This is a genomic window from Variovorax sp. MHTC-1, assembly GCF_003984645.1.
Classification (GTDB): Bacteria; Pseudomonadota; Gammaproteobacteria; order Burkholderiales; family Burkholderiaceae_C; genus Variovorax.
This window is the reverse complement of the sequence record NZ_RWKI01000017.1, coordinates 1-97,176: the sequence shown is the minus strand read 5'-3', so window position 1 is coordinate 97,176 and position 97,176 is coordinate 1. Positions and strand designations below refer to the sequence as shown.

Sequence of the window (97,176 nt, the reverse complement as noted above, 5' to 3'; positions counted from 1 at the left end):
CGGCGTGAGGCCGAGGTGGGCGCACACTGGGATGCCGCGTTCGACCAGGAAGCGCACGGTCTCGGTGGTCCAGCCGCCGCCTTCGAGCTTGACCATGTGGGCGCCGGCCTGCATCAGCACCGCGGCGCTGCGCAAGGCCTGCTCGCACGATTCCTGGTAGCTGCCGAAGGGCAGGTCGGCGATCAGCCAGCCCGTGCCCTGCACGCGGCGCAGCCCCCGAAAGACGCTCTCGGTGTGGTAGCGCATCGTGTCCAGCGTCACGCCCACGGTGCTGCGCAGGCCCTGGCAGACCATGCCCACGGAGTCGCCGACCAGGAGGCATTCGACGCCGGCCGCGTCGGCCATGGCGGCGAAGGTGGCGTCGTAGGCGGTCAGCATGGTGATCTTCTCGCCGCGCGCACGCAGCTCCGCCAGGCGCGGCAGGCTCAGCGGTTTGCGCAGCGAGGGCGGGGAGGCGGGCAGCAGGTTGCCGTAGGGCGTATCCGTGCTGGGGGCAGGGGCGGGATGCATGGTCGGTCTTTCACCAGGGAGAGGCCGCGCCCCGCGAGGGCCGGCCAGCGGCAGGGCGCCGGGCCCTGTGCTCAGGCAGTGACGGCTGTGTCGGAGGCTGCCTGCACCGGGATGTGGGCGCGCTCTTCCTTGATGCGGTTGGCGTCGTCCACGAACACCAGCTTGGGCTTGTGGCCGGCCACCTGATCCTCGGGCACGAGGCCGAAGGCGGCGATGATGACCAGGTCGCCCACCGAAGCCCGGCGCGCAGCGGAGCCATTGAGCGAGATGATTCCGCTGCCGCGCTGGCCGCGGATCGCGTAGGTCACGAAGCGTTCGCCATTGTTGATGTTCCAGACGTGGATCTGCTCGTTCTCCGCGAGATTGGCGGCATCGAGCAGGTCTTCGTCGATGGCGCAGGAGCCTTCGTAGTGCAGTTCGCAATCAGTGACTGTCGCGCGGTGGATCTTGGACTTGAGCAGAGAACGAAACATCGGATGAGACCAGACAGGTGGGAAGGGCAGTGGCCTCGCTGCAGCTTTCGCTGCGGACCCATGCGCGAAGGCGCGAATGCTAGCGAAGAACCGGCCAAAGAAAAATTCCGGAACAGGCACTTTGATCCAGCCCTTCAGGCATCGACATCCGCAATGCATCTTGTCGCAATGATGCCGCTGGCACTCAGCGCATCGATGGCATTCGCGCATGCGGGCACCCTGCATGCTCGCCTCGGCGCTCATCAACCAACTCAAGCGGGTCCATCTGGCGCGCGAGCGCAGGGCATCGCGGCGCAGGATGGCACGCGCCGGGTTGAGCGATCACGGTGTTCCTCTGGTGCTTATGCTTTGTTGCGTTGTTGGCTTGAACGAGGAGCACGGCACGTTGTCACTATCGATCACCGAAACGCGCGCGGCGTTCTCGCCGCAATTGCCCTGTTCGAAGAGGGTCGAAGAACTCTTCGCGGCCCGCCGACCACAGCGCGCGACGCAGCTCGCGGCCATCGCTATGACGCCCCGCATGACAACACGCCGCGCCAGAACGACTGCAGCACCGGTACCAGGCCAGGAGCCTCGACACGGACGCGCTACTTCTCGACGAAGGCGCGTTCGATCACGTAGTCGCCCAGCTCGCCCTGGCGCGGACTGATGCGTAAGCCGCGCGCATCGAGCAGCTTGCAGCTGTCGGCCAGCATCGCGGCGCTGCCACAGATCATCGCGCGGTCGACCGCGGGGTCGAGCGGCGGCAGCCCGATATCGCTGAACAGCCGCCCAGTTTCGATGATCTCGGTGAGCCGGCCCTGATTGCGAAACGGCTCCCGCGTGACGGTCGGGTAGTAGACCAGCTTGCCACGCACCATCTCGCCCATGTACTCATTGTTCGGCAGCTCCTGTTCGATGAAGCTGGCGTAGGCCAGCTCGCTGACCTGCCGCACGCCGTGGATCAGAATCACCTTCTCGAATCGCTCGTAGGTTTCGGGATCCTGGATGATGCTGATGAACGGCGCCAGGCCGGTTCCGGTGGACAGCAGGTACAGGTGGCGGCCGGGCCGCAGGTCGTCCAGTACCAGGCTGCCGACCGGCTTGCGCCCGACGATCACTTCGTCACCGGGTTTCAGGTGCTGCAGGCGCGAGGTCAACGGACCGTTGGACACCTTGATGCTGAAGAACTCGAGATGTTCGTCGTGGTTCGCGCTCGCCACGCTGTAGGCGCGCATCAGCGGCTTGCCTTCGACCGGCAATCCGAGCATCACGAAGTGTCCATTGCGAAAGCGCAGCCCGGGATCGCGCGTGGTGCGAAACGAAAAGAGCGTGTCATTCCAGTGGTGGACGTGCAGCACGCGTTCGGTGGCGAGTTGTGACATGGACTGGCGAAGGTGATCAGGAAGTAACGGGAAGGCCCAGCTCGTGCAGGTAGGCCCAGGGGAAGATGCCGCGCCCGTGTCCGTCGGAGAACACCAGGTTCAAGCCCTTGTCCGACACGGGGTGGATGGCCACAAGCCGGATTGAGGAGGCAGGCTCGGGATGACTGCCGAGATCGCGGTACGCCTGCTCGCACGCGGCGCAGCGGCAGCGCGCACGCAGCAGCCCGTGCGCCAGATGGCTTGCGCTTCCGTCCTGCCAGCGAAGCTCGAGCACGCCGCTGGCCTGGTGATCGACGATGTCGAGCGGAATCCGGGGTCCGTCCGAAGACTGCGGCACTTCGCTCATGTCAGCGCCTTCATGCCGTCGCGCCCGAAGTGGTGGTCCATGCCCTGCAGCCCGGCGCCGCCCAGCTCGCCGCCCATGGCAGCCAGGCTCTCTTCGCGGATCAGCGCCTTGAGCTGCCGCACCAGTGCCTGGAAGGTGGGCGAAGCCGTCATCTCGGACGTGCGCGGTCGCGGCAGCGGAATCGGGATCTCGGCCTTGATGCGCCCCGGGCGCGCCGTCATCACGTAGACCTTCTCGGAAAGAAAGATCGCCTCCTCGATGTCGTGCGTGATGAACAGCACCGACAGCTGCAGCTGCTGCCACATGTTGGTGAGGATCTCCTGCATCACCGCGCGGGTCTGCGAATCGAGCGCGCCGAAGGGCTCGTCCATCAACATGACCTGCGGGCTGGTCGCCAGCGCGCGCACGATGCCCACGCGCTGCTTCATGCCGCCGGACAGCTGCTCGGGGTAGTGGTTCTCGAACGCGAGCAGGCCGGTCATGCCGAGCAGAGAGCGTGCGGCCGCCTCGCGCTGGTTTTGTCCGAGGCCCTGCATCTTCAGTCCGAACTCGACGTTCTTGCGTACCGTCATCCACGGGAACAGGGAGTACTGCTGGAACACCACGCCGCGGTCGGCACCGGGTCCGCCGATCGGCTTGCCGTCGAGCAGGGCCTCGCCTTCGCTGGGCCGGAGGAAGCCGGCGACGATGTTCAGCAGCGTGGATTTGCCGCAGCCCGAGGGGCCGATGATGCTGACGAACTCGCCGGGCTCGACCTCCAGCGACACGCGGCTCGCGGCTTCGGTCATCTGGCCCTTGGTTCCGAAGCGCACCGACACGTCGCGGATCTGCACGTGCCCTTTGCGGGCGGTGTTGTCGGCGCTCATCGAACGCTCCCTGCGCGCGCGCCGTAGCTCAGCCAGGGCATCATCGACTTGCCGACGAAGCGGATGAGGCCGCTGCACAGCAGGCCCAGCACGCCGATGGTGATCATGCCCAACACGATCTCGGGATACGAGATCAGCGAATAGGCTTCCCAGGTGAAGTAGCCGATGCCGAACTGGCCGGAGATCATCTCGGCGGCGATCAGCGAAACCCAGGCCACGCCCATGCCCACGGCCAGGCCGGTGAAGATCTGCGGCGCCGCACCGGGAAGCACCACGTACCACATGATCTGGCGCTCACGCGCGCCCAGGCACTGGCTCGCGCGCAGCAGCACGCCATCCACCGCCTGCACGCCGCTGATGGTGTTCAGCAGGATCGGGAAGAACGCGCCGATGAAGGTGATGAAGACGATGCTCACCTCGTTGTCGGGCCACAGCATGATGGAGATCGGCACCCAGGCGATCGCCGGAATGGGGCGAAAGACTTCCATCGCCGGGAACATGAAGCTGCGCGTCAGGCGGTAGCGCCCGATGAGCATGCCCAGCGCGACGCCGAGCACCGTGGCAATCGCGAAGCCGATGAAGATGCGTTGCAGGCTCATGCCCACGTTCTTGATGAACTTCGGCGACGAGTTGACTTCGGCCACCTTGGAAAGCACCTCCATCGGCGTCGGGATGTTGGAGAAGCGGATGTAGAAGTCCAGCCGGTAGGTCGTGGCGAGATGCCAGAAGAGCACGATGCCCATGAGCGCGCAGGCGCCCATCAGGTAGGCGGGCGCATGCTGGCGCAGCACCTGCCAGCCGCGCTCGGCCGGACTCAGTGCCACCGTGGTCGACGGCGGGACGGGCAGCGGCGCGCGCAGGATCTCTTCCGGGCGGGCCAGCCCGCGCGCCGGCGCAGCCTCCGAGAGCGCGCTGGGCGCCGGTACTTCGTGGAACAGGCGTTGCGTGGAGGTGGGCATCGTGGGGTCCTCGGTGTCAGAGGCCGGCTGCGGCGAGCGCTTCGGTGTAGGTAGCCAGCTTGCCGCCGATCGCGGCGGCCTCGGCCTGCGCATCCTTCCGCAGCAGGAAGGGCACGATCTGCGGCTTGCGCGGATCGCTGGTGCTCACCGCATAGAAGGCCTTGTCGGCGAACAGCTTGATGCCCAGCGTCTTGTCGTTGAGGTAGGCGACCTTGACTTTCCTGTTCTCGCTCTGAGCCTTGTTGATCGCGGCCAGGGTGCACGCGGGAGAAGAGTAGGCGGTGATGGCCGCGCCCTCGATCCACACTTCGCCGGCTTCCTTGGGACGCGTGATGGGCGTCTTGCACAGGGGATCGGTTCCGCTGATGTCGTAGTTGGCGAGCGTCTGCTGCTGCGCGTCGTAGTCGAGCTTCAGTTCCTTGTAGGCCTGCCGCACATAGGTCTCGTCGACCCAGGCGTTGATGTCCAGCGGCTTGACGCGGTTCAGGCGGGTGAGCACCTCGTGGCCGGTCTTGATGGTGTCCAGCCATCGTGGCTTGATCGTGGGGTCGAGCGTGTGGATGCCGCCGGGGCCAAGGTAGAGGTAGGCCACTTCCTTCTCGATCTTGGTCCACTCCTCGACCTTAGCGGCGGCGGCAGTCGGATTGCCGCGCACCCAGGTGTTGGCCTCCATCAGGGCCTTGATGTAGGCGACCACCACCTCGGGGTACTCCGTCGCGAAGTCCTTGCGCACGACCACGCCGTGGAAGGTCGGTACCTTGGTCTCGGCACCATCGAAGATCTTGCGGGCGAAGCCGCGGTAGGGAAGCAGGTCCGCAAAGGGAACGAAGTCGGCGTGCGCATCGATCTTCCTTTCCTGCAGGTTGGTCGTGCCGACCTCCGGGCTCTGGCTCACGAGGTTCCAGTAGTCGTCCTTCCAGCCGCGGGTCTGCATGGCCTGCAGCACCATGCCGTGCGCCGCCGATCCGAAAGGCACCGAGATCAGCTTGCCCTTGAGCTCGGCCAGGTCGTAGTAGGGCGAATCCTTGTGCACCACCACGCCGTTGCCGGAGCCGAAGGCGTTGTACGCGATGACGGCCACGAGCTGCGTTTCGTTGCCGGCCTGCGACTGGCCCGTGGCGCCGTTCACCAGCAGCGGGTAGTCGCCCATCATCCCGATCTGCAGCTTCTTGGCCATCATGCCGTTGGTGATCGGCGGGCCGGACGTGAAGTTCTGCCAGTCGAGCTTGAAGTCGATGTCCTTGTACTTGCCGGTCTTCGGCAGGTGCTTCTCGATGAGCTTCAGCTCCTTGAGCACGACGCCGCCGGTGACGGTGTTCGTCGTCGTGTTCTGCGTGCCGATGCCGATGACGACTTCCTGCCGCGCCAGGGCAGGCAGGGCAAAAGCCAGGGCAAGCGCCAGGACCGCGCCGATTCGCAAGATGATGTGCTTCATGGACTGGTTCTCCGTGGGGATTGGGAAGGTGCTGTCGATTCGAAAGGCCTACGCGGGCTCTGAAAGATGGTCCAGCTTGCCGCTCACCGTGGCCCACTGCTCGGCGTCCGGCAAGGGCTCGCGCGCCTGGCTGATGACGGGCCACTGCGCGGCATAGCGGGCGTTCATCTCGACGAAGCGCTCCTGCCCTGTCGGCACATCGGTGTCCGCGACGATCGCGCCGACCGGGCATTCGGGCACGCAGACGGCGCAGTCGATGCACACGTCAGGGTCGATGACGAGGAAGTTCGGCCCCTCGTGAAAGCAGTCCACCGGACAGACGCTCACGCAGTCGGTGTACTTGCAGCGGATGCAGGCTTCGGTGACGACGAAGGTCATGACGACGCTCCGTCGCGCCTGGCCTTCTGCGCCAGGCCGATGGCCGTCAGCGCCAGGCGGGCCAGCTTGCGCACGTCGGGATCGGGATCGGCGAGTGCCGCCTCCAGCGGGGCGATGGCGCGCGTGTCGCCGATCTCTCCCAAAGCGATGACCGCTTCCTTGCGCAGGTTGCTGATGGTGTGCGTGAGCGAAGCCACCAGCGAAGGCAGGCCCGCCTCGGCCTTGAGCAGGCCCAGGCTGCGTGCCGCCTTGACGCGCACCTGCCAGTAGTCGTCCTGCATCGCGTGCACGAGGTCGGGGATGGCCAGCGACAGTCTCAGCTTGCCGATGGTCTGCGCCGCTTCCTCGCGCACCAACCACCCGTTGTCGGCCAGGGCGCGCGTCAGGGCGGGTAGCACGCTGACGGTGGTGGCATAGCCGAGCGCACCCACGGCAATGCGGCGTACCTCGATGTCGGGGTCGTTGGCTGCCACTTCGGCCAGGTCGCCGATGGCCGCCGGGTCCTTCAGGTAGCCGAGCACGCCCACCGCCTCGCGGCGCACGGCCGCGTCGGCGTCGCGCAGCGAATGCATGGCGGGCTCGAAGGCCTGCGGCGAGCGCAGTGCCCGAATGGCGTGGAACGCGAGTGCCCGTACTTCTGCGGCGCCTTCGACAAGCAGCGGCAGCAAGGGCGCGGCCGACGCCGTCTCCTTCAGTTCGGCCAGCACCTCGCCGGCCGCCTTGCGCACTTCAGCATCGGCGTCGAGCAGCATCGGCGCCAAAGCCTGAACCACATCGGGCTGTTCGAAGCCTTCGAGTGCGCGCACGGCTTCCGTTCGCACCAGCGCGTCGCTGTCGGCAAGGCGCGGCAGCAGCAGCGGCACGATGTCGTCCTCGTCGCTGTAGGGCAGGTCGATCACGGCCAGGCGCCGCACGGCGGCGTCGGCATCGGCCAGCCGCTCGGCGAAGGTGTTGAGTCCGGTTTCCATGACGGGCCCCTCAGCGCAGCAGGTACGGGATGTCGACGCTGACAGCGCCTGTCGGGCAGTCCTGCTCGCAGGGCAGGCAGTACCAGCACTCGTCGAATTTCATGTAGGCCTTCTTCGTCAGCATGTCGATGGCCAGCACGTCGAGGGGGCAAACGTCGACGCAGACGGTGCAGCCCTTCTCGGCGATGCATTTGGATTCGTCCACGCGCACGGGGACTTGGGCGAGGGTTGCGGCGATGGTCATTCGGGGCTCCTGGTTCAAGCTGCCTCGGCGCTGCTCGCGACGCGCAGGCGTTGGTAAGCGGTTCGTTCTTCGTCGTCGACCGGCACGATGTAGGGCTCGATCGCCTTCTTGCGCAGCGCCATCCGGCCGTGCGGATCGCGGCTCAGAAGCGAGTGGCAGAACCAGCTCTCGTCGTCGCGCGCGGGGTGGTCGACATAGTTGTGGTAGAGGCCCCAGCGGCTCTCCGTGCGGAACATCGATGCGTGGGCGGCCATCTCCGCGCAGTCGAGAATCGAGTGCGCTTCCATCGCCCGCATCAGCTCGTGCGCATCGCCGGCCGACATCGAATCCATGTCCTCGCGAATCTCCGCAAAGCGGCGCAGGCCGATCTCGTATTTGCTCGTGATCTTCGGCGGCTGCAGGTAGTCGTTGACCAGGCGGCGCGTCTTGTATTCGATCTGATGCGGGGTGAGCCCGCCGCTGCGCTGCAGCGGGGCCAGGATGCGCGCGCTCTCGGCCGCCTGTGCGTCGGCGTCCGGCATTGCCTGGCCGACCTCGGCGCAATAGGCCGCGGCGTTCTCGCCGCACAGCTTGCCGTACACGAAGGCGCCGAGCATGTAGTTGTGCGGGACGCTGGCGCAGTCGCCTGCGGCGTACAGGCCCTTCACCGATGTCTCGCCGCGGGCGTTGATGTGAATGCCCGAGGCGCTGTGCCCGCTGCAGAAGCCGATCTCCGAGATGTGCATCTCGACCATCTGCTTGCGGTAGTCGTTGCCGCGCTTCTCGTGGAAGCGTCCGCGGCTCGGCCGCTCGTTGCTGTGCAGGATGGTCTCGATCTCCTGGATCGTCTCCTCGGCCAGGTGGTCGAGCTTGAGGAACACCGGCCCGTTGCCGCTCAGCAGTTCGTTGTAGAACTCCTGCATCATCGCGCCGCTCCAGTAGTCGCACTCGATGAAGCGCTCGCCTTTGGAGTTGGCCGTGTAGCCGCCCAGCGGGCCGGTGACGTAGGCGCAGGCAGGGCCGTTGTAATCCTTGATCAGCGGGTTGATCTGGAAGCACTCCAGATTGGCCAGATCGGCGCCGGCGTGATAGGCCATCGCATGGCCGTCACCGCAGTTGGTGGGGTTCTCGTAGGTGCCCATCAGGTAGCCGGAGGCGGGCAGGCCGAGCCTGCCGGCGGCGCCGGTGCAGATCACCGCGGCCTTGGTGCGGATCACGTAGAGCTCGGCGGTGCGGCAGTCGAATCCCATCACCGCAGCGACCTCGCCGTCGGGCCCGGTCAGCACCCGGGTCACGACGACGCGGTTGGTGATCTCCACCCGCGCGCGCTTGAGCTGCCGGTAGAGGATGCGCTTCATGTGGTGGCCCTCGGGCATCGGCAACACGTAGGCGCCCAGGTGGTGGACCTTGCGCACCGAGTAGTCGCCAGTCTCGTCCTTCTCGAACTTGACGCCCCAGCGGTCAAGCTCCTGGATCATGTCGAAGCTGCCCGACGCATAGGCCATCACGGCCTCCTGGTCGACGATGCCGTCGTTGGCGACGGTGATCTCCTTGACGTACTGCTCAGGCGTCGCGTGGCCCGGGATGACGGCGTTGTTGAGACCGTCCATGCCCATCGATATCGCGCCGCTGCGTTTCACGTTGGCCTTGTCGATCAGCAGCACGCGCAGCTTCGGGTTGCGCTCCTTGGCCTTCACCGCGGCCATCGGCCCGCCGGTGCCGCCGCCGATGACGACGAGGTCGAATTCCATGTCGATAGTTTTCATGCTTCAGCTCCTAGGTTCGATCGATGCGCAGGCGGTACTGGAACGCGTCCCCGCGGTAGTAGAGAAACTCAAAGTCGATGGGTCGCTCGTCGGCATAGGTCAGCCGCTCGATGCGCAGCAGCGGCGACGCTTCCTCGATGCGCAACTGGCGTGCCAGGAATGCGTCGGCCGAGATCGCCTCGATCTGCACGTCGGCATGCGTGAGGTGCTGGCCGAAATCGTTCTCGAGAATCACGAAGATGTCGCGCGTCGCCAGGTCTTCCTGCACGAGGCGCTCGCCGAGCGGCAGCGGGAAGTAGCTCTGATCGACCGAGATCGGTTCACGATTCAAATAGCGCAGCCGCTGGATCTCGAAGACGGCTTCGCCGACTGCGACCTGAAGACGCCGAGCCACGATCTCGCTGGCGGCCACCTGCCGCGTGCTGAGCACCTGCGAAAAGGTTTCGTAGCCCGAAGGCCCCATGGCCTCGCCGAAGCCCTGCAGGCGCGACAGGTTCTGGAACGCCTTCGGCTTGGCGACGAAACTGCCCTTGCCGGCCACCTTGAAGATCAGGCCTTCTTTTTGCAAGTCGCCCATCGCTTGGCGGATCGTGATGCGGCTGACCGAGAAGGCCGCCATCATCTGGCTCTCGGACGGCATCTGCGAGTGCGGCGGGTAGGTGCCGTCAAGCACCCGCCGGCGGATGATTTCGCGGATCTGCGTGTGCATCGGCACGGACGACATCGGCACCACCCGGGCGTCGGCGCTCGCTGACTGTTGTGACTTGCGAACTGCGTTCATGGGGCGGGATCCACCTGTTATGACGGGTCATGCCTAGCAGATGGCGTGCCAGCAAATCCAAGGCGTTCGATGCGCGGGCGTTTTCAGAGGAAAGCCCTTCTTCCGGCCCTGAAAATCGCAAGGCCGAGAGAAGTGTGAGAACGCACCGCGGCGAGGCCCACGCACCGGCCTCGCGCTAGTTGTCACTGCTGCGGTGCACGCCCATCTGCCGGACTTGGCCAACCTGCGCGTCGAACCGTTCGACGCTGCGCGAGCGCCAACCTCGGCGGTCTTGCCGCGTAGCCCGGCGAAGTTTTTGGTCCCAGTGATGAAGGGTGCAAGGGCGGTCCGGCTCGGCTCAAGGCTGCCAACGAAGCCAACTCCATGGCACCAAAGGCTGCATCAAGGTCACCGCCGACGCGGTCCCTTGCGCGCGGACTTCCGCCGCTTGAGTCTCTACCCACCGCAAGTCGCGCCGCTGCGCCGGCGCATCCGGCGGCGTGCTACAGGTCGACGGATTTTTGCCTGGAGGGAAACCCGTCCCCGGCTGCGCCGCGGAGGCCTGCGGCTGGATGCCAGCGCAGGGGGCGCTACTTGCGCGTGCGACTGGGCGGCCAACGCGCTCGAACTGGAGCATCTGCTCGGGCTCAGCGTGTTGAAGGCGCCCGGCCGCCAGGCGCCGCGTGCGCGCATCCTCACCCTGGTGGCGGTCGGCACAGCAATAGGCAGGAGCCCCTTCAGGACGCGTCGGTAATGCCTCATAGAAGTCAACAGCCGGCGCGCCAGTGCGCACGGGATGCATGCACCATGCCCACGCGACGCACGCCTTGGCGCGTGGGGGCTCGAACTGACCATCGTGCGCGACAATCTGCGCCGCGACTCGCTGGCAACTTTGACCCATGGACCTCACGCTACAGTTCGTATCTCTGGACGGCTTCACCCGGGCTGATTGCCCAACCGAGGATGACGCGTCGCTTGTGTTTCCCCACGTGGCGATCACTGAGCGAAAGATCGCCGGCGTTCACACCGCGATGCTGCAGGCCTCCGATCACCAGAGGTGGGGAGGGCAGTTTGTCCGGTACATCCGCACTGTCTACCAAGCGCACGGGAGATCGCCTGCCGAAACCGGGCGCTGCACCGTGTACGGATTTCCTACCGAAGGCGATCGCGACGCATTCTGCGATCTGACCAGAGCAACCCCTGGCAACTTCATGCGAGCCATTGCTCAGAGGCGTCCGGCCTGAACACTTCTGCTCCAGTCGGATCACAGGTGCGTGAATTCATTGCATTTCGAATGACTGGTTCAAAGTGAGGCGAAGGCCGAAGCGGCGCGTCGAATAGACGAACCACAGAGAAAGCAGGAAGGAGAAAACGCGCTCGATGCCGTGCGCCGATCGACAGGCTGAGTTCCGGCCCGCCGACTGCAGCCGGGACTCCAGGAGAAGGGCATGGACTTAGTCGTAGGTGTGCCGAACGCCTTCAACGGCGTCGATTTGCTGCTCTTGCTCATTGTGCTGCTCGGGGTCTGGCAAGGCTGGCGCAGAGGGTTCTCGCGCTGCGCGGCCGAGCTTGCCGCCTCATGTCGGCTGTTCTCATCGCTCTGTGGTGCGGCCTGCCGGCAGCGAGCTACCTTGATCGCTGGGGCCTCGTCGAAGACCCGTGGGCCGCTCCGGCGGCATTCTTGATCTTGCTGGTACTGGGCCGCGTCCTATTGGATGCCGTCGTTCGGCGCTGGGTGGCGTTCTCCCCGCGGGTTGCCGGTTCGAACGTGCTCGACCGGAGCATGGGCGCGCTGCCCGGAGCGGTGACAGGCCTCGTCAACGCCGCCGTCGTGGCGATGGTCCTGCTTGCCGCGCCAGTTGGGAACGGTATGAAAAAAAGCGCGCAGTCAAGCACCCTGGCAGTCAGGCTGGCTGCGCCCGCCGACTGGATCGAAGCGAAGCTCGCTCCGATCTTCGAGCCCGCCATCAGCCGGGCCATCAGCAAATTCACGGTTCAGCCGCAGGAAGATGTAGCCATCGAGCTGCCGTTCGTGGTGACGGATCCAACGCCTCGGCCCGACCTCGAGGCAGCGATGCTGGTGCTGCTCAACGCAGAACGGCGCAAGCACGGGTGCAATGCATTCGTCATGGGCATCGGTCATGGGCATCGGTCAACTGCAGCATGTGGAACCGGCTTCCCTGTGCCACGAATAAAACGCTGGGCTGCGTGTCGCAGCCGAGAACGAGTGTGCAAGTGGCGACACACGCCACGACTGAAGATGCTTTCATACCTGGCCCCAGTCAATGTCGGGGAAAGATCGATTGAGCGCTTTGGCCTTTGGGTAGTCAACCCTCCAAACGCTCCCGCATTCACGCTATGGCAGAGGGGCGGATTCCGCATCGCGCAACGTGAACACGCGCCACTCGTCGCTGATGCCCTTCAGCTCATGCCATTGCCCGCCTGAGAACTTCAGGCCCGATCCGGCGACAAGTTCCTTGACGGTTCCCGACACCCGGATCTCCCCCGGGGCGGCGGTTCCTAACACGCGTCCCGCCACATGAACGGCGAGCCCGACAACCTTGTTGCCGACTAGTTCGCATTCGCCGGCGTGCAGTCCCGCGCGGATCTCCACACCGATCGCTTTCAACGCGGCGCGGATGGCCTGCGCGCAGCGAACGGCGCGCGCAGGTGCATCGAAAGTGGTGAAGAAGCCGTCGCCGGCGGTGTCGATCTCGCGGCCGCGAAAAAGCGCAAGGTGCATTCGAACGATGGCGTGGTGGCGCATCAGGAGCCTGCGCCAGCCGTCGTCACCCAGACGTTCGGCGAGTTGGGTCGAATCGACAATATCGGTAAACAGCATCGTCAACAGCACACGGTCGTGACTGGGCGCGTCCAGCGCTGCGGGCTCGCTCGCAAGGCCGAGCGCCATTGCGAACTCGTCGAGAAGCCGGGCCAGTTGAGGCGCCAGCGCGCGCGCGTCGCATGCTGCGGCGTAGCCGCCCATGTTCCATGCCGGCGGGGCCGGCGCGGGTTCGACCACGACCGGGGTGCGCTGAGATGCGACGACTGATGCCTTGTTCATCTTCGGCCCCTGTTGCTGCGTGTGCGCACCAGTGTTCCGCAGCGGCGCCCCTCTCGCCATTGCACGCTGCTGCTAAACCCATCCCGTGTTATGGGGAGGAGCGGCGACTAGGCCATTGGTTTAGGAGCGCTCGCGCCGACTTTGAGCTAATCTTTCGCCACCTCAACCCGGTCGCACACGCGCCGTCCCGGAGGGCCTATGCGGGTTCTGCTGGTCGATGATCACGAGATCGTGTGGAACGGCACACGCCGCCTGATGGAGCGCGTGGCCCGTGAGATCGATCCGCAGCAGCCGTTCGAGTTCGATGCTGCATGCGATGTCGAGTCGGCTTGCCGGCTACCCCGCTGCGGCTTCGACCTGGTGCTGCTCGACTACCATCTCCCCAAGCTCATGGGCGTTGCCGCGCTCCACGCGGTGAAGTCGCATTTCGAGGCCACACCGGTGTGCATCCAATCCGCTGAAAGCTCGCCGCAGCGCGTGCGCGAGGTGATCGAGGCCGGCGCCGCGGGCTTCATTCCCAAGTCGTACCGGCTCGACGACATGGAGGCCGCGCTGCGCGTCGTGCTGCGTCACCGCATCTACCTGCCGGCCGAATTCGTGCTGGCCGACGATGTGACCCGGTCGCGCGAGCCCGATGAGCTCCCGCGCGAGGACCTCGCGCGCTTCCTGCGCGCCGAGTTGTCGCCGCGCCAGCGCCAGGTGCTGGCACTCGCGATCCGCGGCACGCCGGTCAAGCTGATCGCGCGCGAGCTGTCGATCGCCGAAGGCACAGTGAAGGTGCACCTGTCCATGGTCTACCGTGCGCTCGGTGCGCGCAACCGCACCGACGCGCTGTGCCGCGTCTTCGATGCGCATGCCGCATCGGCGCTCGAGGCCGCATGAATGCGACGCACGCACCGCCTGTTTCAGCGTCCGCCGAACTGGACGAGCGCCGCCTGCAGGTGGTGGCCGAGCAGGCGATGGGCCTGCGCTGGCAGATCCTGCTGACTGCAACGATCGTGGCCGCGATCGTCTGGCACGCGGTGCCGACGGCGGCCGTGCTCGCGTGGTTCGCCGCCGTCATCGCCAGTCGCGAGTGGCGCGCGGCGGCGCTCGCTCGCATGGCGGGCGACCGCACGCGCCGCATCGATGAACGGCTGCGTGCCACGGTGCATTGGAACCTGCTGATCGGCGCATGCAACGGATCGGCCGCGCTGTTCATGGCCTGGCTGGACCCCGCGCTCGACGCGGTGCTGACGATGATCCTGGTCTCCTGGGGCGCGGGCGCCGTGTCCACCAGCGCCACCGTGATGCGGGCCTTTCTCGCCTATGCGAGCCTGCTCTTCATTCCGACGGCACTGATGTGGGCGCTGGCCGGCTCATGGCTGGGCTGGGGCGTCGCGGCGCTGGTGCTGATGTTCTTCGGCGTGCAGATCCGCTTCGCCAAGCGCAATCTGCAGACCTTCGAGGAATCCTTCCGCATCCGCCTCGAGAATCAGGCGCTGGCGACGAGCCTGGAGTTCGAGCGCGCGCAGCTGGCAATCGCTCGCGATGCCGCGGTCAAGGCCAACCAGGAGAAGAGCCGCTTCCTCGCCGGCGCCAGTCACGATCTTCGCCAACCGCTGCAGGCCATGGCGCTCAATATCGGTGCGCTGCGCCACCTGCCGATGGATGCGGACGCGTTGGCGATCGCCAAGGTCGTCGACAGCAGCCTCGAGCAGCTGCGCTCGATGCTCGATGCCCTGCTCGACGTGTCCAAGCTCGATTCCGGCGTGGTGGTGGCGCAGCCGAAGCGCGTGCAGCTCGATCGCCTGATCGCGGCGGTGGCCGCCGGCTTCGGCGCGGCGGCGGCGCAGCGCAAGGTGGAGCTGCGCTGCGAATGCCCGCCCGAGATCGCGGTGCAGACCGACCCGGACCTGTTGCGCCGCATGCTCGCGAACCTGATCGACAACGCAATCAAGTTCAGTCCCGCGCACGGCGGCCACGTCGACGTCGTGGTGAAGGCGGCAGCGACCCAGGTCGAGGTCACGGTGCGCGACAACGGTCCGGGCATCGCCCCCGAGCACCATCGTCTGGTCTTCGAGGACCTGGTGCAGCTGCACCACGACGCCCCCGGCCGCCCCCCGGGCCATGGGCTGGGACTGGGCATCGTGCGCCGACTCGCCGACCTGCTGATGGTGCCGATCACGCTCGAATCTGACAGTGGCGCCGGCGCCACCTTCCGCCTGAGCGTCCCGCGCGCGCCCCCGACGGCGGCCGCGGCTGAACAAGCCGGCCCTGCATGGAGCCTCGCCGGACGTTGCGTGCTGGTGCTGGACGACGATTCGATGGTGCGCGGCGCCTACCTCAACGCGCTGGACGCGATGGGCTGCCGCGCGCTCGCCGCCGCCAACCTCGAGGAGGCGCTGAACCAGCTCGGCCTCGCGGCCCCCGATGCTGCAGTGGTCGACTTCCGCCTCGGCGGCGGGATGGAAGGCTTCACGGCCATCGACCGCCTGCGCGCGCTGCGCCCGGCGCTGCCGGTGGTGATGGTCACTGCCGACACGGATGCGGCGTTGGTCGAGGCCGCGCGACACCAAGCAGTGCCGCTGCTGCGCAAGCCCGTCGACGCCCGCACGCTCGGGCAGACACTCAGCGCGGCGATCGCATCCCCCTGAGCGCCCGCCCGCCGCACACCAGGAGCAGACGATGAACAAGGACAACAAGGATCGCTGGCTCTCCGAGGGCGCCGAAGCGCTGGTGCAGGAGATCGAGGACGCGCCCGCCGACGCGCTGCACTGTGAGGTGCTCGTCGTGGGCAGTGGCTATGGCGGCGCGGTGACCGCGGCGCGCCTCGCAGGTGCGCGGCCCGAGGCCGGCGGCGACGCCGTGCGCGTCTACGTGCTGGAGCGAGGCAACGAATACCTGCCCGGCGAGTTCCCGGCGACCTTCGCAGAGCTGCCGGGCCACGTGCGATTCAGCCGGCAGGACGGCACGCCGCCGCGCGGCCGCGCCTGGGGCCTGTTCGACCTGCGCCTGGGTGGTGATGTGAATGCGCTGGTGGGCAACGGGCTCGGCGGCGGATCACTGATCAATGCGGCGGTGATGGAGCGGCCGACCGCGGATGCCTTCGATCGGTCGCGCTGGCCCGCTGGCATCGATCGCGAATCGCTGGACTGCCACTACGCCAAGGCCGAGGCAATGCTGGGCATCGCGCAGATTCCCAACGACGTGCCCAAGCTGGTGTCGCTGTTCGCGGCCGGCCGGCGCATCGGCGCCGAGGACTCGCGCAAGGCCTGGGCCGCAGTGGCATTCGAGGACGACGTCCGCAGCGCCGCCGGCGTTACGATGCGCGCCTGCCTGCAGTGCGGTGACTGCGTCAGCGGCTGCAACCACCGCGCCAAGCAGTCGCTCGACGTCAACTACCTGGCGCTCGCGCGAGCCAACCGCGCGCGCCTCTTCTGCGGCGCCACGGTGCACATCATTCGCATGCGCAGCGGCGGCGGCTACGCGGTGGAGTTCTTCTTCACGGATCCGGCCAAGGCACGCAGCGACCGTGCTCGGCCCTACGTGGTGCACGCGCGCAACGTCGTCCTTGCGGCCGGCACGCTCGGGTCGACCGAGATCCTGCTGCGTTCACGCGATGAGGGCCTGCCGCTGGCCGATGCTGCGCTGGGCGAGGGCTTCTCAGGCAACGGTGACCTGATCGCCGTGGCCTGCGGGCAAAAGCAGAAGGCTTGCTCGAGCGCGATGGAAGGCCAGCCGCCCAGGGAACGCAAGATCGGGCCGACCATCACGGGCCTGGTGCGCACGAAGCCGGAGGAGCTCGCGCGCCCTGTCGTGATCGAGGAGTTCGCGATCCCCGGGGCGCTGCGCCGCCTGTTGGCCGAGGTGGTGACGACCACCGATGCCCTCTACGGCCTGGTCGAAGAAGACACGAGCCGGCATCGGCCGGGCGAACGCTTCGACGATCCGCTTGCGGTGAGCGACGAGGTGCTGGAACGCACCCCGGTCTACGGGATGATGGGCGACGACGGTGCCGACGGCACGATCGCGCTGTGTCCCGGCGCGACGAAGTCCGATGCGCAGGTGCGCATCCGATGGGATGGTGTCTCTAAGCTGCCGGTGTTCGAGGCCCAGATGCGTGCGCTGCATGCGGCGCACGACGGCAAGGGCGGCCTGGGCGGCCGCGTCCTGCCGAACCCGATGTGGAAGCCCCTGCCGCCTTTCAAGGTGTTCGACGGCCTGCCGGTGCGGGGGCCGGTCACGACCGTGCATCCACTGGGCGGCTGCCGCATGGCGGACGACAAAGTCCGCGGGGTGGTCGATCCATGGGGCTGCGTCTACAGCGCTTCGGGCGACACCCGGACCCTCCTGCCCGGGCTTGCGGTGCTCGACGGCTCGATCGTGCCTGTGGCCCTGGGCATCAATCCCGCGCTCACCATCACGGCCCTCGCGGAGCGCGCCGTGCCGGTGCTGGCGCAGCGCTGGAAATTGCGGCTGCGCACCAGCGACGCGCAGCAGACCGAGCCACGACCGATGCGGCGCGACCTCACGCAGCCTCGCGCGCCGCGGCCGACGACGATCGCACTGCAGGAGCGCATGACGGGTCGCATCCATGTGGAGGGCGTGGCCTACGAGATGGGGGTGGTCGTCGAGTTCGCGGCGATCGATGCCCACGCGCTGCGTTGCCTGCCGCGCGCGATCGCGCAGCCCAAGGTAGTGCTGACTTTCCGCAGGACCGGCGAGTCCGAGACGCGTGCCACCTGCAGCGGCGAAGCCCAGGTGCTGGTGCGCGAGCAATCCACCTTCGCATCGCGCGTGCGGCGCAGCCTTGACCTCGCACAGCGCAGGCTGCAGCGCTTCTCGGCACCGGAGCCCGGCTACCTTCCCTGGCGCCAACTGGTGGCCCTGTGCTCGCACCTTGGCCAGGTGCGGCTCATCCGCTACGCATGGACGGTCGAGCAGGCCGACGAGAACGCGCCCGTGCAGGTTGGCGAGCATCTACAGCTGACCAAGCGCCTCGAATTCACCGAGTCCGGCAACCCCTGGCGACAGCTCAGCGAGGGCCGGCTCGACCGCATCGACGAATGCACGCGCGAGCTGGGCTGCCTGACGCTGGACCCGTCCTACTTCGTCGAGAAGCTGGTGCCGCTGCTGCAGGTCGAGCGCCAGCAGGACCAGCCCAACCAGCTCGGCGACCTGGCCGAGCTGGCGCTGTGGGTGCTGCGCGTGGTGCTGCGTATCCACCTGCTCAACTTCCTGCCGCCGGCCGACGACTTCAACAAGTCGCAGCAGCGCTTGCCGGGGACCGTCGCCTGCGTCGATCCGCAAGTCATCGACGTGCAGCCCGCCCTGCCCCGGCATCCTGGCCTTAAGAATGTGCCGCGCCGGCTGCTGTCGCGCTATCGGCGAGGCGATGCCAAAGCGCTCGCCCGGCCTGTGCTGCTCATCCACGGCTTTGGCGCCAGCGGCTCCACCTTCGCCCATCCGAGCATCTATCCGAACCTCGTAGGCACCCTGCTTGCAGCCGGGCGGGAGGTGTGGGTCCTGGACCTTCGAACCAGCATCGGCCTCGACCAGCGCGTCTACTGGTCCTTCGACGAGGTCGCGATGGGCGACATCCCGCAAGCGGTGGAGCAGCTGCTTGCGCTCAGTCAGCCGCCCGACGGAAAGCTCGATGTCGTCGCGCATTGCATCGGCGCCGCGATGTTCAGCGTGGCAGTGCTGCGCTCGCCCGAATTGCACCAGAAGATTGGCGCCCTGGTCCTGTCGCAGGTCGGGCCGCTGCTGCGCGCGAGCGCATTCAATCGCTTCCGCGCCTTCATCGCCAGCTATGTGCAGCAGTTCGTCGGCGCCTTGCAGTTCGACACCCGGCCGGCGGATTCGAGCACGCCAGCCTGGCTGCTGATCGATGCGGTGCTCGCCACCTTCCCCTACCCGGACGACGATGGCGAGGCGCAGCGGCTGAAGGCGCTGCCGGGATTCGCCGCCGTGCGCCACCGCGCCGACGCGATCTTCGGGCAGACGATGCGGCTGAAGAATATTGGCGACAACACGCTGCGCGCGCTTGACGCGATCTATGGCTGGGTGATGGTGCGCGGGCTGGCCCAGGTCGGACACTACGCACGCGTGCAGGTGCTCACGGATGCGGCCGGCGCGAACCAGGCGGTGGCCTTCGATGCGCTGGGCGAGCGGTTCGCGTTCCCGGTGCTATTACTGCACGGGCGACAGAACGCGGTCTTCGACTGGCGCGGCGCCTATGACACCTTCTGGCTGCTCAAGCAGGTGTTTCCGGACCAGAGCGGCGGCTTTCCCAAGGAGCCGCCACAGGAGCAGACCGGCGACATCGTGCTCGGGCAGGGCACGCCGCGGCAGCTCCACGTGCTCGCCGAGTACGGACACCAGGACATGCTGATCGGTCAGCACGCGCACCGCGATGTGTTCGCGCGCATCAATGCCTTCCTCGATGAGTTCGCCGAGCCCCCGCCGCCCGGCCTTCCGAAGGCGCCGACGCTGACCGCGCGGCTGCCCTGGATGGGGCCCTGGCTCGGTCGTGTCGACCGCGTCGGCACCGACACGCCCGCACGGCTTCGCTGCAGACTGGCCTTGCAGCCGCCGCCCGCGCACGTCTCGGCCTACGCGGTCGTCCATGTGCCAGCCAAGCGCCAGGACGACATGTGGCACTTCGACTTCCAGGGCATGGTAGTGCAATCGACCACGCGCGAAGCGCTGCTGGACGAAGCCCTGGTGGTGGAGCTGCGCGAAGACTGGCTGGCCACGTACCAAGGCTTCGCCATCCTGACGGTGCACGACGACCTGCCGGTTGTGCGCGAGGCACCGCCCCGGATCTTCGACACCAAGACGGTCGAGGGCCTGTTCGCGCTACCAGACCGCACCCCGCACGTGGATGTCCGCAAGGCCGTCGAGCAGTCGCTGGGCGGCGCCGACGCCGAGGCGCTCGACCTCACGGTGGTGCGCCTGGATCCAGCGTGGATCGATGCCGCCCTGGCACCGGCCGCGGCACCGCAGGCCTCATTGTGCTTTGCCATGGCCAGCTGCCAGTACCCGACGGGCCTGGTCGATCGCCTGCCAGCGCAGCGGACGTACCGGCGCCTGACCGAGCGCCTGAAGACGTCGCCCACAGCGCAGCGGCCGCAACTGCTGCTCCTGAGCGGCGACCAGGTGTACGTCGATCAGGTTGCGGGCCTGTTCGACCCTTCCGGCGCCGACGAGATAGGCCAGGCCTACAAGCTCAACTTCAGGCTCGACGCGCTGCGCCGGATCACGGCATCGCTGCCCACCTACCCCCTGCTCGACGACCATGAGGTGCAAGACAACTGGGAGCCCAGTGCCTTGTCTTCCGACATGGAAAGGAATGGCCTTCGCGCCTACGTCTCGAACCAGCACAAACTGGTCTGCGACAGGCCCCGGCCGCCGTTCGACTACACGATCGCCGCCGCGGGGTTTCCCTTCTACATGCTGGACACACGCAGCACTCGCCAGCGGCGCGCGTTGCGCGCCGCCCCCCATGCCACGCACCTGTCGGAGGCCTCCATCCATGCGACGCCCGACCTCTCGGACCTGCGCATGTGGCTGGAGCGCGCGCCGGCCGACGCGCCCAAGTTCATCGTCTCCCCGGTGGCGCTCTTTCCGTTTCCGCGTGCGGCGGTCTTCGGCCACGACGCCTTGCGTCTGGGGCTAGACGACTGGAGCGGCTACCCCCGATCGCAGTTCGAGCTGCTGGACTTGCTGCGCAACGGGCCGGCACGGCAGGTGGTCGTTCTGTCGGGCGACCGTCATATGTCGAGCGTCTCCAGTCTCTGGATCGAAGGGGACCAAGGGTGGGTCGAAGTGATCTCGATCGTATCGTCGGCACTGTACGCGCCCTGGCCCTTTGCCAATTCGCGCGCTGACGAATACTGGCTCAAAGGTCCGCTCGCATTGAAGCAGCGAGGGTGTGACATCCGTGCCGCGATGGTCACCGCCGCCCTCGGCACAAGCGACGGCTATGCCGTGGTGCGAGTGGCGCGCATCGACGACGGCGCCTGGACCCTCGACGTAACACTTGATCTCGAAGAGGGCGCATGGGAGTGCCGGCGCAGCATTGGCGTACCTGACAACACACACTGGGTGATCGAGGGGCCGCAGGGGCGGCGAATTCGTCAACCCGACGCTGCATCCATGACGCCCGTGTCGCTTGCCGCTCCCGCCGCGAAGTAGACCCCTGCCTGGCGAAGGCCACGGTGCTGGAAGATTGGTGCTGAGGGCTGCGTGAGCTCAATGATGGGGACGCTGCCCAAGCGGAGGCCGAACAGGTAGCAAGGCGCGTTCCGACTGCGCCGCCGAGTGCAAGCTGCGCCATGTGCGCCGCGTCCGCGCTCGCTCCTGGCGGGCGAAAACCTAGGGCGGTTGGGTTGCTGCGCCTCCAACGTTGCGCCGGCGCGTCCTGGCCGATCCGGATCGGCCGTGCGAGAGGAACGAGATCCTGCCTATTTTCGCTGACCGCCGCGACGGCTACCGTCAGGCCGCAAAGCGGTGAGGGCGCCATCACGCCTGACAACGGTGAAGCACGCTTCTCCCTCGGCCCCGGGCCGAACGCGGCGATGATGACCAGGTCGCCCAGCGAGGCCCGTCGCGCGGCGAACCGTTGCGCGAAATGATGCCGCTGCCGCGCTCGCCGCGTATCGCACCCTCGCCATCTGAGGTCAGGTGGTGTGACAAGAGGGGGCGAGCTCACTCGTAGGAGGGGGCGAGCTCACTCGTTCACCCGGCGTTCGAGCTTCTCAATGTTTGCAAGCACCGCATCGAGTGGCGGCACGTCGCCGAAGATCATTTCCCGCCATGGCCACATAGTCGGCGCTCAGCGCGTCGCGCATGGCGGGCGTGGTGTCAGCGTGAATTGGCCATGCGCAGCCGTCGTCAGGCCGAGGTCGGTACTGCCGAAAAAGAGTCGCGCATGTGTCGCGCAGTTCGCGGCGAGATCAAAATTGCCAAGCCACTGCGTTGCCCGTTCATTGCGCATGAGCTGGTGTGCGTCGTAGTAGTGGCGCGAAACCCCTTGACCGCCATGGCGCAGGACACCGCGCCGATCATGCCACTGTCGCAGACCGTGGAGGATGATGATCTAGTCCCAGAACGTGCGCTCAGCCTCGACGGTGATGACGTTTCCAACGCGAAGATCAAGATCAGGAAGATCAGCCGCGACATACGGCGTGACCGCAGCGGACGGATGCGGATCGAGGGCCGACTTCGCGCCCGCTTCGATCTTGACGGCGGACCGGATGTAGTCCTCAGTGCGTACCGTCGCCGCTGGGTACCAGAGCAGCAAGGTCTGTTCATCGGCATCGTCAGGTCGCGCTCCAGTTTCATGCGGCCTTTGCCAAGCGGGGGATGAGGTCGAAGGCCTTCGAGAGCGATGTCCCGCCCTTGAAGAGCAGGCGGGGACTTCCGGCCCCAAGACCGTTGAACAACGCGTCGAGCGTCCAGCACACCCAAAAGTCCTTCTCGACGTTCTGCACGGCGGTGCCGAGGCGCGCGGCGGTTTCTACGAAGAGCGCACCTCTGTCAGCATCGCTCGTGCAATCACTTCTTCATAGGCTGTGTTCATCGCGGCTCCGCCGGGGTGCGGGCGGGCGAGGGCTTGCGCCGTGAGGCGGCCCTTGCCGGATCAGGTGGATCAGTGTCTGGCATCGGGTCGAAGCCCGGGATAGTCCTCAGGAAGCTTTGCATCCACGCGGGCAAAACGCTGAAGCCTTGGGTCAAATCACTCCGGATGCTGTCGCCGTGTTTCGGATCGCTGAGAAGGCGCGCAAGCGTCTTTCTGATGCGGTCGCCGTCTCCGGGGAGCGTGTCCCTGAGCCAGTGCAACGCCTGGACGACCCGCATGGCCGGTCTGCCCGCCCAATAGAGGCGGCTCGGCGCAGTCGGCTTGAACTCGATGGTGAGTTGGTCGAGGTGGATGGAGCGGGGCTGCGTATCTGTGTCGATCGTGACGCGCGCCGGAACGGCATCGGTCAGCCCGAGGTCGTTGGCTGCTGTCATTCCATCGACGAGAATGCGGGCTTGGTCGCGCCGCGCGAGCGCATCGACCACTGCACGGTAGTCAGGTGAAGCGGGACGCTTGGTGAGACTGTTGAGGGCGGGGCGGTCATACAAGCCGCGGTCGAACCGGCGCAACGCGCCACGCGCGACCATGCGTTGCAGCGTCTTGTCGATGGCGGCGCGCGCTCCCAATGCGGCGAAGTCAGCGGGGACCCAGACATAGCCAGGCGCGGCGGCGTCGATCATGGCTGTGATGCGATCTACGGCGTCGGACATTTGAACCCTTTGTCCGAAACTTATGTACAAATTTCGGACAACTAGACCTATTGTCCTGGGACACCCACTACAGCTAGCGTCTTCGCTTCGTTCCGCCACTTATCTAGCGTCAACCTGGACGATCGGGGCGAACCACCTTGAATTGCAGACAGTTGGGTAGTCGGTAAGGTGCGGGGGTCTAGACGAAACTCGACGGGCTCGAGTGCGTTCTGCACTGTCCTCTGTGAGACCGGTTGTCAAACGTTCAAAAGACGGTGCGCAGCGCATCTGACGCTCCTTGAAAGGCGCGGCTGCGCGGCCCCGCTACGACACCGACTGCGGGATCGTGAACACCATGTTTGCCGCGCCGCGGAATTCGCCCTTCGTCACAAGGAACCACAGCGTCGCGTGGTCGCCGAACAGCTCGCCAACGTTGCCGCTCGCGGCGGCGCGGCGCGCGACCATCATGCCGTAGGTGCTGGCGCGCGTTTCGGCGGCGGTGAAGTGGTTGCCGGTGACGCTCATGAAGTTGCCGGCGCAAACCACCGTGTCGGCCGTGAAGGTGTTGCCCGTCAGCACCACGGTCTGGAACAGGCCCCGTGCCTGTCTGACGGTCAGCAGCTTGATGGTTTCCGCGCCTAGCGCCAGCCGCGTCACCAGGTTGTGCGCGAAGACCAGTTGGCCGGTGCCGGGTTGGACCTCAAAATCCCCGGGCTGCAGTGCGCGCAGCAGCGCTTCGCGCGGTACCTCGGGGTCGGGGATGCCGTAGAACGCCACGTCGCCCGCGAACTGGCATTGCGTGATTTCGCAGACGCTGGTGATCTCCTGGAACACGGCCGCGGCCCGTATCGCCGCCGGCAGCGTGCAGCCGCGCATGCGCAGCACGCGCGCGTTGCCCACGGCCAGCCAGGGCAGCTGGCTGTCGTTCCTGCCGGCCACGTGCACGCCATCGAGTTCGACCTGGGCGTTGTTGTTCAGCGCGACCAGCGCGCGGCCGCTCAGCGTCAGCTGCAGGTCGCGCAGTTCCAGCGCGGCCAAGCCGGCCAAGGCGATCGGGCCGGCAGCCGCGATCACCGCCGTAGGCCCGCAGCCGTGCAGCGATAGACGCCGCGCGGGTCGCGTGTTCGCCGCGTCCAGCTGCAGGCCGGCCTCCAGGCGGTGCTGGCCTGGCAGGAAGCAGATGCACAGCGAGGGGCGCGCAGCCAGAAGCTTCTCCAGCAGTTCGCTACTCAGTTCAGGGAAGTTGCCTCCCTCGCCGATAGTGATCTCGCAGCCGCCACCCCCATCGCTGGTGGTCGGTGTCGTGGCCGTGGCCGCGAACACCAGCACCTGCTCGGACACGGGGCTGCCGCCGCTGGTCAGCAGATGCGCGCGCACGCGCTGGTGTTGCGGCGTGCCCAACTGCCATGGGCATTCGGCCAGCCCCTGGGCGTCGCAGCTAGCGTCGAAGTCGTCGGCCGGCGGACTGCCCACGCTACCGGCGCCGACCTCCACGGTGAAGCGCACGCGCGCGCCGGGCACCGGCAGTGCGCCGCGCATCACGCGCACGCGCAGCGGCTCGGGCAACGCGCCGCCGGGGGTGGTGTCCTGGCCGTCGCCACCCACATAGAGGAGTTGCGTCATCCTGGTGAGCGCCGGGAACACGTCGCGGCAGTCGGTGATGGCCGTGATCAAGCCGTTGGCATCCACCGTCACCAGGCCCAGGCGGGCCCAGCCGTCGCGCACGCCGGCCGGCGGCTCGGCGACGGGTTCGCCGTCGCCGTCGCGCGGCCATTCCACGTCGGCCGTGACAGTGCGCGCCGGAATCTGCCAGTAGTCGCCCGGCCGGTAGCTGCCGCCGGGCGCAAAGCGGATCTGCACCCCGTCCTCCAGCGTGATCCAGTCGCCTTCCTCCACCGCCAGCGCGTTCTCGCCGACCGTGGCCGACGTGTGGTCCCAGCGCCGCAGTACCGGATGGCGCGCCGGATCCTGGCCCAGCGTGCCGGCGGGCACGCCGGCGAGCACCAGTTCCAGCGCATCGTTGCCATCGTGCAGGTACTCGAAGAGCTGGCCAGCGCGGCCCTGCAACTCGGCCTCGTCATCAACCAGTTCCACGCGGTCGTGCAGGGCCAGGTCCAGGTTGGCGTCGCGCCCGCGTGCGGCCAGACGCACCGTGGTGCGGTTGGCGGCGGTGTCGATGCTGACTTCCTGCACCGCGTAGGCGACCGAACCGTTCTCGCGCGACCACTTGAACCTGGCTGCGCCGGTCGTGTCCACGGCGTGGATTTCCACGCGGTAGAGCTGGTTCTCTAGCCGGCGGTAACCGGCGCTGGCGACGATCTCGCAGACGCCGGTCGCGGCCAGCTCGGGCTCGGCGCGCGCGGCCATGCGCGCGGCCGGCGGCGCGGTCAGAGCGCTCCAGGCGGCCACGTCGGCGCCGCAGTGCCAGGCGGCGTCGCTGGGCGCGGCCGGCAGGGCGAGCGCGCGCACCTGTACCACCTGCTGCGCGCGCGTGGCCGTGTCGGGCCCGCCCAGCGCCACCTCGCGGATGCCAGGGGCCTCCAGTGCGCTCACATGGCGTTGCCAGGCGCGCAGGTAGACGAGGTGCGTGCCAGCCACGAGCCGAAACGGCACGCCGCCATCGGGCTGGTTGGCCAGCGAGGCGGCCTGCTCCCATTCGCACAGCTGGCCCTGCGCGTAGTAGCGGCCCGCGCCGATGCGCAGGCTGGCCGCCGGTAGTGCCGCGGGCGCGCCGGCGCCGGTGGCGGCCACGCGCCAGGCCTGCCCGCCGCCGACCAGCCAGGGCGCCTCGGTGCCGGCCACTGCAAGCCCGGCCAGCGCCGGGCTTCCGGCCACAGGCTGCACGCTCCAGGTGTTGCCGCCGTTGGTCGTGGCCAGCAGCGTGCCGTCGTCACCTGCGATCCAGCCGTTGTTGGCGTCGCGAAAACGCACGGCGCGCAGCCTGGCGGTGCTGCCGCTGGTGGTGGCCGTCCAGGTGGCGCCGCCATCGTTGCTGCGCAGCACGGTGCCGCCATCGCCTACCGCCCAGGCCTGGCCGCCGGTCAGCGACACCGCGCGCAGCGTGGCGGTGCTGCCGCCATCCACGCGGCTCCAGGCCGCGCCGCCGTCGGTCGTACGCACGATGGCGCCGCCCGGCCCCACGGCCAGGCCGTCCTGCGCGCTGGCGAAGGCCACGGCGTACAGCCGGTCCACGCCGCCGGCGTGACGCGTCCAGTTGGCGCCGCCGTCCACGGTGCGCAGCACCAGGCCGCCATCGCCCACGGCCCAGGCGTGCTGGGCATCGAACACCGCCGCGCCGCGCAGCGTCTGCAGGCTGCCGGCGTTCTGCACGGTCCAACTGCTGCCCGCGTTGTTGGTGCGCAGCACGGTGCCGCCGTCGCCCACGGCCCAGCCGGTGTTGGCGGCGCGTGCGATGGCGCGCAGGTGCCGCGTGCTGCCGGTGCTGGCGAGGGTCCAGGCCGCACCACCGTTGGTGCTGACCAGCAGCGCGCCATCCTCGCCGGCGATCCAGACGCTGTCTGCGTCGGCCGCGTGCACCGCCAGCGCACCCATGCCGGCCGACAGCGCGAAGCCGGCGTTCTCGGCCGGCGCGCCGCTGACACCGATCACATCCTCGGCCAGCCGCTCGGCGCGGTGGCGCGTGATGTCGCCCTGCTCGTTGAAATCCGCATCGGTGATCACGCGGCCTTGCTGTATGCGCACGGCGGTGTAGTGCGCGCCGGGCTCGAAGGTCTCGCGCGAGAGATCGGCTTTCATGGTGTCCTCCTCAGTTGGCGTAGTGCACGCTGGCGGCCAGGCCCAGGCGCAGGTATTCGGCGAGCGCGTCGCGCAGATTGGCCTCGCGCTGCGGTTGCTGCAGGTGTTCGTAGGCGCCCATCTCGGCGCCGCTGGCCGCACCGGCGCGGATCTGCCCGGCGCAGCGCAGCTCCAGCTGGCCCAGTGCCGGGTCGCCATAGCGGCGCGAGACAAACAGCGGCCGCACCGTGGCCTCAACCTCGGCGCGCACGGCGTCCTTGTCGGCCGCCGTGGCGGTGGCGGGCAGGGCGGCAAGGCGGACTTCGGTCTCGAGTTGCGGCTGGCAGCGGTAGCGCCGCGGCACCTGCGAGGCCGGCGGCACGTAGCAAAAGCGCACGCAGCCGATCTGGCGCCGCTCGGCCAGCACCGGCGCGTCGAAGATGCAGTCGCTGGCATTGAGCGACAGCGCGTTGACGGCGCCGAAGAAGCTGGCGCGTTGCAGGTCCAGCGCGGCCTCGGGCGCGTCCAGCGCGGCCGTTGCCGCGCCGTCGGCGAGGCCGAGGCCGACGATGCTGTCGGCCACCTCAACGCCGCGCACCGGGCCGGCCAAGGCGACCGGCGCGCAAAGGCTTTGGAGCAGCCGCAATTGCAGGCGCGGGCTGTCGGCGCCGACCATCAGGTGCTGTGCGCCCAGCACCGTGTCGGGCAGCAACGTGCAATGCGCCAATTCCAGTTGCCCCAGGTGGCCGGAAGCCTGCAGCGGCCCCTGCAGCAGCAGGCCATGCAGGAACAGCGCGCCGGGGTTCGCGGCATCGGTATCGGCCGTGCCGCGCACCTGCAGCCGGCCTTCCCAATGCGCGCGCACCTGCCGGGCCTCGAAGCGGCCGGGCACGCGCTCCACGCTGCCGGGCGGTGCGCCGGGGATGGGCTGCAGCGGCCATTGGCCGGCCACCACCAGCAGTTGCGAGGCTTCTGGGATCTCGATCTCCAGCGCGACCGCGGTGTCGATCTCCGACAGGCTGTCCATCACCACGATGACGCCGGTGCGCCCGGCCGGCTGCGCGTTCCAGGCGTCGACGGCCTCGCGCAGCGTGGGGAACAAGATGCCGCTTCCGTCGTCGGGCAGCAGGTGCGACACGCCCACCTGCCAAACCTCGGGGTCGAAGAAGCCGCCAACGTCCTCGTCGGCCGTGCTGCCTTCGGCCGCGCGGTTCGCCGCGCGAAGGGCCGCGCTGCGCTCGTAGGGGCCACCGCCGATGTCGGCGACGCCGCCGTGGGCCGCATGCAGCCAGACGCGCTCCACCTCGAGCGCGGCGGGAAAGCCGATGCGGCCGCGCTGCAGGTCCAGTGCCAGCGCGCGTGGCGTGGGAATCGCCAGTTCCACGGTGTCGGGGATCTCGCAGATGCAGATGTCCTCGCGCGGCACCTCCACCGGCAAGGTCTCGCCGGCCAGTTGCACGAAGCAGCGCAGCACCGGATCGCGCTCGGTCATGAAGCGCGCCGCCGGTTCGGCCTGTCCTGCCCGCAACCGTTCCAGTTCGGCATGCAGTGCCAGTTCGCGCAGAGGCGCGCTGGCGTGTTCCTCGCGCGCGGCCTGCGTGATGGCACTGCCGCTGGTCTCGGTGCGCGGGCGGTTGAAGAGCGGCGCGTCCACGCCGGCCGGATGCATGTGCCAAAAGCCCTCGGCGTGGCGGCGCGCGCTGATGAAGTCGGCGCTCGTCATCTCCGCAGCGGCGCCAGGCGCGCCGAGGCCCAGGTGCTGCGAGCGCAGGCGCCACAGGTACAAGCCGACGTTCGGGATGTTGAAGCGCCCGCCGCGCGTGTCTGCGTTGCGCACCTCCAGCGTGTGGGCGAAGGGATCGAAGGCGCCGACCGAGGTTTGGGCCAACTCGGCCGCCGCGGCGTCGCGCACGCAGGCCGTGGCGGTGGGCCGCATGCGCACATGGTTCATGTGCTGGGTGGTGCCCAGGCGCTGGAAGAATTCCACGGCCGCAGCGGGCCAGCCGGTGACGTCGCGCGCCAGTTGCTCCAGCACCAGCGTCGTGCCCTTGCGCCGGCGGTAGGCGATGGTATTGGCGACCCAGGCGCGGGTGCTGACGCCCGCCGAGGGCACCGGCCGGATCGGCCGCGCGCCCAGCAGGTCGCCGATGTAGGGCACGGTCCATTCGTCGCAGGTCTCGATGAACCAGTTGTCATACAGCCGCGCGGTGTCGGCCTCCACCGCCTCGAGTTCGCTTTCGATCACGGCCAGCAGCGCGCGCAGCGGCGCGCCCTGCTCGCCATCGCGCAGGCGGTGGATGACCGGCAGCAGCTGGTAGAGCCGTTCGGGGGTGAGCAGACTCATAGCGTGGCCTCCACCAGTTCGAGTGCCGCGGGGTTCAGCAGCATCAGCTCGGCTGGCTTCATCGCCTTGGCCGTGCGGTCCCAGCGCCCGCCAAACGCCGGCACGACCTGCATGTCGGTGGCGCCCGCCGTGGCTTCGCCATACGGTTGCAGCACGTCAAGATCCACCGCCACCACGCCCGGCACTTGGTGCAGCAGTGCAAGCAGTTCGGCCGCCGTGACCGACTGCGCCAGGTCGCGCGCATCGAAGCCGAAGGCCCATTGCAGCTTCGTCCTGCAAGCCGCGTGCACGGTGTCGGCTTCGTAGCGCGAATCGATCGCGACACGCGCCGTGCAGCGGAAGTAACGCAGCACCGAGGCGCCCAGCACGAAGGGCTGCGACGGATCGGACAGGTCGGCGATGGCCTGGCGCAGGTTGTCCATGACCTCGGCGCCCGGTGCGCCGCCGGTGGCGCCAGCCACCGACAGCAGCACGCGCGAGCTGCCGTCGACCCAGGCCAGGTCGGCGCGCGCCTTGCCGATGCCGGGAAAGGCGCGCGCGAAGTCCTGGTAGTCCGACAGTGAGACCACGCGCTCGAAGGCCAGCAAGGTCAGCGGCGCGTTGCGGCGCGCATCGTGAAGTTGCTCGGGCCCCTGGGCGCCGCTGGCTGGCAGCGGGTTGCTCACGCCGCGCAGGCCCAGCGCCATGGCGCGCAGCATGGTCAGCGTACGCGCCGCGACTTCGCCGTCCGGACCGATGCCGCTGCGGTAGCGCGCCTGCACGTTCATCTGGCCGCTGGGCAGGCGCGCGCCGCTGCGGCCGTCGCCGAACAGGATCTCCATGCGCGCCTCGTTGTCGATGCGCGTGGCGTAGACATGCTCGTCACGTGCAGCGCTGTAGAGCGAAGGCTGCTCGGTCCACAGCAGGCCGTTGACGCGCAGTTCCAGCGTGCTCTTTACGCCGGTAGCCGAGGCCGCCGTCAGGTGCGTGGTCGGCGGTCTGCGAAGCGTGAAGCGCTGCAACGGTTCCTTCGCGTCGCCGTTGCCCAGCACCTCCTGCACGCTCTCGCCATGCGTGGCGCGAACCACGTTGGCGTGGATCTGGAGGTCCTCGCGCCGGTAGCTGTACGTCAGCGCCCGCTGCAGCACCAGCATGCTGCGGCCACCGCCATGCACCACCTCGTCGAGCAACGCGATTTCGGCCGCATCCACGCCGGGCAGGTCGTGCCGCGCGCCGACGAAGGCGAGCGGCTGGCCGTGCGCCAGGCCCAGCACCATAGTCGACAGCTCGATGCGCTTGCTGCCTGCTTCCACCGGCGACTCGATCGGCAGCTCGGCCATCGGCTGGCGCCGGCTGGCGACATGGGCCGTGGTGTCGCGAAACAGGAAGGCTTCAGAAGGCGCAGTGCTTCGGGGCTGGCCGCTGCCATCGGCCAAGCGAAGCGCCGTCGCGCGCGCCGACAGGCCATAGTCGGCGCGCGAGACTTCGCGGGCGTCGAACAGGGCATAGGCAGTGGCCTTCTCGCTGGGCGCGTCGAAGACCATCCAGCTGCCGGGCGCGAGCTTGGGTACCGGGCGCTCCAGCAGCGCATGGCAGGGCGGCAGCACCGTGCTGGCCAGGTTGCTGTTGCCCTGCGAGTCGGTCCAGATGTTGCGGCTTGCGCCCAGCGCGCCGCCGCCGGAGAGCGGGTCGCCGTCGTCCCAGCCGCTCGTGTAGACCGGCTCCTTGGTGTTGGCGGCGGGCAGCGAGCCCCACTTGGGCGCGTTGTGGCCGAAAAAGCCCAGCCGCTGCGAGAAGCTGAAGGTGCCGGCCTCCGGCGCCACCGGCTTGGACGGGGGCTTGACGCTGGCCGTGATCGCCTGCACCAACTGCAGGCTGCTCCAGCCCTGCATCGCGATCATGGCCTGCAGCTCGTTCTCCTTCCAGCTCTGGCTGGCAATGGTGCTGCCGAGCGCGCTGCTGGTGAAAGGCACGCTCTCGATCTGCGCCTGCGCGTAGCCGCCGAAGGAGAAGGACAGGATCGGCACCGCCCAGTGCAGCAGCGGCGGCGCTGCCGGCGTCACCGGGTCGGGCAGCGGCTCCAGTTCGATGCGCACGCGGCGCAGCGCGGGCTCGTCCTGCACCTCCAGCGCGCGCAGCACCAGGTGGCGCAACTGGCTGCCGTTCTTGCCGACGAAGAGCAGCAGCTCGCCGGCCTGGATGCCGCTGGCCTGGTCGGAGAGATAGACGCGCGCGACGTCGAGTGCATCGACCGTGGGCTCCACGGCCAGGCCGGGGTCCAGCCGGTACAGGCTGCCGCTGCTCAGGGCCGGGTGCAGGCCGGCGGTCTCGCTGGCCAGGCTGCCTTCGGGATAGAGCATGACCAGTCGCCGCGTGCCGGCCACGTCGAGCAAGGCCAGGTCCGCCGGGCGGCTCTGGCGCGGGCGCAGCGCATTCCATTCGGCGCGCGCGACGATCGTTTCGCTGGTCTCGAAGACCTGCGGCAGCTTGCCCTGCGGCGGCACGCTTTGCACCGGCGCGCCGGCCGCGATCGTGCAGACGCCCGGGGCCCCCGGTGCGTCTTCCACGGTGAAGACCAGGTGCACGCTGGCGGCCACGCCGGGCCGCAGTTCGTAGCCGACGGCGCGCGCCAGTTCGAGCACCGAGCGGCGTTCGGTGGCTGTGCGCAGGAAGCCCTCGTTGGCGATGCGCTCCTGGTAGAAGGTCAGCACATCGGCCACGCAGGCGGACGCGTCCACCAGCGCGATGGCCGCGTCGTCGGGCTCGCGGGTGCGCAGCGCGGCCAGCGGCCGCGGCGCACTTGCAGGCACGCCGGGCACATGCCACAGCGGCAGCCGAGCCAGCATGCGCTGATAGAAGCCGGGCTGGGTGTCGATGCGCCAAGACAGCGCGGACAGGCCGGGCGCGTTGTAGATCACGCCGGGCTCGGCCTGGCCCTCGCAGCAGTGGCAGCCGTCCAGCGGGGTGTCGTCGCTGCTCATTTCATTTCCTCCGCGGCATGCACCTCGAACCTGATGCGGCCGTGCTCGGGCGCGTTCGGGTCGTTGTCCAGCCGCGCGATCTCCAGCCGCGCCATCGCAATGCGGCCGGCGTCGATCTCGCCATGAGGTTGCCGGCCCAGGCGCTGGAAGCGCAGCGGCTCCACATGCGAGACCCCTTGCACCGCCATTGCCGCGGCGACCACGGCGCTCAGGTAGACCGGCTCACCGAAGCTGAAGCGGTCCGGGTGGAAGAAGCCGCCCGGGGTGGCGGCGAACACGCGCAGCAGCCGGCGCTGCACGTCGGCCGCGAAATAGCCCGGCCGGGTGCAGACGTGCAGCGCGATGTCCAGCGCTACGTAGGCCGGCGCGTCGATCTCGACGTCGTGCCCGGCAAGACGATAGCGGTCGATGAAGGCCGTGAGGCTGTCCTCGAAGGCCGGGTCCATGCCCTCGGCGCCGCGCCGGTCCACCGTGATGAACATGGTGTGCCAGCTTCCGGTCCAGCGCCGCGTGGCCACGGCGCGCTGCACGCGGGCGTCGCGCATCGCGACCTCGGCATAGTCCGGCGCCGTCACCGCGCGCTCCTGGCGCCGGAAGGCCTGCGGCGCGTCCATGCGCGCGCGCGCCAGCGTGACCGGGTCCACGCCGCCGGCGGCCGGCAGCGGATTGCGCACCCGCGTGATGCCATCGAAGTTGCACAGCACATGGGCGATCGCGTCGGCACCCACGTTGCCCGCGCTGCCGTTGCCCACGCGCACGCGCGCCGACAAGGCCTCGGCCGCGCCGGGGCGCAGGCCGTTCACGCCATCACCGAAGCGCAGCAGCACCTGGCCGTCAGCCTCGGCCTCGGCCACGAACTCGGCGGCAGCGGCGCCACTTTGCAGCAGGTCGCGCCGGGCACTCCAGCGGCGGCGGTCGCCGTCGCTCGTCACGAGCACCGCTTCGCGCGTGTCGGCCAGGTCGCGCCGCAGCGCAGCTGTGGCGCTCGCAGCCGGATCCACCAGCAGCGGCTGGCCGGACGCATCGCGCACCAGGGCTTGCCGCGTCCACGGCAGCAGCGTGGGCTGGGCCAGGCGAAAGCGCGGCACGCGGCCGCCGGGCACCGGCACCAGGGACTCGAAGCGCGGCGCGCTGAAGCCGTGGTCGGCCAACACGATGTTGGCGCAGGCGCCGGCCATGTCCTGCACCAGCACGCCGGCGATGACCTTGGACAGGCACAGGTCGAAGGGCAGCGCGTCCTCGGCCTGCCATTGCACTTCGACCAGCGACTGCTCGGTGACCCGGTCGCGCCGCGGCACGGGCGAAGGCGCGCGTCCGGGGCTGGCCTCGGGGTCCACGTGCGTGAGGCGGACCACGTGGCGCTGCTGGGCGTCGGCGTCCTGCGCGAGGCCGTTGGTGGTGCCGGCGCGCGCCTCCAGCAGCAGCAGGTCGCCCACGCGCAGACGCAGGCGGTTCGCCTCGTCGTCGCGCAAGAAGGCGTGCGTGGCGCCGCGTGGCAGGCAGCAGGCCTCATCGCTCCAGGTGTAGAAGCGCAAGTCGTTGTGCGCGCTGTAGAGCTGCAGGGGCGTCAGCAGTTCGAAGGGCTGCGCGCCGGCCGCGACCAGCGCCTGCGCGCTGTCGGGCGAGCCGAGCCGCGTGGGCGAACCGTGCGCGCGCGTCAGCAGCAGCGTGCCGTCCAGGCCGGTCGCGCCGTCGCAGGCGGTGAGCATTTGGCCGTCGGACGCGGCATCGATCTCGAAGGCCACCCAGGTGCGCGCGTTGCAGCCCTCGTGCACTGCGTAGTCTAAAAGCCGGGCATGCCGGCGCACCGACACGCGCTGGCGCGCCGTGCCCAGGTAGGCCTCGGTCGCGACTGCGTCCTGGAAGTAGGCGATCTCGTCGGCGCGGAAGGCCAGCGCCTCGGACAGCGTGACCATCAGATCGGCCGGGCTGCGTTCCTTCCAGTTCGGCATCAACACCGACAGCCGGTCCAGTACCAGCCGGCGGAAGCTCTGGTAGTCGCGCGCCAGATAGTCGATGTCGGGCGCGCGTTGCAGCAGCGGCGCACAGTCGTCCTCCACGCGGCAGTCGAAGTCGCTGGGGCAGTCGACCTTGAAGCCGAAGGCGATCTGCGCCAGGGCCGGGTCGATGCCTTCGGGCGGCGCCTCGGAGCCGGCCGAGGCCACCAGCCGCAGCTGGTAGCGCGAGAAGTCGCCGATGCTGTCCAGCTCCACGGTCAGCACGTCGCCACTGGCCGCCACGCCGATGGCGTGCGGGTCGCGCACGCGCACGCCGCCGCGGATCTCGACGTTGGCCGCGGTCAGCGGCGCGGCCGGCGCGAAGGCCAGGTCGTGCACGAAATGCAGCAGCAGCCGCGGCTGGCCGTGCACCACCTCCAGGTACTCGATGCCGTTGAAGGCCCGAGGTGGATCGGCCTGCGCGGCCTGGCGCACGGCGGCGATGCGGCCCGGGTTGCTGCAGAGGTATTGGCTCTTCATGTGATCTCCCGCCGGAACTGCGCCTGGCCGCTCTGCTGCGTTTCCAGCACCGTGTAGCGCACCGTCACCGAGAGGGTCGCGTCCTCGCTCTCGGCGCTGACCTCGTCGATGCGCATCAGGTGGCCCAGCCACTGCTGCAGCGAGCCGTGCACCAGCGCCTGCACCGTGGCCGCCAGCTCGGGGCTGTTGGGCGCGAACACCAGCTGCATCAGGCCGCAGCCGAAGTCGGGCCGGTTCACGCGTTCACCCGGCACGGTGAACAGCAGCTGCTCGATCAGGTCGCGCAGGTGTGCCTCGCGCGACACCGTCGCGCTGCGGCCGCGGCCGTCGATGCGGAAGGGGAATCCGATGTCGGTGTCCATGGTGTTCACATCCCTATGACGCGGGTCTGCGCGGCCACCGCCACCAGCGGCGTGCCGGTGGGTGCGCAGATGGCCTGGCTGCTCATCAGCAGCACCGGCTGGCCGGCGGCGAACACGCGCGTGGCCGCCACGATCCATTGCGCTGTCACGCAGGGCCCGTTGCCTTGCGGCGGCGAGAAGGCGCAACCGGCCACCAGGTAGGGCGCCGCCTGCGTCGCCACCGGCTGTCCCGAGACCAGCACGCGCGGCACGGGGGCGCTAGGCGTGGCCTGGCCGCCGTGCGCGCACAAGACCGTGGCGCCGAGGTGGAGGAGGGGCCCGGACATGCTGCTGCGCCTAGACGATGGTGAGGGCGCCGGCGTTGATGGTGACCGTGGGACCGGTCATCACGATGGACGCGCCCTTGCCGTTCTGGATGTAGATGCCGGTGTCGTTGACGATCAAGGTGGCACCGGTCGCGCTCTTGAGCATGATCCCGCCGCTGGGCCCGGGCAGGTCGCTGATGGTCAGGCCGTTCTGCAGCGGTGTCTGCAGGGTGATGGCTTGCACCGCCGGGGGCGTGAGCCGCGCCAGCGCCGGCACCTCGGCCGCGCTGCCCCAGAAGCAGCCGACCCAGATCGGGTGGTCGATGTCGCCCTGCTCGTACTCGATCCAGACGCCCGAGCCGATCACAGGCAGCGCGAACATGCCGTTCTGGATCCCTGCCACCGGCACGCAGGGCAGCGCCCAGGTCGAGGGCATCAGCCCGCCCACGTCGGGCACCTGCACCATCAGCCGGCCCATCTGCATCGGGTCGATGTTGTTGAGCACCATGCCGCGGTACTTGCCGTAGAACTTCTCGGGCACTGGATGGGCTCCTTCAGACGGGGACCTTGGGCGTGATCGACACCAGCCCGTTGCGCGTGAGTTCGAAGCTCTGCTTGAACTCGCCGCGCCTGAGGTTGCTGGTCACGCTGCTGACGTAGTACAGCCCGTCGTAGGCAATGCCCACGCCGCGCACGCCGACCAACGCGCGCGCCTTCAGCGGCCGGCCGTAGCGCAGCACGTCCAGCGTGCCGCTGCCGCTCACCGCGTCCTGCGACTTGGCCGCTTCCGCGAGGCCGGCCGAGATCGCCCGCATCGGGCTCATCTTGGCGGTGTCCTTCATGAACTTGATGTTGGCGAGCGGCGTGGGCAGCGCGCCCAGCGGCGGCTGCAGCGGGTTCAGGTTGGGGATCGGAATCGGGACCGGGACGCGCGTGAGCTGGTTCTGGATGAACACGACGGGCAGCACGCCTTTGTCGGGATCGAAGGTGAAGCTGAGCGACTCCACGTTGGTCAGCGCGTCCATGTCCACGTTCAGCGCCGGCTGCGGCACGCCGATCTTGAGTTCGGGGCCGAAGTAGGCGATGTTGGTGCCCGGCGTCGGCCCCGGCTCGACGTAGAACACATAACCCACCTGGCGCGCCAGCTCCTGGATGTAGGCCAGGTCGGTGCCCTGCTGCGCCGGGATCTTGTCGATCGGGATCTGCACATCGGGGAAGAGCACCGGGATGATCATGGGGATGAGGCCGAAGGGCGCGTACTTGGCGCACAGCAGCGCCACGCGCCCCTCCACCGGCACGGCCGGGAAGGGCAGGCCGCTCCAGTCCTGCTTGTCCATGGCCTTGGTCACGTCCTCGCCGGTCACGACCAGGCTGCCGGGTTGACCCTGGCTGCCGGGCTGAACCTGCACGTTGGTCATCACGCCGTCGAAGAGGGGCTGCGGCTGGCCGTTGAGCGTCACCACCAGCAGCACGCGCAGCGCCGGCGTGAAGGGCGTCGAGTTGACGCCGGCCAAAAGGAAGATGGTGTTGAGTTCCGAGCGCGCAGTGATCGAGAACTTGAGCTGGAAGCCGCTCGCGCTGCCGGTGGCGGTGCGCACCTCGACGCTCTCGAGTGCGTCCGTCACCACCCGCGGCACCGGGATCGGCACGATGGGGCCGATCAACAGGCTGAGCTGGATGCCCTTAGCGAACATCTCCGGCTCCAGGGGCGGGCACGCCCTCGGGCAGCGTGATGGCCAGTTGGCGGCCGACATCGGCCACCAGCGCCTCGGGCAGCAGCGCGCCGTTGGCGTCGGCCAGGCGCCAGTTCTGCTCGGCCGCGCCCAGGTGCTGCGCGGCCAGGTTGTCGAGCCGGTCGCCGGCCACGACAGTGGCGGTGGCCATCCGCGCGAAGTTCTCCGGCGGCGGCAGGAAGCGCCGCGTGACGAACACCACCCGTCGGCCGTCCGGCAAGGTGGCCTGCGCGGTCGGCAAGCCGTGGTAGCGGCTGTCCGGCGCGAAGGTCGGCTGCGCCAGGCCGTTGGCCTGCATGAAGGCCTGGATCGGATCGACCATCACGAAATCCCCCCGATGCCGAGCGTGGAGAAGCTCACGGGCTGCACCTTGGCGGCCAGCCTCTCCTTGCCCTGCAGATAGGTCATGAACAAGGCTCCGCCCTTGGACGAGAAGCCCAGGTCGTCCACCGACAGCACGCGCAGGCTGAACGAGACCTTGGCGCGGATCGGGTTGAGGGCCGGGTCGAATGCCTCCTCGGTGATCGAGAAGTCGGCCAGCTTCACCGGCACGATGCGGCTCTTGCCCCAGACGAAAAGAAGCAGCGGCGCCAGCATGGGCGCGATCTCCAAGGTGCCGGAGCTGGCCTGGCTGTCCACCCGCTGCAGCTGCGCCGCACTCGGATGCGACAGCGACTCCAGCACCGCCAGCTGTGGCGCGATGCCGTGGGCGATGACGCTGGCGTTCTGGTCCGGGAACTCGAGCTGGTCGGTGGCGTCGATGTCGGCCTCGAAGCTGATGGTCTCCACCGCCGGGCCCTTGAAGCGCGTGGGCTCGGTGCGGTCGGTGCCTTCGCCGCCCACCGACTGGGCCTGGAGCTTGCGCGTCAGCGAGTCGGCGTTGTATTGCAGCGAGATCACGCGCTGCACCTGCGCCGATTCCGGGTCGACCAGCACCAGGCCGCCCTTGATCAGCTTGGGGGAGTTGGGGGAGGTGGTCATGGTTCAGGGCGTTGGCTGGGGCTTGGCCGGCGGCGGCGCGAAGGTCGACTTCGCGTAGAAGTCGGCATCCGGCTCGGGGCGGTTGAAGTGCTGGTGCGCGGACACATCCAGCTCGCCGTGGTGCAGGTAGGCCAGCACGCGCGTGGCCGTGGCCTTCAGCGTGGTCTTGCCGGTCTTGGGGTTGTGGGTGCGCGCCACGACCCAGCGGTAGCGGTCGGGGTTGTTCAGCGTGGCGCGCGCGGTGGCCAGGTAGGTGGCGTCGTCGGGCACGACGTCGGCACTGAGTTCGTGGACTTCGCTGCCGCCGTCGGGCAGGCTGCCCGTCAGCCGGTAGGTCAGCTGCGGCTGCCCTTCCTTGCCGACCGAGGGGCGGGAACTCAGGGCGCCGGGCTGGAAACCCTTCCCGGTCTTCCCCTGGACGCTGCGGTACAGCGCCAGGAAGCCCGGCGCGCCCTGCGGGTCCCAGTGCGTCTGCGCGATCACGCGGCGGTACAAGCGCTGGCCCTTCTGCTGGTAGGTGCCGTTCTTGAGCGCCACGCTCTCGGGGCGCGTGTCCTTGGCCACCAGCTTGGCCGCCAGCGCCTTGCGCTGCTTCTCGGACAGGTGGCCGTACAGGCGCTCGAGCTCGGGCAGCAGTTCCTTCGTCGTGAACAGGTCCTCGCCCGGGCGCTGGAACATCGGGCCCGAGAAGGCTTCGTACTGCTGGGCTTGCGCAACACGCGTCCTGCGCTCGGCGTCGCGTTCCTTCAGCTCGGCCGCGATCGCCACCTTGCGCTCGGCCATGGCCTTGGCCCGCGCCGCCTTGGCGGCCCTGAGTTCCGCCCCCTTGAGCTTCTTGTCGACGGCGGGCGGCTCAGGATGTGCGGCCGCCACCTCGGCGCGGAAGGCCGCGTCCGCGCGCTTGCCGAGCAGGGGGTCGGTGCCGTACTCCTGCTCGTGCGTGGGCGCAGTCACGCTGCCGGCGCCAGCGAAGGCTTCGTCGAGCAGGTCCAGCATCTCCTTGGTGCGGCCGATGTCGCAGCCCTTGATGCGGATCACGGTGCGCGCGTCAATCTGCTTGCCGACCTTGGCCAGCGGGGACGCGCCGCTGGCCGGGCGCAAGGCCTTGCGCAGTTCGGTCACGTTGAGCTTCTTGTCCTTGTCGTCGCCATCGAGCGCGAAGCTCAAGGTGCCGTCCTCGTTGGCATGCGAGACCAGGTACAGGTTGCCGATCGGCTCCGAGATCTGGCTGGCCACATGGCTCAGCACCGCGGCCAGGCTGCGCTTGTCGGTGACGAAGGTGGCCGTCGGCCGGTGCGCGGAGAAGTAGCGCAAGGCCTCGCGGTAGAAGTCGTCCTTCTTCACGTCGCCCATGATGAAGACGTAGTCCTTGCGCGGCGGGCCCTGCACTGGATTTTCGGCAGCGATATCGGTGGCCGCCGGCGCGGTGACCGCGGGCTCGTCGGCGCGTGCGGTGCGCATGCTGCGCGAACCGCCCAGCGCGGACTTGCGCCCGCCGATGAAGTTCTCGTCGTAGAAAGCGCGCAGCGCGTCCTCCTCGGCGCCGTGGAAGTCGCTGTCCAGGTTCTTCGGGTCCAGCCCGCCCTTGGCGGCGAAGATCAGCGGCAGCTCGGCCGGCGGCGTGTTCAGCAGCAGCGTGAGGATGGCGCGTTCGTCGTCGTTGCCGGTAAAGCCGGACTGCATCTCCTGAATCAGCGCGATCTTCTGGCCGGCGTCCAACTGCATCACGCCCTTGCGCCACTGCGCGACGATGGCACGCGCCTTGTCATCGCTGTCGCCCTGGTCCTCGATGCGGCCAGGGCCGACCTTGGCCAGGTAGGCCTTGAGCGTGGGCAGGTTGAAGCTGCCGGCGTCGAAGTCCTCCACGTCGAGCTTGCGCTGCATCACGTGGGCGCCATCGGCCTGCTGCACCACGTGGGCCAGCTCGTGCGCCAGCAGGTGGCGGCCGGCCGGCGTGGCCGGTGCGTACTGGCCGCGATTGAACACCAGGTCGGTGCCCACGGTGTAGGCGCGCGCGCCTACGGATTGCGCCGAGGCGGCGGCCTGCGCATCGGCATGGATGCGCACGCGGCCGAAGTCGTGGCCGAAGCGCGACTCCATGAACTGCCGCGTCGCGGGCGCCAGCGGCGCGCCGCCCTCGGCCAGCGTGGACTGCACCGCAGCGGTCGCGGCCGGACTGCTCTCGCGCGCGCCGGGCGCCTGCGCGGGCTGCTGCGCTTCGCGCGCGACGTCGATCTGCGGGCCCAGCGGGTTGGGCTTGCCTGGGTTGAAGTGCTGGTAGAGCCGCACCAGGTCCAGGTTCAGCGTGAAGCGCACGTCCTGCCGGCCGGCCTGCAGGTCGGGAAGGGCCGGGGTCTGCGCCATCACGCTGCCCCCGGGCTCGATCAGCGGGTAGGGCGAGATGCCGCTGCGAAAGCCGCCGGTGAGGTTGACGCCGTCGCTGAACAGCCCCAGCTTGACCTGCAGGGCCGACAGCGAAAGCGGCGTCGCGCCGGCGGTGTCGAGCCGGCCGCTGCTGTCCAGCTTCAGGCTGGACAGGCGGGTATTCAGCACGCCGTCGTTGAAGGCCTTCAGCAGCGAGGTGGCGTCCAGGCCGAAGTCGAATTCGAAGCGCGTCTGCGCGCTGTCGAGGATGCGGTAGGTGAAGGTCTTGACCGGGAACTGCGGCACGATGCCGGGCAGCATCGCCAGGTTGAAGTCGTCGAAGTCGCGGCGCATGGCCGGGTTCACCATCGCCATGCTCCAGAGGAAGGCGTAGTTGGCGCCCAGGAACACCGGCACGCCCACGCTCAGCGCCGGCGGCTGGCGCATGAAGTCCGCCGCCAGCTTCTCGGTGAAGACGCCGAAGGCCGGGTTGTTCTCGCCCAGGTTCGCGGCGACCACGCCCAGCCCTTCGCCGAGCGGGTCCGGCTCTTCCTTCTTGCGCTCATCGTCCTGGCGCTGCACCGTGGGTGCGCGCAGTGGCGTCAGCGCGGGCCGGCCGCCGCCTTGCAGCACGCGGTCGGCGGCCTGGTCGGCTTCCTGTTCGTAGCGGTCGCCCGCTGCGCCGATGGCCAGCTTGGGCTGCAGCCAAGATGAGCCCGGCGCAGTCGTGGACGCTGCGGTCGCCGGCACGCGGGGGCTGCGCGTGCGAGTCATGGGCAGGCCCTGTTCAGCACGTCCATCATCCTGCGTTGCGTGCCGCTGCCTTGCGTGCGTTCGGCGCCGGGGGCGCATGCGGCACATGCGGCTACGGCAGCGGTCATGGCGCACCTGCCTCGTTGCCGGCCGGGGCCGGGGGGTCGCCCGCGATCCGCACGGCCACGGCGCGGCCAAGGGCCGCAGCGTCCGCGCCGTGAGGCAGCCGGACCTGTCCGGCCTGCAGCGCGTGCGCACTGCCTTGCGTGGCCAGCGTGCTGCTGCCGCTGGCGAGCAGCGCGTGCAGCTCGGACTGCAGCGCGGCCGCGACGGCGGCGGCATCGACGCGCTCCACCCCGCGCAGCACCAACCGGTCGATGGAGAGGACGATGCGTGGCATGGCGTGCTCGCTGTTCGTCACTCGGCGTGGCGCCGGCATGGGATGCGCGCCGTCATGCCCACCCCCGCGTTTCCGCATCCGAATACGGCTTCTCGCGCTTGGCGGCGTCCAGCTGCGCGGCCTGCAGCAGCATGGCCATGCCAATGGGCGTGCCCGCCTCGGCGGCCAGAAAGGCGGCCGCCAGCGCGATGTTGCGGATGGTGCCGCCGGCCACATTGAGCCGCGCCAGCTTGGCGTAGTCGATGTCTGCATGGAGCGGCGCGCCGGCCGGGAACACCGCGCGCCAGATGCCTTCGCGCTGCGCCTGGTCCGGGAAGGGGAAGTGCACGACGAGGCGCAGGCGGCGCTGGAACGCGGCGTCCAGCGCCGCCTTGTGGTTGGTCGTCAGGATCGCCAGGCCGCCGTAAGCCTCCATGCGCTGCAGCAGGTAGCTGACTTCGATGTTGGCGTAACGGTCGTGGCTGTCCTTGACCTCGCTGCGCTTGCCGAACAGCGCGTCGGCCTCGTCGAACAGCAGGATGGCGCCGGCTTCCTCGGCCGCGTCGAAGACCTTGCGCAGGTTCTTCTCGGTCTCGCCGATGTACTTGCTGACCACGGCCGACAGGTCGACGCGGTAGAGCGCCAGGCCGAGTTCCGAGGCGAGGACTTCGGCGGCCAGGGTCTTGCCGGTGCCGCTGTCACCCCAGAACAGCGTCGCGATGCCCAGCCCGCGCGCGCTCAGCGCGGCGAAGCCCCATTGGTGGTGCACCGTGAGCCGGTGGCGCGCATGGGCCGCGATCTGGCGCAGCACGGCCAGCTGGGCCTCGGGCAGCACCAGGTCGGACCAGCGCGCGCGCGCGTCGATGCGCTGGGCCAGGCCGGGCATGCCATGGGCCGGACCGCGGCTGGCCGCGTGCAGCGCAGCGGCGTTGGCGGCTGCGTCGTCGCCGCATGCCCCGGCGGCGATCTGCGCGATGCGGCGCGCGCCCAGGCGGTACTGCGTGGCCAGCGTGCCGACCACCGGCCCCAGTGCCGCGGCCTTGTCGGCCAGGGCGGCCTGCCAGAGCTGCAGCCGTTCCGGCGCCTCGGGTCGCGCGATGTTCTGGTGCAGCTGCGGCGTGTCGCCCAGCGCCAATTCGTGGCCGCTGACGAAGACGAGGCCGCTCAGGCGTTCCAGCAGGCGTGCTACGGTTGCTTGCGCCTCGCGCTCCTCGCAGTGGATCAACAGCCCGCAGCCCAGCAGCGCAGCCTCGCGCAACCACAGCGCTGCAAAAGCGGCCTGCTCGGCGGCGGCCGTCGGTACGTCGGTCGCACGCAATCGATACAGGCCGGCACCCAGTCCGGCCGCGACGGCCGCGGCCACGTCGTGCTGGCCGGGGGCATCGTCACCGTCGAGCACGATGGCGGGCAGGCGGCTGGCGGCGCCGCGCAGCCGGGCCAGCAATTGCGCGACCGCGGCCTGCTGGTCCCGGCCCATGGCGCCGGCCGGCTGCTGCAGCTGCAGCAGCGGCCGCAGGCGGTGGTCCAGCGCGTTCAGCCCGGCGATGAAGTGCAGCACGCGCTCATCCAGCCGGAGCCTGGCGCCGGCGATGCCGGTGCTCTCGTCGACCTCCAGCAGGCGCCAGCGGCGCAGCGGCTCGTTCGGCGCGATGGCGCTCCAGTGTGGCTGCGGCAGTACCGCCAGCGCGAGGCCGAAGCTGGCCCACGGCCGATGCGGCTGGCTGCCGCCCTGGGCGCACAGAGCGGCGATGCGCGCGTCCATCTCGACGCCGGCCACCAAAAGCAGGAGGTCGCGCTCGAAGGCGCTGAGCGTGAACAGCGCCGCCAGCGTGTCGATCGCGGCCGGTGCTGGCATGGCGGCGCGCAGCGCCGCGGCCTCGGCTTCCGCCGCGGCCGCGTCGCGCGCACCATCGCCCGCACCGTCACCCAAAAGGGCCGCCAGCCGCGCGAACTCCGCCACCAGCAGACGCTGGTTGGCGTCGCTCCATGCGAGCAGGCGGTCGGGCGCGTTCACGTGATCTCCACCGTCCGGTCCAGGAAGCGCGGCAGTTCCGGCGGCTCGAAGTCCATGTCGATGATCGGGCTGTCGATGTCATCGATGCGCAGGCGCGCCAGATGCACGCCGACCGGCGCGTCGGGGATCACGAAGACCAGTGAATTCGGCGTGGCGCCTGCCGTCTGCGGCAGCACCTCCGCCGCGCCCAGCACCAGCACGGCGCGCTGGCCTTCGCGCAGGTCGGGCGTGAACTGGATCGTGACGCTGGCCGAGCCGTTGCCCGCGCGCGCCACGGTCTGCGGCAGGTTGGTGATGCGCGGCGCCAGCGTCAGCAGCAGCGCGTTGGTCTCGTGCCGCCGGTCCTCGCCCTGCGCATCGGGCCGCGTCAAGCGCACGCTCACGCGGTACACGCCGGCCGGCAGCGCGGCCTGCTGGCCGGCCAGCGAGAAGGCGGCCACGGTGGCGGCGGGGCGGTCCGGCGCGGGGGCGAGCACCGGCAGCATCTGCGCGATGTCGAAGCGGTCGTTCCGCAGCCAGGCTTCGCGGTCGTCGCCGTCGAGCAGGCTGCCCTGCAGGGCCACGATGTCGCCGATGGCTGCCACCGGCTGGCGCAGCGGCGGCACGGCGCGCACCAGCACCGGCACGCTGGGCAGCAGGCTGGGCTGCACGGCGATGCCGGTCTCGCGGCCCGTGACTTCATCGACGCGGCCGCGCGTGAGCACCGGCAGCGGCGTGCGGGCCGGGCGTTGGGCCTCGATCAGCACCACCGACGCGCTGTAGGCCATGCTGAGTCGCAAGTGGCTTTGCGTGGCGGTCCAGAGCTTGGACATCTCCTCGTTGTTCAGGTGCTGTGGCGTGATCTTGATCAGCTCTACCTGCTCGGCCAGGCCCGATTCGGACAGCGCGCGCAATGCCGGCGGCAAGGTGGCGCCGGTGCCGGGCGAGGGGTTGAGCGCCGTGCGGATGGCCTCGCGCGTGAGCACCGGCATCTCGTGCAGCAACTGCATGGCGTAGCCCAGCAGGATTTCGGCATGCAGGTCCCCGGCGCTGTAGGCCGACAGCAAGTAGTGCAGGTCGAGCGCCAGCGGCGGGTTCGTGAGCCGCGCACGGCCGGCGCCGTCGCGCGAGGGCAGGGCCTCGTTGCGCCAGCCGGCGTTGGGCGTCACACCGTACAGGAACAGGTTGAGCTGCGAGGCCTCGGTGCCGCCGGTGGGCACCACGCGGTCGGGCGCCAGCAGGCTGACCGTCACGCTGGAGCCCAGCACGCCGCTGACGTTGCCGTTGACCAGCCCGTCGTTGAGCAGGTCGCGCAGCACGGCGCTGACGCCGGCGATCGCGAGGGCCGTGCTCATGTCTTGCTCCTCGCGGCCAGGTAGGCGTCCAGCGACACGGGTTGCGTGCGCTCGCGCGGGCGGGCCTTGGGGCGGGGCGCTTCGTGCAAGGCCGTCACGTCGATGCGGCCGATGTGGATGTGGACCTCGGTCTCTTGGCTGGCGGCGGCCTGCGGCGCCGGCCGGAGGGCGAACGCTGCCGGGCCCCGCCCCGTCTGGGCCAAGGCCGCGGCGTGGCCTGCGGTGCTGGGCTGCGACGGCAGCAGCGGCGCGAGTTCCTCGCGGCGCGGCGGGGGTGGTGACTGCGGCCGGGCGGGTGTGTGCAGGGACGCCATGGCGGGCATGGCAGCGGCCGGAACAGCGGCCGTGCCGGGTGCGCCATGTGGCTGGGCGGGCGTCGTCGTGGCCACCGGCGTGCGCGTCGCCACTGACTGGCGGGCTATGGGCTGCGCGCGGCCGGGCTGAGCGGCCGCGGCGGGCGATGGCACAAGTGATGGAACGGCTTGCTCCGGCGCGGCCGTGACGAGCGAGGCTGGCTCGGACGGCCCGGGTCGCCCGGGCGCGTGGGTCTTGGGCACAGCCGCTTCCATCCGCGACCGCGCCGTGTCGTCCTGCGGCCGATCGAAGCCATCTGCGCCGAACGGCAAGCGCACATCCGAGCGCACTGTCCAAGCGTTGCCGGCGGCGCGCTGGGCCAAGCGGTGCAGCAGGCCCGTCATGCCGCCCCCACCATGGCCAGATAGCTGGCCCGCCGCGCTGGCGTCAGCGCCAGGATCTGCGCCTCGCTCCAGCCGTAGGCGCTGGCCAGATGGTGCACCTCGCGCAGCAGCACCAGCGCGCGTGCCTCGATCTCTTCCCACAGCAGCTGGCCGGCGTCCAGCTGCACCAGGTCCGCATGGCCGCAGGCCACGCACTGCAGGGCCAGCGCCAGGTCGGCCTGCGGGTCCAGCGCGTCCAGCCCTTCTTCGACGGCCCGCAGCGCCGCCTCATCCAAGCGCGCGGCATCGCCGGCCAGGGTACAGCGCGCGAGCAGCTCGCGCGCGGCGCGTTCGGCATCCGCGTCGGCCGCCACGGCCGCCAAGTCGCGCAGGCTGGGCGCACGCACGCGCAGGCCGGCGACCTCGGCCTCACGCGGGGTCAGGTCGTCGTCATGGGCAGGGGCGAGCAACTCCCGCGCGTCCAGCGCGAAGGCCAGGCGCTGGCCGCATCGCGGGCAGTCGGCATGGCCGTCGATGCGCGCGCCGAAGCAGGCCGCGCGCAGTTGCAGCAGGCTGGCGTTGACCGCACCCAGCGGCAGGTCGGCGATGGCCTCGGCCGGCCAGTCGGGGCGCGCCGCGGCGGCCAGCAGCGCGCTGCGGTCGAGCGCGTGGCGGCTGGCGCCATGCTCCCACAGCGACAGCAGTTCAGAGCCGGTCAGCGCGCGCATCGCCACCTTCCGCACGGGGTCGTCGTTCAGGCAGGTTCGTTGAAGGTGGGCTCGGCCGGTTCGACCACGTCGTAGTCGCGCTCCCAGCCCTCGTTCTCGAGCTTCAGGGTCTGGATCGCAACGGCGTTGGCATTGGCGTCCAGGTCCGGCAGCGCCTGGTACTCCGACACCCAGCAGCGGAAGACCTTGTAGGCGATGGCAAGCTGGCCGGCCTCGTTGTAGACCTCGATGATCAGGTCTTTGCGAAAGCTCGCCAGCGACACCTCGGCGCCCAGCCCGGAGCCGAAGTTCCAGACCTTGTTGGCCCAGCGCTCGAACTCGGCGTCGTGCGTGACACCGCGCTCCAGCGTGATGGCCTCGAACTTGGTGCGGCCAGGGGACTTGCGCGTGGAAGACGGATCGCCCCCCTCGCGGTGCTCCACCGGCTCGGTGCTGCGCTTGAGCGCGCCGACCTTGGAGATGCCGGCCACGTAGCGGCCGTCCCACTTGACGCGGAATTTGAAGTTCTTGTAGGGATCGAAGCGGGTGGCGTTGACGCTGAACTGTGCCATGTCGTTCTTCCTCGGTCAGGTGGGGATCTGGCCGGCCATCTGCTGGATCTTGATGACCACGAACTCGGCCGGCTTCAGCGGCGCAAAGCCGACGACCACGTTCAGCACCCCCAGGTTGATGTCGGCCTGCGTGGTGGTCTGGCTGTCGCACTTGACGAAGTAGGCGTCGCGCGCCGAGGCGCCCTGGAACGCACCCTGACGGAACAGCCCCTGCATGAAGGCGCCGAGGTTCAGGCGCACCTGCGCCCACAGCGGCTCGTCGTTGGGCTCGAACACCACCCATTGCGTGCCGCGGTACAGGCTTTCTTCCAGGAACAGCGCAAGTCGGCGCACCGGCACGTATTTGTATTCGTCGGCGCTGACGTCGGCGCCGCGCAGGGTGCGCGCGCCCCAGACCACGCGGCCGTTCACACCCATCGAGCGCAGGCAGTTGATGCCCAGCGGGTTGAGTTGGCCGTTCTGCAGGTCGTTCAGATTGATCTGCAGGTCCTGCACGCCGTTGAGCGCCGCGTCGAGCCCGGCCGGCGCCTTCCAGACGCCGCGTGCCACGTCGGTGCGCGCCATGATGCCGGCCACCGCGCCGCCGGGCATGAAGGTGTCGACACGGCTGTCGCGCAGCGGGTCGACCATGCGCAGGCACGGGAAGTACAGCGCGGCGTTGCGCGCACCGGGGCCGCTGAGGTTGAGCCCGGTGCGGCCGGTCTGCGCATTGGCGACGGCGCTGGCCGCCGGCACGGCCCAGCCGGGATCGGGGTCGACGACCAGCATGGCGCGGCGCTCCACGCACAGCGCCAGCGCGGCCTGCCAGACGTTGGCCGGCACCGGGGTATAGGTGGACGGCAGGGTGGTGGTGTTGCGCGCCAGCGGCGGGATCACGAGCAGGTTGAACAGGTCGGCATGGGCCAGCGCATGGATGCCGGTGCGGCCGGCGGCGTTGCCCAGCAGGTCCTCGGCGCGCAGCGGGGGGCCGTCGTCGCCCCCGGCGGCGTCGATCCATGTGATGGTGGTGGGCGTGACGGTGGAGGCGGGCCGCGCCGCCGGCACCGCGCCCAGCGCGCGCACCAACGTGGATTCACGCTCGAGCACTAGCGGCAGGTAGCGCGGGTCGCCGGCGGTGGTGGACACCGCCCCGATGGTCTCGAACACGAAGTCGTCGCGGCCCGGCCGCACGCGGTAGCGCAGGCGCAGGTTGAAGCGCGTGGTGTCGGCCGCCGGCAGGCCGCTGTCGGTGCCATGGTCCACTGCGGCCGACAGCCGTCCGCCCCAGGCGCCCAGGCTGGCCGCCGTCAGCACGAGATTGTCGCCGCCAGCCGGCAGCGGGAGGGTGGCGGCGGAGGCCGCGGCCGGCGCATCGGCCGCATCCGGATCGGCCGCCGTGCCGACCAGCCGCACCACCAGCGCCAGCGCGCCGCCGTTCAGGTAGAAGTCGCGCACCGCGTAGGACATGGGACAGTCCACGGCCAAGCCACCGAACCGGCGCTCGAAGTCTGCAAAGCTGGTCAGCATCAACGGGTCGTTGATCGCGCCGGAGGCGGCCCGGCCGACGAACGCCGTGATCGAGGTGGCCACACCGGTCAGGGTGCGCACGCCACTGGGCACCTCTTCCACGTAGACGCCTGGGTAACTCAGGGCACTGGGCATACATTCCCCTCCATCGATTGATGATCAAGAGCCCGATGGCTCCGCCTGCGATCCCTCATGGCCCGCGGGCCGGGCGGCGCGGTACACCGTCTGGCCGTCCGGACCGAATGCGCACTCCATCTCGCCGCTGGCCACCAGCGCGGCCAGCGCCGCACCGACAACGTCTGGCGAACTCCCCTCCATGCGCGGCTGCAGCCACCAGGCGGCGATGCCCGCGAGGGTGTCGCAGGCCTGCGGATTCGCACGCACGTAGCGGCCCAGGGCCGCTACCACTTCCGTCACCGCAATCAGGTCGTTGCGCTGGGCATTCAAGTCCACCCCACGAAGTCACGAGCGCATCAGCTCGCAGCAAGCGTGCCATCCGTTTCTCAATTGCAAGTGCTTGATTCGATTGGAGTTTTGACAGATCTCTTTGGGCTTGCTGTGCGGTCAGATGCACAGCCCCTTCATTGCCATCCGCGGCCGCTGCGTTGGCGGTATCCGAAGAGCCACTGGTGCACATGGGGTACGTGTCGTGGCGCACACGGGTGTGCTTGCGTCGACATGGGGCCGCGCGAGCGGCGCAAGAATCCGATCCACCAAAGAGCGGAGAGGTGCGGGCGGCGGAAGAAGGGAGGCGGCGCTAAACGCTGCCGAGCGCGCGTGCCTTGACGCCGTATTTCTTGACGAGTCGGCTCAGCGAGGCTCGTTCGATGCCGGTCAACCGTGCGGCCTCGCTGATGTTGCCGGCCGTGCGCGACAGCCAGTCCTCGATAAAGCGGCGCTCGGCCTGGTCGGCGGCTGCGCGCTTGGCGGCGCGCAGTGAATCGGCAGGCGCGGCGGTGGCTGGCATCGCGGCGACGCCGATCCGGGCCAGCTCGGGCGCGCATCGGCGCAGATCCTCCACGCCGACCTCGGATCCCTGGCAGACCACGTGGGCCTTGAGCAGCACGTGCTCCAGCTGGCGCACGTTGCCGGGCCAGTCGTAGGCATGAAGCAGCGCCAGGGCGGGCCCGCCGATGCGGCGCGCCAAGCCGTCGGTCTGTCGCGCCGCCTTGGCCAGCAGGTGCGGCACGAGCAGGGTCAGGTCGTCAAGACGCTCGCGAAGCGGCGGCAGGCTGACGCGAAAGGCGTCCAGCCGGTACAGCAGGTCGTCACGGAACATGCGCGCCGCCGCCTTCTCGTGCAGGTCAACGTTGGAGGCCGCGACGATGCGCACGTCCGCGTGGTGCAACTGGTTGCCCCCCAGCGCCCGGTAGCTGGAGTCCTGCAGAAAGCGCAGCAGCACGCCCTGGCCACGCGGCGACAGCGCTTCCACCTCATCCAGGAACAAAGTCCCGCCCTCGGCCAGGCGCACCAAGCCCTGGCGCGCCTGGCTGGCGTCGGTGAAGGCGCCTCGGGTGTGGCCGAACAATTCGCTCTCGACCAGCGTATCGGGCAGCGTCGCACAGTTGACCGGGATGAACGGGCAATGCCGGCGCTGGCTCTGGTAGTGCACCGCGCGCGCGACCAACTCCTTGCCGGTGCCGGTCTCACCAGCGATCAGCAGCGGCGCGGACCACGCGGCGTAGAGCTTCACCAACTCCATGGCTTCGCAAAAGGGCGCGCTGTGGCCGACAAGATTCTGCGCCAGCGCCGTACAGGCTTGGCCGTAGCCATCGTCTTCGGGACAGACCGCGGTCTGCGTGCATGAAGAGCCGTTCGTGCGCATTCTTTGTCCGTCCTCAACCCGCCGGTGTGGGCCATCCCCGGATTCGCTCACTCTTGCTGCCTGGCGAAAAGCTTCGCGGACCACGTCGCGCCTGCGTTACGTTCGCGTCGTCACAGAAGAGAGCGGTCGACTTCCATCGCATGACTTTGGAGAACTCACGCCCTTGTTCTTTTGCAATGGCATTGCCCACGTCGCGCGAGATCCAACTCTCGCGCGACGACCCGCCTCCCCAAGCTTTTTGTCCAGCCGAGCCACAGTGAACACGCCTACAGCCCGGTGACCGAATACCGCGGCGTGGATCACCGCTGGCTGGCAACGCGCAGCAACGTGCTCGCTCCGATCGAAATGCAGCGCTGCTTCGGTGGACCGGAAAGCGTGCCGCATTGCAACTCGAGAACTACCGACACGACGCGCCGCGAAACCAACGAAACGCGCACATCATCCGTCCACAGGGCAGAATGCGCATCTGCCAAACGAACTAGTCACGTGAGTCTCAGACGTTTGACGTCTCCCGCAGAACCCAGGGCCTTATCAAAACCAGCGGTGGAACGAGCCACCGCATTGCGCCCGCTGTGCGGAGCGCGGCCTTGGTCTGCGCCGGCGCCGGCGCCGGCGCCTGCGCCTGCGCCTGCGCGCGCGAATCTCGCGCGCCAGCGTTTGGTTCCGGCCAGGGCATCTTGGCGTACGGTGACCAGCCAAGGTTCGTGCGATGTGCCATGTTTGACGCCTGAAGATCATCACGCTGAACCTGCATCACCCGCGCGGTCTGCAGCACATGGCTCAGGCGCTTGTTCTCCACGATCGGGCCCATGTCGACTTGCGGCTGCTGCCTGTCGCGCTTGTACGCCAGGGGTCCGCGGATGACCCCCATGGCATTCACAAGCTTTTCCGCCGCAGCGTCGGGCCGCAGTCTGCGTAGCGTTCGCAGATCATCCGAGATCGCACGCTCGGCAGTGCCTGGCGCCAGCTGATGGTTGCTGGCACGCCCGCGCTTGCGTGAGATCCGCTTACCCCGGCTTCGGTGGCGGCGGATGGGTGTACGCGTAGTTGGGCATCACCCGCTGGCGCAGGAATGTCGACACTTCCGCGTTGAGTTTGCGTTCGCTGTCCAGGTCATTCGGCAGCGCCAAGTGAAGCGCCGGGTACAGGCTGAAACGATACAGGTCGAACGCCACCTCCACCACGTTCCCGTACGCGATCGCGGCCTGCACACCGGCACGGTACGACAGCCGCGCCAGCATGAGCGAGATCAAAGCCAGCCCCAGCCATGGCGGGTGGCGCCACAACAGCGCGCCGCACACCAGCGCGGCCAGAAAGAACACTGCGGCGAAGCGCAGCGTCACGTCCATCTGGTTGCGCGCATCGCTCAAAAGGCTGCGCATTGACTCGGGCAACAGCGGGAACAGCCGCGGCCAGATCACCACGCCGTCCAGTCCGTAGGCACGCTGCGGTCGGTCCTCGGCGGCGCGCAGCACATTTCCGAGCGCGGTGGGCATCAACCGGTCCGCCGAGGGATAGCGCTGGATCAGCGCCGCTGCGCTTGCCTGCATGCGCTGGCGGGTCGGTGCGTCGGGCTGGCCGCCACCTTCGTAGCCCAGCGCCTTCACCAATGCATCGCGTCGGCGCGCTTGGCGCGCGGTGGCGAGGCGCGCCAGATCGCGTGCACCCGGTGCGTTGCCCCAGTAACCCTCCAGCAGGCGCACCAGCGAAAGCTGCAGGGGGTGCAGCACGAGCGCCAGTGCGAGCAGCGCGGCCACCATAAGCAGTGCCTCGCCGCCGCCCGGGTCCTTGGCAGCAGCCCACAGTTTGGCCAAGTCAGGTGCGGCCTGCGGCGCGCCGCTTGCGAGCAGCGAGGCGATCAGTCCGAACAGCGCCAGGTTCGGCAGCAGGCCGACCAGCGACAAGCGTGGGCCGACCTCCTTCAAGCCGCTGTCGATCAGGCCGTCGAGTTTCATCGGTGCAACCTTCAGCCTTGCAGGACAAGCGTTTGGTCGGGGTGGCGCGCGCAGTTCGGCGCATCGTCCAACACGATGGTCACGAGCGAGTAGCCGCAGCCGTGCCGCGGGCACACCCAGTTCGTGGTGCTGTAGTTCCCCACGCCCGGCAGCACCATGGCGTCGGATGCGCCGACACCCTTCAGGCCGTCGCCGACGAACGCGATCGTCGCTTCGCGGTTCACGGTGCCGAGCAGCGCCCCTCCGCGCCGCACCTGAATCTCGGTACACGAATCGTCGGCGCCGAAGGTACTGACCAGTGTCCCGAGCACCTGCGCATCGCTGGCGCCGCTCACGTCCACGGCCACGGCCACGCCGGCGTCGTGCGCCGCCGCAGTCCCCACGATGAGCTCATCGAGTAGTCCCATGGTGTCTTCCTTTCGCGAAACGGATTTGCGGCTTGCCGACCGCGAAAAAGGCGGCCCAGTGCACCGGGTGAGCGTAAGGGCGCTCGGGCCCGCCTTGCAAGCGGGTCGCAGCCGCCTCGAGCATGAAGCGCGCTGCCGGCTGCAGGCGCTGTTCGCGCATTTCCAAGAACCGCGCGCGTGCCTCGTCGCGCGGCATCTCGCGCAAAGCGCCGGCGCTCTCGCGCAATGCGGTCACGACGTCGAACGCGTCGCCCGACGCCGCGAGCCGGCGGTAGAACAGGTCGGCGGCGAGCAGCGTGAGCGACTCAGGCACCGGCCACAAACTGCACACCACCGCGCCCACGCCGGCCAGCAAAAGAGCCGCGGGCAAGCCACCGTATTCGTCGATCACCGGCTCAAAGCCGCCGGAGCCGGTTTCACAAGCCGAGAGAAAGGCCACGCCGAGACGGTTCAAGCGCGCGCCGACGCCGATGTCGCCCGCCGACCAGAGCTCGGCACTGCGCAGCGGCGCGCCGTCTCGGTACAACGTCCACAACGTGCCGGTGACGCTGAATTCGAGCCTGCGCTCGAGCGGCGTGCCATCTTCGCGCCGTATCTCATGCAGACGACCGCGCCCGTCGATGTCGGTATGACGCCGGCCGCCCCCTTGCTCCGCCCATGCCCCGGCGGCCGCGGCCGCGGCCAGCACGCCGAGCGGGTCGGCGCCCGGCAGGCCCAGCGCGCCGGCGCCCGCGTGCATCAGCAAAGCCGATGCACGGTCGCGGTCGGGTTCCGATCGCCCGTGACCACAGAAGTGCAACACGCCCGCATGGCGCAGCGGGGGTGCCACGAGCGCTTCGGTGGCGCGCTCGTGCGCGAAGCGTTCGACGGCGAAGCCGGCGCCGCACAAGGCGCTCTGCACCGCTGCGCATTCGGCGGCGGCGAGCGGCAGATCGCCGGTCGGGTTCTCGACGATCACCGCGCGGCGTGAGCTCGGCAGACGCGGCGCACGTGAGGCCAGCAGGTGCGCGAGGCTGGGCGCGCTCGCGATCTCGATCTCGGCCAGCGAAGGGAGCGCCCAGAACGGCAGCAGGTGCAGATAGCGGTGCGCGACGATCGTGAGCCGGCGCACACCGAACTCGTGCGCTGCCTTCGCGATCCAGCGTCCGAGGTCGGCGTCGACCGCGGCGAGCAGACCATCAAGCACCGCGGCGTGTTCGAGGCCGAGCTCGGGCGCGCCCATCGCGAAGAGCCAACCCGGGCGCGCCTCGTCGCCTGCCATCACACGCATCCAATAGCGGTGGGTCCACTCGCTGATCCATTGCGCGCGGCTCGGCCGCTCGCGGTCGCCGTGGCGCACCAGCACCGCAAGCGTGCCCCTGAAACCGCTGCCGATCGAAAGCACCGCCTCGTGTTCACCGAGCGCCGCTGCCACTTCGGCGATGCCGGGCGACACCAGCGCTGACGCATCGAACTGCGGCCGCAGCCTGCGGTAGCGCTCGTACACCCGTGCATGGCGCGACACCTGACCGTGCATGCGGTCACCGGCGTCAGCGCGTTCGGGGGCGGGGGCTGTCGCCGTCGAACCAAGCGGTGCGCCACGCTCGTGCGCATGCAGCTCACGCTCGAGGCGCAGCAGCGTTCGCCCGCGCGGGATCGTGCGCAACCACCCGCGCTGGCGCAGGCGCAGGCTGCGTGCGGCATCCAGCGCGCGCAGCGCCTCGTCCCAGCGCCCAAGCGCGCCGAGCGCGAAGGCGTGATGCGTGGCCAGGTTGCTGAAATGCTCACCTCGGTCCTGAACATCGGCGTCGCGCAGTGCATCAAGGTAGTCGTCGCGCGCCGCATCGATCAGCGGTGCGAAGAGCTGCACCGCGGCCTCGTGCTCGCCGAGTTCGAGGCGCCGGCGCCCTTCGTGGTACGCGACGATGCGGTCAATGTCGTCCGGCACCAGCTCGCCGCTGCGCGCTGCAGCCCAGGCCGTCGCCGCGACTGCGGCGCCGCTCTCGTCGACGTCAATCAGCATCGCGAGCAGCATGCGGCTCTGGCGCAGCTCACGGTCGCTCGAAGGCTCGGCACCGATCGTATCGGCGCGTTGGCGCGCGAGAGCGGACTGTTCCTTGAGGCGCGAAGCTTCGCCGGCGTCGCGCGCCTCGATCGCCAGCTTGGCGTGAAACTTGAGCGACGCAACGTCCAGGCGGCGCGGCAGCTGCGGCTCGCCTTCGATGGGCAGCCGCTGCCGGGCCTGCTCATAGAGCGACGCGGCTTCATCCTCGCCAGCAAGGCCATGATCGAGCAAGTCGATCACCGACGAGACGAACGATGAAGGATCGTCTTCGTCAAGCGCCGCGCCAAGCCGTTGCCGCACGAGAGTCTCGGCTCGTTGCAGGTCGCGCTGAGGGTGCGACTCGGGCAGCGACAGGATCGCTCGCGCAACGATGCCGCCGATGCGTACATGGCCCTGCGCCATCAGGAGCATCTCCTCGCCCACCGCGACGCGGCGCTCGTCGTCGTCGGCGCGCTTGGTGAGGCGAGCGCCGCCGATCCAGCGCAGCAAGAAAGCTCCCGATTCCTCGCTCAGCGCCGTGTAGGGCCCGGGCGTGTTCTCGAGCCTGGCGAGTTCGCCCAGCGCGTAGGCGAAGCCCATGCCGAAGCGCGCGAAGCCTTCGCCAAGCGCCTCGTCGCGTTGTGCGTCGTTGGCTGCGGCGAGCGCACGCTGCACCAAAGCGAAATGATGTCTCGCATCCGCCTTGCTCACCTTTCGTGCTTCTTCACGAGCCATCGGGGGACCATACGCCGCATGCAGCGACGCGGCAATGCTTGTACGGCGGGCGGCGCATCACGCGCCGTGGGCCAAGGGCCAACCTCGACACTGAAACAGCCCGCAGAGCAGCTCCGTCTGGTATTGGTAGACGATGATCCGGATGAAGCCGCAAACGTCTGCTGCGCGTCAAAGCGCGCCCAAAAGCGTGGCTCTCCGCTCCGTCTGACCAATGCGTGCAGCGCCTGGCCGGAAGGCCCAGGGCCCCGACTGCGTAGGGAAGCGTGACCCGCACCGAGACGATTCCAGCACAGTGCGCACAACACAGAGACAGCCCGGTATTGACAAACGGGCCCGATCAGAGAATCAAACGTTCACCATGAGTGCTCGGCTTCGCATCGGATTCGCCCGGTGCCTGCAGCGGCGGCCCTGGTCGTCAAGGATATCTGGCTGGGCCCGCGAGATTTCAGTGGCTGGCGGCTTGGGTCGTGGCAGGGCGTGCGGCGACGAACACCAGGGCTGCGTCACGGGTCCACCATCGGCACCGGCAGAATCCGGTCACAAGCGGAAGCAGAATCCTTTCTCGCGAGCCGCGTGGCTGGAAGCCCACGTCAGCGAGCTTGGCCGGGTGCTACTTGCGCGCCTCCAGCACCAAGTTGAACGGCGTCTCGGTCGCGCGGCGGAAGCGGGAGAACCCCGCCTCAGCGAAGACATGCCTCAGCCGGCGTTCGCCGGCCTGCGCGCCAAGCCCCAGCTTCACGTCCTGCGACAGTGAGTTGGGCGTGCAGATGCAAGTCGACGCCGCGTAGAACAGCCGGCCCACGGGATTGAGGTTCTCGTCCAGTTCGTCGTTGGCAAAGGGTTCGACCAGCAGCACTGAGCCTCCCGGCTTGAGCGCCTCGTGCGCACGCTGGGCTGCCCCCACGGGATCGCCCATGTCGTGCAGGCAGTCGAAGAAGCACACCAGATCAAAATCGCTACCCGGGAAACTTTGTGCAGTCGCTTGGGTGAACTGGACCCGCTCGCCAACGGCGGCGTCCGCCGCGCGCTGGCGCGCCTGTTCGATCGAGCGGTCGTGAAAGTCGAATCCGTGGAAGGTCGACTTCGGAAATGCCTTGGCCATGATCAGGGTGGACGCACCATGACCGCAGCCGACGTCGGCGACCTTTGCGCCCTGCTCGAGCTGGGACACCACGCCGTCGAGCGCCGGCAGCCATTCGCTGACCAGGTGGGCTCGATAGCCGGGCCGGAAGAAACGCTCGGTTCCAGAGAAGAGGCACGGATGGTGATCGGCCCACGACAGCGCGCCGTCGCCGCGCATTGCGGTGACCACCTTGTCCTTATCGAAGTACATGCTGGCAAGCACGACCGCTCCGCCGGCCACGTACACCGGCGAGTCCTCTTGCGCCAGCGCCATGGCCTGCTCTTCGGGCAGCCTGAAGCGTCCCTGGTTGTGCTCGACGTAGCCGCTCGCCGCTTGGCCGCTGAGCCACTCACGCACGAGCCGGGCGTTGCAACCGGTGCGCTCGGCCAGTTGGTCTGGCGTCACCGGGTTTCCGTCGGCCATCGCCCGGTACAACCCCAGTTCCTCACCGAGGATCACATTGGCCATGATGGCCGCGCCACCCATGTCGACGACGAGCTTGCCCATGAACTCGTTAAGCTTGGCTTCGTCCATCACATCGTCCTCCGGCGGGCTGGGATGACACATCGGCGCGGGTAGCCCGCGACTCCGCCGGTGAGCGCACCACCCGGTGCACGAAGAATTCTCCTACCGTTAAGTTAAGCGGGTCAACGCAGCATCTGTAGCCCTTCCCAGCCCGCCCGGCGCCCCACTGATCCAGCGAGCACGAGGTGCGTCGCCGCTCACCTAACGCGACAGCGCCGCGCAGTAGGCGAAGAACTCCTCCAGTTCCGTCGACTTGTCGAACACCGCAGAAGCGCCAGCTGCCATAGCCCGCCCACGTGTACTCGTTGTCGCGTAGTTCGTGAGGACCACAATTGCGAGTTGGGAGCGTGCCCGCCTAAAGTGCCTGGTGACGCCGAGGCCCGAACCTTCTCTTAGCAGGAGGTCTACTACTGCAAGGTGCAAATCACCGGTGTACGTCGCAAGCCAAGCGACCGCTTCGCTCTCTGTTTCCACGCATGCGATGACCTCGACATCGGCAAGCTCTCGCATCGCGGGGACCAAATTCGCCCGTATTGTCGCGCTGTCCTCAACCAAGAATGTTTTGGTAGACATGGCCGCCTCATTGCGGCCCCGATGATCCTGGGCCTCCTACTGCTACCGTGTAGGCGGTCACGCTGACGTGTTGCGGCACTCAGCCGTTCGTCGTTCCACGAGCCTTCAGCTCCTCTGCCAGCGTGTCGTTCACTTCGTCAAGCTTTTCAGCCGCCGAGGAAAGACCCCCTTCGAGTTCTTCCGCGCGTTCGGCGGCCAACTCGATATCCTCGGGTGGAGCTCCGTCAGGCACCTTGTCCAGAACTGCACGGACGATCGCCAACTCGTCTGCCGTCCGCCTGACCTCTTCGGTGGCATCCACGTTCTTCGCGAGCGCCTCTTCCAATGGCGTCGCGTCTTCCGACCCTGCAGTGCTTGTCTGGGTCATACCGTGCCTTCCTTCACGCATATCCTGCGTCGAAAAAAAGAGCAATGAAGCTGGAGGGACACCGGTGTCGGTCCAACTCGCTTGGGACGAAAAGTCAAAGACGGGTGCAAAGCCCGCCGGACAATTCAAACTGTGTTGCGCAGGGCGTTCAATGTAGCCTAGCAAACCGACCTTGCGTGAATCCGAGCATTCGCTTGGTAGTTGTCGTCGCTTCAGACCTCGTCCAGAGACGCAGCAGGAGCCAAGGTCAAGCCGATGCGGGCATCAACAACATCGTTCTTCGCGTCGTCAGAAGATGAGGAGCGAACCGGCTACGGAGCCTTTCAGTTCCATGCATCGGCGGTTTGTGAACGAGGTCGCGCCATGGGTGAGCATGCAAATTGCTCTTGTTCACAGGTTTGGACAAGCCTCCTCCTCGCAATGCCGCTGCAAGATTGAAAAACGTCAATGAACCGTGAACCCGATTTCCTGCAGAACCTGCGCGCCGAACTCTCGAGCGGCCGCATCTGGCTCGACCGCGCCATTGTTCTCGCCTATGCGGTGGCTGCGGGCCTGTTTGTGGTGGCGTTCACAATCGCAAGCGACTGGGTCTTCGAGCTGTTCCACAGCCTGCACCGATCCTATCCCTGGGCGATCCTGCTTTGGACCCCGTCAATCACCGCTGCGATTGTCTGGGTCACGCGACGATGGTTTCCGGGCGCTGCCGGCTCGGGAATCCCACAGGTCAAGGCCGCGCTGCATCCGGCCCTGCCGCCTGAACGGCGCAATCTTCTGGTGTCGCTGCGACTCACGGTCGCCAAGATCGGGCTCGCGGTGGCGGGGCTCGCCGCGGGGCTGTCGATCGGCCGCGAAGGCCCTTCCGTGCAGGTCGCGGCCGGCGTGATGCAGCACGCGCGGCGCTGGCTCTCGCCCGACACGCCGATCGACGCGCGCGCCCTCCTGGTGGCGGGCGGCGCGGCCGGCATTGCGGCGGCCTTCAATGCACCGCTCGCGGGCGTCGTGTTCGCGATCGAGGAGTTGTCCGGCCGGCTCGAGGCGCGCGCGAGCGGCCTCATCATCACAGCGATCGTACTGGCCGGGCTGGTCGCGGTGTCGGCTTTTGGCAACCTCAGCTACTTCGGCGTGATCAAGGTGCCCCACATCAGCTGGGACGCACTGGGGCCGGGCCTGCTGGTCGCGCTGGCGACGGGCGTGGCAGGCGGCTTGTTCGCGCGGCTCCTCATCGCCTCGCTCACCGGCGCGCCCGGACGGCTGAACCGCGTGCGCGCGCGCTGGCCGGTGCGCTTCGCTGCGGTGGGTGGCCTCGCGGTGGCGGTGATTGGCCTGGTGACGGGCGGTGTAACCTTCGGCGCGGGGTCCGAGGCCGTGGAGCGGATGCTGGCCGGGCACGACGAGCTCTCACCGCTGTATACGCTGCTCAAGTTCATCGCCACGTGGCTCACCGCCTGGTGCGGCGTGCCGGGCGGTATCTTCGCGCCCGCGCTGTCGATCGGTGCCGGCATCGGCAATGGCATCGCCCAATTCGCCGGTTCCGGGCTCGGCCCCGCGTTGATCGCCATGGGCATGGCCGGCTTTCTTGCCGCCGTGACGCAGGCGCCGCTTACTGCCTTCATCATCGTGATGGAGATGGTCGACGGCCATTCGATGGTGCTGAGCCTGATGGCCTCGGCCATGCTGGCCAGCCTGGTCTCGCGGATGATCAGCCGGCCTCTCTACGAATCGCTGGCCGCGCACATGGTGGGGGGCACAATCGGCTCGCCTGCGCCGGTCGTGAAGGCGCCTCAGCAAATGCTCGGCAACGACCGTTCAGCTCCATGAGAGATCTCATTGCTGATTGGTGCCTTGCTTCTGACTGATCGCGTGGCCGCATTCGCTCTTCGGTAGCGACAGTGGTATGCAACGCTCGAGCGTCCTGAGCCCCTCACCGTAGCGGCACGAGTCCATCCAGCAACGCCGGAATGAGTTCGCTCACCGTGGGATGAATGTGCACGCAGCGTCGGATCACGCGGTACGACGCATCGGCCGCCATCGCATCCAGCAGTGAATGCACGATCTCGTCGCCTTCGATGCACAGCAGAGCCGCGCCGAGGATGCGCTCCGTCTTCGCATCGACCAGCACCTTCATGAAGCCCTGCGTCTCGCCGCGCTCCTTGGCGCGACCCACGCGACTCATGGGCATCACGCCCACCAGGGCGGGACGGCCGCTGGCCCGCGCCTGCGCCTCGGTCATGCCGATGCGGCCGAGCGGCGGGTCGGTGAAGAGCGCATAGGCGGGGATGCGCTCAGTGCTGCGGCGCGCCTCGCCGTCCAGCAGGTTGGCGGCGACGATCTCGTGGTCGTTGTACGCGGTGTGTGTGAAGGAACCCTGGCCGTTCGCATCGCCCAGCGCCCACACGCCGGGCACGCTGGTGCGCAGCTGCGCGTCGACGGTGATGAAGCCGCGCGCATCGGTGGCGATGCCGGCGCGCTCCAGGCCAAGGTCGTCGGTGTTCGGCCGCCGGCCGACCGCGGCCAGCAGGTGGCTGCCTTCGATCTCGTGCGCCGTTCCGGCGGCCGCCAGCGCGATGCGGATGCCCTGGCCGTCGGCCGAACTCGACACGCGCGCATCGCGCACGCCGAGCAGGAAGCGCACGCCCTCTCTCTCGAGGATGGCCTGCACCTCCTGCGACACCTCCGGGTCCTCTCGCGCGATCAGGCGATCAGCGTACTCGAGCACCGTGACCTCGGCGCCGAAGCGGCGGTAGATCTGCGCAAACTCGAGCCCGATGTAGCTGCCGCCGATGACGACCAGGTGCCGTGGCAGCACGTCCAGCGCCATCATCGAGGTGTTGGTCAGCACCGGCACCTGGTCGAGCCCGGGCCAGTCCGGCAGCACGGGACGGCCGCCGGTGTTGATGAAGATCTTCGGCGCCTCCAGCGTCTCGCCATCGACCTCTACCGCGTGCGGCGCGACGAAGCGCGCGTGGCCGCGCACCAGGCGCAGGCCCTGCATACCTTCGAGCCACTGCGTGAGGCCCTTCACCGCGTTGTCGACCACGGCATCCTTACGTGTCTTGATGGCCTTCATGTCGACGCCTACGGCGCCGTGGAGCACGACGCCGAAGTCGCGCGCGCGGCGCGCCAGGTGGGCGACGCGCGCGCTCGCGACCAGCGTCTTGGTCGGCATGCAGCCATCATTGACGCAGGTGCCGCCCAGGTGCTCGCGCTCGATCAGTGCAACCTGCATGCCGGCCTCCACCAGGCGAGCCGCGAGAAAGGGCCCGGCCTGGCCGCTGCCGATGATCAATGCGTCGTAGTGCGTGGCCATGGCCGGTCCTTTCCTGCGCAGCTCAGTCCGCGCGCACCACCGAGGTGATCGAGGCCACCACCGCGGAGGCCATCGCGAACTGCGCCTGCCGGTCGATGATGCCGTGCCGGCGTGCGATCCAGTCGAAGTCGGTGTAAGCCGCCCAGACCGCGCCGCTCTCGTCCTGCAGCACCAGCAGGCGCACCGGCCAGTCCAGTCCCGAATACGGGTTCGAGGTCAGGAACTGCGCGCCCAGCGGCGGATTGCCGAACACCAGCAGCGTCGAGGGCCGCACGCGGATGCCGGCGTCGGCCGCGAGCTGGGACTGGTCCACCGCCATGAAGAACACGATGCCCTTGTCGGCGATGTCCTTCCTGATGCGCGCGATGGTCTCTTCCACCGAATAGGCACTGCGGACCTTGATCAGGCCGTCGGCAGGCGGCGCCCGACCTTGCGCCGGCGACTGCGTCGCAACCAGTGCCAGCCCGAGGCAGGCCGCCGACAGCAGCCGGGAGATGCGAATGAACATGGCATGCTCCTCATCTCACATCTCGTGCGGGTCCATCTGCTTGCCGGTGGGGAACAGGTCCACCGAGATCAGCACGGCGGTGGTGCTGCCGGTGTTCTTCCACCAATGCGAGGTGCCGTTCCTCTCCGGCGCCACGTCGCCGGCGCGGTGCACGATGGGCACGGCGCAGCTGCTGGCGTACTCGACCACCTCGCCGGAGACGATGTAGATCATCGCCGGGCGCTCGTTGTGGCTGTGCCAGGGCACGATGCCGCCGGGCTTCATCTCGAGCTGGCGCAGGCGGAACAGACGGCCCTGGAGCGCCAGCGGCTCCTTCGACAGGTCGGTGCTGTAGCGCACCACGTCCGTCACGTCCTTGGGCGTGGTCGGTCCGGGCTTCTGGCCCTGTCCGTCGGCGACGACCTTGTCGGCCGGGCATTCGCCGGCATGGACAGACGGCGCCAGGGCGGCGAGCGCGCTTGCGGCCAGCGCCGCGAGCAGGGCATGGCGCCGGATCGAGCGGCGCGGGGGATTGGCGATGTGCATGGTGACTTTCTCCTGGAAGCGTGATTGACGAGGGACGGGCCACCGTTCGGTGGCTCCGCGATGCACTGTGGCCGCCGCGCTTCACGCCGCGGTCCGCCAAAGTTCACGCTTTGGTCACGCATTGCCAGGGAGGCCGGATCGGGCGCACAGTGCGCACAGCGCGCCTGCGCCGCGCCATGGGAAGAGGAAGAATGCGATGAGCCCGACGCCCGAAGTGCATGCCTGGATCGCCGACACCGGTGCCTTCCGGCTCGGCCGCGGCCTGCTCGCGGGTCGGCGCGTGCTGCTCAAGTGCGCGCAGCAGCTGCCACCGGGCGCCGCCGAGCGCGCGGCGCTGCGGCGCGAGTGCGAGCTCATGGCCGGCCTGTCCTGCACCGCGGCGCTGCAGCCGCGCCTGTTCGAGCTGCCAGCCGGGCCGGCGCTGGTGATGGAGGACCCGGGCGGCGAGCCGCTGTCCTCGCTGCTCTTGGCCGGCGGCCTGGCGCTGCCGCTGGCGCTCGACTTCGGCGTGCAGCTCGCCACCGCGCTGGCCGAGCTGCACCGGCGCGGCCTGGTCCACCGCGGGCTGCGTCCCGAGATCGTGCTCGCCGATGGCGCATCGGCCCGCGCCTGGCTGGTCGATTTCGCGGAGGCGGGGAGCGAGGCCAGGCGAGGGCTGCTGCCGGCCGCCGCCATGGGCACCGTGGCCCCGCTGCGCCATGCCTCGCCCGAGCAGACCGGCCGCACCGGCAGCAGCCCCGACCACCGCAGCGACCTGTATGCGCTCGGCGTGCTGCTCTACCAACTTCTGACCGGCGAGCTGCCCTTCGCCTCCGACGATGCCCTGGAGCTGATCCACGCGCACATCGCGGCCACGCCCGTGACGCCCGCTGCGCGCGCACCAGGCCTGCCGCAGCCGGTGTCGGACATCGTGATGAAACTGTTGGCCAAATCGCCCGGCGAGCGCTACCAGAGCGCGGCCGGCCTGGCGGAGGACCTGGCCTTCTGCGCGCGCGAATGGGCGGCGCACCGGCGCATCGCGCCCTTCGTGCCCGGCCTGCGCGACCCAGCGCAGGGCCTCGCGATCCGTGCGCAGCTGTACGGCCGCGAAGCGGAGCAGGCGCTGCTGCGCGCGGCCTGCGAGCGCGCGCGCGAGGCGCAGGCGCGGCCCGCGATGCTGCTGGTGGACGGCTATGCCGGCATCGGCAAGACCGCCCTGGTCTTCGCACTGTGTCGGCCCCTGGTGCGCCGCGGGGGCGGCTATTTCGTCTCGGGCAAGTTCGACCAGGTCGTGCGGGGCGTGCCCTTCGGCGCCCTGATCCAGGCCTTTCGCGAGCTGGTGCGGCAGATGCTCACCGAGAGCGAGGCGTGCCTGGCGCACTGGCGCGTGGCACTGGCGCAGGCGCTGGGGCCCAACGGCGGCGTGCTGGCGCAGGTGATCCCGGAGATCGGCTTCATCCTCGGCGAGCAGCCGCCGCCCGTGCCGCTGGGGCCTACCGAGGCGCAGAACCGTTTCCAGCGCGTGTTTCGGAACTTCGTCGCCGCGGTGGCGCAACCGGCGCATCCGCTGGTGGTCTTCCTGGACGACCTGCAGTGGGCCGACGCCGCCACGCTGGGCCTGCTCGAGCCCCTGCTCGACAGCCCGGAGATCCGCGGCCTGCTGCTGATCGGCGCCTGCCGCGACAACGAGCCCGATGCGCCGCAGCACCTGGCGCCCGCGCTGCGCGCGCTGGAGGCCGCCGGCGTAGCGATGCAGCGCGTCACGCTCGGGCCGCTGCGCCTGGCCGAGCTGGCCGCCCTGGTACGCGACATGTTGCACGGCGAGCTCGAGGAGGCCCTGCCGCTGGCGCGCCTGGTGCTGGAGAAGACCGGCGGCAACCCCTTCTTCGTGCACCAGTTCCTCCGCAGCCTGGAGCGCGACGGCCATTTCCGCTTCGACGCGGTGGCGCAGCGCTGGCGCTACCGGATCGAGGCCATCGCGCAGGCACCCCTGGCCGAGGATGTGGTCGAGCTCATGACGCGCAACATCCAGCGCCTGTCCAGCCGCTCGCAGTACGCGCTGACGCTGGCGGCCTGCATCGGCAACCGCTTCGATGCGCATACGCTGGCGCTGATCTGCGAGCAGCCGCAGGAGACAGTGGCGGAGGACCTGACCCAGGCGATGGCCGAGGGGCTGATCGTGCCCGTCCCGCCCCATGCCGAGGCCTCGGCGCACGGGGACGCGCCGGCCTACGCTTTCCTGCACGACCGCGTGCAGCAAGCCGCCTATGCGCTGATTCCGCAGGCGCGCAAGCCCATGCTGCACCTGCGCATCGGCCGCCTGCTGCGCCAGCGCGCGGGCGAGGCGCCAGCGCAGCAGGGGCTGTTCGACATCGCGCACCACCTCAACCGCGGGCGCGGCCTGATCGAGGCGCCCGACGAGCGGCGCGAGGTCGCCCGGCTGGACCTGCTCGCGGGGCGCGAGGCCAAGTCCTCGACCGCGCACGAGGCCGCGCTCGAGTTCTTCCGCGCCGGTGTCGACCTGCTCGACGAGGCGCAGTGGGCGGGCGACCATGCGCTGTGCTTCGCGCTGCAGCTCGAGGCGGTGGAAAGCGAGTACCTGTGCGGCCGCTTCGAGGCCGCGCAGCCGCAGTACCAACAGCTGCTGCTGCGCGCCGCGACGAACATCGAGCGCGCCCGCGTCCATCGGCTGCAGAGCGTGCAGCACGAGCACATGGCGCGCTATGCCGAGGCGCTGGCAAGCACGCGCGCAGGGCTGGCGCTGTTCGGCCTCCGCCTGCCGGAGACCACCGCCGACACCGAGTCCGCGCTGGCCGTCGAGATGGAGCGCGTCGCCGCGCTGCTGGGCACGCGGCCGATCGCGGCGTTGGTCGAGCTGCCCGCGATGGACCATCCGGAAACCCTCATCGTGATGAGCATGCTGACGGACATCTGGGCCTCCGCCTTCATCCTCGGCAACTCGACGCTCGCGCGGCTGATCTCGGCGATCCTCGTGCGCCTGTCGCTCACGCACGGCAATGCCGAGGAGTCGGCCTACGGCTACGTCACGCACGCGATCACGGTCGGTCCGGTGCAGGGCGACTTCCGCAGCGCGCACGAATTCGGCATGCTGGCGCTGGCGGTCAACCACCGCTTCGGCGACACGCGGCGGCGCGCCAAGATCTACCAGCAGTTCCATGCGCACGTGAACTTCTGGCGGCGGCCGCTGGCGAGCTGCATTCCCTATGCACGCGAAGCCTGCCGCAGCGGACTGGAGAGCGGGGACTTTCTCTACGCGGCCTACGGCGCCGGCACGGAGCTGTGGGCGGCCTTTCTCGCCTGCGAGGACCTCGCGCAGTTCGTGGAGGCGCATGTGCCCAACGTGGCACTGATCCGCAAACTCAAGAACCAGGGCTTCGCCGACGCGACGCAGCTGATGCTGCAATGGGCGCTCGCACTGCAGGGCCGCACGCGCGGGCCACTGTCGCTGTCGGACGAGGACTTCGAGGAGGAGGGCTACCGCCAGCGCTACCGCGACAACCCCTTCTTCGCCAGCTTCCACGCGGTGGCCCGGCTGCACCTGTGCAGCCTGCTCGGCACGCCGGCAGAGGCACTGGCGGCGGCGAGCGTGGCCGCCGCCACGGTGCACCACGTGGCCGGCACCATCTGGCCCCTGACCCATGCCTTCTGGCACGCGCTCGCGCTGGCGGCCTGGCATGACGAGGCGCCGCCGCCCGAGCAGGGGGCGGCGCGCGCACAGATCGGCCATGCCCGAGCCTACTTCGCGATGCTGGCCGAGAACTGCCCCGAGAACTTCCGCTGCCAAGCCCTGCTGCTTGCCGCCGAGGCCGCGCGCATCGACGGCGAGGAGGGCATCGCGATCAAGTTCCACGAGCAGGCGATCGAGTTCGCGGCGCAGCATGCCGCGCTGCTGCAGCTGCTCGCGCTCGCCAACGAGCTGCATGCGCGGCTGCGGCTCGCGCGCGGCGAGGCCGTGCTCGGTGCGCTGTTCATGGCCGAGGCGCGCGCCTGTTATGCGCGCTGGGGGGCGGGGGCGAAGGTGGCGCAGCTCGAGGCCCGGCATGCCTGGCTGCGACCGGTGTCGCCCGCCTCCGGTGCGGAAGTCGCCGCTCCTTTGCCGGCCGCGGCCGCGTTTCCCGCGGGCGGGCACGGCGACGGCCTCGACCTCGACAGCGTGATGAAGGCCGCGCAGGCCATGGCCGCCGAGGTCGAGCTCGACCGGCTGCTGGCGCGGCTGATGCGCATCGCGATCGAGAACGCCGGCGCCGAGCGCGGCTGCCTGGTGCTGGAAGGCGAGGGCGATTCGATGGTGCATGCGGCCGACACCCTGCAGGCGCCGCAGGCCGCGATCTCGCGCGGCACGCCGCTCGCGGCATCGCGCAGCCTGCCGCTGGGCATCGTCCACTACGTGCGCCGCACCGGCGAGAGCGTGGTGCTTGCCGACGCGGCGGCCGACGACCGCTTCGGCAGCGATCCCTACATCCAGCTGCATCGGCCGCGCTCGGCGATGTGCGTGGCAGTGCAGAAGCAGGGGCGGCTGGTGGGGGTGCTCTACCTCGAGAACCGCCAGCTCGCCGACGCCTTCACCGCGCAGCGCATCCTGGTGGTGCGCATGCTGGCCACCGAGGCCGCGATCGCGCTGGAGAACGCGCGCCTGTTCGAGGGCCTGCGGCGCGAGATCGGCGAGCACCAGTCGGCGCGGGCGCAGCTGGCCGAGGCCCTGGCGCAGGTCCAGCGCCTCAAGGACGACCTGGAGGCCGAGAACGTCTACCTGCGCAGCGAGCTGATCGCCAACGTCTCGCACGACCTGCGCACGCCGCTGGCGGCGCTGCGCGGCTACCTGGAGATGCTGACGCTGAAAGGCGATGAGCTGCGGCGCTCCACGCAGCGCAGCTACGTCGAGATCGCGTTGCGCCAGAGCGAGCACCTGGCGACGCTGGTCGACGAGCTGTTCGAGCTCGCCAAGCTGGACTTCAAGGGCGTGCGGCTGGCGCGCGAGGCCTTCCAGTTGGCCGAGCTCGCGGTCGACGTGCTGCAGAAGTTCCAGCTCGGCGCCGACCGGCAGCAGGTCGCATTGCGCTTCGAGGGCGGACAGGCGGTACCACCGGTCGATGCCGACCTCGGGCTGGTGGAGCGCGTGCTCGACAACCTGATCGGCAACGCCCTGCGGCACACGCCGGCCGGCGGCTCGGTGAGCGTGACGCTGCACGCCGAGGCCGGGCGGGTGGCGGCCTGCGTGGCCGACACCGGCGGCGGCATCCCCGAGGAGGAGTTGCCCTTCATCTTCGACCGCTTCTACCGCGTGGATCGGCAGCGCGAGCACGTCGGCGGCGGCGCCGGCTTGGGCCTGGCGATCGCGAAGCGCATCGTGGAGCTGCACGGCGGCGAGCTGCGGGTGCACAGCATCGCGGGACAAGGCAGTCGCTTCAGCTTCGACCTGCCCGCAGCGCAGCTGGCCGCCGGCCAGGATGCCAGTCAGGAAGCGGCGACGCCCGAAGATTCCACGCGCAGCCGCGCCAGCGCCTGAAGCCGTTCCAGCTCGGCCGCCGCACGCGCCAGGAAGATGCGGTAGACCGCGTCGACCAGCACCTCGTCGCCCAGCGGCGCGCGATGGCGGAAGGCCAGGTGGCCCAGCATGCGGCCGTCGCTGGCGATGATCGGCAGGCCCAGGTAGGACTCCCAGCCGGCCTCGCGCGGGAACATCTGCGCCAGGCCGCTGCGATGCAGCGCAGGGCGCTCGGTGCGGACCACGGCTTCGCAGGGGGTGCCGGCCAGCACGAACTCGAAGTTGTCCTGAAGCGCGCCGTCGGACCAGCAGGCCAGGGTGCGCACCCGCGTCGGCGGCTGGTCGGCGCACTCGGCGACGAAGGCGCAGTCCAGCCCGAGCGCGCGTGCGAAGTGCCGCACCATGGCCGGAAAGAAGGCTTCGCCCACGGCACCGGCCGTGCCATCGGCCACCGCCTGCAGCACATGCGAGACGCGGTGCAGCTGCGTCACGTCGGTGTCCTGGCCGATCACGCGGTACGCGGCGCCGCTCGCGCGCCTGAGCGCAACCCCGCGCGACAGCACCCAGCGCACGCTGCCGTCCTTGTGCAGCAGGCGCAGCTCGTGCTCGAAGCGTGCGTCGGCCGGCGGCGCGTCGCTTGCCAGCGGACGTGCCAGGGCCTCGTCCAGCGTGGCGCGGTCCTCGGGATGGACCCGCGAGCGCCACCCCTGCAGATCATCGGCGAGCTCGTGCGCCTCGAAGCCCAGCATGCTCTTCCAGCGCGGCGAGAGCTGCACGCGGCCCGACCCCAGGTCCCAGTCCCACATGCCGTCCTGGCTGCCGCGCAGCGCGGCGGCATAGCGCTCCTCGCTCGCGCGCAGCTCGGCCTCGGCGGCGGCGCGCGAGGCCTCGGCGCGCTCGACCGCGCCACGCTGCTCGGCCACCCGCTGTTCCAGCTGCGCCAGCCTGGCATTCCATTCGTCGCGGCGACGCGCGGCGCGGCGCGCGGCCGAGACGGTCAGCCAGGCGAGCAACGCGAGAGCGAGCAGCGCCGCGGCGATCATAGATGAGCTCACTGGACTACCTCCTCCGTGATGCGCTGCGCGGATGCCTCGGCGGGCACGAGCGGCAGGTCGAAGCTCAGGCAAGCGCCTGCACCTTCGACGCTGGTGGCCGCCAGCTCGCCGCCGTGCAGCCGCACGATGCGCCGCGCGATCGCGAGGCCGAGCCCGCCGCGCCCGCCGGGCAGCGCGCGGTCGGCGTGATCGTAGCGCTCGAAGATGCCGGGCAGCGCGTCGGCTGCGATGCCGCAGCCGGTGTCGCGCACGGCCATGCGCGCGCGCCCCGCGTCACGGCCGAACTCGATGCTCACCGTGCCGCCGGGCGGCGTGTGGCGCAGCGCGTTGTCCAGCAGGTTCTCGAGCACGCGCTCGACCATGCCGATGTCGGCCAGCGCGCGCACGCCGCCGGCCTGGCCATCACCGGCCAAGGCGCGCAGCACGATGCCGCGCCGCTGCGCATCGAGCGCGAACTTCTGCGCCACGTCCTGCGCCAGCTCGGCCAGCGAGAAGGCCTCGGGCTGCGGCCGTGCCTCGTCACCCTCCAGCTGGCTCAGCGCGAACAGGTCGTCGACCAGCCGCCCCAGCCGCTCGCTGTGGCGCACCGCGATCTCCAGGTAGTTGCGCTCCTCCTCGACCGGCAGGCTGCCGTGGCGCAGCAGCAGCAGCTCCAGGTAGCCTTGCATCGATGCCAGCGGCGTGCGCAGGTCGTGCGACACGTTGGCCAGCAGCTCGCGGCGCCGGCTGGCGCTGCGCTCGAGCTCGGCCACCTGCTCGCCGATGCGCCCCGACATGCGCTCCACGTGCGCCGACAGGCGCTGGATCTCGTCGCCGTGCGCGTCGGCGCCCGCCACCCGCAGCGGTTGACGGCAGCCGAGCTGCGCGCCGGCCTCCAGCGCATCGGCCAGGCGTCTGAGCCGCCGCGAGAAGCGCCAGTAGATGCCCAGCGCCGCCAGCGCCGCCGGGGCGGCGCCGACGAACAGCATGTAGAGGCTTTCCACGGTGGCGGGGCTCGTTTCAACTCTGGGGATCGGCGAACTTGTAGCCCACGCCCCAAACGGTCTGGATGTAGTCGGGCTTGCCCGGATCGCGCTCGATCTTGTTGCGCAGGCGGTTGATGTGGGAGTTGACCGTGTGCTCGTAGCCGCTGTGGCTGTAGCCCCAGACCTGGTCGAGCAGCTGCGCGCGCGTGTGGACCCGGCCCGGGCTGCGTGCGAAGTAGGCGAGCAACTCGAATTCCTTGGCCGTGAGGTCCAGCAGGCGGCCATCGAGCAGCGCCTCGTGGCGCTGAAGGTCGATGCGCAGGCCGCCGGCCTCGATCGGCTGGCGCGCCTGCTGCGCGTGCTCGGCCGCGGCCTGCTGGTGGTCGGCGCGGCGGAACACCGCCTTCACCCGCGCCGCGAGCTCGAGCATGCTGAAGGGCTTGGTCAGGTAGTCGTCGGCGCCCAGCTCCAGGCCGAGCACGCGGTCGAGCTCGGAGGACTTGGCAGTCAGCATCAGGATCGGCGTGTAGCGCGGCAGGGCACGCAGGCGGCGACAGATCTGCAGGCCGTCCATGCGCGGCAGCATCAGGTCGAGGATGACCAGGTCGTAGTTGCCGGCCTCGCCCTCGGCCACCGCGCCGAGGCCGTCCGCGATCAGGCGGCATTCGCAGTCGAGCTCGGCCAGTTGCAGCGTGACGAGCCGGCCGATGTCCGGGTCGTCCTCGACCACCAGCACGCGGCGGGTCATTGGCTGACCTCCCCCAGGCTCGTCACTTCATGTCCCTCGCGCACCCCCTGCTGAAGGAGGGGGCGAGCGCCTTCGGGCAGCCGGGCGGCGCTCATGACTGCAGCTCCGTAAAGAGTCCCAGCGCCAGGTGGCGCCCCAGCGTGGAGGCCAGGTCGAAGGCCGGATCGAGGTCGAAGGCGCAGGCGCTGGCCTGGCCCAGCCCGGCGCCATCGGCCAGGGTGCGGAGCCAGCGGTCTTCGGCGGGATCCAGCGGCACGAACACGATCTCCAGCGCCTGCTGCAGCACCAGCAGCCGGACGCCGCCTTCATCCAGCGAGACTGTCACCGTGTCATCCGCGCCGGCCTGGTTGGCCTGCCAGATGCGCAGCACCGGGTAGGGCGAGGACACGAAGCGCACCGAGGGCTGCAGCGCCAGGCGCAGGCCGGCCTGCGCGGACGGCGGCACCTCGGCCAGGCGCGCGAGTGCGAGGGCCGGCAGCTCGGCCTCGTGATAGGCGCGGTGCACCGCCCATTCGAGCGCGGCCACGTCCGGCAGGTACGGCAGCGCGGCCGCTGGTGTCCAGGCGCGCAGGAAGGCAGGGAAGTCGACGCCGAAGTCGTGCAGGTCGCCGGAGTGCGAAGGATGGACGCCGATGCAGGCCTTGGCGGCCTGGCGGAAGAAGGCACTGCCGACCAGCCGCTCGGTCACCGGATAGACGGCCGCGAGCGCGGCCACCAGGCTCTGAACCATGTTGTTGCGGTAGATCGCCAGCCGCCGCGCGGCGGGCAGGGCGCCGGGGCGCACCAGTGCCACCGCCGCGGCCGGGTCGCCGCGCCGCAGCAGCGCGTTCATCACGCGGAGCTGGGTGTCAGGCAGCGCAGGCATGCCGTGCTTCCATCATTGCGCGGGCCTTGCCGGCCTCGGCCACGAGGGCGGGCAGCGGGGGCAGATCGGCGTCCCATTCGACCAGCGTGGGCACGGCGCCGAAGCGCTCGAGCGCCGCCGCGTAGAGCGTCCACACCGCGTCGGCGACCGGGGCGCTGTGCGTGTCGATCAGGATCTCGGCGCCGTCGTCGAGCGTGTTGCGCGTGAAGCCAGCCAGGTGCATCTCCTGTACCGCGCCGCGCGGAATGGCCTCGATGTAGCCGATCGGATCGAAGCCGAGGTTGTGCGCGCTGACGTGGATGTTGTTGATGTCCAGCAGCAGGCCGCAGCCGCTGTGTGCCGCCACCTCGGCCAGGAACTCCCATTCGGGCACGATCGATTGCGCGTAGTCGAGGTAGGCTGAGAGGTTCTCCAGCAGGATCGGCCGCCCAAGGTATTCCTGCACGCGCTGCACGCGTGCCACCACGTGCGCGAGCGCCTCCTCGGTGTAGGGCAGCGGCAGCAGGTCGTTGGCGTGGATGCCGCCCACCGAGGTCCAGCACAGGTGGTCGGAGACCAGCGTGGGCTCGAGGATGCGCACCAGCTCGGCGAGGCGAGACAGGTGCGTTTCGCACAGCGGATCGACCGAGCCGATGGACAGGCCCACGCCGTGCAGGCTGAGTTCATGACTCTGGCGCGCGAGCAGCAGGAAATGCAGCGGCTTGCCGCCGCGGCCGAAGTAGTTCTCGCTGTGCGCCTCGATGAAGCCCACGGGCGGCCGTGTCTCCGCGAAGGCGCGCCAGTGCTCGGGCCGAAGGCCGATGCCGGTGCGTCCGGCCAACGAGGAATATGCGTGTCGCATGCTGTCCTCCTGGTGCTGGAAATTCTAGGCAGGCGACCGGGCCTGGCGGCGCCCGTGACGAAATTGTGAAGATTGCGCCTGGCGCATCAGGACCGTGCCCGCCGCGCCAGCATCAGGGCCGCGCCGATGGCGAGGCACATCAGCAGGAAGGCGGCCCACGCATAGGGCCACAGCAGGGGCATGCCCACCAGGATCAGCCCGTCGTTGCCGCCCGGGATCAGCAGGCTGCCCCAGCCCATCAGCATGCCGCCGGCCAGGCAGCGCAGGCATTGCGCTGCGGTGACGCGCCTGCTGCGCCAGCGCCCCGCGGTCCAGCCGCCCCAGACGGCGCCCAGCAGCAAGGCCACGAACAGCGCGGTGCGCGCCGCGAGGCTCGCGGCCATGCCGCGTGCCAGCTCGGCCAGCACCTCTGTGTAGGCCCAGGCGCCCGCCACCAGCAGCATCAGCACGAAGCTGATGCCGATGACGACGGTGGCGGCATGCGGGGACCAGATGCGCTCGGCCAGGGCGCGGCGCGCACCGGGCATCCGTCTCGGCGGGGCCAGCGCGCGCCAGGCGGCGAATGCGAGGAAGAGCAGGGCCACCCAGGCCGGCGCCTGCAGCACCGGCGAGCCTTGCGGCAGCGGCTGCTGCGGCCCCGCGCCGAACAGCGGCCCCACGCTCAGGCAGCCGAGGTAGAAGCCCAGCGGGGTCAGCGCATAACTCCATTCGCCGGAGCCGAGGCGCGCAATGGCGCCGAACACGCAGGCCCGGTTGACCCAGGCGCCGAGGCCGAGCAGCGCCCCGCCCGCGATCGTCCAGCCGCTGAGCGCATAGCCGGCCGGCATGGCCGGCAGCAGGTGCAGCGCCTGGGCCAGCAGCAGGCCGCCGGCCACCCACAGCGAGGCCTCGCCGAGCGCCAGCAGCCGGCGCGCGCTGCGCTTGTCGACGATCTCCTCGACGGCTGCGACGGTGCAGGTTCCGCCGCGCTGGATCGCGAAGCCCATCACGCCCGCGCACAGCGCGGCGAGCGCAAAGGCCAGGCCCGCGAGCATCGGGCTCATGGCAGCGCTCCGGCGCCATGGAGCTTGCAGACCGACGCCATCGCCTCGTCGTCCTCGATCCGGCCCGTCAGCGCGGCGATGCGGCCGCTCTCCAGCTCGAAGACCCAGCCGTGGATCGCCGGCCCGCGGCCTTCGCGCCAGGCCTGCTGGACCACACTGGTCTTGCCCAGGTTGTAGACCTGCTCGATCACGTTGAGCTCGACCAGCCGGCGAAAGCGCGCCTCCTGCGCGAGCGGCTCGAGCTGGCGCCGGAAATACTGCTGCGTGTCCTTGATGGTGCGCAGCCAGTTGTCGATCAGACCGTGCGAGGCGCAGCCCATGGCGGCCTTGACGCCGCCGCAGCCGTAGTGGCCGCAGACGATGACATGGCGCACGCGCAGCACCTCCACCGCGTACTGCAGCACCGACAGCAGGTTCATGTCGGTCTGCACCACCAGATTGGCGATGTTGCGGTGGACGAACATGTCGCCGGGCCCGGTGCCGGTGATGCGGTCGGGCGGTACGCGGCTGTCGGAGCAGCCGATCCAGAGGAACTCCGGATGCTGCCCCTCGGCCAGCCGCTCGAAGTAGGCCGGGTCCGCGCGCAGCTGCGCCTCGACGAACAGCCGGTTGTTGCGCAGCAGCTCTTCGATGCGTTCGATCATGGGACGCTCCCCTGCGCTTCAGCGGTGCTCGAGCACGCCCTCGATGGGATCGGCGTCCGCCTGGTGCCAGGGCGCGCGCTGGATCATGCGCATCGTGTCGGCATGGCCGGCCTGCCGGCGCGTGCGGATGCCGGCCGGCGTGAAGTCGATGTCCTTGGTGTGGTCCTCGCCCTCGACACGCGGCGCCAGCAGGTGGGCCACGTGGATGGTGGTCCCGCAACCCCAGGCGGCCAGCGATGCCACCTTCGGGTCCGCGCGCCGCGAGGCGGGGATCTGCTTGTGCAGCTCGCGGATCACGTGGCGCAGCCGGTGGATCTGCTTCTGGCGAGCGATGTGGCTGTCGGCGCGGCTGGCGAACTGGATGTCCTTGTGGCGCGCCATCACCTGCCAGATCGACTCCGGCTCGGGCGCCGTCTGGTGCCAGACGTTGACCGCGAAGATCAGCGAGTCGCGGCGCGGCTTGTCGTCGAGCACGGCCTCGATCGGCGTGTTGGAGTAGATGCCGCCGTCCCAGTACGGCTGGCCGTCGATGCGCACCGCCGGAAAGGCCGGCGGCAGTGCGCCGGAGGCCATGACATGGTCCACGCCCAGGCGCTCCCTGCGGGTGTCGAAGTAGCGCATCTCGCCGCTGCAGGCATTGACCGCGCCCACCGTCATCCGGGTGTGGCACTCGCACAGGTACTCGAAGTCCACCAGCGACTCCAGCGTGCCGCGCAGCGGCGCGGTGCTGTAGTAGGAGGCCGCCTCCACGCCCAGCGGCGCGGCCGAGCCGCGCAGCGCATGCAGGTTGGGCGTGAAGAAATCCGGGATGCCGCGCATCACCGTTGCCATGTTCGACACCAGGTTGCCGAGGCCCATCCAGTCCGGCAAGCGCGCCCCGGGTGTGGCCGCCTGCATCATGCTCCAGAAGGTGTCGAGCCGCTCCATGCGGTGCTGTGGCGGGTTGCCGGCGATCAGCGAGGCATTGATGGCGCCGATGGAGGTGCCGATCACCCAGTCTGGCTCGATGCCCGCCTCGTGCAGCGCCTGGTAGACCCCGGCCTGGTAGGCGCCGAGCGCGCCGCCGCCCTGCAGCACCAGCACCACCTGCCCGGGCAGGACCGCTTGGGGGGCGCGGCGGCCGCCGGCGGCGGTGCGCTGCTTCGTTGTGTGGGCCATGATGCGCTCCGGCGTTCAGTGCAGCGTCCAGCCGCCATCCATGGCCAGCGCGGTGCCGGTCATCGAGGCCGCGGCGTCGGAAGCCAGGAACACGGCCAGCGCGGCCAGCTCCTCCACCTCGATGAAGGACTTGCGCGCCTGGTGCGAGAGCATCACGTCGCGCACCACCTGCTCGGGCGAGATGCCGTGCGCCTTGGCCTGATCGGCGATCTGCTTCTCCACCAGCGGCGTCTTCACATAGCCGGGGCAGATGGTGTTGGAGGTGATGCCGAACTCGGCCAGCTCCACCGCCACGGTCTTCGACAGCCCGATCAGCCCGTGCTTGGCCGCGACGTAGGCCGACTTGAAGGGCGAGGCGGTAAGCCCGTGCGCCGAGGCGACGTTGATGATGCGGCCGAAGCGGCGCGCCTTCATGCCCGGCGCGACGGCCTTGATCACGTGGAAGGCCGAGGACAGGTTGATCGCCATCACCGCGTCCCACTTGTCGTCGGCGAAGTCCTCGATCGGCGCCACGTGCTGAATGCCGGCGTTGTTGACCACGATGTCGACCTTGCCGAACTCGGCCTCGGCCGTCGCGATCATCGCGCGTACCTGCTCGGGCCGGCTCATGTCGGCGCTGCTGTAGCGAACCTTGACGCCGAACTGGCGCTGCATCTCGCCGCGCGTGAACTCGACCTCCACCGGGTTGCCGAAGCCGTTGAGCATGATGTCGGCGCCGCTTCGGGCCAGCGCGCGGGCGATGCCCAGCCCGATGCCGCTGGTGGAGCCGGTGACGATGGCGGATTTCTGCTTGAGCATGACGCGCTCCTAGGGTTGGGGTTGGACGCGGGACAGGGACTCGGCGGCGGGACGTTCCGCGTCGGCCTCGCCGGTGCGCGTGAAGCGCAGGTGAGTGATGTCGGCGGCGAACAGCATGCTCCAACTCCACTCGATCCAGATGCGCAGCTTGCGACCAGCGGTGGGCATGCGCGACAAGTAGTAGGCGCGCCACAGCAGCCAGGCGGGCAGCCCGTGCAGGCGCAGGCCGAAGACGCTCGCCACCCCCTTGAGATGGCCGGTGGTGGCCATCATGCCGCGGGACACATGGCGGAAGGCCTGCGTCCGGCGGCCCTCGATGCGCGCCAGCAGGTTGCGCGCCAAGGCCTGCGCCTGCGCAACGGCGAACTGCGCGGTCGGCGGCGCGAACTGCTGCGTCGCCTGGTTGTGGACCAGCGCGCAATCACCCAGCGCCCAGAGCTGCGGCCAGCCGCAGACCGACATGTCGGGCTCGGTCTGGACGCGCCCGCGAAGGCGCGGCAGAGGCAGAGCATCGAGCAGCGGGTTGGGCCTGGTGCCGATCGTGCAGATCACGGTGGCGACATCGAGCCTTTCTCCGCTCGCGAGCCGGACCCCGTCGGCGTCGACCTCGGCCGCCAGCGCGTTCAGCCGCACCGCAATACCGCGCCCGCGCATCGAGCGCGCGGCCGCATGGCCCAGCGAGTCGGGCAGCTCGGCCAGCAGGCGCTCGCCGCTCTCGATCACGCTGACCTGCAGTTCCTCGGGGTGCACCTGCGGGTAGTAGCGCGCGGCGCTGCGCAGGAAGTCGGCCAGCGCACCTGCCACCTCGACGCCGGAGAAGCCGCCGCCGATCACCACGAAATGGCCGAGCCGCCGGCGCTCAGCCGGGTCGCGCTCGAGCTCTATCCGCGCGATGCGCTGCAGTACCCGATTGCGGATGAACAGGGCGTCGCCGACCAGCTTGAGCGGCAGTGCGTGCTGCTCCAGCCCGGGCACCAGGCCCAAGTGGGCGCGCGTGCCGAAGGCGAGCACCAGGTGCTCGTAGGCGATCGCCATCGGTCCCGCCAGCGTCTGCGCCTGCACGCGGCGGCGCACGGCGTCGATGCCGGTCACGCGGCCCATGACAAAGCGGCTGGTCTCGCCGCGCCGCAGCATCTGGCGGATCGGCGCCACCACGTGCTCGGGGAACACCGAGGCGCCCACGACCTCGGCCAGCATCGGGTTGAAGGTGGTGTAGCTCTCCTCGCTGACCAGCACCACGCGCCAGCCCTGCGGCAGGCGCGGTGCCAGCGCGCGCGCCAGGGTCGTGCCGGCGAAGCCGCCGCCGACGATCACGATGTTCCTGTGTTCGGACATGGTGCGCTCCCGCTTCAGCGACGGCCTGGGTGATGCCGGAAGTGCCGGCCGATCAGATGGTCGAGCGAGAGCCGCCCCGGCCCGTGCAGCAGACTCACCAGCAGCAGCAGACCCCAGGTCTGGTGGTCGCGCAGCCCCACCGCGCCGAGATCCGGATAGGAAATCACGGCGACGATGTTGAAGACGAACAGCACCAACGCCGAGAAGCGTGACCCTAGGCCGATTGCGAGCAGCACCGGGAACACCAGCTCGACGCCGGTGCCGAGCCAGGCCGCGATCTCCGGCGGCAGCAGTGGCACCGCATACTCGTTCTCGAACAGCGCGAGCGTCGAGCTCCAGGTCGCGATCTTGGTCAGCCCCGACTTGAAGAAGACGGCGGCGACGAACAGCCGCACCGCGAGGTCGGCCAGGGGCGCGAGCGCCCGCAGGCCGCGGTGCGCGGCGCCCACCTGCTCGGCCAGGCGCCGGGCCAGGCCGGCGCGACTCGGATGGGCGGCGGGCATAGAAGCCGTGGTGTTCACGATCGGCTCCTCAGCCCTTCTTGGCCGCGGCGGCGGCGCCGCCGTGCACGTTCTCGGGCTTGTTGGTCACCATGCCGCCGACGATGCGCGCACATGTGCCCTTGGCGACATAGATCCAGGCCTCCGGGTCGCGGTCCGCCGTGGAGGTGCCGGCGCACGAGCTCTTGCTGGTGCCGCAGTCGTTGTGGCCGGCCTTGACGACGCCGGCGCATTTCTCGGTCTGGACCTTCTGCGCCAGCGCGCTGGTGCTGGCGGCGGCCAGACCCAGTGCGAACAGGCTGGCGATGGCGCCGTGGATGCGTTGATGGTGCGCGTTCATGTGAAACTCCTTGTGACGTCGAAGTGAAAGAAGGACCGGAACGGCCCGGTGCGTCTTGCACCGCCTCACCGTTCCTGGGCTCCAGTCTGGCCACTGCAATTCACACGGCCATCAATGAAGTCTCACGAATCGATCACGCGTTCCTGCGTCGCGATGAGTCGCAATAGCAGGGGGCGGCTTAGCCCGGGCCTGAGAAGGGATAGCGACTTCCCGCCGGTTTGAGGACCCCGGCCGGATGGGCGCGGGCGTGATGGCTTGAGTCGATGCCTTGAGTCTCTTGAGCGTCGGTTTCTTGCGTCGCCTCGGCCGCCCAAATACGCCAGACCCGCAGACCCGCAGACCCTTAGCGCGACGGTCTGCTCCTTGCGGGGTCGAGCTGCCTGACTAGAATTTGTAGGCCTACAGCCAAGACTCACGCACCGTTCGCGGCACAGCGCCCGGCCGGGAGCACGTGGCGGCGGGAGAACCGCGCAGGAAGGCGTAAGGGTGTTTTTTAAGGGCGGCCGGCCTGAGTGGGAGAGCATCATGCCGATAACGATTGCGAAACAGGTCTGCTTCCAACTCGACAGCCGATTGACGGCGGCCGAAGCCGCTCTGGCGGCTGGCGGCATGGCATCCCCGGTCCTCGTGGCGGTCGTTGCGGAGTTTCGGCGGAAGTTTGCGAAAACGCGGCCGTCGATGGAAGGCGACCCTGCCCCCGGCCAACGCGAGGCCGTATTCGAGCTCGAGCAGGCGGCCGATAGCGCCAAGTGGGCGGCTTTGGCCGACCCGGGTGCGTCCGAGCAGATCAAACTGGCGGTCGTCGCCGCGCACGACTCGATCTGTTGGTTCAAGGCGACCGGCTCCCTGCTCGACCGGGAGTACGCCGAACAAGACCCGCTCGCCGGCTAACCTGAAGCGTCGTGGGTCGCCGGCATGCTGCGTTAGCGCTGAAATCGCTAAATCTCGATCGGCCGTATGCGAAACGCTGATCGACATACTGGCTTAAAGAGAAATAGGCATCTCTGTTCTAGCCTCCGCGCCGCGTCACAACCCCTCGTTTGTGATGCGGAGAATCACGTCCCAGCGCGTGGTGCCATTGCAGACCACTCAGGGTCTGCAAGCCCCAAGCTGCATGGAGCGCCGGTGAGCGACCAATCGTCGTTCTGCTCGAACAACGTGATCGAGGCATCGTTGGGGAAGATGCCCAGCAGTCGCCCGATTTGAAGATCCGCGTGGTCAATGCGGCCAACCTCATGGCGCTCCAGTCCGCGTCTGCGCACCCGCACGGGCTGGCGGACTCCGAGTTCGACTCCGTCTTCACGGAAGACAAGCCGGTGATCTTCGCCTTCCACAGGTACCCGTGGCTGATTCACGGACTCATCTACGAGCGCAACAACCACGACAATTTCCTCGCGCACGGCTACCGCGAAGAGGGTACGACAACTATCCCGTTCGACATCACGGTGCTGAGCCGGCTGGACCGCCTTCACCCGGCGGCCGATCGACCACGTGCCACGGATTCGGAATGCCGCGAGCCATGTGAAGCAGCAGCACTGCGCGACCGTCCGATGGCGCACCGCGCCTGGATCACTTCCCGCGGCGAGGACATGCCGGAGATCCTGAACTGGCGGTGAGCTAACTGATGCCTCCGCCCTGAGAACTCACCGCTGCATAGCCTGAAGTGTGGCGAGTCACCCGGGCTCGTGTAGGTGGGGTTGCGCATTCGGGGCCCGTCGATCCTCGTGGGCCGGAAAGACGTCCGTTGGGCAGCGAGCTAGCGTAAAAACTTCGCGCAGCAAGTAGCCCTTTGGTATTACATTCCGTAGAATCGCTCACTTCAAAACACGCCCGGTCATACAACACACGACGGATGAAAGATGCGCCTCCGGCTTGTCCTTCTGCTCCTCATGGCGTCCGCCCTCTGGCAGGTCTTCGTGATCGGTGGCCGAACCGGCACTTTTGGTGAACCGAAGGAGGTGGAACACGCGCTGCTCCATTGGCAGGGGTCGGCGCATCACCATCACCATGATGGGTCTGTCACGCAGGATGGCTCCGAAGAGTCAGTACAGCACGTCGTCATCGATGGCTTCCTCAACACTGCCGCCGTTTGGTTTGTCGCTCCCATCTTCCTTCCTCCCGGAAAGGCAGTGCGTCCCATCGTGGTCGATGAACTCGACGCACCGTGGCCGGACCTCGCCGGCCCTAGAAGACCTCCAAAACGCACCGCCTGAAACGCTGCTGCGCACCTGCGCACGCGCAGGTAAGCCGTTTTCACGTTGACCGATGCATCGCGTCCGTGGGCTCACTCCCGCGGCGTGGCGCCGCAGCGCGGCCGAGCAGGTCCACAGCTCGGCGCGTGTCATCCCGGTCCATCGACCGTGCAACACCCTGAAATTCGAGACCAGCATGTCTCAAGGCGCAGCCATCGTCTTCGGCGCGCGGTGTCAGCTTCTGGCGGAGGGGGCAGCACAGCTGCGCTCAGCACTACCGACGAAGCATCGAGGAGCCAAACAATGCCTTCCTTCAGCCCAGTTGACGTCGTCCGTCCATTTCTGGACGAGCCCCGGGTACGACCTGCGCAACTGCAATGGCGACGCCGACAGTTCTTGTCCCGAGATGGAGACGATTCCCACTTCGGAGTGTTCGACAGCTTCAAGGCTGCGCGCGCTTGGCTGCCCAACAGCCCGGAGTTCGATGACGCGGCTTTGAGCGAACACGAGGACGTGCGATCGAAGAAGGCGTTCCCTTATGACTATTCGTTCATGTGGTGGCTTGACCGCGCACTGCGCGACGGGGCGAGCAGCGTTCTGGACATCGGCGGCTCTATCGGCCTTCACTGCGACGCCAATTGTCGGTACTTCCGTATGCCAGATGCGCCGAAATGGCGTGTGGTCGAGGTGCCGTCAGTGGTTCTGGCAGGAAAGCACCTGGCGGCGCGAAACGCCGCTGCGGCCCTGAGCTTGAGCGAGAGCCTCGATGAATCCATAGGAACTCCCTGCGAGGACGTCTGGATCGCCGTGAACGCCATTCACTACTTTGAAGACGCACGGCCCGATCAGCTTCTCAAGAAGTGCGCACGTCGGCCGCAGCACATCCTGTTGAGCCAGCTCCCCCTCTACAACGGAGAGGACTTTGTCACCATGCAGAAAATTGGTGAGGGAGCCTTCGCTCCAGTGCATGTCTACAACCGCGCTCGGTTCATCCAGGACATCAAGGCGCTTGGATACACCCTCTGGGACAGATGGGCCGTACAGGACCGCTCCATGGAGCTGCGTGGCTATCCCGAACGCTCATTTCCAAGTTTCACCGGCTTGTACTTCGTGGACAGCACACGAATGTTCAAGAGATGCAAGCCGCTACCTTCTTGATCCGCCTCATCGAATGCGCGCCGGGCTTCTAACCATCGTCGCTCTCGGCTTTCGCTCAACGACTGTCTACATGGCGGCCAGTCCGAATATCGAAGTGATGTTGGCGCGTGCGGTCGTGGTGCTGGCCGTGCTGACCGTCGGCGTGGTGGCAGCTTGGAGCGACGACGTGCCGGCCGTGCCGTCTGCGTCGGCGAATACCATTCCTCTGGCTGTGCTTGGTGACTCCAACAGCCATTCCTACCAGGATCGCACGGCTTTTCCGGCCGGCACTCGCGAGCGCGGCGGCGCATTGCGATCGCGCACTTTCCAGTGGACCGAGGTGCTGGCGCGATTGCGCGGCGACGAGATTGACATCGGTCCCTGGGTACTGTGGGGACAGCCCGGCTGGGTTGCCTTGGCGCGCGAGTTGATCGGCCTGCCGGCCTCTCGTGCGCCTCAGAAAGAGGACTACCTCTACAACTTCGCCAACTCGGGGGCCGCTTGCAAGAATTTGATGGGCGAGCGGTTTGGCCAGCGCTTCCGCCAGGCGCCGCGCCTGGTGGCGCTTATGAACCGGGAAGCCGAGCGCTGGCGCCGCGGCGTGGTGGTGATCAGCATCGGAGCCAACGACTGGAACGCCTGGCTTGACCTCCAATCGCACGATCCCTGGGCGCCTGAGCTGCGGCGCACGATCGACTACTGCACACAGCAGATCAGCGCCGCCATCTCGCTGATCCACGCCTCGCACCCATCGACGCGCATCCTGCTTGTGGGATTGCGCACTGGAGCCGACGATCCAGACAATTTTGACAAGTACCGCAGCAGCTTCGCCATGGCCAATATCAAGAAAGCCCTGGCCGGCGCCAATGCCGAACTGCGCAAGCTCGCTCTCGCCGATCCGCAGCGGATCGCTTTCCTCGACGTCGAAGCCTGGTTCGTGCAGCGATGGGGCGAGCGAGGCCCCAATGGAGAGCCCACCTACAAGACTGTCACCATCGCCTCCGACCTGCGCGTCACCAATACGGCAGGTGACAAGCCCAACAATGCCGTGCTCAAGGACGGCCACGCCGGCGTGGCGGCGAACGCAATGCGGGCGCAATCGCTCGTCCTGCGACTGCGCGAAGACTTCGGGCTCACTTTGACGCCGATCAGCAATGAGGAGGTGGCCCGCTTCCTCGCCCCGTGAGCATTGCTCTTGCAGTTGCCTTCTCAATACTCTTCCGCTCGATCATTGGTTGTGGCGGAGATCGGTTCGCACGAGGCTTGATTTCGAAGCGCTTGCTCGATGGGACTGCGTTACCCAAGCGTCTTGCATTCGCCCCTCAAGCAGGCGAGAAAAACGACATCATCGCGTTCTTCACCTTCGGCCCGGCGCTTTGCGCCCGGCTCGACTTCGCGCTAGCGAAGAACTACCCGGCCCGCGGAGAGTATGTCGGGGCCGTTTGACCGCGCAGAGCATCGACCGCGAGCCTATTGTGACGTGGCCGCCGCGCCCAGATCAGCCAGGGCCTTGGTCAGGTCCTCGACCGACGGGCAGGCATCCGCTCCATGCCGTCTGGCGAGCCAGGCAGGGTCGTTGAAGCCGAACCAGGTCTGTTGATTGGCGTCCTGCCAGATCAAGGCCTTGAGCGGAAGGTCGATCCCCACTGTTTGCTGGCACTCCATGAATGGCGTACCTGCCTGGGCGCTGTCGAAGATGAACACCTCGGTCGGGCGAAGCGTCTGTCCAACCGCTGATGCGCCATCGACATGATCGATACGCGCAAACACGGTCAATCCTCGTTGTTTGACCGCAGCCTCCAAGCGCGACGCTGTTTCTGCGGGTGAGTGCGGGCTCGTGATGGCTATCAGGCCCCCTGCAGCAAAGACGGCGAAGGCGCATAGCCTGGCCAGGACATCGTTGAGGAAGACCCAGAGGGCGATGCGAAAACGGGCTCTGACCATTCAAACTCGTGCCTTAACCAAACGAGAGGTTGAGGGCGGAAGTCATGCTCTGGATATTCATGGGCGCCGGCGTGGCCGCGGCGGGGGCGGCGTGGTACTTGATGGTGCCGCACTACCGTGGGTGGAAGCCGTTGAACGATCGACTGTCAGAGCGAGTAACCCAATCCGCGGCGTTGGTGAAAGAGTGCACGACGGCGATGGGATGCGCAACGGCGTTCGGTCGCCTTTCGACGATTCGCTGATAGGCGAGCGTCTACGTCGTTGCCCGCGCAACTCTGGTGTGATCGGACCTGGATGCCCCGAAGCCAAGGGGCTGCCGCTGGGAGAACCCGCCACCCGTTGACTGCGTTGTAGGTCGAAGGGCTTAATCTAGCCATTCGCGGCCGGTCGGCGGCGTTCGCAATCTCGGGGAGCTGCTGTGGACGCCGATGACGAGTTCGAAGTGAAGCGCTTCGATCACGAGGGATGGTCCGTCCGAATTTGTTTGACCAAGCTTGCGGAGGACGGCTTCGTCGCTGGTTATGCGGACCTCTCCCAAGGCCAAAGCCAGCAGTGCCGTATCGCCTTGGCGGGCCAGCAGCACAACCAGGCCGCGGCGATCATTGTCCTTGAGGAAGAAGCGAGGGCGTTCATTGCGGAGAGGGAGGGCCGGAATCAAGCGGAGTGAAGCTGACGCCTCGGAGCTGCAGGCTGGATCGTTGGATTGGCTGGCGGGGGTGTCGCAATCGGCCTTGCGCGCCACCAGCGTCCCCGTATAGTCGGCGCTCAGGCACGGACCCCAGTCGCCGACGGGCGCTTGGCCTTTGATCCAGTTCCGGAGGTGATGGTGTGACCCTGTACTCCTTGCCCGGCTCGCGTGCTTACCAGGAACGGATCTATCCCGATCCCTCTCACCTCGATGCGGACACCCGAAAGGCGCTCAAGCTCGAGACCTACGAGGACGTGATCGCGCATTTCACGGCCAGCTCGCTGGCGGAGGACGGCATCGAGATCGAGCCCGACTCGCTCAGCGTGAGCAGGGCCGCCAGCGCCACGGGCTACGTGGTGAATTTCCGCGCCCTGCCGGCCTTCACGCTCGAGGCCGAGCAGTTCGCAGCCATGCACGTGGCGATGCTCGATCCCCGGTGTGCGGGCCTTGCGCTCCAAGGCGCCGACGCCTGCCGGGAGACCCCGGCGTGGAACCCGATGGCGGGCTATCCCGTGAACCGCAGCGACGGCCCGTCGGAATGGTTGCCGTGTCTGCCGCTGGGCATGCCGATTGCGAACCACCAGGCCGTGACACTGCTGCACTATCCGCCAATCGTCGCCTACCGCACCGCCAACTATCTGAACAACATGACGCTGCGCCGCTGGGCGCAGATCCTTCGCTGCGTGGGCATCCAGGAGCCGAACCGCTACCACGCGATCATCGACGTCAATCCGATCGCGGCGCCCGGTTCCGGGGAGAGCGAGTATCCAAATGACTATTTCCCGATCAATCTGACGTCGATGTTCTTCGACAACGAAGCGCATGGACATACCTATGTCCGCTCGATGCTCGAGTTGATGCTGAATCCACCGGGCAACGCGGCCAATCCGACGACGCTTCCCTTGCTGGTGTGCGGTTCCCCGCTCTACGACCCGCAGGCGCCCGGTTGGTTTCGCACGCGCTTCAAGGACCAGTTGCCGAAGGACGCCAACGGCTCGCCGACGGCCAACGTGCTGCAGGCGGGATTCGTTCGGATTCACCCGGGCAGCTCCAAGGCGACGCCCTACATGATCGCCAACCACATGATCGCCGCGGGCGTGACCGGGTGTTGCACCAGCGACCCCGGCAAGATCCCGGACATCCGCAAGTACGAAGCCCAGGACCTGGTCGCAGCGACCTTCCTCGGCGAGTGCGCGGATGCGGCGCGGCGGGGCGAGGCGATCGATCCGGCCGCGGCGAAGCAGCAAGCCTGCCAACGCTGGTTCGGCGACCCCGACGGCAGCGGCGCACCAAATCCCGTCAACGACGGCGACCGCCTGACGATCTGCGCCCTGGCACAGATGGATCTGTGCTTCAACCCCAAGACGATCTCGCCGATCTACACCTTCGAACAGGCAATGGCGCGTTGCCGGAGCAAGGGCGGCGCCGACCTCTCGCCCTGCTTCGGCTGCGATCCCTGATGGAAGCCAGGCCGCTCAGCCCTCGGGCGTCTACTTGTGGATCAGGCGCTCGAAGCCTTGCCATTCGCCTGCTGATGGCTCGCGCAGGTGGCGGGCGCAACGCTCGACGAACAGCCGCGGGACGGCATCGCCCGGATCCACTGCACTAACCTGCTCGAACAAGGCCCGCGCTGCATCGAAGCCGCCGCCGAAGTACTTCTCCATCGCCGATCGCAGCAGCGCGCGCGTGGCGAGCTTGGCCGCGCGCCGCGCCGGCGCCTCGGCGTCGATCACCTCATAGAGGTCGACCGCGACGTTCTTGCCCTTGACCGCCACCCGGTCGATCTGGCGCAGCGCGAAAGCCTGCGGCTCGTACAGGCTGCGGAAGGTGTGCTCGCCGATCAGGAAGCGTGCGCCATAGACCTTGGTGAGCTGCTCGATGCGCGACGCCAGGTTGACGGTGTCGCCGATCACGGTGCACTGGATGCGGTCCCTCCCGCCCACGGTCCCCAGCACCACCGGCCCGGTGTTGGCGCCGATGCCGGCGGCCAGCTGGGGCTGGCCCAGCGCGGCGGCGCGTTCGTTGAACGCCTCAAGCGCGCGCCACATGCCGATGCCCGCGCGAACGGCAGCGTCGGCCCCGGTGTCGAACAGCACCTTGATCTCGTCGCCCGCGAACGAGTCGATGAAGCCGCCTGCCTGCGTGATCTGCTCCTCCATGCTGCGGAAGTAGCGGTTGAGCAGGTCGATGATGCTGCGCGGATCGAGTCGTTCGGCGAGCGGCGTGAAGCCGCGCAGGTCGGCGAACATCACGCTCATGGTCTTGGCCACGTTCTCGCCCAGGTCCACGCGCGCGATGTCGAGCCGGTCCAGGCTTTCCAGGAACTGACTCGGCACGAAGCGGCGCTGGGCGTCGATCAAGCGCTGCTGGTCCTTGTAGAGCCTGGCGTTCTCGATGGAGATCGACACCTGGGCCGCGAGCAGCTGGATCAGCTCGATGCGATCGTCGGTGAACACGCCGCCGGTCAGGCTGTTCTCCATGTAGATCGCGCCCTCGAACTTGCCATGGTGCAGCAGCGGAATGCACAGCACCGACTGCGGCTTGCGCGCGAGCAGGTAGGCGTCGCGGGAGAAGCGCCCAGCACGCGCCGCATCGTGCAGCACGAGCGGGCTGTTCGTGTGCAGCACGTGGTAGACGATCGAGATCGGGAGCGCCCCCTCGTTGCCGTCGAAGGGAATCGCTCGTGGGGTAGCGGGGGCTTCGCGGTCGATCTCGCACAGGCCCTCGATGACCAGCTGGCCGTCCTGCCGGACCACGAAGCAACCGCGCTGGCCACCGGAGTTCTCGAGCATGATCCGCATCGTGGTGGTCCACAGCTGCTCCAGCGCAATCTCGCTGGAAATCGCCTGCGAAGCCTTCATGACCGAGGCCAGGTCGAGCGCGGCCGAATCGACGCCGATCGAATCGGCCGTGCGCAGATCGGCACCGCTGCCCACTGCGTTGCCCCGGCTGGCCTGCGACCGAAGCAGTTGTGCGAACTCCTCCTCGAGGTGAGCAACCTTGCGCCGAGCACCCCAGCTTTCGTAGAGGTTGCGCGCCGCTCGCAGATAGCCTTCGGCCGCCTTGCCCCGACCGGTGGCGAGTAGATGCCGGGCGGCGAGCTCGTTCGCCATCGCTTCGTCGCGGCGAAACCCCGCCTCGCGGGCAGCCTCCATGGCCTGCTCGTATCCCCGCAGCGCCGGCTCGATGCGTCCGTCGACGCGGGCGAGTTCCCCTTGCATGAGCCGCTGCAGATGCAGGAAGTTGTCCGGGCAGTTCGCGGCCCAGCGCGTCATGCGCCGCAGATCCGCGCGCATGCGCCTGCGCGTGGCGGCCTGCTCGTCCGGTGCCATCCCGGGCAGGCACGCCGCCAGCGTGAGGAACGCGACGATGTAGAAGCGCGCAAGTTGCGGCAGCGACATCGCCGAGGCGATCAACCGATCCTGTTCGCGCACATGCGCCAGCGCTTGTGCGTGTGCGCCGTAGAACCAGCAGATCTCCGCCTTGTAGATGTGGTAGTTGGCGACGCCGGTCATGAACCTGCGCTGCCGCATGCCCTCGAGGCAGCGTTGCTCGTCGAAGGTGGCGTCGTTCATCGAGCACAGGCTGTCGGTCTGGCCCAGGAAATTGCGCTGCATCTGCAGGAAGAGGGTGCCCGAATCGAGCGAGTCCTGGTACTCGCAGTCGCGCACGATGGTGAGGAAGTCGGCATGCTCCTGCGCCGCCGTTTCCAGGTCGAGCTTCGGGTCCCAGATGATGCAGTCCTGCGCGCTGTAGGCGAGGTAGAGCAGGTCGCCCGACTGGTAGCCGGCCTCGATGCCGCGGCGGAACCACGGCGTCATGCTCGACCAGTGATTGTTCCAATGGTGCACGAACATCGTGTAGACGTAGATCACGCGTGATTTCAGCGCGATGTCGTCGAGCCGGTCGTTCATGGCCACGGCGAGCTTGCCGTACTCATAGCCCAGCGCTGGGTCGTCGAGGGCGCCGCACAGCAGCATGCCGTAGGCGGCATAGGCGAAGGCCGACTCGGGGCCGTTTCCGTAGCGCAGCGAGATGTTGACCGACTTCAACACCAGGAAGAGGAAAAGATTGCCGCTGCCCGAGAGAAAGGCCGCGGGGAAGATCTCCATCAGCAAGCGCATCGCCACCTGATGCGCACGGTCCGACATCGGCGGCGCCGCGATCAGCTCGGCAATCTTCCTTCCGCCGAGGTTGCGCCTGATGGCCGCAACCTCGCGGCCGATCGCGGCGCGATCGGGGTTCGCGGCGAGGCGCATGCCGAGCAGGGCCAGGCCCGTGGTCGCAGCGCCAATCGACTCGCTCATCTTCCCGGTGGTGGCGTACTGGCGGGTGCGCATCGACAGGATCTCGGCCTTCTCCAGGTTGCTGCGGGCATGGGCGAGCATCTGTTCGATCCACGACTCGGCCTCGTCATAGCGCGCCGTCAGATAGGCGCATTGCTGGTACTCCGTGGCCAGCGCCATCGTGAGATCGATATCGCTCGTCCAGGCGTCCGGCGGCAGCAGTTCCTGACCCGTGCGCAGGTAGCCCAGGGCCGACTCGTAGGCGGACGAGCGCTGGGCCCGGATGCCCGCGGCCAGGTTCAGGCGCGCCAGCGCCTTTCGCTCGGCAGGATCGGTGATGAGCCGCAGGCATTCGTTCAGGTGGCCGACGATCTCGATCAGGCGCTCTTTGCGCTCGTCCTCGCTCGCGTGGCGTTGGATCAGGCGGCCGACCGACAGGTGCACGGCCTCCTTGTGTTCGGCGTCGATGAGGGCGTAGGCGGCCTGCTGCACCCGGTCGTGCTGGAAGCGATAGCTAGGATTCAATCCCGTGTCCGTGGCCGCCGCGCCGCCCGCCTTGCCGACGAGCTTGTAGTCGTCGTTCAGCGGAATGACCAGGTGCCGCTGGAGGGCCGGCAGGAGGTCCTCGCCGGTCTCGTCCATGGATCGCTCGTGGATGATCGACAAGGTCCTCAGATCGAAGGCGTTGCCGATGCATGCGGCCAGCTGCAGCACACGCTGCGTGGCGGCCGGCAGCTTGCGCAGGTTGGCGATCACGAAGTCGACCACGTCGCTGCCGAGCCCGCTGCGCTGCACGGCGTCCATGTCCCAGCGCCAGCGCCCCGCCTCCGGCACGAACGCGATCGCCCGCGCCTGCTCGAGCGTCCTGAGGATCTCGGAGAGGAAGAACGGATTGCCCTGGGCCCGCTCGTGCAGCAGCTCGGCGAGCGGGCGGCACGCCGCGGCGTCGGTGTGCAGCGCATCGGCCACGAGCTGCTCGACCGCAGCGAGCTCCAGTGGCAGCAGAGCCAGCGCGTGGACGGCCCGACTCTCCTGAATCTCGTTCAATGCCAGGCGCAGCGGATGGCCGATGTCGACCTCGTTGCTGCGGTAGGCGCCGATCACCAGCAGGTGCCTGAGCTCGCGCGCCGTGGCCAGCCAGCGGATCAGGTTGAGCGTCGACGCGTCGCTGAACTGCAGGTCGTCGAGGAAGATCACCAGCGGCTCCTCGCTGGCAATGACTCTGACGAAATTCAGGAACGCGATCTGCAGGCGGTTCTGCGCTTCGTTGGGCGGCAGTTCGGGCACCGCCGGGGGGACACCGACGAGCTGCTCGAGCTCCGGTATGAGGTCGACCAGCACCTGCGCGTTGGGCGCGACGGCGGCGAGCAGCTTGCGGCGCCAAGCCTGCCGCCGCTCGGCGGGTTCGACCATGAGCTGCCGCACCAGGCTGCGGAAGGCCACGGCCACGGCGGAGTAGGGCGTGCTGCGCTGAAACTGGTCGAACTTGCCCTGGATCAGGTAGCCACGCTGGCGAACCAGCGGCTTGGCGATCTCGTTGACCAGCGCCGACTTGCCCACCCCCGAGTGCCCCGACACCATGCACAGCTCGGTGCCGCCTGCGGTCACGCGCTCGAACAGCGCCAGCAGCGCGGCCCGCTCCGGTTCGCGGCCGTAGAGCCGCTGGGGGATGTGGAACTTGCGCGAGACGTCGCGATGCCCGAGCGCGAAGGCAGCGATGGTGCCGGTCTGGGCCAGCTCGCGCTGGCAGCGACCGAGATCCTCGATCAAGCCAAAGCTGCTCTGGTAGCGGTCTTCGGCATTCTTGGCCATCAGCTTCAGCACGATCGCCGAGACGGGCTGCGGGATTCGCGGGTCGACCTCGCTCGGCGAGGGCGGGGCCTTGCCGATGTGGCTGTGAACCCATTCGAGCACGGATTCGGCGTGGAACGGCAGCTCGCCCGTCAACAGCTCGAACAGCGTGATGCCCAGCGAGTAGAAGTCCGAGCGATAGTCGAGATAGCGATTCATCCGCCCGGTCTGCTCGGGCGACATGTAGCGCAGAGCGCCTTCGAGCCGCTTGGACAGGGCGTCGCTCTGGCGTTCGAGCGACAGCTCGGACGCAATGCTGAAATCGATCAGACGCACTGCGTCTGTGCCGTCGACCAGGATGCTATGCGGCTCGATGTTCTTGTGCACCACGTCCAGCTCGTGAATGCGCGCCAGCGCCTGGGCGATCGCGACGGCGATCCTGAAGAGGCTTTCCAGCGCGAGGCCGCGCTCGCCGTGGGCCGCGATCTGCTCGGACAGCGAACGACCGAAGGGCTCCAGCACGAGTGCGACGTTGCCGTTGCCCCAGGCCTCCAGTGCGTGCACGCGGATGACGGACTCGACCGACTGCAGCCGCGTCAACAAATGGAATTCGCGGCGCAGCTCGGCCACTTCCTGCCGGCCGGGATACTCGGCGTCCAGCGTCTTGATGATGACCGGATGGTCATCGGCAACGCGCACGGCCCGGTAGACCGACCGCCGCTGCGATTGGTGGATGCGCTCGCCGATCTGGTAGCCGGGGATCTTCACCACCGGACACCGATGCTAGATGCCGAAGACGCGTTGGAATCGGTCGGCGTAGGCCTCGGCTGCCGTATCGCGCAGCGGCGATCCATGGCCGCACAGGGCGTGTCGGAACGGCAGCGCACGCAGGCGCGCGTAGTCCTCGCCCTTGGGCTCGTTGACCTGCATGAACAGCGGACCGAGATTGGCGGGCTGGAAAAATCCCATCTCTGTCATGGTCCGGCGCGACTCGTCCGAGAAGAATTCGTCCGGCGCCACCCAGTTCTGCAGCGCGTCGCAAGCGACCAGGATGCCGCCCGCGCGATCGATGTGCACGATGCATTCGGGCAGCTTGGTGGTGCCGAAGGCGAACACGCTGCAGCCGGCGAAGGGCATCTCGCCGCCGGGCGCGAGCACCTTGTCGGCCTGCAGCCCGTGGTCGTGTTGCATGCCGGGCAGCGCCCACAGCGTGGCGCCGTAGCGCGTCTTGTAGAAGGCGTCGTCGCGCCCGTGCAGCGAACCGATCCTGATCACGTTCGCCACGCGCCCGAGGCCCTCGAGCCGAGCCAGGCCCGAGTCGTCGAGACGAACCGTGTTGATGAGGGTCAGCGCATCGCCGTCGCGCACCACCGTCATGTTGCGACTGAAGTGCCAGGGCGCGCCCATCAGCACGGTCTTCATGGCACCGGTGACGAAAAAGACATCGGGAAAGACTTCTTCCAGCTCGCCGTGCGGCAAGGCGGGTGGCAACTCGTCCATCGCGTCACTCCTGTTCGTCGGAACCTGCGAGCGTACTTCGGCGCTCGCCGAGCGACAAGACTTTAGTCGTACAGGAAGCGCCCGGCGTACGCGTACTCCTCCATGTACGCGTGCAGGTACTCGTCGAGGTACTGCCGCTGCGCGAGCGTCAGGCGGTCGCACCGGAGGTCCTCGAGCGTCTCACTGCCGTCGGAGTGGTCCAGCCGCTTGAGATGAAAGAGCGTCATGTCCTTGCCACCGAAGAAGCTCTGCAGGAATCGGTGCTGCGAACGCGCATCCGCCATGTCGAACACGCAACCTGCAAGCGCCGTGAGCAGGGGCTGCCGGGCCAGCGTGGCGGCATTGAAGGAAGGGTAGTCGCCCGGCGGCGGCACGAACGGCGGCGCCGCGCGTCGAGGCTGCACCGGGTGCTTGCGCAAGGCCTCGATATAGGCGCAGTCGAGTCCGGCGGCGGTGGCGCCCTGCAGCAGGATGTTCAGGTAGCGCCGGGTCGGCAGGCAGGTGTTGTCGATGAAGGCGGGCAGCCCCGCGTAGGCGATGGCGCTCCGTTCGCCAGCGTCGTGGCGTACCGTGACTTCGATGTGGTCGTAGCCGTGGCCGCAGGCTTCGGCGGCGTCGAGCAGGGCCAGGTGCTCGTCCTCGCACAGATGCAGCACGCCCTGCACGACGTCAGAAAGATCGCCGGACGCTTCGATGTTGCCGACGCCGCCTTCGTGGCGAAAGAAGTGCGCCACGTTGAAGCGCAGCCGCCAGCCGTGCAGCACGGCGCGCTGTGAGATCCGCGGGTCGACCCCCTTCGCGCGCAGCGACTTCAGGTCCATGTTCGATCCGTAGCCGAAGTACCAGAACACAAGGGCTCTCCCGTCCCGCCATCGAAGGGCCGCGTCAAACCTTACACGGAGATGTCAACCGAAGGTAGTATCCGGCGCTGGGGAGCGGGCTGCCTCGGCCGGCACGGCTGGTGGATTGTCCCGGACGTCGGCCGTGACCTTCAACCAGGAGTTGCGCAATGGCTAACAACGCTCCCGCAAGCCAGGACTTCGTGCTCAGCCGCAAGCCCGCCAGCAGCATCTACGAGGGAAGCCCCGCCTACGGCCTGTGGCGCTTCGACGCCGACAGTGACAGCCTGTTGGAACCAATGCCGCTGGACCCGCAGGCCGCCTTCGACCCCACCCACGCGCTGGTACCCATCGGCCGCTACCTGCTCGAATGGGGGCCGCTGACGCTGCAGGCCTACCAGCCTTGCTATCCGTACCGCCTGTTCGAGTTCGACCCGGCCAGCACGAACCCGCTGGCCGCCGCGACGGTGCAGAAGGGCGTGTGGACCAAGACGAAGTTCTGGCAGTACCGTCCGGACTTCGGCAATCCCCAGGGGGCGCACGAAGGCTACGACTCGGGCAGCGAACTGCTGCTCTTGCCGCTGGGCGGCTTCATGCTCAACGTCATCCCGACCGAAGGCCGCGGGACCTTCCAGCTCTGGAACTTCGACCCCAGTCCCCTGACGCCGGGCCGCGCCGACCCGCTTCCCCAGCCCTACACGCCGCAGGGCTCGTTCGACACCATCCAGTTCGGCCACGAGCTGATTCCGCTGGGCGACTACGTGCTCGACCGGGTGCCCGAGACGGGCGAGTACTGGCTCTGGAGCTTCGACCCGCAAAGCGTGATGCCACTGGGGCAACCCGCGATCCAGCATGGGCAGTGGAAGGACATCGACGCCAACCATTGCCTGGTGGCGATCGGCGACCATGTCCTGGACTGGACGCCGGCAGACGGCGCCTACCGGCTCTGGCGCTTCGACCCAGGCAGCGCCGACCCCCTGGCCGGGCCGCTGCGCACCGGCACATTGCCTCAGGGGCTCGATGCGAACACGATGCTGACCGGCCTCCAGTCGCTGCGGTCCATCGACATGGCACGAAGCGAGGTGCCCGGCACCATCGACTTCATGCGATCGAAGATCAGGCACGTCGTCTACCTGATGCTCGAGAACCGCTCCTTCGATCATGTCTGCGGCTGGCTGTACGCCAAGGGAGAGGACGGTATCAACTTCGTCGGCGACGACCGGCCGTTCGACGGCGTCAGCCTCGACATGGTCAACGTCGACCCCGGCAGCACGGACCGCAAAGGCGACCCGCGCCAGGTCTTCGTCAGCAAGTACAAGGACGGCCAGCTCAGCGACGAGTGGGACTTGGACTTTCTGCCTCAGGATCCTTATCACGACAAGTCCGACGTCCTGCGCCAGTTGTTCTTCGCCAATCGCGAGGGCTATGCCGAACGCGCCAGTCCGGACATGGGTGGCTTCGTCTGGAACAACGGTGTCGATCAGGTCATGTGGACCTACACGCCCGAGCAACTGCCTGTGCTCAACGGCTTGGCAAAGGGGTTTGCCGTATCCGACGCCTGGTTCTGCGCAATGCCGAGCGCGACCGATCCCAACCGCGCGATGGCGTTCACCGGCTCGGCGCTGGGCCAGCTCAACAACTTCCAGAACGGCACCCAATACATCTACTGGCCACTGACGCCGCATCGCCAGTCGATGTGGAAGGTCCTCTGGAGCAACGGTTTCACCGACTGGAAAATCTACAACTCGGTGGAGTGGATGAGCTTCGTCCACACCTACCACCTGTTCCTGCAGGGGCAGATCCCGTCGCTCGATGCCGCGATCACGCAGAACCAGGCGAGCTTCATCGAAGGCATCGACCAGTTCAAGAAGGATGCGCGCGCGGGCAAGCTGCCCGCCTTCAGCTTCCTGGAGCCGGCCTGGATCGCCGCCTCGGGCACCACCTCGTACCATCCTGGCGCCGACCTGGTGCCGGGCGAGACGGCGCTCAACGAGATCTACGACGCATTGCGGGCCGGGCCGGACTGGAACGAAACGCTGCTCGTCATCACCTTCGACGAGCATGGCGGCCTCTTCGACCATGCGAGCCCGCCTTACGCCGTGAACCCCTGGCCGAACGACGTGAACGACGGTTTTCGCTACGACCTCATGGGCGTGCGGGTGCCGACCATCCTGGTCTCGCCATGGATCCAGGAGAAGACCGTCTTTCGGTCGCCGACGCCGGTGGCCTATGACGCGACCTCGTTCATGGCAACCCTGCTGCACTGGTACGGCATTCCGCAGGCGCGCTGGGGGCTGGGCGAGCGCGTTCGGCATGCGCCGACCTTCGAGGGGGTCTTCCAACTGGCCGCCCCGCGGTCCGATGCGCCTTCGCTGACGCCGCCTTACGATCGGACCTTTCCGCGCAAAGGCGTATCGGGGCGAGACGAGCGGGTGCACGGCCTGCATCGGCTGATGGCGCCGCGCGTGGTGGCAGCCCTTGCCGCGGGCAAGCTCAGTCCGCAGGAGATCGACAGGGTCTCGAACGAGATCCTGGCAGGGGCCACGGATCTGAAATCGCTGAACGCGATGCTAGACAGTCTAGCCAGGCGCCTGGCCTGAGCCCGCGGTCGGCCCTGGATTCACGGAGCGCGAGTCGTGTGCTGTCGCGACTGGCGCGTGGCGGCGTGATCCGCTTCAACGGAGAAGCGTCGGCGCGACATCCACATTCCGCAGGTGGAGGCGCCGACGCGCTTCTTGCGCGCCGTCGCATCGCCCGGCGCCCTGGCGCTTCACTGAGCAGTGCGCGACTGGTGCTCCACCCCAGTAGCCCCAGCCGGTTTCTCAGACCCCTCGGCCTTCAGTCCGTCAACAACGTGCCGTGCCGCTGGGAACCAAAATTTCCGCAAACCGCCAAGGAGGTCCAACGCGCTTCCCCCGTTGGCATCGAGAGCCCCAGCAATCGGGAGGATCAGCAAACAGGTGACGCCCCTCATGGCGAGGAAGCCACCCTTGCGCCAAACATACCCACTACTCGCTGCCAGCATCTCTGCTGCGTGCTGCACGACTGGTCGGATGAGGACTGGGTGCGCATCCTGAAGAATTGTCGCGACGTCATGTCAATGGATCCGCGCCTGCTCATCGCCGAGCAGATGCTTGAGCCCGACCCCAAGCGCGGCCGCCCGACGACGTACTTGATCGATGTCCAAATGATGGCGATGTTCGGCAATGCCCGGGGGCGCACCCCCGAGGAGTTCGATAAGCTGCTCCATGCATCGGGGTTCAATGCGTTGCGCCTGATCCCGACCTCCTCTGTTGTCTCGATCATCGAGGCCGCGCCCGCTTAGCGCGAGCTACGTCGCCGCCACCCGTCCGGTGTAGATGGCGCGCTTCAAGGCGTTGACCCCTTCGCCGCGGTTGAGCACCCGATGGAGTTCGCGGCGGAACGCCGCGTCGACGAAGTAGTCCGCTAGGAAGGCCGTGCGCAATAACCTGCCAAGCTGCAACACCAATTCATCGTCGCCGTAGCTGCTACGAGAGGATCGGTTTCCCTTGCTTTGCTGATCCCAAATGCCAACGGGACCTCAGATCTCGACCGACGCCGTTTGAACGATCACGACGAACTGTGAGTACCTCGGCTTGTTGCTGCTGCAGGCATCGGAACACGCGCTTGTTGTCGACCGGCTTGGTGATGTAGCCGCGCGCCAGCACGTGGTTGAGCATGTCCTCCCCGTAGGCCGGTTCGGCAAGGCCGTATTGCTCCAGCGCGTTGACCAGGTCGACTGTCGAGTGCACGCCGGCTGCCAACTACTGTGCTGCCTGTAGTGCGGAGCGGCTGCGCTGACTTCCCGAGCGGCTGCCTGGAGCAAAGCGAAGGTCTGCAATCGGGCTCGATGGCGCCGAGGCGGATGTGGCAGGATGCGGGCCACAACCGGACGTACAGTCTATTGGTCCAATCAGGTTCGCGACCGCTTTGACTCCCCATCTGCACATTGAACAGCACACGGCTCCGAGGCTCCTGCAATCGCTTCGGTCCTATAAGAGGCTGCGCGATGGCTCGCCTCCGGTGGCCGAGCGCTCTGGTCTTCAGCTGCCATTGGCCACGAACGCGTTGCGAGAGATGCCCATGCAGGGCTTTTCTTCATCGCCCGCGCCGGCGAGGAGGTGGCTGGTGTCATGAGGTTCGAGCTGGACGACCCGTACTTCTCGCCTGAGGTGGAGCCCGGCACATCGGGCTTCATCCACAAGCTTGCCGTGCCGCGGGTGTGGGCGAAGAAAGGAGTCTCGACCGATCGGCTGTCCTTCGCCCGAGCACGTACTCAAGCTCTCGGACGTCCTTTTCTTCAGCTGGACTGCGTCGCAGATCGGCTCGGGCTGCGAAATCTTTACGAGGACTTCGGGTTCTCCCTGCACAGGGTAGTCCAGCGGGGGCCGCGCTCGTCCGCGCGGTACGAGCTCCGGACAACAAGGTAGCTCCGGCATACTCACCGTCGGCTGGTCTACGACGCTACAGACGGTGTGCGATAAAGAATCAGGCTCCTAGCAGGCTGCTGAAATACCTCCTTCGAAAGTCCGCCGCAAGTGGGTCTGGGGCGTTGT

80 protein-coding genes and 1 pseudogene are annotated in these 97,176 nt (G+C 68.6%); 17 read left to right on the top strand and 64 right to left on the bottom strand.

Annotation, left to right across the window (positions count from 1 at the left end):
* From EJI01_RS22325 to EJI01_RS22270, 12 genes are all read right to left on the bottom strand, one after another.
* Window positions 1–510, bottom strand: a 510-nt coding sequence (locus EJI01_RS22325; protein WP_185879016.1) for a 3-methyl-2-oxobutanoate hydroxymethyltransferase, incomplete at its 3' end; no start/stop codon positions are given.
* A 71-nt stretch (window positions 511–581) separates the two neighbouring features.
* Window positions 582–983 (bottom strand): aspartate 1-decarboxylase, encoded by a 402-nt coding sequence (panD, locus tag EJI01_RS22320; RefSeq protein ID WP_126839316.1) that lies wholly within the window; start codon window positions 981–983, stop codon window positions 582–584.
* A 587-nt stretch (window positions 984–1,570) separates the two neighbouring features.
* Window positions 1,571–2,347, bottom strand: a complete 777-nt coding sequence (locus EJI01_RS22315; RefSeq protein WP_126839315.1) for a ferredoxin--NADP reductase — start codon at window positions 2,345–2,347, stop codon at window positions 1,571–1,573.
* 16 nt (window positions 2,348–2,363) lie between these two features.
* Window positions 2,364–2,693, bottom strand: a complete 330-nt coding sequence (locus tag EJI01_RS22310; RefSeq protein WP_126839314.1) for a DUF971 domain-containing protein — start codon at window positions 2,691–2,693, stop codon at window positions 2,364–2,366.
* On the bottom strand, window positions 2,690–3,559 hold the full coding sequence (locus tag EJI01_RS22305) for an ABC transporter ATP-binding protein (RefSeq protein WP_126839313.1): 870 nt from the start codon (window positions 3,557–3,559) through the stop codon (window positions 2,690–2,692). Before EJI01_RS22305 ends, EJI01_RS22310 begins: the two co-directional genes overlap by 4 nt.
* Window positions 3,556–4,518 carry an ABC transporter permease gene (locus EJI01_RS22300; RefSeq protein WP_126839312.1) on the bottom strand — a complete coding sequence of 321 codons (963 nt, stop codon included), beginning with the start codon at window positions 4,516–4,518 and terminating at the stop codon, window positions 3,556–3,558. The genes EJI01_RS22305 and EJI01_RS22300 overlap by 4 nt, the downstream gene beginning before the upstream one ends.
* 16 nt (window positions 4,519–4,534) lie before the next feature.
* Window positions 4,535–5,953, bottom strand: a complete 1,419-nt coding sequence (locus EJI01_RS22295) for an ABC transporter substrate-binding protein (protein ID WP_126839311.1) — start codon at window positions 5,951–5,953, stop codon at window positions 4,535–4,537.
* A gap of 48 nt (window positions 5,954–6,001) precedes the next feature.
* Entirely contained in the window at window positions 6,002–6,331 is a 330-nt protein-coding gene (fdxA, locus tag EJI01_RS22290) for a ferredoxin FdxA (RefSeq protein ID WP_126839310.1), read from the bottom strand.
* On the bottom strand, window positions 6,328–7,299 hold the full coding sequence (locus EJI01_RS22285; RefSeq protein WP_126839309.1) for a HEAT repeat domain-containing protein: 972 nt from the start codon (window positions 7,297–7,299) through the stop codon (window positions 6,328–6,330). Before EJI01_RS22285 ends, fdxA begins: the two co-directional genes overlap by 4 nt.
* A gap of 10 nt (window positions 7,300–7,309) precedes the next feature.
* Window positions 7,310–7,543 (bottom strand): ferredoxin family protein, encoded by a 234-nt coding sequence (locus EJI01_RS22280; RefSeq protein WP_126839308.1) that lies wholly within the window; start codon window positions 7,541–7,543, stop codon window positions 7,310–7,312.
* Between the two features lie 14 nt (window positions 7,544–7,557).
* Entirely contained in the window at window positions 7,558–9,288 is a 1,731-nt protein-coding gene (locus tag EJI01_RS22275) for a fumarate reductase/succinate dehydrogenase flavoprotein subunit (RefSeq protein ID WP_126839307.1), read from the bottom strand.
* A 10-nt stretch (window positions 9,289–9,298) separates the two neighbouring features.
* A complete protein-coding gene (locus tag EJI01_RS22270) occupies window positions 9,299–10,069 on the bottom strand; it encodes a GntR family transcriptional regulator (protein WP_126839306.1) in 771 nt (256 codons plus the stop codon).
* Window positions 10,070–10,947: 878 nt separating this feature from the next.
* Here EJI01_RS22270 and EJI01_RS28860 point away from each other — a divergent pair.
* Both EJI01_RS28860 and EJI01_RS22265 read left to right on the top strand, forming a co-directional pair.
* Entirely contained in the window at window positions 10,948–11,292 is a 345-nt protein-coding gene (locus EJI01_RS28860; RefSeq protein WP_185879015.1) for a hypothetical protein, read from the top strand.
* Between the two features lie 335 nt (window positions 11,293–11,627).
* Window positions 11,628–12,494, top strand: coding sequence for a CvpA family protein (locus EJI01_RS22265; protein ID WP_126839305.1), 867 nt, complete (start codon window positions 11,628–11,630; stop codon window positions 12,492–12,494).
* Here the strand turns inward: EJI01_RS22265 and EJI01_RS22260 are convergent.
* Window positions 12,405–13,112 carry an adenylate/guanylate cyclase domain-containing protein gene (locus EJI01_RS22260; protein ID WP_185879014.1) on the bottom strand — a complete coding sequence of 236 codons (708 nt, stop codon included), beginning with the start codon at window positions 13,110–13,112 and terminating at the stop codon, window positions 12,405–12,407. The two genes, EJI01_RS22265 and EJI01_RS22260, sit on opposite strands and share 90 nt — an antisense overlap.
* A gap of 198 nt (window positions 13,113–13,310) precedes the next feature.
* Here EJI01_RS22260 and EJI01_RS22255 point away from each other — a divergent pair, with 198 nt between their 5' ends.
* Genes EJI01_RS22255 through EJI01_RS22245 form a run of 3 tightly spaced genes read left to right on the top strand, consistent with a single transcriptional unit; the run spans window position 13,311 to window position 21,293 of the window.
* The gene (locus tag EJI01_RS22255; protein WP_126839303.1) at window positions 13,311–13,994 is read left to right on the top strand and encodes a LuxR C-terminal-related transcriptional regulator; all 684 of its coding nucleotides are present in this window, start codon (window positions 13,311–13,313) and stop codon (window positions 13,992–13,994) included.
* A complete protein-coding gene (locus EJI01_RS22250) occupies window positions 13,991–15,748 on the top strand; it encodes a sensor histidine kinase (RefSeq protein WP_126839302.1) in 1,758 nt (585 codons plus the stop codon). Before EJI01_RS22255 ends, EJI01_RS22250 begins: the two co-directional genes overlap by 4 nt.
* A 31-nt stretch (window positions 15,749–15,779) precedes the next feature.
* Window positions 15,780–21,293, top strand: coding sequence for an alpha/beta fold hydrolase (locus EJI01_RS22245; protein WP_185879013.1), 5,514 nt, complete (start codon window positions 15,780–15,782; stop codon window positions 21,291–21,293).
* A gap of 904 nt (window positions 21,294–22,197) precedes the next feature.
* Here EJI01_RS22245 and EJI01_RS29415 read toward each other — a convergent pair.
* The 29 genes from EJI01_RS29415 to EJI01_RS22100 all read right to left on the bottom strand — a co-directional run bounded on the left by EJI01_RS29415 (window position 22,198) and on the right by EJI01_RS22100 (window position 58,105).
* Entirely contained in the window at window positions 22,198–22,401 is a 204-nt protein-coding gene (locus EJI01_RS29415) for a nucleotidyl transferase AbiEii/AbiGii toxin family protein (RefSeq protein ID WP_260602589.1), read from the bottom strand.
* Between the two features lie 275 nt (window positions 22,402–22,676).
* Entirely contained in the window at window positions 22,677–23,390 is a 714-nt protein-coding gene (locus EJI01_RS22235; protein ID WP_126839300.1) for a DUF6088 family protein, read from the bottom strand.
* Between the two features lie 303 nt (window positions 23,391–23,693).
* Entirely contained in the window at window positions 23,694–27,125 is a 3,432-nt protein-coding gene (locus EJI01_RS22230) for a DUF6519 domain-containing protein (RefSeq protein ID WP_126839299.1), read from the bottom strand.
* A 10-nt stretch (window positions 27,126–27,135) separates the two neighbouring features.
* Entirely contained in the window at window positions 27,136–29,448 is a 2,313-nt protein-coding gene (locus EJI01_RS22225; RefSeq protein WP_126839298.1) for a hypothetical protein, read from the bottom strand.
* The gene (locus EJI01_RS22220; protein WP_126839297.1) at window positions 29,445–32,408 is read right to left on the bottom strand and encodes a putative baseplate assembly protein; all 2,964 of its coding nucleotides are present in this window, start codon (window positions 32,406–32,408) and stop codon (window positions 29,445–29,447) included. The genes EJI01_RS22225 and EJI01_RS22220 overlap by 4 nt, the downstream gene beginning before the upstream one ends.
* Window positions 32,405–34,885, bottom strand: coding sequence for a putative baseplate assembly protein (locus tag EJI01_RS22215; RefSeq protein WP_126839296.1), 2,481 nt, complete (start codon window positions 34,883–34,885; stop codon window positions 32,405–32,407). Before EJI01_RS22215 ends, EJI01_RS22220 begins: the two co-directional genes overlap by 4 nt.
* Complete coding sequence (locus EJI01_RS22210; protein ID WP_093103721.1) at window positions 34,882–35,247, bottom strand: GPW/gp25 family protein; 366 nt, start codon at window positions 35,245–35,247, stop codon at window positions 34,882–34,884. The genes EJI01_RS22215 and EJI01_RS22210 overlap by 4 nt, the downstream gene beginning before the upstream one ends.
* A gap of 5 nt (window positions 35,248–35,252) precedes the next feature.
* A complete protein-coding gene (locus EJI01_RS22205; protein WP_093103621.1) occupies window positions 35,253–35,573 on the bottom strand; it encodes a hypothetical protein in 321 nt (106 codons plus the stop codon).
* A 10-nt stretch (window positions 35,574–35,583) separates the two neighbouring features.
* Window positions 35,584–36,093, bottom strand: coding sequence for a phage baseplate assembly protein V (locus EJI01_RS22200; RefSeq protein ID WP_126839295.1), 510 nt, complete (start codon window positions 36,091–36,093; stop codon window positions 35,584–35,586).
* 13 nt (window positions 36,094–36,106) lie between these two features.
* Complete coding sequence (locus EJI01_RS22195; protein WP_126839294.1) at window positions 36,107–37,246, bottom strand: hypothetical protein; 1,140 nt, start codon at window positions 37,244–37,246, stop codon at window positions 36,107–36,109.
* Window positions 37,236–37,607, bottom strand: coding sequence for a LysM domain-containing protein (locus EJI01_RS22190; RefSeq protein WP_126839293.1), 372 nt, complete (start codon window positions 37,605–37,607; stop codon window positions 37,236–37,238). The genes EJI01_RS22195 and EJI01_RS22190 overlap by 11 nt, the downstream gene beginning before the upstream one ends.
* On the bottom strand, window positions 37,607–38,266 hold the full coding sequence (locus tag EJI01_RS22185) for a hypothetical protein (RefSeq protein WP_126839292.1): 660 nt from the start codon (window positions 38,264–38,266) through the stop codon (window positions 37,607–37,609). Before EJI01_RS22185 ends, EJI01_RS22190 begins: the two co-directional genes overlap by 1 nt.
* Window positions 38,267–38,269: 3 nt before the next feature.
* Complete coding sequence (locus EJI01_RS22180) at window positions 38,270–41,404, bottom strand: DUF4157 domain-containing protein (RefSeq protein ID WP_260602588.1); 3,135 nt, start codon at window positions 41,402–41,404, stop codon at window positions 38,270–38,272.
* 103 nt (window positions 41,405–41,507) lie between these two features.
* Entirely contained in the window at window positions 41,508–41,783 is a 276-nt protein-coding gene (locus tag EJI01_RS22175; RefSeq protein WP_126839291.1) for a hypothetical protein, read from the bottom strand.
* 52 nt (window positions 41,784–41,835) lie between these two features.
* On the bottom strand, window positions 41,836–43,776 hold the full coding sequence (locus EJI01_RS22170; RefSeq protein ID WP_126839290.1) for an ATP-binding protein: 1,941 nt from the start codon (window positions 43,774–43,776) through the stop codon (window positions 41,836–41,838).
* Window positions 43,773–45,110 (bottom strand): DUF4255 domain-containing protein, encoded by a 1,338-nt coding sequence (locus tag EJI01_RS22165; RefSeq protein WP_126839289.1) that lies wholly within the window; start codon window positions 45,108–45,110, stop codon window positions 43,773–43,775. The genes EJI01_RS22170 and EJI01_RS22165 overlap by 4 nt, the downstream gene beginning before the upstream one ends.
* Window positions 45,107–45,808 carry a hypothetical protein gene (locus EJI01_RS22160; protein ID WP_126839288.1) on the bottom strand — a complete coding sequence of 234 codons (702 nt, stop codon included), beginning with the start codon at window positions 45,806–45,808 and terminating at the stop codon, window positions 45,107–45,109. Before EJI01_RS22160 ends, EJI01_RS22165 begins: the two co-directional genes overlap by 4 nt.
* Entirely contained in the window at window positions 45,805–46,515 is a 711-nt protein-coding gene (locus EJI01_RS22155) for a hypothetical protein (protein WP_126839287.1), read from the bottom strand. The genes EJI01_RS22160 and EJI01_RS22155 overlap by 4 nt, the downstream gene beginning before the upstream one ends.
* 26 nt (window positions 46,516–46,541) lie before the next feature.
* Entirely contained in the window at window positions 46,542–47,066 is a 525-nt protein-coding gene (locus tag EJI01_RS22150) for a phage tail protein (protein ID WP_126839286.1), read from the bottom strand.
* A gap of 15 nt (window positions 47,067–47,081) precedes the next feature.
* Window positions 47,082–48,707 carry a phage tail sheath family protein gene (locus EJI01_RS22145; protein WP_126839285.1) on the bottom strand — a complete coding sequence of 542 codons (1,626 nt, stop codon included), beginning with the start codon at window positions 48,705–48,707 and terminating at the stop codon, window positions 47,082–47,084.
* Window positions 48,708–48,731: 24 nt separating this feature from the next.
* Window positions 48,732–49,025: a hypothetical protein gene (locus EJI01_RS22140; protein ID WP_126839284.1), complete on the bottom strand. Its 294-nt coding sequence runs from the start codon at window positions 49,023–49,025 to the stop codon at window positions 48,732–48,734.
* Between the two features lie 304 nt (window positions 49,026–49,329).
* Window positions 49,330–50,397 (bottom strand): sigma 54-interacting transcriptional regulator, encoded by a 1,068-nt coding sequence (locus EJI01_RS22135; protein ID WP_126839283.1) that lies wholly within the window; start codon window positions 50,395–50,397, stop codon window positions 49,330–49,332.
* A 493-nt stretch (window positions 50,398–50,890) separates the two neighbouring features.
* Window positions 50,891–51,268 (bottom strand): hypothetical protein, encoded by a 378-nt coding sequence (locus EJI01_RS22130; RefSeq protein WP_126839282.1) that lies wholly within the window; start codon window positions 51,266–51,268, stop codon window positions 50,891–50,893.
* A 136-nt stretch (window positions 51,269–51,404) separates the two neighbouring features.
* A complete protein-coding gene (locus EJI01_RS22125) occupies window positions 51,405–52,352 on the bottom strand; it encodes a hypothetical protein (RefSeq protein ID WP_126839281.1) in 948 nt (315 codons plus the stop codon).
* Between the two features lie 11 nt (window positions 52,353–52,363).
* The gene (locus tag EJI01_RS22120) at window positions 52,364–52,759 is read right to left on the bottom strand and encodes a hypothetical protein (RefSeq protein WP_126839280.1); all 396 of its coding nucleotides are present in this window, start codon (window positions 52,757–52,759) and stop codon (window positions 52,364–52,366) included.
* Entirely contained in the window at window positions 52,743–55,292 is a 2,550-nt protein-coding gene (locus tag EJI01_RS22115; RefSeq protein ID WP_126839279.1) for a CHAT domain-containing protein, read from the bottom strand. Before EJI01_RS22115 ends, EJI01_RS22120 begins: the two co-directional genes overlap by 17 nt.
* A gap of 835 nt (window positions 55,293–56,127) precedes the next feature.
* Window positions 56,128–57,174: a class I SAM-dependent methyltransferase gene (locus EJI01_RS22110; RefSeq protein WP_126839278.1), complete on the bottom strand. Its 1,047-nt coding sequence runs from the start codon at window positions 57,172–57,174 to the stop codon at window positions 56,128–56,130.
* Between the two features lie 192 nt (window positions 57,175–57,366).
* Window positions 57,367–57,738: a response regulator gene (locus EJI01_RS22105; protein WP_126839277.1), complete on the bottom strand. Its 372-nt coding sequence runs from the start codon at window positions 57,736–57,738 to the stop codon at window positions 57,367–57,369.
* A 79-nt stretch (window positions 57,739–57,817) separates the two neighbouring features.
* Window positions 57,818–58,105 (bottom strand): hypothetical protein, encoded by a 288-nt coding sequence (locus EJI01_RS22100; RefSeq protein ID WP_126839276.1) that lies wholly within the window; start codon window positions 58,103–58,105, stop codon window positions 57,818–57,820.
* Between the two features lie 447 nt (window positions 58,106–58,552).
* On the opposite strand from EJI01_RS22100, the gene EJI01_RS22095 reads away from it, so the two are divergent.
* Entirely contained in the window at window positions 58,553–59,923 is a 1,371-nt protein-coding gene (locus EJI01_RS22095; RefSeq protein ID WP_126839275.1) for a chloride channel protein, read from the top strand.
* Between the two features lie 103 nt (window positions 59,924–60,026).
* On the opposite strand, the gene EJI01_RS22090 is transcribed toward EJI01_RS22095, so the two are convergent.
* From EJI01_RS22090 to EJI01_RS22080, 3 genes are read right to left on the bottom strand one after another with little or no spacing between them, the layout of a single operon-like run.
* Entirely contained in the window at window positions 60,027–61,412 is a 1,386-nt protein-coding gene (locus EJI01_RS22090) for an FAD-containing oxidoreductase (RefSeq protein ID WP_126839274.1), read from the bottom strand.
* Window positions 61,413–61,434: 22 nt separating this feature from the next.
* On the bottom strand, window positions 61,435–61,920 hold the full coding sequence (locus EJI01_RS22085) for a DUF302 domain-containing protein (RefSeq protein WP_126839273.1): 486 nt from the start codon (window positions 61,918–61,920) through the stop codon (window positions 61,435–61,437).
* A gap of 15 nt (window positions 61,921–61,935) precedes the next feature.
* On the bottom strand, window positions 61,936–62,445 hold the full coding sequence (locus EJI01_RS22080) for a cupin domain-containing protein (protein ID WP_126839272.1): 510 nt from the start codon (window positions 62,443–62,445) through the stop codon (window positions 61,936–61,938).
* Between the two features lie 196 nt (window positions 62,446–62,641).
* Here EJI01_RS22080 and EJI01_RS22075 point away from each other — a divergent pair, with 196 nt between their 5' ends.
* Window positions 62,642–67,951, top strand: a complete 5,310-nt coding sequence (locus EJI01_RS22075; RefSeq protein WP_126839271.1) for an AAA family ATPase — start codon at window positions 62,642–62,644, stop codon at window positions 67,949–67,951.
* On the opposite strand, the gene EJI01_RS22070 is transcribed toward EJI01_RS22075, so the two are convergent.
* The 12 genes from EJI01_RS22070 to EJI01_RS22015 all read right to left on the bottom strand — a co-directional run bounded on the left by EJI01_RS22070 (window position 67,900) and on the right by EJI01_RS22015 (window position 78,222).
* The gene (locus EJI01_RS22070; RefSeq protein ID WP_126839270.1) at window positions 67,900–68,985 is read right to left on the bottom strand and encodes a PAS domain-containing protein; all 1,086 of its coding nucleotides are present in this window, start codon (window positions 68,983–68,985) and stop codon (window positions 67,900–67,902) included. The genes EJI01_RS22075 and EJI01_RS22070 overlap by 52 nt on opposite strands.
* Entirely contained in the window at window positions 68,982–69,968 is a 987-nt protein-coding gene (locus EJI01_RS22065; protein ID WP_126839269.1) for a sensor histidine kinase, read from the bottom strand. Before EJI01_RS22065 ends, EJI01_RS22070 begins: the two co-directional genes overlap by 4 nt.
* A 16-nt stretch (window positions 69,969–69,984) precedes the next feature.
* Window positions 69,985–70,698, bottom strand: coding sequence for a response regulator transcription factor (locus EJI01_RS22060; protein WP_126839268.1), 714 nt, complete (start codon window positions 70,696–70,698; stop codon window positions 69,985–69,987).
* Between the two features lie 91 nt (window positions 70,699–70,789).
* The gene (locus EJI01_RS22055; RefSeq protein ID WP_126839267.1) at window positions 70,790–71,563 is read right to left on the bottom strand and encodes a DNA-binding domain-containing protein; all 774 of its coding nucleotides are present in this window, start codon (window positions 71,561–71,563) and stop codon (window positions 70,790–70,792) included.
* Window positions 71,547–72,404, bottom strand: coding sequence for a DUF692 domain-containing protein (locus EJI01_RS22050; RefSeq protein WP_126839266.1), 858 nt, complete (start codon window positions 72,402–72,404; stop codon window positions 71,547–71,549). The genes EJI01_RS22055 and EJI01_RS22050 overlap by 17 nt, the downstream gene beginning before the upstream one ends.
* Window positions 72,405–72,490: 86 nt before the next feature.
* The gene (locus EJI01_RS22045; protein ID WP_260602586.1) at window positions 72,491–73,447 is read right to left on the bottom strand and encodes a YeeE/YedE family protein; all 957 of its coding nucleotides are present in this window, start codon (window positions 73,445–73,447) and stop codon (window positions 72,491–72,493) included.
* Complete coding sequence (gene can, locus EJI01_RS22040) at window positions 73,444–74,091, bottom strand: carbonate dehydratase (protein WP_126839265.1); 648 nt, start codon at window positions 74,089–74,091, stop codon at window positions 73,444–73,446. Before can ends, EJI01_RS22045 begins: the two co-directional genes overlap by 4 nt.
* A gap of 18 nt (window positions 74,092–74,109) precedes the next feature.
* Window positions 74,110–75,249 carry a patatin-like phospholipase family protein gene (locus EJI01_RS22035; protein ID WP_126839264.1) on the bottom strand — a complete coding sequence of 380 codons (1,140 nt, stop codon included), beginning with the start codon at window positions 75,247–75,249 and terminating at the stop codon, window positions 74,110–74,112.
* Between the two features lie 15 nt (window positions 75,250–75,264).
* Window positions 75,265–76,047, bottom strand: coding sequence for a 3-hydroxybutyrate dehydrogenase (locus EJI01_RS22030; protein WP_126839263.1), 783 nt, complete (start codon window positions 76,045–76,047; stop codon window positions 75,265–75,267).
* Between the two features lie 9 nt (window positions 76,048–76,056).
* Window positions 76,057–77,382 (bottom strand): NAD(P)/FAD-dependent oxidoreductase, encoded by a 1,326-nt coding sequence (locus tag EJI01_RS22025; protein WP_126839262.1) that lies wholly within the window; start codon window positions 77,380–77,382, stop codon window positions 76,057–76,059.
* Window positions 77,383–77,396: 14 nt separating this feature from the next.
* Entirely contained in the window at window positions 77,397–77,903 is a 507-nt protein-coding gene (locus tag EJI01_RS22020) for a DoxX family protein (RefSeq protein WP_260602585.1), read from the bottom strand.
* 10 nt (window positions 77,904–77,913) lie between these two features.
* Window positions 77,914–78,222: a DUF2282 domain-containing protein gene (locus EJI01_RS22015; protein WP_126839261.1), complete on the bottom strand. Its 309-nt coding sequence runs from the start codon at window positions 78,220–78,222 to the stop codon at window positions 77,914–77,916.
* Window positions 78,223–78,747: 525 nt separating this feature from the next.
* On the opposite strand from EJI01_RS22015, the gene EJI01_RS22010 reads away from it, so the two are divergent.
* Both EJI01_RS22010 and EJI01_RS22005 read left to right on the top strand, forming a co-directional pair.
* A complete protein-coding gene (locus tag EJI01_RS22010) occupies window positions 78,748–79,113 on the top strand; it encodes a hypothetical protein (RefSeq protein WP_126839260.1) in 366 nt (121 codons plus the stop codon).
* Between the two features lie 245 nt (window positions 79,114–79,358).
* A complete protein-coding gene (locus tag EJI01_RS22005; protein WP_126839259.1) occupies window positions 79,359–79,838 on the top strand; it encodes a hypothetical protein in 480 nt (159 codons plus the stop codon).
* 198 nt (window positions 79,839–80,036) lie between these two features.
* On the opposite strand, the gene EJI01_RS29095 is transcribed toward EJI01_RS22005, so the two are convergent.
* On the bottom strand, window positions 80,037–80,231 hold the full coding sequence (locus EJI01_RS29095; protein ID WP_221885703.1) for a hypothetical protein: 195 nt from the start codon (window positions 80,229–80,231) through the stop codon (window positions 80,037–80,039).
* Between the two features lie 612 nt (window positions 80,232–80,843).
* Between EJI01_RS29095 and EJI01_RS21995 the strand changes: the two genes are divergently transcribed.
* From EJI01_RS21995 to EJI01_RS21985, 3 genes are all read left to right on the top strand, one after another.
* A complete protein-coding gene (locus EJI01_RS21995; protein ID WP_221885702.1) occupies window positions 80,844–81,572 on the top strand; it encodes a methyltransferase, TIGR04325 family in 729 nt (242 codons plus the stop codon).
* 70 nt (window positions 81,573–81,642) lie between these two features.
* Entirely contained in the window at window positions 81,643–82,737 is a 1,095-nt protein-coding gene (locus EJI01_RS21990; protein WP_221885701.1) for an SGNH/GDSL hydrolase family protein, read from the top strand.
* Complete coding sequence (locus EJI01_RS21985) at window positions 82,734–82,997, top strand: hypothetical protein (protein WP_126839255.1); 264 nt, start codon at window positions 82,734–82,736, stop codon at window positions 82,995–82,997. Before EJI01_RS21990 ends, EJI01_RS21985 begins: the two co-directional genes overlap by 4 nt.
* Before the next feature lie 24 nt (window positions 82,998–83,021).
* Here the strand turns inward: EJI01_RS21985 and EJI01_RS21980 are convergent, their stop codons facing one another.
* Window positions 83,022–83,495 carry a DUF302 domain-containing protein gene (locus EJI01_RS21980; RefSeq protein ID WP_126839254.1) on the bottom strand — a complete coding sequence of 158 codons (474 nt, stop codon included), beginning with the start codon at window positions 83,493–83,495 and terminating at the stop codon, window positions 83,022–83,024.
* Window positions 83,496–83,913: 418 nt separating this feature from the next.
* On the opposite strand from EJI01_RS21980, the gene EJI01_RS21975 reads away from it, so the two are divergent.
* Both EJI01_RS21975 and EJI01_RS21970 read left to right on the top strand, forming a co-directional pair.
* The gene (locus EJI01_RS21975) at window positions 83,914–84,162 is read left to right on the top strand and encodes a hypothetical protein (protein WP_126839253.1); all 249 of its coding nucleotides are present in this window, start codon (window positions 83,914–83,916) and stop codon (window positions 84,160–84,162) included.
* Between the two features lie 161 nt (window positions 84,163–84,323).
* Window positions 84,324–85,643, top strand: coding sequence for a hypothetical protein (locus tag EJI01_RS21970; RefSeq protein WP_126839252.1), 1,320 nt, complete (start codon window positions 84,324–84,326; stop codon window positions 85,641–85,643).
* A 30-nt stretch (window positions 85,644–85,673) separates the two neighbouring features.
* On the opposite strand, the gene EJI01_RS21965 is transcribed toward EJI01_RS21970, so the two are convergent.
* The 3 genes from EJI01_RS21965 to EJI01_RS21955 form a co-directional block, all read right to left on the bottom strand.
* Window positions 85,674–91,031 carry an AAA family ATPase gene (locus tag EJI01_RS21965; protein WP_126839251.1) on the bottom strand — a complete coding sequence of 1,786 codons (5,358 nt, stop codon included), beginning with the start codon at window positions 91,029–91,031 and terminating at the stop codon, window positions 85,674–85,676.
* A 12-nt stretch (window positions 91,032–91,043) separates the two neighbouring features.
* Window positions 91,044–91,760, bottom strand: a complete 717-nt coding sequence (locus EJI01_RS21960; RefSeq protein WP_126839250.1) for a hypothetical protein — start codon at window positions 91,758–91,760, stop codon at window positions 91,044–91,046.
* Between the two features lie 62 nt (window positions 91,761–91,822).
* Window positions 91,823–92,611: a gamma-glutamylcyclotransferase family protein gene (locus EJI01_RS21955; RefSeq protein WP_126839249.1), complete on the bottom strand. Its 789-nt coding sequence runs from the start codon at window positions 92,609–92,611 to the stop codon at window positions 91,823–91,825.
* A 158-nt stretch (window positions 92,612–92,769) separates the two neighbouring features.
* On the opposite strand from EJI01_RS21955, the gene EJI01_RS29090 reads away from it, so the two are divergent.
* A complete protein-coding gene (locus tag EJI01_RS29090) occupies window positions 92,770–95,199 on the top strand; it encodes an alkaline phosphatase family protein (RefSeq protein ID WP_126839248.1) in 2,430 nt (809 codons plus the stop codon).
* Between the two features lie 38 nt (window positions 95,200–95,237).
* Window positions 95,238–95,924: a methyltransferase gene (locus EJI01_RS29405; RefSeq protein WP_312846075.1), complete on the top strand. Its 687-nt coding sequence runs from the start codon at window positions 95,238–95,240 to the stop codon at window positions 95,922–95,924.
* Between the two features lie 15 nt (window positions 95,925–95,939).
* Here EJI01_RS29405 and EJI01_RS21940 read toward each other — a convergent pair.
* Both EJI01_RS21940 and EJI01_RS21935 read right to left on the bottom strand, forming a co-directional pair.
* Window positions 95,940–96,086 (bottom strand): annotated as a pseudogene (locus EJI01_RS21940) (Tn3 family transposase); the annotation flags it as partial.
* Window positions 96,087–96,108: 22 nt separating this feature from the next.
* Window positions 96,109–96,384 carry a hypothetical protein gene (locus EJI01_RS21935; protein ID WP_126839246.1) on the bottom strand — a complete coding sequence of 92 codons (276 nt, stop codon included), beginning with the start codon at window positions 96,382–96,384 and terminating at the stop codon, window positions 96,109–96,111.
* Window positions 96,385–96,672: 288 nt separating this feature from the next.
* Here EJI01_RS21935 and EJI01_RS21930 point away from each other — a divergent pair, with 288 nt between their 5' ends.
* A complete protein-coding gene (locus EJI01_RS21930) occupies window positions 96,673–97,050 on the top strand; it encodes a GNAT family N-acetyltransferase (protein WP_126839317.1) in 378 nt (125 codons plus the stop codon).
* The last annotated feature ends 126 nt before the right edge of the window (window positions 97,051–97,176 follow it).

What these genes read in the sequence shown, in the direction of transcription:
- panD (WP_126839316.1), bottom strand. Translation starts at nt 983, where the DNA reads ATGTTTCGTTCTCTGCTCAAGTCCAAGATCCACCGCGCGACAGTCACT.
- EJI01_RS22315 (WP_126839315.1), bottom strand. Translation starts at nt 2,347, where the DNA reads ATGTCACAACTCGCCACCGAACGCGTGCTGCACGTCCACCACTGGAAT.
- EJI01_RS22310 (WP_126839314.1), bottom strand. Translation starts at nt 2,693, where the DNA reads ATGAGCGAAGTGCCGCAGTCTTCGGACGGACCCCGGATTCCGCTCGAC.
- EJI01_RS22305 (WP_126839313.1), bottom strand. Translation starts at nt 3,559, where the DNA reads ATGAGCGCCGACAACACCGCCCGCAAAGGGCACGTGCAGATCCGCGAC.
- EJI01_RS22300 (WP_126839312.1), bottom strand. Translation starts at nt 4,518, where the DNA reads ATGCCCACCTCCACGCAACGCCTGTTCCACGAAGTACCGGCGCCCAGC.
- EJI01_RS22295 (WP_126839311.1), bottom strand. Translation starts at nt 5,953, where the DNA reads ATGAAGCACATCATCTTGCGAATCGGCGCGGTCCTGGCGCTTGCCCTG.
- fdxA (WP_126839310.1), bottom strand. Translation starts at nt 6,331, where the DNA reads ATGACCTTCGTCGTCACCGAAGCCTGCATCCGCTGCAAGTACACCGAC.
- EJI01_RS22285 (WP_126839309.1), bottom strand. Translation starts at nt 7,299, where the DNA reads ATGGAAACCGGACTCAACACCTTCGCCGAGCGGCTGGCCGATGCCGAC.
- EJI01_RS22280 (WP_126839308.1), bottom strand. Translation starts at nt 7,543, where the DNA reads ATGACCATCGCCGCAACCCTCGCCCAAGTCCCCGTGCGCGTGGACGAA.
- EJI01_RS22275 (WP_126839307.1), bottom strand. Translation starts at nt 9,288, where the DNA reads ATGAAAACTATCGACATGGAATTCGACCTCGTCGTCATCGGCGGCGGC.
- EJI01_RS22270 (WP_126839306.1), bottom strand. Translation starts at nt 10,069, where the DNA reads ATGAACGCAGTTCGCAAGTCACAACAGTCAGCGAGCGCCGACGCCCGG.
- EJI01_RS28860 (WP_185879015.1), top strand. Translation starts at nt 10,948, where the DNA reads ATGGACCTCACGCTACAGTTCGTATCTCTGGACGGCTTCACCCGGGCT.
- EJI01_RS22265 (WP_126839305.1), top strand. Translation starts at nt 11,628, where the DNA reads ATGTCGGCTGTTCTCATCGCTCTGTGGTGCGGCCTGCCGGCAGCGAGC.
- EJI01_RS22260 (WP_185879014.1), bottom strand. Translation starts at nt 13,112, where the DNA reads ATGAACAAGGCATCAGTCGTCGCATCTCAGCGCACCCCGGTCGTGGTC.
- EJI01_RS22255 (WP_126839303.1), top strand. Translation starts at nt 13,311, where the DNA reads ATGCGGGTTCTGCTGGTCGATGATCACGAGATCGTGTGGAACGGCACA.
- EJI01_RS22250 (WP_126839302.1), top strand. Translation starts at nt 13,991, where the DNA reads ATGAATGCGACGCACGCACCGCCTGTTTCAGCGTCCGCCGAACTGGAC.
- EJI01_RS22245 (WP_185879013.1), top strand. Translation starts at nt 15,780, where the DNA reads ATGAACAAGGACAACAAGGATCGCTGGCTCTCCGAGGGCGCCGAAGCG.
- EJI01_RS22235 (WP_126839300.1), bottom strand. Translation starts at nt 23,390, where the DNA reads ATGTCCGACGCCGTAGATCGCATCACAGCCATGATCGACGCCGCCGCG.
- EJI01_RS22230 (WP_126839299.1), bottom strand. Translation starts at nt 27,125, where the DNA reads ATGAAAGCCGATCTCTCGCGCGAGACCTTCGAGCCCGGCGCGCACTAC.
- EJI01_RS22225 (WP_126839298.1), bottom strand. Translation starts at nt 29,448, where the DNA reads ATGAGTCTGCTCACCCCCGAACGGCTCTACCAGCTGCTGCCGGTCATC.
- EJI01_RS22220 (WP_126839297.1), bottom strand. Translation starts at nt 32,408, where the DNA reads ATGAGCAGCGACGACACCCCGCTGGACGGCTGCCACTGCTGCGAGGGC.
- EJI01_RS22215 (WP_126839296.1), bottom strand. Translation starts at nt 34,885, where the DNA reads ATGAAGAGCCAATACCTCTGCAGCAACCCGGGCCGCATCGCCGCCGTG.
- EJI01_RS22210 (WP_093103721.1), bottom strand. Translation starts at nt 35,247, where the DNA reads ATGGACACCGACATCGGATTCCCCTTCCGCATCGACGGCCGCGGCCGC.
- EJI01_RS22205 (WP_093103621.1), bottom strand. Translation starts at nt 35,573, where the DNA reads ATGTCCGGGCCCCTCCTCCACCTCGGCGCCACGGTCTTGTGCGCGCAC.
- EJI01_RS22195 (WP_126839294.1), bottom strand. Translation starts at nt 37,246, where the DNA reads ATGTTCGCTAAGGGCATCCAGCTCAGCCTGTTGATCGGCCCCATCGTG.
- EJI01_RS22190 (WP_126839293.1), bottom strand. Translation starts at nt 37,607, where the DNA reads ATGGTCGATCCGATCCAGGCCTTCATGCAGGCCAACGGCCTGGCGCAG.
- EJI01_RS22185 (WP_126839292.1), bottom strand. Translation starts at nt 38,266, where the DNA reads ATGACCACCTCCCCCAACTCCCCCAAGCTGATCAAGGGCGGCCTGGTG.
- EJI01_RS22180 (WP_260602588.1), bottom strand. Translation starts at nt 41,404, where the DNA reads ATGACTCGCACGCGCAGCCCCCGCGTGCCGGCGACCGCAGCGTCCACG.
- EJI01_RS22175 (WP_126839291.1), bottom strand. Translation starts at nt 41,783, where the DNA reads ATGCCACGCATCGTCCTCTCCATCGACCGGTTGGTGCTGCGCGGGGTG.
- EJI01_RS22165 (WP_126839289.1), bottom strand. Translation starts at nt 45,110, where the DNA reads ATGAGCACGGCCCTCGCGATCGCCGGCGTCAGCGCCGTGCTGCGCGAC.
- EJI01_RS22160 (WP_126839288.1), bottom strand. Translation starts at nt 45,808, where the DNA reads ATGACGGGCCTGCTGCACCGCTTGGCCCAGCGCGCCGCCGGCAACGCT.
- EJI01_RS22155 (WP_126839287.1), bottom strand. Translation starts at nt 46,515, where the DNA reads ATGCGCGCGCTGACCGGCTCTGAACTGCTGTCGCTGTGGGAGCATGGC.
- EJI01_RS22150 (WP_126839286.1), bottom strand. Translation starts at nt 47,066, where the DNA reads ATGGCACAGTTCAGCGTCAACGCCACCCGCTTCGATCCCTACAAGAAC.
- EJI01_RS22145 (WP_126839285.1), bottom strand. Translation starts at nt 48,707, where the DNA reads ATGCCCAGTGCCCTGAGTTACCCAGGCGTCTACGTGGAAGAGGTGCCC.
- EJI01_RS22135 (WP_126839283.1), bottom strand. Translation starts at nt 50,397, where the DNA reads ATGCGCACGAACGGCTCTTCATGCACGCAGACCGCGGTCTGTCCCGAA.
- EJI01_RS22130 (WP_126839282.1), bottom strand. Translation starts at nt 51,268, where the DNA reads ATGGGGGTCATCCGCGGACCCCTGGCGTACAAGCGCGACAGGCAGCAG.
- EJI01_RS22125 (WP_126839281.1), bottom strand. Translation starts at nt 52,352, where the DNA reads ATGAAACTCGACGGCCTGATCGACAGCGGCTTGAAGGAGGTCGGCCCA.
- EJI01_RS22120 (WP_126839280.1), bottom strand. Translation starts at nt 52,759, where the DNA reads ATGGGACTACTCGATGAGCTCATCGTGGGGACTGCGGCGGCGCACGAC.
- EJI01_RS22110 (WP_126839278.1), bottom strand. Translation starts at nt 57,174, where the DNA reads ATGGACGAAGCCAAGCTTAACGAGTTCATGGGCAAGCTCGTCGTCGAC.
- EJI01_RS22105 (WP_126839277.1), bottom strand. Translation starts at nt 57,738, where the DNA reads ATGTCTACCAAAACATTCTTGGTTGAGGACAGCGCGACAATACGGGCG.
- EJI01_RS22100 (WP_126839276.1), bottom strand. Translation starts at nt 58,105, where the DNA reads ATGACCCAGACAAGCACTGCAGGGTCGGAAGACGCGACGCCATTGGAA.
- EJI01_RS22095 (WP_126839275.1), top strand. Translation starts at nt 58,553, where the DNA reads ATGAACCGTGAACCCGATTTCCTGCAGAACCTGCGCGCCGAACTCTCG.
- EJI01_RS22090 (WP_126839274.1), bottom strand. Translation starts at nt 61,412, where the DNA reads ATGGCCACGCACTACGACGCATTGATCATCGGCAGCGGCCAGGCCGGG.
- EJI01_RS22085 (WP_126839273.1), bottom strand. Translation starts at nt 61,920, where the DNA reads ATGTTCATTCGCATCTCCCGGCTGCTGTCGGCGGCCTGCCTCGGGCTG.
- EJI01_RS22080 (WP_126839272.1), bottom strand. Translation starts at nt 62,445, where the DNA reads ATGCACATCGCCAATCCCCCGCGCCGCTCGATCCGGCGCCATGCCCTG.
- EJI01_RS22075 (WP_126839271.1), top strand. Translation starts at nt 62,642, where the DNA reads ATGAGCCCGACGCCCGAAGTGCATGCCTGGATCGCCGACACCGGTGCC.
- EJI01_RS22060 (WP_126839268.1), bottom strand. Translation starts at nt 70,698, where the DNA reads ATGACCCGCCGCGTGCTGGTGGTCGAGGACGACCCGGACATCGGCCGG.
- EJI01_RS22055 (WP_126839267.1), bottom strand. Translation starts at nt 71,563, where the DNA reads ATGCCTGCGCTGCCTGACACCCAGCTCCGCGTGATGAACGCGCTGCTG.
- EJI01_RS22050 (WP_126839266.1), bottom strand. Translation starts at nt 72,404, where the DNA reads ATGCGACACGCATATTCCTCGTTGGCCGGACGCACCGGCATCGGCCTT.
- EJI01_RS22045 (WP_260602586.1), bottom strand. Translation starts at nt 73,447, where the DNA reads ATGAGCCCGATGCTCGCGGGCCTGGCCTTTGCGCTCGCCGCGCTGTGC.
- can (WP_126839265.1), bottom strand. Translation starts at nt 74,091, where the DNA reads ATGATCGAACGCATCGAAGAGCTGCTGCGCAACAACCGGCTGTTCGTC.
- EJI01_RS22035 (WP_126839264.1), bottom strand. Translation starts at nt 75,249, where the DNA reads ATGGCCCACACAACGAAGCAGCGCACCGCCGCCGGCGGCCGCCGCGCC.
- EJI01_RS22030 (WP_126839263.1), bottom strand. Translation starts at nt 76,047, where the DNA reads ATGCTCAAGCAGAAATCCGCCATCGTCACCGGCTCCACCAGCGGCATC.
- EJI01_RS22025 (WP_126839262.1), bottom strand. Translation starts at nt 77,382, where the DNA reads ATGTCCGAACACAGGAACATCGTGATCGTCGGCGGCGGCTTCGCCGGC.
- EJI01_RS22015 (WP_126839261.1), bottom strand. Translation starts at nt 78,222, where the DNA reads ATGAACGCGCACCATCAACGCATCCACGGCGCCATCGCCAGCCTGTTC.
- EJI01_RS22010 (WP_126839260.1), top strand. Translation starts at nt 78,748, where the DNA reads ATGCCGATAACGATTGCGAAACAGGTCTGCTTCCAACTCGACAGCCGA.
- EJI01_RS29095 (WP_221885703.1), bottom strand. Translation starts at nt 80,231, where the DNA reads ATGGTGATGGTGATGCGCCGACCCCTGCCAATGGAGCAGCGCGTGTTC.
- EJI01_RS21990 (WP_221885701.1), top strand. Translation starts at nt 81,643, where the DNA reads ATGGCGGCCAGTCCGAATATCGAAGTGATGTTGGCGCGTGCGGTCGTG.
- EJI01_RS21980 (WP_126839254.1), bottom strand. Translation starts at nt 83,495, where the DNA reads ATGGTCAGAGCCCGTTTTCGCATCGCCCTCTGGGTCTTCCTCAACGAT.
- EJI01_RS21960 (WP_126839250.1), bottom strand. Translation starts at nt 91,760, where the DNA reads ATGGACGAGTTGCCACCCGCCTTGCCGCACGGCGAGCTGGAAGAAGTC.
- EJI01_RS29090 (WP_126839248.1), top strand. Translation starts at nt 92,770, where the DNA reads ATGGCTAACAACGCTCCCGCAAGCCAGGACTTCGTGCTCAGCCGCAAG.